General features: G+C 36.1%; 121 protein-coding genes, 2 pseudogenes and 3 riboswitches (2 of these 126 cut by a window edge). Of the genes and pseudogenes, 25 read left to right on the top strand and 98 right to left on the bottom strand.

Going from position 1 to position 115,343, the window contains the following annotated elements:
* The 13 genes from ACXYMZ_RS12150 to ACXYMZ_RS12090 form a co-directional block, all read right to left on the bottom strand.
* A protein-coding gene (locus ACXYMZ_RS12150) for an ABC transporter ATP-binding protein (RefSeq protein ID WP_458948672.1) crosses the window boundary here: on the bottom strand, positions 1-486 show its 5' portion. 372 nt of this gene lie to the left of the window's left edge; 486 of the gene's 858 nt are visible here — the first part of the coding sequence; its start codon is at positions 484-486; its stop codon lies off the left edge, out of view.
* On the bottom strand, positions 487-852 hold the full coding sequence (locus ACXYMZ_RS12145; protein WP_458948671.1) for a GntR family transcriptional regulator: 366 nt from the start codon (positions 850-852) through the stop codon (positions 487-489). It lies immediately after the preceding gene.
* A 610-nt stretch (positions 853-1,462) separates the two neighbouring features.
* A complete protein-coding gene (locus ACXYMZ_RS12140) occupies positions 1,463-1,825 on the bottom strand; it encodes a VOC family protein (RefSeq protein WP_458948670.1) in 363 nt (120 codons plus the stop codon).
* A 146-nt stretch (positions 1,826-1,971) separates the two neighbouring features.
* Positions 1,972-4,116 carry an ATP-dependent Clp protease ATP-binding subunit gene (locus ACXYMZ_RS12135; RefSeq protein WP_458948669.1) on the bottom strand — a complete coding sequence of 715 codons (2,145 nt, stop codon included), beginning with the start codon at positions 4,114-4,116 and terminating at the stop codon, positions 1,972-1,974.
* 421 nt (positions 4,117-4,537) lie between these two features.
* Complete coding sequence (locus tag ACXYMZ_RS12130) at positions 4,538-4,903, bottom strand: hypothetical protein (RefSeq protein ID WP_458948668.1); 366 nt, start codon at positions 4,901-4,903, stop codon at positions 4,538-4,540.
* Positions 4,904-4,918: 15 nt separating this feature from the next.
* Positions 4,919-6,493 carry an acyl-CoA synthetase MbcS gene (gene mbcS, locus ACXYMZ_RS12125; RefSeq protein ID WP_458948667.1) on the bottom strand — a complete coding sequence of 525 codons (1,575 nt, stop codon included), beginning with the start codon at positions 6,491-6,493 and terminating at the stop codon, positions 4,919-4,921.
* Positions 6,494-6,647: 154 nt separating this feature from the next.
* Complete coding sequence (pdaA, locus tag ACXYMZ_RS12120; protein ID WP_458948666.1) at positions 6,648-7,427, bottom strand: delta-lactam-biosynthetic de-N-acetylase; 780 nt, start codon at positions 7,425-7,427, stop codon at positions 6,648-6,650.
* A 49-nt stretch (positions 7,428-7,476) separates the two neighbouring features.
* Positions 7,477-8,790, bottom strand: a complete 1,314-nt coding sequence (locus tag ACXYMZ_RS12115; RefSeq protein ID WP_458948665.1) for a Na+/H+ antiporter family protein — start codon at positions 8,788-8,790, stop codon at positions 7,477-7,479.
* Positions 8,791-8,922: 132 nt separating this feature from the next.
* A complete protein-coding gene (locus ACXYMZ_RS12110) occupies positions 8,923-9,717 on the bottom strand; it encodes a YfkD family protein (protein ID WP_458948664.1) in 795 nt (264 codons plus the stop codon).
* A gap of 114 nt (positions 9,718-9,831) precedes the next feature.
* Positions 9,832-10,518 (bottom strand): amino acid ABC transporter permease, encoded by a 687-nt coding sequence (locus tag ACXYMZ_RS12105; RefSeq protein WP_458948663.1) that lies wholly within the window; start codon positions 10,516-10,518, stop codon positions 9,832-9,834.
* A gap of 12 nt (positions 10,519-10,530) precedes the next feature.
* Positions 10,531-11,427, bottom strand: coding sequence for a transporter substrate-binding domain-containing protein (locus tag ACXYMZ_RS12100; protein WP_458948662.1), 897 nt, complete (start codon positions 11,425-11,427; stop codon positions 10,531-10,533).
* 138 nt (positions 11,428-11,565) lie between these two features.
* Positions 11,566-12,384, bottom strand: coding sequence for a YihY/virulence factor BrkB family protein (locus ACXYMZ_RS12095; protein ID WP_458948661.1), 819 nt, complete (start codon positions 12,382-12,384; stop codon positions 11,566-11,568).
* Positions 12,385-12,465: 81 nt separating this feature from the next.
* Positions 12,466-12,741: a YtxH domain-containing protein gene (locus ACXYMZ_RS12090; protein ID WP_458948660.1), complete on the bottom strand. Its 276-nt coding sequence runs from the start codon at positions 12,739-12,741 to the stop codon at positions 12,466-12,468.
* A 273-nt stretch (positions 12,742-13,014) separates the two neighbouring features.
* On the opposite strand from ACXYMZ_RS12090, the gene ACXYMZ_RS12085 reads away from it, so the two are divergent.
* Complete coding sequence (locus ACXYMZ_RS12085; protein ID WP_458948659.1) at positions 13,015-14,376, top strand: alanine/glycine:cation symporter family protein; 1,362 nt, start codon at positions 13,015-13,017, stop codon at positions 14,374-14,376.
* A gap of 48 nt (positions 14,377-14,424) precedes the next feature.
* On the opposite strand, the gene ACXYMZ_RS12080 is transcribed toward ACXYMZ_RS12085, so the two are convergent.
* The 3 genes from ACXYMZ_RS12080 to ACXYMZ_RS12070 form a co-directional block, all read right to left on the bottom strand.
* A complete protein-coding gene (locus ACXYMZ_RS12080; RefSeq protein WP_458948658.1) occupies positions 14,425-15,090 on the bottom strand; it encodes an SOS response-associated peptidase in 666 nt (221 codons plus the stop codon).
* Between the two features lie 15 nt (positions 15,091-15,105).
* A complete protein-coding gene (locus tag ACXYMZ_RS12075) occupies positions 15,106-16,101 on the bottom strand; it encodes a glutaminase (protein ID WP_458948657.1) in 996 nt (331 codons plus the stop codon).
* Positions 16,102-16,202: 101 nt separating this feature from the next.
* Complete coding sequence (locus tag ACXYMZ_RS12070) at positions 16,203-17,144, bottom strand: CAP domain-containing protein (protein WP_458948656.1); 942 nt, start codon at positions 17,142-17,144, stop codon at positions 16,203-16,205.
* A 510-nt stretch (positions 17,145-17,654) separates the two neighbouring features.
* Here ACXYMZ_RS12070 and mreBH point away from each other — a divergent pair.
* Complete coding sequence (mreBH, locus tag ACXYMZ_RS12065) at positions 17,655-18,662, top strand: rod-share determining protein MreBH (protein ID WP_458948655.1); 1,008 nt, start codon at positions 17,655-17,657, stop codon at positions 18,660-18,662.
* Positions 18,663-18,745: 83 nt separating this feature from the next.
* On the opposite strand, the gene ACXYMZ_RS12060 is transcribed toward mreBH, so the two are convergent.
* Positions 18,746-19,927, bottom strand: a complete 1,182-nt coding sequence (locus ACXYMZ_RS12060; RefSeq protein ID WP_458948654.1) for a saccharopine dehydrogenase C-terminal domain-containing protein — start codon at positions 19,925-19,927, stop codon at positions 18,746-18,748.
* A 254-nt stretch (positions 19,928-20,181) separates the two neighbouring features.
* Between ACXYMZ_RS12060 and kynU the strand changes: the two genes are divergently transcribed.
* From kynU to ACXYMZ_RS12040, 4 genes are read left to right on the top strand one after another with little or no spacing between them, the layout of a single operon-like run.
* Positions 20,182-21,453 carry a kynureninase gene (gene kynU / locus ACXYMZ_RS12055; RefSeq protein WP_458948653.1) on the top strand — a complete coding sequence of 424 codons (1,272 nt, stop codon included), beginning with the start codon at positions 20,182-20,184 and terminating at the stop codon, positions 21,451-21,453.
* Complete coding sequence (kynB, locus tag ACXYMZ_RS12050; RefSeq protein ID WP_458948652.1) at positions 21,453-22,097, top strand: arylformamidase; 645 nt, start codon at positions 21,453-21,455, stop codon at positions 22,095-22,097. The genes kynU and kynB overlap by 1 nt, the downstream gene beginning before the upstream one ends.
* Positions 22,090-22,935: a tryptophan 2,3-dioxygenase gene (kynA, locus tag ACXYMZ_RS12045; RefSeq protein WP_458948651.1), complete on the top strand. Its 846-nt coding sequence runs from the start codon at positions 22,090-22,092 to the stop codon at positions 22,933-22,935. Before kynB ends, kynA begins: the two co-directional genes overlap by 8 nt.
* A gap of 42 nt (positions 22,936-22,977) precedes the next feature.
* Positions 22,978-23,646: an HAD family hydrolase gene (locus tag ACXYMZ_RS12040; protein ID WP_458948650.1), complete on the top strand. Its 669-nt coding sequence runs from the start codon at positions 22,978-22,980 to the stop codon at positions 23,644-23,646.
* Positions 23,647-23,791: 145 nt separating this feature from the next.
* On the opposite strand, the gene ACXYMZ_RS12035 is transcribed toward ACXYMZ_RS12040, so the two are convergent.
* From ACXYMZ_RS12035 to ACXYMZ_RS12020, 4 genes are all read right to left on the bottom strand, one after another.
* The gene (locus tag ACXYMZ_RS12035) at positions 23,792-24,457 is read right to left on the bottom strand and encodes a hypothetical protein (protein ID WP_458948649.1); all 666 of its coding nucleotides are present in this window, start codon (positions 24,455-24,457) and stop codon (positions 23,792-23,794) included.
* Positions 24,458-24,546: 89 nt separating this feature from the next.
* The gene (locus tag ACXYMZ_RS12030; RefSeq protein WP_458948648.1) at positions 24,547-26,421 is read right to left on the bottom strand and encodes an ABC-F family ATP-binding cassette domain-containing protein; all 1,875 of its coding nucleotides are present in this window, start codon (positions 26,419-26,421) and stop codon (positions 24,547-24,549) included.
* Positions 26,422-26,433: 12 nt separating this feature from the next.
* Positions 26,434-26,616, bottom strand: coding sequence for a hypothetical protein (locus tag ACXYMZ_RS12025; protein WP_458948647.1), 183 nt, complete (start codon positions 26,614-26,616; stop codon positions 26,434-26,436).
* Positions 26,617-26,761: 145 nt separating this feature from the next.
* Positions 26,762-27,043 (bottom strand): GNAT family N-acetyltransferase, encoded by a 282-nt coding sequence (locus ACXYMZ_RS12020; RefSeq protein ID WP_458948646.1) that lies wholly within the window; start codon positions 27,041-27,043, stop codon positions 26,762-26,764.
* Positions 27,044-27,202: 159 nt separating this feature from the next.
* Here ACXYMZ_RS12020 and ACXYMZ_RS12015 point away from each other — a divergent pair, with 159 nt between their 5' ends.
* The 4 genes from ACXYMZ_RS12015 to ACXYMZ_RS12000 all read left to right on the top strand — a co-directional run bounded on the left by ACXYMZ_RS12015 (position 27,203) and on the right by ACXYMZ_RS12000 (position 29,730).
* Positions 27,203-27,580, top strand: a complete 378-nt coding sequence (locus ACXYMZ_RS12015; RefSeq protein WP_458948645.1) for an SLAP domain-containing protein — start codon at positions 27,203-27,205, stop codon at positions 27,578-27,580.
* Between the two features lie 135 nt (positions 27,581-27,715).
* On the top strand, positions 27,716-28,090 hold the full coding sequence (locus ACXYMZ_RS12010) for a GntR family transcriptional regulator (RefSeq protein ID WP_458948644.1): 375 nt from the start codon (positions 27,716-27,718) through the stop codon (positions 28,088-28,090).
* Positions 28,090-28,959, top strand: a complete 870-nt coding sequence (locus ACXYMZ_RS12005) for an ATP-binding cassette domain-containing protein (protein ID WP_458948643.1) — start codon at positions 28,090-28,092, stop codon at positions 28,957-28,959. Before ACXYMZ_RS12010 ends, ACXYMZ_RS12005 begins: the two co-directional genes overlap by 1 nt.
* A gap of 3 nt (positions 28,960-28,962) precedes the next feature.
* Positions 28,963-29,730, top strand: coding sequence for a hypothetical protein (locus ACXYMZ_RS12000; RefSeq protein ID WP_458948641.1), 768 nt, complete (start codon positions 28,963-28,965; stop codon positions 29,728-29,730).
* Positions 29,731-29,811: 81 nt separating this feature from the next.
* Here the strand turns inward: ACXYMZ_RS12000 and ACXYMZ_RS11995 are convergent, their stop codons facing one another.
* Positions 29,812-30,264 carry a YndM family protein gene (locus tag ACXYMZ_RS11995; RefSeq protein ID WP_458948640.1) on the bottom strand — a complete coding sequence of 151 codons (453 nt, stop codon included), beginning with the start codon at positions 30,262-30,264 and terminating at the stop codon, positions 29,812-29,814.
* 222 nt (positions 30,265-30,486) lie between these two features.
* On the opposite strand from ACXYMZ_RS11995, the gene ACXYMZ_RS11990 reads away from it, so the two are divergent.
* Entirely contained in the window at positions 30,487-30,672 is a 186-nt protein-coding gene (locus ACXYMZ_RS11990; protein ID WP_458948639.1) for a type Z 30S ribosomal protein S14, read from the top strand.
* A 139-nt stretch (positions 30,673-30,811) separates the two neighbouring features.
* Here ACXYMZ_RS11990 and ACXYMZ_RS11985 read toward each other — a convergent pair whose 3' ends face one another.
* Together ACXYMZ_RS11985 and ACXYMZ_RS11980 are read right to left on the bottom strand one after the other, a co-directional pair.
* A complete protein-coding gene (locus tag ACXYMZ_RS11985) occupies positions 30,812-31,408 on the bottom strand; it encodes a nitroreductase family protein (RefSeq protein ID WP_458948637.1) in 597 nt (198 codons plus the stop codon).
* A 286-nt stretch (positions 31,409-31,694) separates the two neighbouring features.
* Positions 31,695-31,904 carry a hypothetical protein gene (locus ACXYMZ_RS11980; RefSeq protein ID WP_458948636.1) on the bottom strand — a complete coding sequence of 70 codons (210 nt, stop codon included), beginning with the start codon at positions 31,902-31,904 and terminating at the stop codon, positions 31,695-31,697.
* Positions 31,905-32,256: 352 nt separating this feature from the next.
* Here ACXYMZ_RS11980 and ACXYMZ_RS11975 point away from each other — a divergent pair, with 352 nt between their 5' ends.
* Positions 32,257-34,317 (top strand): catalase, encoded by a 2,061-nt coding sequence (locus tag ACXYMZ_RS11975; RefSeq protein ID WP_458948635.1) that lies wholly within the window; start codon positions 32,257-32,259, stop codon positions 34,315-34,317.
* A 71-nt stretch (positions 34,318-34,388) separates the two neighbouring features.
* Here the strand turns inward: ACXYMZ_RS11975 and ACXYMZ_RS11970 are convergent, their stop codons facing one another.
* On the bottom strand, positions 34,389-34,802 hold the full coding sequence (locus ACXYMZ_RS11970) for a universal stress protein (protein ID WP_458948634.1): 414 nt from the start codon (positions 34,800-34,802) through the stop codon (positions 34,389-34,391).
* A gap of 12 nt (positions 34,803-34,814) precedes the next feature.
* A complete protein-coding gene (locus ACXYMZ_RS11965; protein ID WP_458948633.1) occupies positions 34,815-36,224 on the bottom strand; it encodes a SulP family inorganic anion transporter in 1,410 nt (469 codons plus the stop codon).
* Positions 36,225-36,353: 129 nt separating this feature from the next.
* Between ACXYMZ_RS11965 and ACXYMZ_RS11960 the strand changes: the two genes are divergently transcribed.
* Entirely contained in the window at positions 36,354-36,917 is a 564-nt protein-coding gene (locus ACXYMZ_RS11960; protein ID WP_458948632.1) for a recombinase family protein, read from the top strand.
* A gap of 162 nt (positions 36,918-37,079) precedes the next feature.
* Here ACXYMZ_RS11960 and ACXYMZ_RS11955 read toward each other — a convergent pair whose 3' ends face one another.
* The 6 genes from ACXYMZ_RS11955 to ACXYMZ_RS11930 all read right to left on the bottom strand — a co-directional run bounded on the left by ACXYMZ_RS11955 (position 37,080) and on the right by ACXYMZ_RS11930 (position 44,127).
* Positions 37,080-38,795 (bottom strand): sulfate adenylyltransferase, encoded by a 1,716-nt coding sequence (locus tag ACXYMZ_RS11955; protein WP_458948631.1) that lies wholly within the window; start codon positions 38,793-38,795, stop codon positions 37,080-37,082.
* A 145-nt stretch (positions 38,796-38,940) separates the two neighbouring features.
* A complete protein-coding gene (locus ACXYMZ_RS11950) occupies positions 38,941-40,299 on the bottom strand; it encodes an MATE family efflux transporter (protein ID WP_458948630.1) in 1,359 nt (452 codons plus the stop codon).
* Between the two features lie 239 nt (positions 40,300-40,538).
* Positions 40,539-41,144 (bottom strand): 5' nucleotidase, NT5C type, encoded by a 606-nt coding sequence (locus tag ACXYMZ_RS11945; RefSeq protein ID WP_458948696.1) that lies wholly within the window; start codon positions 41,142-41,144, stop codon positions 40,539-40,541.
* Positions 41,145-41,532: 388 nt separating this feature from the next.
* Positions 41,533-42,624 (bottom strand): bifunctional diaminohydroxyphosphoribosylaminopyrimidine deaminase/5-amino-6-(5-phosphoribosylamino)uracil reductase RibD, encoded by a 1,092-nt coding sequence (gene ribD / locus ACXYMZ_RS11940; protein WP_458948629.1) that lies wholly within the window; start codon positions 42,622-42,624, stop codon positions 41,533-41,535.
* On the bottom strand, positions 42,617-43,372 hold the full coding sequence (locus ACXYMZ_RS11935; protein WP_458948628.1) for a GTP cyclohydrolase II: 756 nt from the start codon (positions 43,370-43,372) through the stop codon (positions 42,617-42,619). The genes ribD and ACXYMZ_RS11935 overlap by 8 nt, the downstream gene beginning before the upstream one ends.
* Positions 43,373-43,539: 167 nt before the next feature.
* Complete coding sequence (locus tag ACXYMZ_RS11930) at positions 43,540-44,127, bottom strand: TetR/AcrR family transcriptional regulator (protein ID WP_458948627.1); 588 nt, start codon at positions 44,125-44,127, stop codon at positions 43,540-43,542.
* 156 nt (positions 44,128-44,283) lie between these two features.
* Here ACXYMZ_RS11930 and ACXYMZ_RS11925 point away from each other — a divergent pair, with 156 nt between their 5' ends.
* From ACXYMZ_RS11925 to ACXYMZ_RS11915, 3 genes are read left to right on the top strand one after another with little or no spacing between them, the layout of a single operon-like run.
* Positions 44,284-45,189: an ABC transporter ATP-binding protein gene (locus ACXYMZ_RS11925; RefSeq protein WP_458948626.1), complete on the top strand. Its 906-nt coding sequence runs from the start codon at positions 44,284-44,286 to the stop codon at positions 45,187-45,189.
* A complete protein-coding gene (locus ACXYMZ_RS11920) occupies positions 45,189-46,790 on the top strand; it encodes an ABC transporter permease (RefSeq protein WP_458948625.1) in 1,602 nt (533 codons plus the stop codon). The genes ACXYMZ_RS11925 and ACXYMZ_RS11920 overlap by 1 nt, the downstream gene beginning before the upstream one ends.
* Positions 46,791-46,822: 32 nt before the next feature.
* Entirely contained in the window at positions 46,823-47,284 is a 462-nt protein-coding gene (locus tag ACXYMZ_RS11915) for a GNAT family N-acetyltransferase (RefSeq protein WP_458948624.1), read from the top strand.
* Positions 47,285-47,341: 57 nt separating this feature from the next.
* On the opposite strand, the gene csaA is transcribed toward ACXYMZ_RS11915, so the two are convergent.
* The gene (csaA, locus tag ACXYMZ_RS11910; protein WP_458948623.1) at positions 47,342-47,674 is read right to left on the bottom strand and encodes a chaperone CsaA; all 333 of its coding nucleotides are present in this window, start codon (positions 47,672-47,674) and stop codon (positions 47,342-47,344) included.
* A gap of 77 nt (positions 47,675-47,751) precedes the next feature.
* The gene (locus ACXYMZ_RS11905) at positions 47,752-48,006 is read right to left on the bottom strand and encodes a hypothetical protein (RefSeq protein ID WP_458948622.1); all 255 of its coding nucleotides are present in this window, start codon (positions 48,004-48,006) and stop codon (positions 47,752-47,754) included.
* A gap of 289 nt (positions 48,007-48,295) precedes the next feature.
* On the opposite strand from ACXYMZ_RS11905, the gene ACXYMZ_RS11900 reads away from it, so the two are divergent.
* Entirely contained in the window at positions 48,296-48,583 is a 288-nt protein-coding gene (locus ACXYMZ_RS11900) for a hypothetical protein (RefSeq protein WP_458948621.1), read from the top strand.
* A 229-nt stretch (positions 48,584-48,812) separates the two neighbouring features.
* On the opposite strand, the gene ACXYMZ_RS11895 is transcribed toward ACXYMZ_RS11900, so the two are convergent.
* The 6 genes from ACXYMZ_RS11895 to ACXYMZ_RS11870 all read right to left on the bottom strand — a co-directional run bounded on the left by ACXYMZ_RS11895 (position 48,813) and on the right by ACXYMZ_RS11870 (position 54,544).
* Positions 48,813-49,772, bottom strand: coding sequence for a tRNA dihydrouridine synthase (locus tag ACXYMZ_RS11895; protein WP_458948620.1), 960 nt, complete (start codon positions 49,770-49,772; stop codon positions 48,813-48,815).
* Between the two features lie 237 nt (positions 49,773-50,009).
* Entirely contained in the window at positions 50,010-50,417 is a 408-nt protein-coding gene (locus ACXYMZ_RS11890) for a DUF4870 domain-containing protein (protein WP_458948619.1), read from the bottom strand.
* A 222-nt stretch (positions 50,418-50,639) separates the two neighbouring features.
* A complete protein-coding gene (locus ACXYMZ_RS11885; protein ID WP_458948618.1) occupies positions 50,640-51,581 on the bottom strand; it encodes a ring-cleaving dioxygenase in 942 nt (313 codons plus the stop codon).
* Positions 51,582-51,636: 55 nt separating this feature from the next.
* Complete coding sequence (locus ACXYMZ_RS11880) at positions 51,637-52,077, bottom strand: MarR family winged helix-turn-helix transcriptional regulator (RefSeq protein ID WP_458948617.1); 441 nt, start codon at positions 52,075-52,077, stop codon at positions 51,637-51,639.
* A 116-nt stretch (positions 52,078-52,193) separates the two neighbouring features.
* Complete coding sequence (locus ACXYMZ_RS11875) at positions 52,194-52,652, bottom strand: SRPBCC family protein (protein ID WP_458948616.1); 459 nt, start codon at positions 52,650-52,652, stop codon at positions 52,194-52,196.
* A 23-nt stretch (positions 52,653-52,675) separates the two neighbouring features.
* Positions 52,676-54,544, bottom strand: coding sequence for a heavy metal translocating P-type ATPase (locus ACXYMZ_RS11870; RefSeq protein WP_458948615.1), 1,869 nt, complete (start codon positions 54,542-54,544; stop codon positions 52,676-52,678).
* Positions 54,545-54,719: 175 nt separating this feature from the next.
* On the opposite strand from ACXYMZ_RS11870, the gene ACXYMZ_RS11865 reads away from it, so the two are divergent.
* Positions 54,720-54,908, top strand: coding sequence for a hypothetical protein (locus ACXYMZ_RS11865; protein WP_458948695.1), 189 nt, complete (start codon positions 54,720-54,722; stop codon positions 54,906-54,908).
* A 191-nt stretch (positions 54,909-55,099) separates the two neighbouring features.
* On the opposite strand, the pseudogene ACXYMZ_RS11860 reads toward ACXYMZ_RS11865, so the two are convergent.
* The 3 genes and pseudogenes from ACXYMZ_RS11860 to ACXYMZ_RS11850 form a co-directional block, all read right to left on the bottom strand.
* A pseudogene (locus ACXYMZ_RS11860) lies at positions 55,100-55,213 on the bottom strand (Fe3+ hydroxamate ABC transporter substrate-binding protein); the annotation flags it as partial.
* A 166-nt stretch (positions 55,214-55,379) separates the two neighbouring features.
* Positions 55,380-56,570: a DUF2812 domain-containing protein gene (locus ACXYMZ_RS11855; protein ID WP_458948614.1), complete on the bottom strand. Its 1,191-nt coding sequence runs from the start codon at positions 56,568-56,570 to the stop codon at positions 55,380-55,382.
* A complete protein-coding gene (locus ACXYMZ_RS11850) occupies positions 56,567-56,905 on the bottom strand; it encodes a PadR family transcriptional regulator (protein WP_458948613.1) in 339 nt (112 codons plus the stop codon). Before ACXYMZ_RS11850 ends, ACXYMZ_RS11855 begins: the two co-directional genes overlap by 4 nt.
* Positions 56,906-57,119: 214 nt before the next feature.
* Here ACXYMZ_RS11850 and ACXYMZ_RS11845 point away from each other — a divergent pair, with 214 nt between their 5' ends.
* Positions 57,120-58,430 carry a hypothetical protein gene (locus tag ACXYMZ_RS11845; protein WP_458948612.1) on the top strand — a complete coding sequence of 437 codons (1,311 nt, stop codon included), beginning with the start codon at positions 57,120-57,122 and terminating at the stop codon, positions 58,428-58,430.
* 236 nt (positions 58,431-58,666) lie between these two features.
* On the opposite strand, the gene ACXYMZ_RS11840 is transcribed toward ACXYMZ_RS11845, so the two are convergent.
* From ACXYMZ_RS11840 to ACXYMZ_RS11610, 47 genes are all read right to left on the bottom strand, one after another.
* Positions 58,667-58,834, bottom strand: a complete 168-nt coding sequence (locus ACXYMZ_RS11840; RefSeq protein ID WP_458948611.1) for a Fe3+ hydroxamate ABC transporter substrate-binding protein — start codon at positions 58,832-58,834, stop codon at positions 58,667-58,669.
* 350 nt (positions 58,835-59,184) lie between these two features.
* Positions 59,185-59,787, bottom strand: a complete 603-nt coding sequence (locus tag ACXYMZ_RS11835) for a histidine phosphatase family protein (protein WP_458948610.1) — start codon at positions 59,785-59,787, stop codon at positions 59,185-59,187.
* A 1-nt stretch (position 59,788) separates the two neighbouring features.
* On the bottom strand, positions 59,789-60,502 hold the full coding sequence (locus ACXYMZ_RS11830; RefSeq protein WP_458948609.1) for an ATP-binding protein: 714 nt from the start codon (positions 60,500-60,502) through the stop codon (positions 59,789-59,791).
* Positions 60,495-60,986, bottom strand: a complete 492-nt coding sequence (locus ACXYMZ_RS11825; RefSeq protein ID WP_458948608.1) for an ECF transporter S component — start codon at positions 60,984-60,986, stop codon at positions 60,495-60,497. The genes ACXYMZ_RS11830 and ACXYMZ_RS11825 overlap by 8 nt, the downstream gene beginning before the upstream one ends.
* A 15-nt stretch (positions 60,987-61,001) precedes the next feature.
* Positions 61,002-61,436 carry a bifunctional adenosylcobinamide kinase/adenosylcobinamide-phosphate guanylyltransferase gene (locus ACXYMZ_RS11820; protein WP_458948607.1) on the bottom strand — a complete coding sequence of 145 codons (435 nt, stop codon included), beginning with the start codon at positions 61,434-61,436 and terminating at the stop codon, positions 61,002-61,004.
* Entirely contained in the window at positions 61,388-62,020 is a 633-nt protein-coding gene (locus ACXYMZ_RS11815) for a histidine phosphatase family protein (protein WP_458948606.1), read from the bottom strand. Before ACXYMZ_RS11815 ends, ACXYMZ_RS11820 begins: the two co-directional genes overlap by 49 nt.
* Positions 61,978-62,772 (bottom strand): adenosylcobinamide-GDP ribazoletransferase, encoded by a 795-nt coding sequence (gene cobS / locus ACXYMZ_RS11810; RefSeq protein ID WP_458948605.1) that lies wholly within the window; start codon positions 62,770-62,772, stop codon positions 61,978-61,980. Before cobS ends, ACXYMZ_RS11815 begins: the two co-directional genes overlap by 43 nt.
* Positions 62,756-63,604, bottom strand: a complete 849-nt coding sequence (locus ACXYMZ_RS11805; RefSeq protein ID WP_458948604.1) for a cobyric acid synthase — start codon at positions 63,602-63,604, stop codon at positions 62,756-62,758. The genes cobS and ACXYMZ_RS11805 overlap by 17 nt, the downstream gene beginning before the upstream one ends.
* Positions 63,589-64,188, bottom strand: coding sequence for a bifunctional adenosylcobinamide kinase/adenosylcobinamide-phosphate guanylyltransferase (locus ACXYMZ_RS11800; RefSeq protein WP_458948603.1), 600 nt, complete (start codon positions 64,186-64,188; stop codon positions 63,589-63,591). Before ACXYMZ_RS11800 ends, ACXYMZ_RS11805 begins: the two co-directional genes overlap by 16 nt.
* Positions 64,170-65,246 (bottom strand): threonine-phosphate decarboxylase CobD, encoded by a 1,077-nt coding sequence (gene cobD, locus ACXYMZ_RS11795; RefSeq protein ID WP_458948602.1) that lies wholly within the window; start codon positions 65,244-65,246, stop codon positions 64,170-64,172. The genes ACXYMZ_RS11800 and cobD overlap by 19 nt, the downstream gene beginning before the upstream one ends.
* The gene (gene cbiB / locus ACXYMZ_RS11790; RefSeq protein ID WP_458948601.1) at positions 65,221-66,225 is read right to left on the bottom strand and encodes an adenosylcobinamide-phosphate synthase CbiB; all 1,005 of its coding nucleotides are present in this window, start codon (positions 66,223-66,225) and stop codon (positions 65,221-65,223) included. Before cbiB ends, cobD begins: the two co-directional genes overlap by 26 nt.
* On the bottom strand, positions 66,183-66,875 hold the full coding sequence (locus ACXYMZ_RS11785) for an adenosylcobinamide amidohydrolase (RefSeq protein ID WP_458948600.1): 693 nt from the start codon (positions 66,873-66,875) through the stop codon (positions 66,183-66,185). Before ACXYMZ_RS11785 ends, cbiB begins: the two co-directional genes overlap by 43 nt.
* A gap of 20 nt (positions 66,876-66,895) precedes the next feature.
* Entirely contained in the window at positions 66,896-67,444 is a 549-nt protein-coding gene (locus ACXYMZ_RS11780; protein ID WP_458948599.1) for a cob(I)yrinic acid a,c-diamide adenosyltransferase, read from the bottom strand.
* Positions 67,445-67,460: 16 nt separating this feature from the next.
* Positions 67,461-68,279: an ABC transporter ATP-binding protein gene (locus ACXYMZ_RS11775; RefSeq protein WP_458948598.1), complete on the bottom strand. Its 819-nt coding sequence runs from the start codon at positions 68,277-68,279 to the stop codon at positions 67,461-67,463.
* A 4-nt stretch (positions 68,280-68,283) separates the two neighbouring features.
* The gene (locus ACXYMZ_RS11770; RefSeq protein WP_458948694.1) at positions 68,284-69,321 is read right to left on the bottom strand and encodes a FecCD family ABC transporter permease; all 1,038 of its coding nucleotides are present in this window, start codon (positions 69,319-69,321) and stop codon (positions 68,284-68,286) included.
* 5 nt (positions 69,322-69,326) lie between these two features.
* Positions 69,327-70,307, bottom strand: coding sequence for an ABC transporter substrate-binding protein (locus tag ACXYMZ_RS11765; RefSeq protein ID WP_458948597.1), 981 nt, complete (start codon positions 70,305-70,307; stop codon positions 69,327-69,329).
* Between the two features lie 283 nt (positions 70,308-70,590).
* A riboswitch (cobalamin riboswitch) is annotated at positions 70,591-70,777 on the bottom strand.
* Between the two features lie 387 nt (positions 70,778-71,164).
* Entirely contained in the window at positions 71,165-71,347 is a 183-nt protein-coding gene (locus ACXYMZ_RS11760) for a hypothetical protein (RefSeq protein ID WP_458948596.1), read from the bottom strand.
* A 424-nt stretch (positions 71,348-71,771) separates the two neighbouring features.
* On the bottom strand, positions 71,772-72,254 hold the full coding sequence (locus ACXYMZ_RS11755; RefSeq protein WP_458948595.1) for a hypothetical protein: 483 nt from the start codon (positions 72,252-72,254) through the stop codon (positions 71,772-71,774).
* Positions 72,255-72,462: 208 nt separating this feature from the next.
* Positions 72,463-72,669 (bottom strand): hypothetical protein, encoded by a 207-nt coding sequence (locus ACXYMZ_RS11750; RefSeq protein WP_458948594.1) that lies wholly within the window; start codon positions 72,667-72,669, stop codon positions 72,463-72,465.
* Positions 72,670-72,737: 68 nt separating this feature from the next.
* Complete coding sequence (locus tag ACXYMZ_RS11745) at positions 72,738-72,953, bottom strand: hypothetical protein (protein ID WP_458948593.1); 216 nt, start codon at positions 72,951-72,953, stop codon at positions 72,738-72,740.
* 128 nt (positions 72,954-73,081) lie between these two features.
* Positions 73,082-73,243: a hypothetical protein gene (locus ACXYMZ_RS11740; RefSeq protein ID WP_458948592.1), complete on the bottom strand. Its 162-nt coding sequence runs from the start codon at positions 73,241-73,243 to the stop codon at positions 73,082-73,084.
* Between the two features lie 195 nt (positions 73,244-73,438).
* On the bottom strand, positions 73,439-73,870 hold the full coding sequence (locus ACXYMZ_RS11735; protein WP_458948591.1) for a hypothetical protein: 432 nt from the start codon (positions 73,868-73,870) through the stop codon (positions 73,439-73,441).
* An 89-nt stretch (positions 73,871-73,959) separates the two neighbouring features.
* On the bottom strand, positions 73,960-74,340 hold the full coding sequence (locus ACXYMZ_RS11730; RefSeq protein ID WP_458948590.1) for a DUF3021 family protein: 381 nt from the start codon (positions 74,338-74,340) through the stop codon (positions 73,960-73,962).
* Positions 74,341-74,603: 263 nt separating this feature from the next.
* Positions 74,604-75,977 (bottom strand): 23S rRNA (uracil(1939)-C(5))-methyltransferase RlmD, encoded by a 1,374-nt coding sequence (rlmD, locus tag ACXYMZ_RS11725; RefSeq protein ID WP_458948589.1) that lies wholly within the window; start codon positions 75,975-75,977, stop codon positions 74,604-74,606.
* Between the two features lie 96 nt (positions 75,978-76,073).
* Complete coding sequence (locus ACXYMZ_RS11720; RefSeq protein ID WP_458948588.1) at positions 76,074-76,982, bottom strand: diacylglycerol kinase; 909 nt, start codon at positions 76,980-76,982, stop codon at positions 76,074-76,076.
* 162 nt (positions 76,983-77,144) lie between these two features.
* Positions 77,145-78,575 (bottom strand): Asp-tRNA(Asn)/Glu-tRNA(Gln) amidotransferase subunit GatB, encoded by a 1,431-nt coding sequence (gene gatB, locus ACXYMZ_RS11715; RefSeq protein ID WP_458948587.1) that lies wholly within the window; start codon positions 78,573-78,575, stop codon positions 77,145-77,147.
* A complete protein-coding gene (gatA, locus tag ACXYMZ_RS11710) occupies positions 78,572-80,038 on the bottom strand; it encodes an Asp-tRNA(Asn)/Glu-tRNA(Gln) amidotransferase subunit GatA (protein ID WP_458948586.1) in 1,467 nt (488 codons plus the stop codon). Before gatA ends, gatB begins: the two co-directional genes overlap by 4 nt.
* Positions 80,039-80,073: 35 nt before the next feature.
* Positions 80,074-80,367 (bottom strand): Asp-tRNA(Asn)/Glu-tRNA(Gln) amidotransferase subunit GatC, encoded by a 294-nt coding sequence (gatC, locus tag ACXYMZ_RS11705; RefSeq protein WP_458948585.1) that lies wholly within the window; start codon positions 80,365-80,367, stop codon positions 80,074-80,076.
* A gap of 189 nt (positions 80,368-80,556) precedes the next feature.
* Positions 80,557-80,715 carry a hypothetical protein gene (locus tag ACXYMZ_RS11700; RefSeq protein ID WP_458948584.1) on the bottom strand — a complete coding sequence of 53 codons (159 nt, stop codon included), beginning with the start codon at positions 80,713-80,715 and terminating at the stop codon, positions 80,557-80,559.
* Between the two features lie 14 nt (positions 80,716-80,729).
* Positions 80,730-81,998 carry a helix-turn-helix domain-containing protein gene (locus ACXYMZ_RS11695; RefSeq protein ID WP_458948583.1) on the bottom strand — a complete coding sequence of 423 codons (1,269 nt, stop codon included), beginning with the start codon at positions 81,996-81,998 and terminating at the stop codon, positions 80,730-80,732.
* Positions 81,999-82,204: 206 nt separating this feature from the next.
* Positions 82,205-83,752: an L-glutamate gamma-semialdehyde dehydrogenase gene (pruA, locus tag ACXYMZ_RS11690; protein WP_458948582.1), complete on the bottom strand. Its 1,548-nt coding sequence runs from the start codon at positions 83,750-83,752 to the stop codon at positions 82,205-82,207.
* A gap of 109 nt (positions 83,753-83,861) precedes the next feature.
* Positions 83,862-84,974: a CamS family sex pheromone protein gene (locus ACXYMZ_RS11685; RefSeq protein ID WP_458948581.1), complete on the bottom strand. Its 1,113-nt coding sequence runs from the start codon at positions 84,972-84,974 to the stop codon at positions 83,862-83,864.
* A gap of 17 nt (positions 84,975-84,991) precedes the next feature.
* Entirely contained in the window at positions 84,992-86,995 is a 2,004-nt protein-coding gene (ligA, locus tag ACXYMZ_RS11680) for an NAD-dependent DNA ligase LigA (RefSeq protein ID WP_458948580.1), read from the bottom strand.
* A 15-nt stretch (positions 86,996-87,010) separates the two neighbouring features.
* A complete protein-coding gene (gene pcrA / locus ACXYMZ_RS11675; RefSeq protein ID WP_458948579.1) occupies positions 87,011-89,233 on the bottom strand; it encodes a DNA helicase PcrA in 2,223 nt (740 codons plus the stop codon).
* Positions 89,234-89,253: 20 nt separating this feature from the next.
* Positions 89,254-89,943, bottom strand: coding sequence for a heptaprenylglyceryl phosphate synthase (gene pcrB / locus ACXYMZ_RS11670; RefSeq protein ID WP_458948578.1), 690 nt, complete (start codon positions 89,941-89,943; stop codon positions 89,254-89,256).
* Positions 89,944-90,775: 832 nt separating this feature from the next.
* Positions 90,776-91,081, bottom strand: coding sequence for a YerC/YecD family TrpR-related protein (locus ACXYMZ_RS11665; RefSeq protein ID WP_458948577.1), 306 nt, complete (start codon positions 91,079-91,081; stop codon positions 90,776-90,778).
* A gap of 33 nt (positions 91,082-91,114) precedes the next feature.
* Positions 91,115-92,167, bottom strand: a complete 1,053-nt coding sequence (locus ACXYMZ_RS11660; protein WP_458948576.1) for a DUF3048 domain-containing protein — start codon at positions 92,165-92,167, stop codon at positions 91,115-91,117.
* Between the two features lie 253 nt (positions 92,168-92,420).
* Positions 92,421-93,665 (bottom strand): phosphoribosylamine--glycine ligase, encoded by a 1,245-nt coding sequence (gene purD / locus ACXYMZ_RS11655; protein ID WP_458948575.1) that lies wholly within the window; start codon positions 93,663-93,665, stop codon positions 92,421-92,423.
* Between the two features lie 30 nt (positions 93,666-93,695).
* Positions 93,696-95,228, bottom strand: coding sequence for a bifunctional phosphoribosylaminoimidazolecarboxamide formyltransferase/IMP cyclohydrolase (gene purH / locus ACXYMZ_RS11650; protein ID WP_458948574.1), 1,533 nt, complete (start codon positions 95,226-95,228; stop codon positions 93,696-93,698).
* A gap of 9 nt (positions 95,229-95,237) precedes the next feature.
* Positions 95,238-95,801: a phosphoribosylglycinamide formyltransferase gene (gene purN, locus ACXYMZ_RS11645; protein WP_458948573.1), complete on the bottom strand. Its 564-nt coding sequence runs from the start codon at positions 95,799-95,801 to the stop codon at positions 95,238-95,240.
* A complete protein-coding gene (purM, locus tag ACXYMZ_RS11640; protein ID WP_458948572.1) occupies positions 95,798-96,817 on the bottom strand; it encodes a phosphoribosylformylglycinamidine cyclo-ligase in 1,020 nt (339 codons plus the stop codon). Before purM ends, purN begins: the two co-directional genes overlap by 4 nt.
* A 41-nt stretch (positions 96,818-96,858) precedes the next feature.
* Positions 96,859-98,199, bottom strand: coding sequence for an amidophosphoribosyltransferase (gene purF, locus ACXYMZ_RS11635; RefSeq protein ID WP_458948571.1), 1,341 nt, complete (start codon positions 98,197-98,199; stop codon positions 96,859-96,861).
* 14 nt (positions 98,200-98,213) lie between these two features.
* On the bottom strand, positions 98,214-100,436 hold the full coding sequence (gene purL, locus ACXYMZ_RS11630; protein WP_458948570.1) for a phosphoribosylformylglycinamidine synthase subunit PurL: 2,223 nt from the start codon (positions 100,434-100,436) through the stop codon (positions 98,214-98,216).
* Between the two features lie 34 nt (positions 100,437-100,470).
* Positions 100,471-101,601, bottom strand: coding sequence for a 5-(carboxyamino)imidazole ribonucleotide synthase (gene purK / locus ACXYMZ_RS11625; RefSeq protein ID WP_458948569.1), 1,131 nt, complete (start codon positions 101,599-101,601; stop codon positions 100,471-100,473).
* Positions 101,588-102,079: a 5-(carboxyamino)imidazole ribonucleotide mutase gene (gene purE, locus ACXYMZ_RS11620; protein WP_458948568.1), complete on the bottom strand. Its 492-nt coding sequence runs from the start codon at positions 102,077-102,079 to the stop codon at positions 101,588-101,590. Before purE ends, purK begins: the two co-directional genes overlap by 14 nt.
* A 336-nt stretch (positions 102,080-102,415) precedes the next feature.
* Positions 102,416-102,519, bottom strand: a riboswitch (purine riboswitch).
* 88 nt (positions 102,520-102,607) lie between these two features.
* Positions 102,608-103,189, bottom strand: a complete 582-nt coding sequence (locus ACXYMZ_RS11615; RefSeq protein ID WP_458948567.1) for a DUF2179 domain-containing protein — start codon at positions 103,187-103,189, stop codon at positions 102,608-102,610.
* Positions 103,190-103,292: 103 nt separating this feature from the next.
* The gene (locus ACXYMZ_RS11610) at positions 103,293-104,000 is read right to left on the bottom strand and encodes an MOSC domain-containing protein (protein ID WP_458948566.1); all 708 of its coding nucleotides are present in this window, start codon (positions 103,998-104,000) and stop codon (positions 103,293-103,295) included.
* A gap of 95 nt (positions 104,001-104,095) precedes the next feature.
* Here ACXYMZ_RS11610 and msrA point away from each other — a divergent pair, with 95 nt between their 5' ends.
* Positions 104,096-104,608 carry a peptide-methionine (S)-S-oxide reductase MsrA gene (gene msrA, locus ACXYMZ_RS11605; RefSeq protein ID WP_458948565.1) on the top strand — a complete coding sequence of 171 codons (513 nt, stop codon included), beginning with the start codon at positions 104,096-104,098 and terminating at the stop codon, positions 104,606-104,608.
* 168 nt (positions 104,609-104,776) lie between these two features.
* Positions 104,777-105,925: an Rpn family recombination-promoting nuclease/putative transposase gene (locus ACXYMZ_RS11600; RefSeq protein ID WP_458948564.1), complete on the top strand. Its 1,149-nt coding sequence runs from the start codon at positions 104,777-104,779 to the stop codon at positions 105,923-105,925.
* Between the two features lie 335 nt (positions 105,926-106,260).
* On the opposite strand, the gene ACXYMZ_RS11595 is transcribed toward ACXYMZ_RS11600, so the two are convergent.
* The 4 genes from ACXYMZ_RS11595 to ACXYMZ_RS11580 all read right to left on the bottom strand — a co-directional run bounded on the left by ACXYMZ_RS11595 (position 106,261) and on the right by ACXYMZ_RS11580 (position 108,903).
* Positions 106,261-106,470 (bottom strand): hypothetical protein, encoded by a 210-nt coding sequence (locus ACXYMZ_RS11595; protein ID WP_458948563.1) that lies wholly within the window; start codon positions 106,468-106,470, stop codon positions 106,261-106,263.
* A 216-nt stretch (positions 106,471-106,686) separates the two neighbouring features.
* Positions 106,687-107,193 carry a hypothetical protein gene (locus ACXYMZ_RS11590; protein ID WP_458948562.1) on the bottom strand — a complete coding sequence of 169 codons (507 nt, stop codon included), beginning with the start codon at positions 107,191-107,193 and terminating at the stop codon, positions 106,687-106,689.
* Between the two features lie 477 nt (positions 107,194-107,670).
* A complete protein-coding gene (locus ACXYMZ_RS11585) occupies positions 107,671-107,814 on the bottom strand; it encodes a hypothetical protein (protein ID WP_458948561.1) in 144 nt (47 codons plus the stop codon).
* Between the two features lie 360 nt (positions 107,815-108,174).
* Positions 108,175-108,903, bottom strand: a complete 729-nt coding sequence (locus ACXYMZ_RS11580; RefSeq protein ID WP_458948560.1) for a gamma-glutamyl-gamma-aminobutyrate hydrolase family protein — start codon at positions 108,901-108,903, stop codon at positions 108,175-108,177.
* 96 nt (positions 108,904-108,999) lie between these two features.
* Between ACXYMZ_RS11580 and ACXYMZ_RS11575 the strand changes: the two genes are divergently transcribed.
* On the top strand, positions 109,000-110,181 hold the full coding sequence (locus ACXYMZ_RS11575) for an MFS transporter (RefSeq protein WP_458948559.1): 1,182 nt from the start codon (positions 109,000-109,002) through the stop codon (positions 110,179-110,181).
* A gap of 91 nt (positions 110,182-110,272) precedes the next feature.
* On the opposite strand, the gene ACXYMZ_RS11570 is transcribed toward ACXYMZ_RS11575, so the two are convergent.
* The 4 genes from ACXYMZ_RS11570 to ACXYMZ_RS11555 all read right to left on the bottom strand — a co-directional run bounded on the left by ACXYMZ_RS11570 (position 110,273) and on the right by ACXYMZ_RS11555 (position 114,079).
* The gene (locus ACXYMZ_RS11570) at positions 110,273-110,995 is read right to left on the bottom strand and encodes an amino acid ABC transporter ATP-binding protein (RefSeq protein ID WP_458948558.1); all 723 of its coding nucleotides are present in this window, start codon (positions 110,993-110,995) and stop codon (positions 110,273-110,275) included.
* Entirely contained in the window at positions 110,992-111,663 is a 672-nt protein-coding gene (locus ACXYMZ_RS11565; protein ID WP_458948557.1) for an amino acid ABC transporter permease, read from the bottom strand. Before ACXYMZ_RS11565 ends, ACXYMZ_RS11570 begins: the two co-directional genes overlap by 4 nt.
* A gap of 80 nt (positions 111,664-111,743) precedes the next feature.
* Entirely contained in the window at positions 111,744-112,559 is an 816-nt protein-coding gene (locus ACXYMZ_RS11560) for a transporter substrate-binding domain-containing protein (RefSeq protein WP_458948556.1), read from the bottom strand.
* A gap of 215 nt (positions 112,560-112,774) precedes the next feature.
* Positions 112,775-114,079 (bottom strand): NCS2 family permease, encoded by a 1,305-nt coding sequence (locus tag ACXYMZ_RS11555; protein WP_458948555.1) that lies wholly within the window; start codon positions 114,077-114,079, stop codon positions 112,775-112,777.
* A gap of 192 nt (positions 114,080-114,271) precedes the next feature.
* A riboswitch (purine riboswitch) is annotated at positions 114,272-114,372 on the bottom strand.
* A 173-nt stretch (positions 114,373-114,545) separates the two neighbouring features.
* Between ACXYMZ_RS11555 and ACXYMZ_RS11550 the strand changes: the two are divergent.
* The 3 genes and pseudogenes from ACXYMZ_RS11550 to ACXYMZ_RS11540 all read left to right on the top strand — a co-directional run.
* Positions 114,546-114,638: pseudogene (locus ACXYMZ_RS11550) on the top strand (hypothetical protein); the annotation flags it as partial.
* A gap of 98 nt (positions 114,639-114,736) precedes the next feature.
* Positions 114,737-115,027 carry a hypothetical protein gene (locus ACXYMZ_RS11545; protein WP_458948554.1) on the top strand — a complete coding sequence of 97 codons (291 nt, stop codon included), beginning with the start codon at positions 114,737-114,739 and terminating at the stop codon, positions 115,025-115,027.
* Positions 115,028-115,175: 148 nt separating this feature from the next.
* Positions 115,176-115,343, top strand: the 5' portion of a protein-coding gene (locus ACXYMZ_RS11540; RefSeq protein ID WP_458948553.1) for a DMT family transporter. It continues 141 nt past the right edge of the window; the window shows 168 of its 309 coding nt (coding positions 1-168); the start codon lies at positions 115,176-115,178; its stop codon lies off the right edge, out of view.

The raw sequence follows: 115,343 nt of genomic DNA, 5'->3' as shown, positions 1-115,343 counted from the left end.
AGATGGTGCATCGAGACCAATATATGGTTCATCAAAAACCGTGATTGGAGCTTTACTTGCCAGACCTACAGTAATACCTACCGCTGATTCCATCCCTTTCGAAAGTGATTTTATCGTTGCATTTAAATCAAGATTGAATTCAGCGATCAATTCTTCAGCAAATTGTTGATCCCAATTCGGATAAAAATGTGAATAGATCTTTAATATATGACGAATCTTTAAACCATCCTTGAAGTTATTACCTTCCTTAATTAAACAAATTGATTCAATTAAATTTTGATTGTCAAAAGGACTTTCTCCGTTAATTAAAATTTCACCAGCATCAGCTAAAATTTGTCCAGATAGGATATCCATAAACGTCGTCTTTCCAGCACCATTTCTTCCGAGTAAACCATAAATTTTAGTTCCTTCAAGTGTAAAAGTAAGATTATCTAAAGCTACTTTTTCTCCGTACTTCTTAGTTAATCCTCGAACTTCAATTTTCATTTAGGATTCCTCCTTTTTTAGCATATCAATTAATTCTTTCTCATCAATTTCAAGTTTTACAGCCGCTTGCTTCAGTGGTTTAACAAATTCTTCGTAAAAATTTTCCTTATATCTGGAGACCAATAATTCACGTGCATTTTCAGTTACAAACATCCCAACACCTCTTCGTTTGAATAGAATATCCTCACTAACTAACTCATTAACTCCTTTAGCAGCTGTCGCAGGATTGATCTTGTAAAATGCAGCAAATTCATTTGTCGAAGGTACTCTTTCTCCCGCTTTTAATGAACCACTAATAATGGTGTCTTCTATATTCTCTTTAATTTGGAGGAAAATTGGCTTTGTATCATCTAATTGGTTACTCATTATTTACCTCCTTTAACGTCTTGTTCATTGGTTAATTACTTGTGTAACTAACCATATAACTAATCAGCTTGAATGTCAATAGTTTCTTTGAAAAATATTTTGATTATTTTAAAAGTGGGGATTTTTAAACAGTTAGATGATGTATGTCGCACTGGAAATGTAGTTACTTATTTCCGATGATGGTTGAAGATTCTTGACGGATAGGATGTGTTAATTGGTATTCAGATTTTTTTGTAATTGATTGAATGGGTTTGTCGGTCACTAATATAGCTATGTCAGTTTAGCAACCAATAAAATGCGTTTATCGGTTACTAATATAACTACATTGATTTTAGCGACCAATAAAATTGGTTTATTGGTTACTAATTTGACTGCATTGATTTTAGCGACCGATAAGATCAGTTTATCGGTCGCTATTTTGGCTATTTTGACTTAGCGACCGATTGAATGCTTTTGTTAGCCACCATTCTCCTTATTGAAGGCTACTCCTATATGTACCTAAGACTCAATTACTCTCAATTCTTAACCGTTGAAGGTACATTAATAAATTTACACAGCTTATAAAATAAAAAAACCAGAGAATTATCTCTGGTCTTGGCTAAGATTGCTTTTAAATTGACTGGATCATTTCTACTCTATTCCCAAATGGATCTCTAAATTCAAATCTGTCATAGCTTGGGATGGCAATGGATGTTAATATTTCGGTATTATTTTTTCGGAGCGTTTCTTTCCAATAGGATATATCGTTTACTTGGTATGCTACATGGGCTTTTGTGTTTGCTCTCTCTGCGCTGTCTTCTGTTCCGACATGTAATTCTAACTCGCCTACCTTAAGCCAGAAGCCACCTCGTCCATTTAGGGTTTCTGGTTTTTCGATTTTCTTTAAACCTAATACCCCGCAATAAAAATCTCTTGCTGCGTCTTCCATACCTTTAGGAATTGTGATTTGTGCATGATGGATACCAACAATCATTTTCTCTCCCCTCTAAATTCATCCTCTGTTCTATCGTAATATACTTAAAGCAATAATTATAATACATCTTTCAGATACGAAGTGATAAATAATACTTATCTAACACAAAAACTCCCACTAACTTAATGTCAGTGGGAGTTTCATGATTATACTTGTTCTACTACGATTTCATCTTCTACAACATCAATATGCACATTTTCTACAGCATCTGCTTCAAGAATTAAATCTGTTAGTTGGTCTTCGATTTTATCTTGGATGACACGACGTAATGGTCTTGCACCAAATCTTGGGTCATAGCCTAGTTTAACTAACTTTTCTTTGGCAGCATCTGTGATTGTGATAGTGATATTATTTTCTTCAATTGCATCTTGAAGCTCTGTGAGCATAAGGTCAACGATATGAAGTAAATTATCTTCTGATAGCTCGTTGAACTCAACAATCGCATCAAATCTATTTAGAAATTCTGGTTTGAAGTAATTGCTTAAGCTCTCTAAAGTAATTACAGAATCGTGTTTCGTGCTGTTAAATCCAACATTTACTTGTTTAGATCCTGTTCCAGCATTACTTGTCATGATGATTACAGATTCTTTAAAGCTAACTGTACGCCCTTGTGAATCTGTTAGTTGACCATCTTCCATAATTTGAAGGAACATATTTTGAACATCCGGATGTGCTTTTTCAATTTCATCCAACAGAATGATGGAGTACGGGTTATGACGTACTTTTTCCGTTAGTTGACCTGCTTCCTCATGACCAACATATCCTGGAGGTGAACCGATAATCTTAGAGACCGAGTGCTTCTCCATATATTCACTCATATCTAAGCGAATGAGTGCATCTCGTTTACCAAATAGTTCTTCAGCTAATACTTTTGTTAATTCTGTTTTACCAACACCTGTTGGTCCAACAAATAGGAAGGAACCAATTGGACGATATTTAGATTTTAATCCTGCACGGCTACGACGAATTGCTTTTGCAACCTTCGCAACAGCTTCGTTTTGACCGATTACTTTTTTACGTAAGTTCTCGTCAAGATGCTTCATTTGCTGTTGTTCTTCTGCCTGCATCTTAGTTACAGGGATTCCTGTTTTTTCTTCTACAATTAATTGTACATCTGAAATAGTTACATCATGAACTTTTTCGTCATCTGATGCTTTTTCTAATTGCTTTTGTAACTGGATTTCTTGGTATCTTAAATTCGCTGCAAGTTCGTAATCTTCACGGTCTGCTGCTTCTTGTTTTTCAGCTACGATTTCATCCAAACGTTCTTTTAATGACGCTGAATCTTGCTGAGAGTTGTTTAAGTTTAATCGTGATCCAACCTCGTCCATTAAATCAATTGCCTTGTCTGGTAGGAAACGGTCTTGGATGTAACGATTCGATAAGCTAACAAATGAATCAATCACTTCATCAGAATAATTCACTTCATGGAATTTCTCATAGCGATCTTTGATTCCATGTAAAATTTGTACTGCTTCTTCTAATGTAGGTTCTTTAACAGTAATTGGTTGTAAACGACGTTCAAGGGCAGCGTCTTTTTCAATTTGACGATACTCTTTTAATGTTGTTGCACCAATAAGCTGCATTTCTCCTCGAGCAAGTGCTGGTTTTAGAATATTACCTGCATCCATTTGTGAGCCTTCAGCTGTACCTGCTCCAACAATTAGATGAATTTCATCGATGAAAAGAATAACGTCTTTTCTCTTTTGAAGTTCTGCAATCAGTTTTTTCATTCTTTCTTCAAATTGCCCACGGATTCCAGTGTTTGCAACTAGAGAAGCCACATCAAGTAAATATACTTCCTTCGATAAAAGTTTAGAAGGTACATTTCCTTCAATGATTTTCAGTGCTAGACCTTCAGCGATTGCTGTTTTACCAACACCTGGCTCACCAATTAGAACAGGGTTATTTTTGTTTCTTCTATTTAGTGTTTCAATCACACGTTTAATCTCATTATCACGACCGATGATCGGGTCAATTTCTCCTGCTCTTGCAGAATCTGTTAAATTCTTACCAAGTTGATCAATTAGACCTTTACCTTTTTTCGCTTTTTGCTTCGTTTTCGTTCCTGCTCGTTGTGAAGCATTCGCTTGGAAAAATTGATTGTCCTCAAATGGATTTTGAGCCTTATCGAAATTCATATTTGAAAAGAAATCATTTGCATTATTCATCATTTTGCCTTGCATTTCACTGAAGCAGGAATGACATAAATGAATTTCCATTCGTTGGCCGTTAACCTGCACTGCTGCATTTACATTTGCATCGTTTGTACCACATTGTTGACATTTCATTTAAAATTCCTCCTTATTATTTTCAATCATTTATATTAACTTTGACTTTGACTATCTTTGACTATGATTTTATTATACTCTGACCTTCTTTGACTTTCAAGTATTTTGTTTAAGAATTTTTGATTGTTTTAATATGTCTCTGCTAAAGTTCCATGTTGGCACGAGCAGATACCCGCTTTGGAAATATACTACGTGCATCCTTAGGCGACTGGTGAGTCTCCGGATACTTCCTTAGCTCATTCTAGTTTTCTTACTTCTTAATCGATGAAGTATCAACAATAAGCTAATATATAGTCTTTATAAAAAACAAGATGAATTACAATCTACCCATCATAATAAATCTAAAACAATTTATGAATTCAAATGAATAGTAAAAAAGAAATACACCCACTATAAATGGAATGTATTTCTTTATATTTATTCAGCGTACTACTCGTAGTTTACTTTCTCTTTTCCAGCGGATATAAATGTCAACAAGCCAAATGACGAATACAATCCAAAAGATTTCATTTGTCAGTGATAGCCCAACGGTAGATTTTCCACCCAAAACCGTAAATAATACAACTAAAAATAAAATATATAATGTCGTTACTAGTTGCAGTTTTAAAGTTGTTTTATTACTTAAGCCTTTTAATTTACTTATGGCTACACCTAGAACGATGATACTTAGTAATATTAAAATAAATACTGAATCTGGGATTGCCAAGACATTAGAGATTGCTGGAAAATAATCGTATGCAAGTAGCACTGTAAAGCATGCAAAATATAGTAAGGTTAAAATTAGCAAAATGTCACCTTTTCATTATTTATTCTTTTCACGTTGGCGTAATTCAATTCTTCTTATTTTACCTGAAGTTGTTTTCGGTAATTCTTCAATAAATTCAATTTCTCTTGGGTATTTATATGGAGCTGTTAATTCTTTTACATGATCCTGTAAGTTTTTAATTAGGTTTGGATCATCTTTATCGACATTTTGTTTCAATACAATAAATGCTTTTACGATATTGCCACGAATCTCATCAGGAGTTCCTACAACTGCGCACTCTTGAACATAAGGATGTTTGATAAGTGCATCTTCTACTTCAAACGGTCCAATCGTATAACCTGAACTTATAATAATATCGTCACGACGTCCTTCAAACCAGAAATAGCCGTCTTCGTCTTTTCTTGCTTGGTCACCTGTAATATAGTAGTTTCCTCTACGGGAAAGTTTCGTCCGTTCCATATCTTTATAGTATTCTCTAAATAAAGCAGGACTATTTAGTGGAACAGCGATATCTCCGACTTCATTTACAGGTACAGGATTTCCATCTTCATCGATTATCTCTACAGCATTCCCTGGAGTTGGTTTACCCATCGAGCCAGGCTTCACTTCCATATCCTTGGTAACGCCTAAAAGCAATGTATTCTCTGTTTGCCCATAGCCGTCGCGAACGGTCACATTAAAATGTTTCTGAAATACATCAATTACTTCTACGTTTAACGGTTCACCAGCAGATACTGCGCTATTTAAATGCGTAAGTTTATAGTCTTCAAGATTATCTGTCTTCGCCATAATACGATATTCAGTTGGTGTACAGCAAAGCACATTAATTTCATTCTCTTCAAGAAGCTGCAAATATGTTCCTGGGTGAAACTTCCCTGCATAAATAAAACCTGTTGCACCAGATCCTAAGACAGATAGGAATGGACTCCAAATCCACTTTTGCCATCCAGGTCCAGCTGTTGCCCAAACATTGTCGCCTTCATTAATTCCTAGCCAATTTTCTGGGGCAGTTTTAAGATGTGCAAATCCCCAACCATGTGTATGAACAACACCCTTGGGATTACCTGTAGTACCTGATGTATAAGGTAAAAATGCAATATCATCGCGTGTCGTATCCACCATTTCTAAGTCTGGGGAAGCTTCTGCTTTTTCTTCATCAATAAATACCCAGCCTTCCTTTGGCTGACCAATAATAAATTTCTTCAGTGAATCATAATTTTTAAGTTTTTCCAGCTCAGCTGTATATTCATGGAAGCTAATAATTCCACTTACCTCTCCATGATTTATACGATATTCCAGATCATTCACCTTCAACATTTCTGAGCTTGGAATGATAATAATACCTGTTTTTAGTGCTGCCAAATATACTTCATACGTTTCAATGAGTCTTGGCATAATAATCAGTACTTTGTCGCCTCTTTCTAATCCACTATTTAAAAAGATATTTCCAATTTTATTCAAATTTCTGATAAGTGCTTGATAAGTGATTTCTTTTCTATTATTATTTTCGTCCAGCCAGATTAATGCCTTCTTATCTGTATCTGATGAATATTTTTCAACTTCCATAACAATATTATATTTCTTAGGTGCGATTAGTTCTTCTCTCTTCATCATGGTCACCACTTTCAAGTAAGTTTTTTACATTATAACAAAACATCAGAAAACTTGAAACTATCTATACTATTTTTTACTTATTATTTTTAATATTATAGTAACTTTAGGTATAAAAAGAGACTTACCACAATCAAGTAGTAAGTCTCATCTTTTAATATAATCCATTAGGCAATTGTTCTTTTAGAACGAGGTCATCTAAACTCTTGAAAGTATAACCTTGTTCACGCAATTCTTTAATGAGCACTGTCAGAGCCTCTGCATTATCCTTGGAGACGGTATGCAATAAAATAATCGCTCCTGGATGTACTTGATCCATTACTTCTTCATAAGCATACTGCCAGCCTTTTTGATTCTTTGTCTCCCAATCCTTAAATGCAATGGACCAAAACACATGAATATATCCTAAATCATTTGCCCATTCCAATGTGCGTTCATTAAATATCCCTCGTGGTGGTCGTACATATTTTAACTCTTTTTGATCAGTTACCTCTGCAACCTTTGCTTCAAGATCTTCTAATTCAGCTCGCATGGCATCCTTCGTTAAAATAGAGAAATCTGGATGGTGATAAGAATGATTTCCAATGATATGTCCTTCATCAACCATCCTTTTTACTAAGTCAGGACGAGATTCAACATAGTGGCCAGTTACAAAAAACAGACCTGGCACAGCTTCTTTTTTTAACACATCTAATATTACGGGTGTATAACCCTCTTCATAACCATTATCGAAAGTTAAATATATATTTTTTTCGCCTGAATCATCGAGGTAATAGGCACCATACTTTTTTAAAATCTCATGATAAACGCCAATTTCTGGTGCTTCCCCATTCGTATTTTTCTTATATCCCCAGCCGTATGCATTCACTGTATCAATAGAAAATAATTGGATAATGATGAGGAAAAACAGGCTTGGTAATAAAATTCGCTTCATAAGCATCCACCTTTTTTCCTTACTTTATCCATTTGTAATGCATATTATTCTATAAAACAAGTGCCGCAATCCAACCAAAGATAATTAACGGGATATTGTAGTGAATAAATGTAGGAACAACAGTATCCCAGATATGATTATGGTTCCCATCAGCATTTAATCCCGAAGTCGGACCTAATGTACTATCTGATGCAGGTGATCCTGCATCACCAAGAGCTCCCGCAGTACCAATTAAAGCTGCAATAGCCATTGGTGAAAATCCTGCGCTTAAACAGATAGGAACGTATAACGATACAATGATAGGTACCGTACCAAAAGATGAACCTATTCCCAATGTAACTACAAGCCCAACAAGTAATAAGATAATTGCAATCAATGCTTGGTTACTTTGTAGATAGGTTGATGAGACTTCAACAAGTGCATCTACTGCCCCTGTTTCTTGAAGTACAGTTCCATAGCCCGAAGCTACAAGCATAATGAATGCAATCATACCCATCATTCCAATACCCTGACTCATCACCGTTTCCAATTTTCGGTATGGAACTACTAGAAATACGAACATAAGTAGCAATCCTGTTAGTGCACCGAGAATTAAATTCTCTGTGTAAATTTGTACAACCAAAGCTGCAACTATTGCAATAATTGTAAGGAAGTGTTCTTTTGTAAAACGATTCACTTCAACAATTGATTCCTCTACATTCAATGAAGCTGTCCCACCTGAACCCAAGATTGGATCTCTTTCTTTTCTGTACGTAATAAAAACTGCAATTAATAACCCTACAACCATACCAAGCCCAGGAATTAGCATCGCTAATGCAGTGTCTTTAACTGTTAAAATCACACCATTTTCTGCTAGACCATCAACAATAATTCCATGGAATATTAATCCAAATCCTGCTGGAATCATAAGATAAGGTGCTTTTAATCCAAAGGTTAATGCCGTTGCGATTGCGCGACGATCCAAACGCATTTGATCAAACAGCTTTAATAATGGTGGAATTAAAATTGGAATAAAAGCAATATGTACTGGAACTAAGTTTTGTGACAAAGAAGCCACACCAGCGATAACAAGAACAATCATTGTCCTTTTTCCAGTTAATTTATCAATTAATAATTTCACTAAAAGTCCAGTAATTCCGGTATAACTAATAGCTATTGCAAAAGCTCCTAATAAAATGTAACTTAGAGCAGTATTGGATTGGCCACCCATCCCGCTTACTAATAGTTTAATTGAATCCACAAATGACAAATCTGCCATAAGTCCTGCGACAATTCCTGCTGCGAGTATTGCTAAGATAACGTTCACGCGCAAGAGACTTAAAATTGTCAAGACCAAGACAGATACAACGACAACCCACTCCACTAAAAATACCCCTTTTCAAAAATAATATAATCGCTTCACTACTTTATCATGATAAAGTAGTGAAGCGATAAATGCAAGTGTTATTTTTAAGAAATGAGGTTTGTTGTTCTAGTAACTTTTGAATCCCTTATATTACTTCAGTTGAAAAGAATAAGAAACATGATCTTGGATTGGTAGCCAGGCACCAATCTTCTGTTTTGTTACATTTTTAACGACTAAACTTTTCTTTGTTCCCTTTAGCTCAATATATACTTCACCAAATGTTATTTCTCCCTTTTCATTTACCGCTGGTACATACGCTTCCAGATGTCCCGTTTTTTGTGCAGCGACTTGATACGTGCTCGGCGTTTTTGTATTTCGACCAACTGTTGCTTTAAATGCGAGCGGCAAATTTGTTTTTTCTTTCGCATTTTCAACAATCATTCTTCTTACCGTATCTGGATTTGCAATTTTACTTGTCAGTGCACCTTTTACCTCTTTATTTTCCTGTTGAGTATAAGTCATTTCTTGTTGTGTATCAGAGCTATTATTCAACTGATTTTTATTAATGGATTGGTACTCCCAGTTGATGGATGTTTCTTCTGATTCATATAACAATGGCCATCTTCCAAGGTAAATCATTCCACGGTAACCAATTCCAATTGGTGAGGGTTTAATTGTTGTTTCGTTTAATAACTGGATCATATCAGCATTTTTAATTTTGACATTCGCATTTTCTATCAACTCTGTTGTCTGTTCACTTGCCTCTATCTGTTCGTAGTCCTCCGTTTCATTGGAGAAAGTATTTTCTTGAGATATATCTAACACATGACTCGGGATTTGAAACTCATTTCCTTCTTGCTTTTGTTCTTCAGCAGAACTCATAGTTGTAAAAGCAAAGAGATTTATAAAAGCGATCGTAGTGATTACTAGTATGTTTTTATACATTCGTCTCGTCCTTTCTTTTCTCCTAGTTTTTTCGACAAACAGATAAATATACATGAAAGATAAGAATAAAAAAAACATGCACAATCCCTTTAGAAGGAATGTACATGTTCTCCGTTAGATATATCTACTAAATCTCTTTTCTAAATAATTCTGAAACATCCCGATTATAATACATAGTGGCCAGTAGATTAAGGCAACTAGTATATACATCGTCATTGCATCGTACTCTCTTCCAGCAACAATTTGTGTTTTTTGAAATAGCTCTGGCACAGTAATTACTGCTGCAAGTGATGTTGCCTTGAGCATATCCATCATTACATTTGTTGTAGGTGGAAGTGCAATTCGGACGGCTTGTGGTAATATAATCTTTCGCAGCGTTAGCCAGTATGGCAAGTTGAGTGCTTTAGCACCTTCCCATTGTCCTTTATCCACACTATTTATCGCAGCTCGGTCAACCTCTGCCAAATAGGCAGCACTATTTAATCCAAATCCGATAATGGCAGCTGTGATTGCTGTAAATTCTATTCCTACGACTGGCAAACCAAAATAAAGAATAAAGAGAAATACAAGCATTGGTGTTCCACGCATAAATGAAATATAAACTCTCGTTGGTAGCCGTAGTAAAAAATATTTTGATCCTCTTGTAAGTGCTAAGAGCAATCCGAGGCTTTGTCCAATTAGCATTCCAGCAATTGTTATTCCTACCGTCATCCAAAGCCCTTCCAGAACAAACGGTAAGCTTCTTATTGCAAGCTCTACGTCAAAAAGATTGCTTATATCAATCTGAGAGAAGTTCATCATTATTATTTACTCCTATAATTGGATATCAGCATCTATTTCTTCAATTTCTCCTTCAGGCTTTTTCGATGCATCTTCTTCATAAAATCTAGTTGCTAATTCAGTTAAGGTTCCATCTTCATGCATCTCTTGTAATACTTCATTTATTTTTTCTGTTATCGTTTCTGCACCCTTAGGGATGATAACAGCTTGTTCAGTTGGATAAAATTTCAGTGTTGGATGAAGATGGATATCAAAATCAGGAAATGCTGCAACACCGAATTTAGTTAAATAATAATCATTCATTACTAAGTCTGTTCTGCCGTTATGAACATCTCTTAAATAAGCTTCGTTTGGAGCATTTCCATATGTCACAACTTCCGCCCCATAGTACTCAGCAATTTGACTATATACTGTAGTGGCTCCTCCACCAGCTTTTTTGCCTTCTAGATCTTCTAAATTTTCAATGCCCGAATTATCTTCTGTTCGAACAGCCATCGTTGTATATGAATATTTATAAGGAACACTAAAATTAAATTCTTCTAATCGTCTCTCTGTAACGGTCATATCATTTGCAGCTACATCAATCCTGCCACTTTGAATAGCTGGTAGCATACTGTCTACACCCATAATTTCAAATGAAACTTCAAGATCCAAACGGCTTGCTACTTCCTTTAAAACTTCAACGTCATAACCTGTAAGCTCATCATTTTCATCATAAAATGATGCAGCAATTAACGTGCCAGATGTACCAACTACTAATTCTCCAGCCTCTTCTATTTCTTCCCATCTTTTGTCTTCTATAACTGATTCAGAATTATCCTGTGTTTCTTCTACTGCATTATCTGTACTATCTCCTTGTGTTTCATTCCCACAAGCCGTAAGCAGTAATAAGAATGCAAAAAACGTCATAATAGCAATTATTTTCTTCATACTTATCTCCCCTGTTATATTATTTTAACCCCACCTAGTGTAACACAGAATACTTTTATAAATAAAGTATATTGAACTATGTCTTTATCTAAATGAGGTTAATATAACAGAAACGAATTATCATGAAGTTTCAACGGCTTATTCTTTTTTTCTTTCACTAACATATGCATTCAGAACGCCACCCAAGATAACAATTAGGCCAAATAAATAAAACCAAACCATCAAAACAATTACAGTTCCCAAGCTTCCATACGTCGTAGAATAATTTCTCAGCGTACCAACATAAAAGGAGAATCCAAAAGAGACGACCTGCCAGCTAATCGTAGAAAATAATGTGCCCCAAACAATATCTTTGAAATATACCCGACGTCGTGGTGCTAATCGGTATAAAAAGATTAATGCTACAAAGAAAATAATGGAACTTGAAACCCAGCGGAATGTTTCCCATGTTTGTAAAAATTGCGCGGACAAATCAATAAATGAAAAGAGATACTCTCCAATCATTCGTCCAAATACGGGAAGTAGAAGTGCAATAAGAATAACAAAAAACATTGCGATTGTTAATAAAATCGAGATGAGCCGATACATAATGAAAGACCGCTTTGGCTCGATCCCATACGCGCGATTAATCGCCTTTGTTACTGCGTTCATCCCATTTGAAGCTGCCCATAATGTACCAATAATTCCCACAGATAAAAGCCCACCATTTTGTACGTTTAGTAATGGTTCAATATTTGTCTGAATTAATTCCGTTACTTGAGCTGGAGCAAAATCTGCAATGGCATTTAATACAACATCTTCATTCAGAGGAAAATAACCTATTAAATTAATTAGGAAAAGTAAAAATGGAAAAAGAGAAAGCAGAAAAAAATATGCAAGTTGGGCAGACAACCCAAATGCATCAACATTCTCTAATCGTTCATAGAATTTTTTTCCTTCTCTTATAAACTTTTTCATTTGCTTTTCCCCTATTAATAGAAATTACCCCATTACAAAATGTAGATGGGGCATTTGTAGACTATTGTATGAGTGGTAAAATTATTTATTCAAGAATTTGTTTATTGTATTTTCAACTTGTTCTAAAGCATTGTATGTACTGTCGGCACTCGAGTTAACTGTGTGATTTACTTTATCAACAGCTGCACGTAAAGATTGAACTGCTTCTGTTGGGTTATTCATTAAGTTATTCGTTTCGATCTTTAATTTATCAATACTACTTCTTGTATACATTCTTGTTTCCTTATCAAACTGCATTGCGATCACACCAAGAACTGCACCTGCTACTGCTCCAATTAATAATTTTCTTTTACCCATAATGAATCTCTCCTTTATACAATCATCATTTATTTCTAAACTAATTTCTATACTTCTTACATTATAAGCGAAAGGGAGACAGATACGCAAAAAAACCTGTGTAAATTTTGTCTATTTATGAGACTTACGTCGAAATACTATAGAAATTAAGGGTTAAACCTCAAAAACAAAAATAATTTTAAAAACATTTTAAAAAAAGACTTGACTTTACTTCTAATATTCGGAATATTAGATAGTATAAATAAATTCTAAAAGAAAAGGGAGGATGATTTTGTGGTAGATTTGCTTGATAAGATAAGTGGTATCGTTTGGGGTCCGCCTTTATTGATTTTAATTGTGGGCACAGGGATTTATCTGACTTTTAGACTTGGATTTGTTCAGATTTTCGCATTACCAACGGCTTTGTTGAACGCGTTTAGCCCAAAGAAACAAGATAAGTTATCTGAAGGAGACATTTCACACTATCAAGCATTGACAACTGCAATGGCTGCTACAATTGGAACTGGTAATATTGTTGGGGTAGCTACTGCTGTTATTGCAGGGGGACCAGGTGCAGTATTCTGGATGTGGATCATGGCAATCTTTGGTATGGCAACGAAATATGCTGAAGCTGTTCTGGCAGTTAAATACCGCGTGAAAGATGCTAAAGGTCAAATGGCTGGGGGCCCGATGTATTACCTTGAACGGGGGTTGAACGCTAAGTGGCTTGCTGTTCTATTTGCAATTTTTGGTTCTATTGCTGCTTTTGGTATTGGAAATATGGTACAAGCAAACTCTGTATCTGCAGCCGCTGAAAATTCATTTAATGTGCCTACATGGGCAACCGGAACGATTCTAGCAATTATAACAGCAGCGGTTATTTTAGGTGGTATCAAGAGTATTGGGCGAGTCACAGCATTTTTCGTTCCAATAATGGCTGTTTTCTACGTTTTCGGTGGATTATTGATTATGGGACTTAACTTTGATCTCGTACCAACAGCTATAAATATTATCATAACAGATGCCTTTACTGCTAGTGCAGTAGGTGGTGGTATCTTAGGTACGGTAATTCGTTACGGGATTGCTCGAGGAATCTTTTCTAACGAAGCTGGTCTAGGATCTGCTCCAATTGCAGCTGCAGCAGCTAAAACAGATTATCCTGGGAGACAAGGTCTTGTTTCCATGACACAAGTATTCATTGATACGATTATCGTATGTAGTATTACTGGTATTACGATTGTAATGGCTGACCTACATCAGTCAGGTTTAGATGGTGGTGCATTAACTGGTGAGTCATTTGGTGCTTTCTTAGGAACTCCTGGACTTTATATTGTTAGTATAGCAACGATTCTATTTGCATATTCGACACTCATTGGTTGGTCTTATTACGGGGAAAAATGTTTTAACTATTTATTTAAGAGTCCGCATGCTGTAACCATATACCGAGTCGTATGGGTTGCCGTAGTCTTCATAGGAGCAGTCGTATTGATTGACGTTGTATGGTTATTTGCAGATATCTTTAACGCATTAATGGCTGTACCGAACTTAATAGGACTTCTTGGACTATCCGGAGTTGTAGCCTATGAAACAAAACGTTTCTTAAAAGTAGCAAAAGAAGAAAAAGAAGCAGCAAAAGAAGCAAAAAGAGCTTCGTAATTGAATCTATTTAAAAAAATCGCCTAGTCTACAAACTAGGCGATTTTCTTAAACTAACGATCTAATACAGTTTTCATCATTATTCTGTGCTTTATTTACATAATTAGAAACAGTGTAAGCTTCTAATGGCGGATCTTCTACACTGTCTAAGAGTGTTTTTGCTTGTATAGGTGCATACTGTTCTGGAGCTATCCATGAATCTTCTGCTTCTTTCGGTAAAATGATTGGAACTCTATGATGAATATCTTTCATAAAGCCTTGTGAATCTCTCGTTAAGATTGTGCAGGTAAATAATGTTTTATCATCCTGAACCCATTTATCCCATAGTCCAGCAAAGGCAAAAAACTTTCTATCTTTTACTTGAATTCGCTTCGCAAGTTTTTCTTCCTCTGTTTGTTGCCATTCGTAAAAACTATCAGCAATTATTAAACAGCGCTTGCGGCTCATTAATTGTTTGAAGCTTGGTTTTTCGTGCGCAGTTTCGCTTCTGGCATTAATCATTTTGTAACCAATTTTTGGATCTTTTGCCCATGATGGTACGAGACCCCAGCGCAGATATCCGGCCCGTTTATTATTTCCGTCATGAATTACTGCAAGAACATCTTGACCAGGAGCAACATTATAACTTTCTCTATAATCCGCAATCGGTTCCTCAATACCAAACTCATCTAAAAAATCAAGTTGGTCACCTAGTAAGGTATATCTTCCACACATAAATTCCTCGCCTCCTTAGAAAATACTGAAATCCCAATGGCTAGCAATGTGTCTTAATAAGCGAATACCTGCGATACTGTTTCCTTGTTCATCAAGTGACGGCCCATAAATACCGATTCCACAGCCATCCATGAATGGAAGGATTTCTTCTCGAACTCTTGGTGGAGTCGAAGCCATAATTCCACCAGACACTCCACTTTTTGCTGGTATTCCAACATAAGCTGCGAATTTTCCTGATGCATCGTACATTCCACAAGTAAGCATCAATACTTTAGCAAGTCTTGCAATTTGACGGGGAATTACTTCCTCACCTGTTAGTCGATCAACACCATCATTTGCTAGAATCATTCCCAGCCTTGCTAAATCATCAACCGTAATCTGAATTGAACATTGTTTAAAGTAAGTTTCTAATGTAATATCTAAATCTGATTCCAAGGCACCCGTCTCAAGTAAAAAATAACCGATTGCACGATTTCTTAAAGAAGATGTTTTTTCCGAATCATATACTTCTTTATCGATTGATGGTCGGTAGCCAAGAATTTTCTCTAAAAGTTCAAAAATCCCACTAAGCTTCTCTTCAGGCGTATTTCCTTCTAGCATAGATGTTACTGTAATAGCTCCCGCATTAACCATCGGATTAAATGGTTTATTTATTTGTTTCATTTCTAAATGCATGATGGAGTTAAATGCTTCCCCTGTTGGTTCTACATCTACTCTGCTTAAAACGTAAGAAATCCCTCTTTCCATACAAGCTACAATGAAAGAAAAGACTTTTGAAATACTTTGAATGGTAAAAGGAGTATCAACATCTCCAGAACGAATGACCATCCCATTATTCCCTATAATTGTAATTCCCAAAGCATTTTGATCTGCTAATTGTAATTCCGGTATGTATGAAGCCAGTTTTCCATCTTCTGTATGTTTACCGTAAAATTTCACCCAATCGTCGACATAATTCTGGAGCCATTCTTGGGTTAATTCTGTATTCCAGTTTGCTGATCCTTGTACCATAGAAACACCTCCACTAATCTAAGCTTATTGTAGCAGGGATACTCCCCAAAATGCAAAAATAGGAGGCTAGCTTTAGCTAACCTCCTAATCTATCATTTTTATTATTTACTTATGAACATTTGTGTCCAGTGATTTCCTTGGCTAACATAGCCTACGCCGATATGTGTGAAGTTACCGTTTAGGATATTTGCACGGTGGCCAGCACTGTTCATCCACGCAGTTACCACTTGTTGTGGTGAAGTTTGTCCTTTTGCAATGTTCTCTCCTGCTGCATTATAGCTAATACCATATTTTTTCATCATATCAAATGGTGAGCCATATGTTGGACTTTGGTGAGCGAAATAATTATTTACTGCCATATCTCTTGATTTCTCACGAGCAACTCCGCTTAATGAAGTGTCTGCTTGTAATGGTTTTAAACCAGCTTTTGCACGTTCTTGGTTTGTTAAATCTACTACTTGTTGTTCAAATTGACTTAATGCATTAGATGGAGCTGTTTGTTGTTTTGGTTTCTCTTGCTGTTTTTGTTGTTGCTGAGCTTGAGCTGCTGCTTGTTCTTTTGCTTTACGCTCTGCTTCAGCTTTTTCTTGAGCTTTTCTATCAGCTTCTGCTTTTGCTTCTGCTTCTTGTTTAGCTTTACGTTCTGCTTCAGCTTTAGCCTTCGCTTCTGCCTGTGCCTTAGCTTGTGCTTCTTTATTTACAGTTTCTTGATTTTGCTTTGGCTGTTCTTTAGATGGTACAGGATTATTTGTTGCTTCTTGCTTCTTTTCCTCAAGCTCTGTTACTTCTTGAACAACTTCCTTAGTAACTTCATCCTCATCTATATTAACTTGCCACTCTTTTTCAAGCTTTTCTAAAGCTAGTTTTAATTGATTTGAAATGTCTTCATCAGAAAGATTGTTCCAGCTATCGCTCAGTGTGTAGAATGCTTTATGTGCTAGTTGCTTGGCATCCACTGAAACTGTTTCAGCTGCAGATGAGAAGACACCTCCATATGTTAATGCAAACGATGATGCAGTGATGATCAATAATTTTTGAAACATTGTTCTACCTCTCCTTGTCGTTGTTTGTTTTGTTTGGTGCCACTAAATAGTACCACGCGTTTTTTGTAATATTAGCGGGATTCTTTTCCAATCGATAAATGGAATAGGATTTCAAACCACTCTCTCTTAGAAAAATTCAAATGCTATAAGGTTTCTTTAGTAAAGAATAATCATAGCAATTTAGGAAATAACTATGTAAATTGGAAGGCTTTACTAGGAATAACCTCTTGACACGCTCTCGAATCCGTCGATTTATTACAAAATCAGTAAAAATGTAATTAAAATGTTACTTGCTTTCATGCTCTGGTCTGTCTTATTTTATAGAGAGGCAGAATTTTTTTAAGTAGTATAGATAAACAAGAAGGAGTCGTTTTTTACCTCACTACTAACTATAAACGATTCGAAAGTTAATATTTATAGGCGAAAGGTCATTTTTTTTGTCGATTTAATGAACAATTTGGTCATTTCTTGTTTATAAGTGAATTTTTTACATCATTGGAGGAGCTATATATGTTTTCAAATGCAGAAATCGGAATTGATTTAGGAACAGCAAATATACTAATATATTCAAAAACAAAAGGTATTGTATTAAACGAGCCATCGGTTGTAGCCATTCATGCGAACACAAAAGATGTGGTAGCGGTTGGTCAAGAAGCGAAAGAGATGATTGGAAAAACGCCACAGAACATCATTCCAATTCGACCATTAAGAGAAGGTGTCATTGCTGATTATGACGTGACAGCACAAATGTTAAAGATTCTATTAAAAAAAGTAAGTAAGAAAATTGGAATCTCAATGAGGAAACCTACCGTCGTAGTTTGTACTCCATCTGGCAGTACAGAGGTAGAAAGACGCGCGATTCATAATGCAATCACTAGTTTCGGAGCGAAAGCCGTTCATTTAATAGAAGAACCTATTGCAGCTGCAATAGGAGCAGATCTTCCTGTTGATGAACCAATTGCTAGTGTTGTAATTGATATAGGTGGTGGAACTTCAGAAGTTGGCATTATTTCCTTTGGAGGCGTTGTTGCATCAAATTCTGTACGAGTTGGTGGAGATAAATTTGACGAAGAAATTATTCAATATATCCGAAAAACATATAATGTTCTTATCGGGGAAAGAACGGCAGAAAACATCAAAATGGAAATAGGCTATGCACATTCGAATCATAAAGAAGAAACCATGGCGATACGTGGCCGTGATATGGTTAATGGCTTACCAAAAACAATTGATATCACTTCTTCTGAAATTTATGAAGCTATCAAAGAGCCTCTACTGAAAATTCTGGATACTGTAAAAGCTACTCTAGAGAATTGTCCACCTGAATTAAGTGGCGACATTGTCGATCATGGAGTTGTTTTAACTGGTGGAGGAGCTTTACTTCAAGGCATGCAAGAATGGCTAGCAAATGAACTAAATGTTCCTGTTCATATTGCAGCAAATCCATTAGAAGCAGTTGCATCAGGTACAGGTCGTTCATTAAAAATTATTACTAAGTTACAAACAGTAGCAAAATAATTCATAAAAACCCTGCGTTTATTCTTAATAATAGAATAAACGCAGGGTTTTTTTATATTTACTATTGAACTAAATTTCCGCTTCTATATCTCTACCTCAGTCTTTTCCACAGTTTCACCGAAAATATCTTCAAAAATATGAACATCCCTTTTTGCTAATTCATCAATGTATTCTTTTCCGGGCACAATAGTCTCTGGTGGACAAACCCCTGTCATTTGAATGACTCTGCCCCCAATCATTTGTGCGACAATTGAAATAGTAGTTGCTGTTGCTCTAGCCATTGCTGTTACTTTTCTATCCATATCTTTAAAAGTAGTCATTTCAAATTGATGGGTTTGTTTCTTACCATCCTTCATTCCTGAAACAATTACCCTTAGAAGTACAGCATCTTCCTTATCTCCTAATTCAACAATCGGATCGAGTACCTTCAATAATACTTGCCTTGGATTAATCGATTGCCCATTAACTTCTACGGTATAATCAGATTTTGTTAAATTTAAATCTACTAGTAACTTAAACTTTTCCGCATGACCAGGGTAACGAATTGTTTTATATTCTAATGTCTTTAGATTTGGATAAGTGACAGAAAGTGTTGATGTTCCGCCTGACGTGTGGAAAGCTTCTAAAGGTCCAAATTTATCAAAGTATATTCGCTCGATTTCAGTTAATGAAGTCATCTCTTGCTTTTGACCATTGCGGATAATTAGAGAAGGATCTGTATAATGATCAAACACACCTTCCATGGAAAATACATGATTATATTCTAATGGCGCTTCAGGGCGAACAGGAATTCCTCCAACATAAAGCTTTAATTCTTCTAAATGATCGAGCTTACTTGCACCATAACCAGATAATATATTAATCATACCTGGTGCAACACCCAAGTCAGGAATAATCGTTACACCTGCAGCTTTCGCATCTTCTGATAGCTTTAAAACTTTATCTGTCATATGCCCAATATGCCCGCCAAGGTCAATGGAACTAACCCCAACTTCAATCGCTGTGCGCGCCACAATTTCATTAAAGGAATAAAATAGCGCATTAATAATAACATCGAAATCCTTCATAAAGTTTACTAACTCAGCCTTATCACTAGCATTCACTTGGTATGCCTGAAGTTTATCTGAATTCAAAGATAGACAAATTGCCTCTACTCTTGAAATATCAATATCTGCTAGACCAACTTTTTCAACACCATCACTTGCTACAAGGTCTCTCGCAGCTTCCTTACCCATTAGTCCTGCACCTAATACACCTATTTTCAAATATCCCACTCCTCATATGTCTAATTTTTTAATCCTTCACTAAGTCTCGGCCTTCATATCTCTCGGTGGCCTCACTATATTTCTAAAGAACTATCATGTATGCTTACCTTTACTAGTTACAAAGAATGAAAGCGATTACAGTCCTTATCTATATATATTCGACATTTCTCCCTTTTTCCCTTTTCTTACGTGTCATTTTCGGAAAATTGTATTAAGATGAAATATAACTAATACTTATTATTGAGGTGAACAGGATGACTTCTTCAAAAATTAAAGCAGAGCAATTAGACAAACAAGATGCGCTACATCATTTTCGCGAGGAATTCTACATCTCTCCTGGCCAAATCTATTTCGATGGTAATTCTCTTGGCCTCCTATCCAAACGAGCAGAGAAGACGCTTGGAGACTTATTAGATTCTTGGAAAACAACTGGGATAGATGGCTGGACGGCTGGCGAAAATCCTTGGTTTTATTTATCTGAAAAGCTTGGAGCAATGACTGCTCAACTTATTGGAGCAAAGCCAGAAGAAGTGATTACTACTGGATCGACAACAACAAATCTCCATCAAATACTAGCTACATTTTTTAAGCCTGTAGGTGATAAAAACAAAATCTTGGCCGATGAATTAAATTTCCCATCAGATATATATGCGATTCAAAGCCATCTTAAGCTAAAAGGTCTCGATCCAAAAGAATATTTAGTACAAGTAAAAAGCAAAGATGGTCACCTCCTAAGTGAAGATGACATTATATCCGCAATGACAGATGATATTGCTCTTATTATACTTCCTAGTGTTCTCTATCGTAGTGGGCAATTATTAGATATAGCGCGCATAACAGATGAAGCTCACAAACGAGGGATATTGGTCGGCTTTGATCTCTGTCATTCGATCGGTGCAATTCCTCACCAACTTTCTGATAGTGGTGTCGATTTTGCTTTTTGGTGTACATATAAACACTTGAATGCTGGCCCTGGTAGCGTTGGTGGTATTTATATTAACGAAAAACATTTTAATACAACTCCTGGACTTGCAGGCTGGTTTGGGTCAAATAAGGAAAAACAATTTGATATGGAACATACTTTTACCCCTGCAGCTGATGCAGGTGCTTATCAAATCGGGTCACCACATGTTTTAAGTATGGCTCCTTTGCTCGGTTCATTAGAAATTTTTTCGGAGGCTAGTATTGAAGCAATTCGGAAAAAGTCTTTAGCACTCACAGACTTCTTTATTGAATTGGTAGAAACTGAATTAAAGGATACAAATCTTATCATCCGCAACCCTATAGATAATGTAACACGTGGTCCACATATTTATTTGGAACATGAGGAAGCTGCTAGTATATGCAAAGCTTTAAAAGCACGTAATATCATTCCTGACTTCAGAAATCCAAATGGAATAAGACTTGCACCAGTCGCACTTTATAACACTTTTACAGAAGTATATGAAACGGTAGTAGTACTAAAAGAAATCATGGATAATCAGGAATATAAAAACTTTGATAATAAAAGAGGTGTCATTGCCTAATGACCAAATGGATAGATATAACCCAACCGTTGACAAATCAACTCGCACATTGGCCAGGTGATAAGAGTTTTAGCTATAATCTCTCTTTTACGAAGGAGCAGACTGGATCTGTTAATATAGGTGAAATAGCAATGAGCGTTCATAATGGTACACATGTTGATGCTCCATATCACTATGATTCTGAAGGAAAAACAATTGACGAGCTTCCACTTGAGCTGTATATCGGAAAGACCTTAGTTGTTGATGTTAGTTTTACAGATATTATTGATGAAGCAGCTTTTAAAACAATTGATTTAAAACAAGCAAGTCGGGTGCTATTAAAGACTTCCTTACCAAATAATCCAAATCACTTCCCGGAGAAAATGCCTGTCATTGACCCAAGCTTAGCCTCCTTTCTTGCAGAACAAGGAGTAAAATTACTTGGAGTGGACATCCCTTCAGTGGACGTAGTCGAAAGTAAAGAACTGCAAACTCACCATGCTTTATATGAACATGGAATTTATATTTTAGAAAACCTCATGCTTGATGAATGTGAAGCTGGTCTTTATGAAATGATTGCCTTACCATTAAAAATCATCGGTGCAGATGGTAGTCCAGTACGTGCAGTCATTCGACCAATAACAAAGGAGAATAATAATGAATAAAGATAGCAGTAAAATTTTCTCTGAAGAAAAAGAGATTCACACAGATTTTCAAAAGAATATGTCTTACGATGATTATCTCGCACTAGACACATTACTTATGAGTCAAGTTCGCAAATCTGACCATCACGATGAAATGCTATTTATTATTATTCATCAAGTAAGTGAATTATGGTTAAAATTAATTATTCATGAAACGGAAGCTGCAGTAAAAGCTATACAGAATGGTGATTTGCAAACCTCGTTTAAAATGCTTGCACGAGTATCAAAAATTCAAGCACAAATTATTCAAGGTTGGGATGTTTTATCCACGCTAACACCTAGTGAGTATATTGAGTTTCGCGGAGAATTAGGCAATGCTTCAGGGTTTCAGTCTTATCAATATCGCTTAGTGGAGTTTATCCTTGGCTATAAAACTCCACATATTCTTGATATATATAAACAAGATGCTAATTTATATCGCCGTTTGGAAAAAGCATATAATAATCCTGGCTTGTATGATGTAGCTATCCAAGCAGTTGCTAAAGCTGGCTTTCCAATTAATCCTGATGTTCTTGATCGTGATTTTTCGAAGACCTACGTGAAAGATCAATCCGTTGAACAAGCTTGGCTCATTATTTATAGAAATACAGATAAATATTGGGATTTATATCAACTGGCAGAAAAACTAGTAGATATTGAAGATTGGTTTCAACAATGGCGTTTCCGTCATATGAAAACAGTCGAAAGAATTATCGGCCATAAAACAGGCACAGGCGGCTCATCAGGGGTTGGCTATCTAAAAAAAGTACTCGACCACTATTTCTTTCCCGAACTATGGGAAATTCGTACACAATTATAATTATAAATTCTAATATTATTTGAAGCATTAGGAGGCAAAACATTGCAACTTGTTACAGTTGATTTTGATGGAACATTATATCAAGGAGACTCTTTTAAATTAATGTTTAAAGCTGGAAAGAAAGAATTCGGAATAAAAGAGTGGCTTACTATCATCATAGGATCATTGCAAGCAATCATTCTAGGCATTTTTAAAGGTAAAAATAGATTACGTATACATTTCTTTAACACCTTTGCTAAAACTTTCAAAGGAAAAACGGAAGCAGAGCTTTCCTCCTTCTTTCATCATCTTATAGTCGAAGGAGAGGCTGATATTAATCAAGACTTAGTTAAAAAAATTCATGAACACCAAAACAATGGCAATCAAGTCATGATTCTTTCAGGTGCACTTCGCCCCTTCCTCGAGGCACTCACTGATAGGATTGGGCTAGATGTTACCATTGTAGGAACTGGATTAGCTTTTGATAAGCAAGGTAGATGTACTGGGGCTACTACTAATATTATTAATGGGGAGAAAAAAGTAGAAGCAGTTAAAGAGTGGTTTAAGAAAAATAATGTTTCTCATGCCGATACTAAAGTATGGGCCTATGCTGATAGCGAAAGCGATATTCCTCTTCTACACTTTGTTGACTATCCGATTATCGTCAATCCAAAAGATAAAATGAAAGAAGTTGCTACAGCAAATAATTGGCCAATCTTTAATGAAAAGTAAAAAATGGTAATGCTCACTCTCCTGAGCATTACCATTTTTATTTAAGCATAAGAAATTATAGAAATTGGACTTTGTGGATAAGTCTTTGTGTGAAGGACAGCCACGTCCGGCTCCAGCGCTAAAGCGGCGATCAAACTTCGCACTTCTACAGATCAAAGCGATAAATCAATTCAAAGTTATCTTCATCTAGTAATTCTGCGATATGCACGTGAACTCCATGGCCAAAAATTACTTCCGTATCAGTCAAAGCAACAACCATCGCTTTCGTGTTGTTACGTTTATCGATATAAATATCTCCAACGTATGGCTGTAAAGTTGTATCATTTTCTGCTAGATAGGAAATTGACTCATCCTGAATACGTTGCTCCTCGGGAACAAGATTTTTATCATAGTAGGCAATTTCCTGACTTGCATCTTTTCTTCCCGGTACCAAAACAACATACTCATGATGCTTTACTCCATTATCTTTTGTAGTTGTTACACTACCGTCTTCTACTTGCGCTACTTTTTCAATTTCATTTAAAGAATAATGATCCAATAAATCTGGGGCAGGTTTTGTGATTAAGATATAATCACCAGGCTCTGGCTTTTCATACTGGTCAATTGTATATCTCTTTCCATAAAAGATAAATGTGTCATTATGCTGCGGCCGATAAAGTTCAATCTCACTTGCACGTGTTAAAATCTGCTCCATATCTTTCAAACGATACATATGTACAGACTGTTTAAACACTGGTTTCACCGAATATACCTTATGCAATTCATTTTTATAAAAAACGAATTGGCCTTTTCTAACCTGAAATAATTTCATAGCGAACCTCCATAAAGTCATACTAACGAATAGATTTGGATACATCTTCAATATACCCAGATTCAAGAATAAATATCATGAAAGCCTGTCTACTCTTCGTCAAATGCTTCAATCATAAGTGAAAGTTCTTCCCAACGTTCCATTTTCTTCTCTGTAGCTTCACGTAATTTCTCTAGTTCTGCATACTTTTCTTGAACCTTCCCAGCATCACTGCCAGCATCAGCAATGGAAGTTTCTAATTTCGCAGCTTGTTCTTCCATTTCCATAATCTCATCTTCTATAGATTCCCATTCTTTTTGTTCCATATAGGATAGTTTTTTACGTTTTTTAACTTTAGTAGATTTTTTCTCTTCCGTCTGCTGTGTAACAACTTCAGTCGGCGCTTCCTCTAAATAATCACTATAGTTACCGTAATATCTTTTTGTTTTTCCATCACCGGTAAAAACAATCAATCTGTTAACCACTCGATCTAAAAAGTAACGATCATGAGAAACCGTAATTACTACACCTGGGAAATGTTCTAGATATTCTTCCAAAACACTTAATGTCTGCGTATCAAGGTCATTTGTCGGTTCATCTAGAAAAAGCACATTCGGCTCTGTCATCAATATTTTTAATAAATATAATCTGCGCTTTTCCCCACCAGATAACTTTTGGATATATGTGTATTGATCTCTTCTAGAAAATAAAAATTGCTCGCAAATCTGTTCTGCAGTAATGACGGAACCATCAATTGTGTGAATGACTTCTGCCGTCTCTTTGATGTAATCGATAATTCTTTTAGACCCATCTAGTTCCTCGTCACCTTGTGTGTAATAGCCAATTTTAACAGTTTCTCCAATATCAACTTCTCCAGAAACTGGTTTTACACGACCAGCTATGATATTTAGTAATGTCGTCTTACCAGAGCCATTTGGTCCAATGATACCAATTCGATCATTTGGGATGATTAATTCATTAAATGAATCTAGTAATTGCTGATCCCCAAAGCTCTTAGAAATATCTTGTAGCTCAATTACTTTTTTCCCTAAACGAGTCGACCCAATTTTGAAATGCACATCGTCTTTGCTTGTTTGAAAATCTTTTTCTTTCATCTCGTCAATTCGGTCAATTCTAGCCTTTTGCTTTGTTGAGCGAGCACGTGCACCTCTTTGTAACCAAGCAAGCTCACGACGTAAAGTGTTATGATGTTTAACTTCACTACTTCTTTCAAGCTCTTCTCTTTCCGCTTTTTTCTCTAAGAAGATTTCATAATTACCTTCATAAATATAAAGATTTCCTTTATCAAGCTCAAAAATACGATTCGTTACACGATTTAAAAAATAACGATCATGGGTAACAAGTAAAAGTGCGCCTCTATATGACTGTAAAAACTTCTCTAACCACTCAACTGTTGAATTATCAAGATGGTTTGTTGGTTCATCAAGGATTAATAAATTCGCTGGTTGAATCAGTGCTTTGGCAAGTGCAACTCTTTTCTTTTGTCCGCCAGATAGATCTTGAATTTTCTTATCAAAACTTGTGATTCCTAGTTTTGTTAATATCGTTTTTGCTTGGGTATTTGCTTCCCATGCTTCTTCTTGATCCATTTCCTGTTGTAGTTTAATAAGCTTATCTTGTAAGGCTGTATCTGCTGCATCCTTTTGTAAATCCATCAAAGCTTGTTCATAGCTTCGCATTATCTTCATGACTCGTGCTTCACCATAATAAATTTGCTCAATCACCGTAAGCTCTGGATCAAGTTCTGGTTCTTGTGCTAGATATTCAATTTGATAATCTTTCGCGTGTTTGATTTCACCTGACTCTGCGCTTTCAATTCCTGCAATTGCTTTTAATAACGTGGATTTACCTGTACCATTTACACCGATGAGTCCTATTCTCTCTTGCTCTCCGATGGTAAAGGTGAGGTTATTGTATAGGATTTTATCTCCATATGATTTATATATATTTTCTGCTGTAAGCATCTAAAAACCATCCTACTCTGTTTTTTCTTTTTTAATTCTAATAAGATTTTTCACTACCATAACAACCAAGAATAGAAACCAAGATGTTACAACGTAAAAAATAATTTTACTTGTATCGTTCATTTCATTGAAAAAGAACAACATACCTACCCATATAACGCCGATCATAGCAAGTTGAGTTACTAATAACTTCATACTTCATCTCTCCTGTTCAAATACATGTCTAAAACTTAGTTTATCTTACTAGCACTTAATTTTCCATATATTAAGAAGTAACATGAACGCTTCCATAAAAAAAGAAGCCTTAGTTAGCTTCTCACTCTTTGTTTTATTATTTTAATTAGGATTCTGCAAGGACGTCATGGTATTCAGCTGTGTCTTCCATTTTTTGTTTTGCATATACACATAACGGTTTAATTTTTTTATTATTACTTCGGGCATATTGAACGACTTCTTCTAGCAGTTTGCCTGCGATTCCTTGTCCGCGAAGTTCATCTGAAACATATGTATGGTCAATAACAACTAATTGTTTTCCTGACTGAATAAATGTAATTTCAGCTAGAGGTCGCTTAATACTCTCACCAATATAAAATTTATTCTCAGCTTTTTTTATCTCAGGCATTCCGATCCTCCTCAAGTTTCTTTACTTTATCTATTATACATTAAAACGATTTACTTGTATGCAGTACAATGAAGCTTCTACACTCTTATTAGCCTATCCTTTAATTATATAATAATGTACTATCTTCTGTTAAGCTAGTAGATGAAGGGAGTTTTTATCATGCAAAAATTAATATTTGAGTCTGCTTGGGACAAAACAATCGCTCCAGAAGATCGATTAAAAATAGAGACATTATTTAACGAAACCAAAAATGACCCTGCTGAGGCAATTAAACCTCTACCAATCAGTCAAGCATATAACCATAAAGAAGATTTACTTGTTATTGTATTAATTCATAACTTTACCGACAAAGAATTTACGTTTGATAATTTAGATGTTGTTTATAAAGAAGGCGATAAAGAAATTGCAGCACATCATTTTACTTTTTCTAATCTAAAACTACCCGAAAAAACGAGTATGCCTTGGACTTTTATTTTCCCAAAGGGCACTCAAATAAGTCAAGCTAAACTAAATGATGGAACTTTAATAATTAATTAACCCACTCACTCCAACTACTTGGAGTGTTTTTTTATTTTTTATAGAAATAATATTGACAGTTTAAATTCCACCTGTTATGGTTATACACATAAGTATATAACCATATGACCATGACAGCTAAGGAGGTCTGAATTAGTGAAAAACCTTTTTACAGAAAACAAACCAATCTATATTCAAGTAAGAGAACAAATAGAAGATCAAATTATTAACAAACAGCTTAATATCGATGATCAAGTACCTTCTACAAATCAGTTAGTGAATTTTTATAAAATTAATCATGCAACTGTTTCTAAAGGTATTAATCAGCTTGTTGATGAGAATATACTTTATAAAAAAAGGGGAATCGGAATGTTTGTTCAAGAAGGTGCTAGAGAAAAACTTTTACAAAAACGCCGTGAATCTTTTGTGGAAGAATATATCGTTACACTCGTACAAGAAGCCAATAAGTTAGAAATTACAAATGAAGAAATTCTTAACTATATTAAGAAAGTGAAAGGAATGAATAAATAATGAATATAAAAGCAAAAAGTCTCCATCTATCTTATGGAAAAGAGAAAACCTTAAAAGATATCTCCTTTGAAATCACAGAGCCGAAAATATATGGATTACTTGGGAGAAATGGTGCAGGAAAAACTTCTTTACTATCGTTAATTGGTTCTTTTCGAAAACCAACTTCAGGAGAATTGTACATTGCAAATGAAAAACCATTTGAAAATGCACGGATCATGCAACAAGTAACCTTTTTATATAACAAAGATATGACTGGGGAAACAGACTCACCAGCAGCAGCGATTGAAGACCTCCACAGGTATCGACCTAATTTTGATTTAGAATATGCAAAAGAGTTACTAAAAAAGTTCAAACTCGAAAATGAAAAAGCTTTATATAAACTATCAACAGGTAAACAATCTGCTTTTAATGTTGTTGTTGGATTAGCAAGCCGTTCACCAATTACAATCTTTGATGAAGTTTACCTTGGGATGGACGCTCCAGCACGCGATCTATTCTATAAAGAATTATTAAAAGAGCAAGAACGTCATCCACGAATTATTATTTTATCCACTCACCTTGTGTCTGAAATGGATTACTTGTTTGATGAAGTAATTATAATTGATCAAGGTAAGTTACTTTTACATGAAACACATGATGAGTTAGTAAGTCGAGGTGTCACTATTGTTGGTGACAAAGAAAATGTTGATAATTTTAGTCAGGACAAGAAAGTCTTAAATGAAGAAAGCTTGGGAAATACAAAGTCAATTACCCTTTATGGTACATTGTCAGATCAAGAACTAGCAGAAGCAAAAAGTCTTGGCTTGAGTGTTGGTCCAGTATCTTTACAAGACTTATTCATTCAATTAACAAACGAGGAGGAGATCTAAACAATGAAACCAGTATCTTATCAAAGAATCGGCATCGATATGTTTCTTGTACAAATATCCTGGAGCTATTGGTTTTTAGGGATAACCCTAGCTGTCCACCTATTTCGCTTAATATCTCCAACTGAAGTGGATACTTTTTATAGTGGTGGTTATATATCAAGTAATATCTTTATGCTCATTATTGGTATTCTCGCTATTAGTTTCTTACGTTATTATGTTGAAAATGGAATCACAAGGAAAAATTACTTTTATGGAGGTTTAATAGGAAGTGTCTTACTTTCTGTTGCGCTACCTATATTGATATATATCCTTAGTCAGCTCGAAAGGTTCATTGTAAGTATTTTTACTAACAAGGTTTTTAATTCAAGCACATTAGTGGATCTTGACGTGGATGTCGAAGGTAATTTCCTTGGTGAAATTATTCTATCGGTGATTTTAACACCATTTGTGAGTGCAGAACAGAATCTAATTCTTTCACTATCCCTGTTCAGTCTCAATATCTTTATTTTCTATATCGTCGGTTGGCTAATTGGTTCAGCATTCCAAAGATTAGGCGTAATTGCAGGGATAGTCATCGTCTTTGTAGGTATGGCAGTTATTGCAGTCAAAGATTCCATGATGCGAATTGCATTAGATATGCCACTTTATGAAAACTTTATGTTCTTAGATTTTGTTCCAAAAGTATTAGCCATACCAGTTATCTTTATAGTCATGATTTTGGTCATAGCAGCTATTCGACTTTTAACAAGAAGTTTAGCCTTGAAAATATAGTAGTTAAACAAAAAGGATGGGGTTTTTATTTCCCCCATCCTTTTACTTTTGTATGTCGATCAATTATCAGGTTAAATTCATTTATTTATTCTGATTGTCTTCTTTCTTCTTTTCAGGTCGATCCACTTTTAACTCTCCAGACATTTCTGTTTGATATTGCAAGACATGCTTCCTTTTACTTTCCTCATTGGGTAATACAAAGTTTTGTAAATATCGATGGAAAATAACTTCAAATAGAGCTACTCCAATTGTCGCTAATAATGTTACGGTAAAAACGTTATCAATCGTAGTCAAGCCACCTACGAATACATAAATAATTATCCCTGCTAAAACAAAATCTGCTAATGTTGCTACAAAGTTATTTGTTTTGGGTAATATAATCATGTCGCCAATTAAATAAGCAGCCACGCCTAATACTGCGGACAGAAGAAGTACTTCACCAAACTCCATTCCGTATATTAAACCTAAGATTATATATAAAAGAAAAAACGAACCTACAAACTTTATCAATAAAGCCTTCACATGTTTATTCATCTATTTTCCTCCTTCATGAAATTTACTGTTCAACTAACCTATATTTGAAATTATTTCTCAAACCTATCTTGTGCATTTACACTTTAGCTTATGCTTTAAAGTTTATTCATTTTTTAAAGAAGACCCTTATTAAGTAGTCTTATATCCATAAATTGGTCGCTGATAGAGAGCAATAATCATGGTATAATATCTATCTATTTTAGAATAGAAGGAGGATGTCGCATGGCAAAGAAAGCTTTAGTTGTTAAACAACAAAAGCCACAGAAATTTGCAGTTCGTGAGTATAGTCGCTGTAAGCATTGCGGCAGACCACATAGCGTATTAAAGAAATTCAATTTATGTCGTATCTGCCTTCGTGAATTTGCATATAAAGGTCAAATACCAGGGCTTAAAAAAGCTAGTTGGTAATGTAAATGAAGGTTTAATATAGCTTTAAGATTAGGATTCACTGCATAGAAAAAGAGCCTGGTCATCTTTTAAGATGATCTAGGCTCTTTTTTGTAAATTGCATGACTTAGAGTTTAATACTCTCCATGAAACAAAGTTATTAGTTAAAAACTTTTACTTGAATATCTGTATCAATATGTTCTTTCTCGCCAACCTCTTGTTCAATCGATCCGAATGGCATTTGTGCAAGCATCTCGTAAGATTCTGGAAGGTCGAACATTTCTTTTGTACCTTTATCGAAACCTTGTTCATAACCAACGTTGAAATGTTGTAAGCTTGCGCCTAGGTTCATTTCAGCTAAAGCTAACCAAACACCATATTGTGCGTTCGCATTATTGTTTTGTTTATAAGCTTCTTCACGAACTCCTTGTGCAGGCATTTTTTCTACTGCATCTTTATCTTCGAAGAATAATACGGTACCAATTCCATTTTTAGCACCAGTCATAATTCCTGACATCATATCCCACATTTCACCTTCAAGAACGTTCTTTTGAACATCGTATATATGGTTCCAGAATTTCTCGTTTGCTTCATCGAATAATACAACTACTCTTGTTGTTTGACTGTTGAAAGCTGTAGGTACTTGTTTAACTACCTCGCGAATTCTATTTTCGATATCCTGTTTTGAATACTCACTATCCGTTCCTAATGCATAAATCGAACGGCGTTTTTCCACTAATTCTACAAATGTTGACATATGAATTCTCCTTCTGTGTTGAAATATATTTGGCTTATCTTATGCTTTTTCGTTTTACGTATAATAACCTCTAACTTTGAGCGAGAGAGGTTTATTGTTTAAATCATATAAAAGCTATCTGTTTTTAGCCACTTGAATATTGTAGGATAATTTATATTGTTTATCAAAGTTACTGCCTCGGGTTTCATTAGTTGAAACTTTTAGTAACATTTAATGTAAAAATAGGAAGGCCTGAATCAAAGTGCTTTAACACTTTGATTCAGGCCCTATTTATATCTATTTATTACTAACGATTTTGGTTATTTTGTCGTTGGTTCTGGTTGTTACGGTTTTGGTTATTACGATTTTGATTGTCGTTGAAGTTGTACTCATCAACAAACTCGTTTTCATCTGCAAATTCTACGTTAACATTTTCTTGGTTTTGATTGCGTTGATCATCGTTACGATTTCTCTGATCATTACGGTTGTTTCGCTTGTTGTTATTGTTGTTATCCATCGACGTACCTCCTATAATATTTTCAAGGAAATCCCATCTGAAATTATCTAAGTTGACGATAACTCCTGATGTATTTTCCCTTCATTATTGTATCCACTAATTAAAATTTCACTCATGAATTTAAAATATTAGCTCTGTTAAGGTTCCATCGTATTTGCGATCTGAATTAGTCCTTGTTCAAGTAATTCTTGCTTAATTTATGTTACGCCCATAAAATATCTCCTCCAAAAATATCTTAATACTATATGAAAGCCCATAAAGTTTGTGAAACATCTCTTAAAATCGTATCAAAGAATGGGTATTTGCATACCATAGCAAGGGTATAAGCGATAAAAATAAGGGTGGTAATTTTATGGATGAAAAATCACATAGAGAAGAAAATTCCAGACAGCAAGATGCAAAACAAGAACAGTTAGATCAATTCCGTGTCCAAAACGCTGGAAAGCCAATGACAACTAAGGAAGGAAAAAAGATATCTCAAGACCAAAATCAGTTAAAAGCTGGAATTCGTGGGCCTTCACTAAGACAAGATTATGAGTTTTTTGAGAAGATGTCTCATTTTAACCATGAAGAAATACCAGAAAGAGTCGTTCATGCTAGAGGTTATAGTGCGCATGGAGAATTTGAATGTTATCAGTCCATGAAACATGTAACAAAGGCTGGGTTTTTACAAGAAGCTGGGAAAGTGACACCATTAACCACTCGTTTTTCAACTGTACAGGGTCCTAAAGGATCTTATGATACTGCAAGGGATTTACGCTGCCAAGGGGTTAAACTTTACACAGAGGAAGGAAACCTGGATTTAACTACAATTGCAATGCCAGTTTTAATAAATCAGGATGCGATGAAATTTCCAGATGCAATGCATGCCTATCAATCAAAACAAGATGACGACATACCAACAGCTACTGGTGCACATGATACTTTCTGGGATTATGTAGCCAATAATCCTGAATCCCTTCATATGGTTACTTGGATTATGTCGGATCGAGGGATTTTAAGAAGCTATCGTATGATGGAATCATGGTCGATAAACACGTATCTATTTGTTAATGATCAAGGGAAAGCAACCTTTATGAGATATGTTTGGAAGCCTGTTCTAGGCGTACATTCCTTGTTGCAAGATGAGGCAATAAAACTTGGTGGGATTGATCCAGACTTTCATAGGAAAGATCTTAGAGAAGCAATAGATAATGGGTTTTATCCAGAATATGAATTAGGTGTACAGCTTATCCCTTTAGAGGATGAATTTAAATATGACTTCGATGTATTAGATCCTGCTAAATTTTGGCCAGAGGAACTTATACCTGTTCAAATTATAGGTAAGATGACATTAAATCGAAACATCGATAATTACTTTACAGAATCGGAGCAAGTTGCGTTTAACCCTGCGAACGTTGTACCTGGAATTGATTTTTCAAATGACCCTGTGTTACAAGGTAGATTAATGGCATATCGCGATACACAGCAACATCGACTAGGAAGCGCCAACTACGATCAACTTCCAATTAACCGACCACTCTGTCCATTTCATAATAATACAAGAAGAGGCTTTATGAGATACCGAATTGATGTTGACGAAGTAGACTATCATGAAAACTCATTAGCAAATAATACTCCATATACCGTTCCTCCAGAAGAAGGTGGCTATGAGTCCTACCCTAAGAAAGTTGAAGGACATGTTATTCGCGCTCGAAGTGATTCGTTTAAAGATTACTTCTCACAAGTGCGGATTTTCTGGAATAGCCTAACACCTGTTGAACAACAACACACCATTGAAGCATTTAGCTATCAACTTGGAAAAGTAAAAAGTGAATCTGTACGCCAACAAAATGTAGATTTAATCGTAAATGTAGATGAAGAATTAGCTACAACTATTGCAGATAATATTGGTGTTGCACCTCCAAGTGGTACCCATGTTCCAGTTTCCACTAGCTATCCTTCGTTAAGTCAATATTCCACACCAAAATATGCTGCAACGCTTAAGGTTGGTGTATTGGTTGGGGATGGATTTGATTCCAATGAAGTGATGGGAGTACTCAATGATTTACAACAAAATGGAGTTTTCGTTGTTGTCGTTAGTGATAAACTTGGTAAAGTAAAAGGCAATAATGGTAGGGAGTTAAAAGTAAATATGACCTTCCTAACAGCAAGCTCTTACTTGTTTGACTCTATTTATGTTGTTGGAGGAAATTCTAAAAACTTAACTATGGTCAAATCAAATATCGTTGATTATGTACACCATGCTTATAAACATTATAAACCAATTGGTGTGGCATCAACTGGTCAGGATTTTGTACAATCAGCACCTGGAAATAATTTAGCTGGTGTGGTCTTTGCTGCAAATAATCCAAACTTCGGTAAGGATTTTGTGACTGCTATAGCTGTACAACGCTTTTGGGATAGAAAATAACATTGAAAAATGCAGAAGTTATAATACCTTCTGCGTTTTTTATAATCGTATGGACTGAGAAAAAAATCTTTTTATTTAACTATTGTCACTGGGCAATGAGCATGTTTCATTATTTTATGACTCACACTACCGAGCACCATTTCTTGGAAGGTATTTAAGCCACGGCTTCCGATGACAAGTTGATCAATCGACTGTTCTTTTACATATCTTATAATTTCTTGGCTTGGATTTCCCTTAAGTATAGTAACTTTTACTTCTACTTCAACGGACTCTGCAAGTTCTCGTATTGGCTTCAATTTTTGCTCACGCTTTAATGCTAAGCCTTCTGAGTTTTGCGCTAATAAGTACTCATCTTTCGCTTTGTCATGATTCGCAACATTAATAATTTCCAAATGCGCTTCTGGTAAATATTGAGCAAGTAAAATAGCATGTTTTACTGCTCTGAACGCATTGTCTGAACCATCAACGGCTACTGCAATTTTCATTCCAATTCCTCCCTATGTGAATTGTTGATATAATCGCTCACTTGAAGAATTTAATCCAACAATATTTACTGTTACACCCTTTTTCTCAAGTTGCTGTCTTAGTTTCAATACTGCTCCTACCGCGGATTCGTCCCACAGCTGACTATTTTCAAAGTCGATGGTTATCTTGCTTTCTGTAACATCTTCAAATGCTTTCAAAAACTTTGTAGTCGATGCAAAGAATAAAGGACCTTTCACACTGTATACCGCATTCTTTTTTGTCACAGTTACACGCGAAACCTTCGCAACAAAAAATAGTGCACTTAAAATTACACCTAGGATAACACCAATCGCTAAATTATTTGTATATAAAATAATTGCAACCGTAGCAAGCATGACAAGTGTTTCTGTTCTAGGAGCTTGTTTCATAAATTTAAATGAACCCCAGTTAAATGTTGTGAAACTCACCATTATCATGACACCTACTAGCACAGGCATCGGGATTTTGACGACAACATCACCTAAAACGATAATTAAAAACATGAGAAACGCACCTGCTATAAAGGTAGATAACCTACCACGACCACCCGATTTAATGTTGATAACAGATTGTCCAAGCAATGCACAACCCGCCATCCCGCCGAAGAATCCAGTGAAGAAGTTAGCAATCCCTTGGCCACGAGCTTCTCTATTTTTATTACTTGATGTATCAGTCATTTCATCTAACACTTGAGAAGAAAGTAATGATTCCAACAAACCAACTACTGCAAGTGCTAATGAGTAAGGTAAGATAATCATTAATGTTTCAAAGTTCAATGGAATATCTGGGAAGAAAAAGGTCGGTAATGTACTCGGCATCGTTCCGAGATCACCAATCGTTTGTAATTTCACACCACTGAAAAGCGCAATAACCGTCATAAAGATAATCGCAATAAGTGATGCTGGAATTGCTTTAATAAACCTAGGAATGATATAGATAAGTGCTAACGTCACACCAGCAAAAACATAGGTCATAACGCCCCCACCTATTAAATAAGGCATTTGCGTCATAAAAATCATTATTCCTAGTGCATTTACAAATCCTAACATGACAGAATTTGGAATAAAGCGCATCAAGTTCGCTACACCAAATATCCCAAATAAAAATTGAATGAATCCTGTTAGAATGGTAGCTGCAAGTATATATTCTAAACCATGTGTTGCCATTAAGTTAACGAGCACTAGTGCCATTGCTCCTGTTGCTGCAGAGATTAGTCCAGGGCGTCCTCCGACAAACGCAGTAATGACCGCAATTGTAAATGAAGCGTATAATGCGACACGTGGATCCACACCCACAATAAACGCAAAAGCTAAAGCTTCAGGAATAAGCGCCAGTCCAACAACAATACCTGCTAAAATATCAGCACGTATATTCCCGAACCACTCTTGTTTCAATGTATGCATCCTGTTCCCCTTTCATTAATACAAAAACTTCTAATAAGCTTCCGTGAATGTTAAAATGTACATAATATAAACTATCATATCATTTTAACTCCCAAAAGGTAAGAGTTTTGGGGGTCAGGGGGTTCGAAATTGAAATACGGCTATATCCGTCCTATTGTTAATGATCAGCAAGGCACCAATCAACTGAATGATATCCTTATTGATAAGTTATTTAAAGAAACGCACGGACTTGCGAAGAAAAGAATTCAGCTTGAAGACTTATTAATGGCTGTTCAAGAAGGTGACGAGCTCTTCGTACAGAACATCGAGGTATTAGCTGATTCGTTGCAGCAGCTATTAGATACTTTACGGTTAGCAAAACGTAACCAGGTCACCATTCACTTCATTGATGAACAACTTACGAATAAGACAATTCAAGAGGTTTCGTTGCTTCAAGGAGCTACTTTTTTCTCGGAACTGCAAACGACCTTTTTAAGACATTCTTCTACATTTTCCTTGCAAGCCTTGAAAGAACAAGGAAAATCAATTGGTCGCCCACCCAAGTCAGATAAAAACTTACAAACCGCTTTTACAATGTACGATAGTAAAAAATATACTTTATATGATATAAAAGAAGCTACTGGAATAAGTAAATCTACACTATATCGTTATTTGGATAAACGATCTACTGAACTATTCGATGAAACAGAGTGATTTTTTATTCATATTACCTAACAATTATAATTTAGATAATTAGAGCGTTCTGATTTGCTCCCCTAAATGAGGAAATAAATCTGTGTTATTTTAGGGGAGTATATGCCTAGAACTTTTTCCATATTATGAACCCTTTAAAGTCTAGTATTGCAAACAAACTAATTATTCATCACTACCACGATACCTCTTGTATGGTAATGAATTCCATGTACGATATTTTAAATCTTCAGGTCGCAATGGACTTGGTAGATCGTCTAATATTTTCTTAGCTACTTCTAACTCTCGCATCGCCTCTTGTTTATCTTGGTACATAAATTCATCAGATGTTGTTTCTGCTGCCCTTTCCACTTTCTTCTCTAAATAATCCACCACCATTTCTTGATGTTTATGAAGCGTTTCACGTGCGTCCTCCACCCATTCTGGTTGAACGGCACGATTGATATCCGTTACATGGCTATATTCCTCATAAATTTCTTTATAAATTCTATCCCCATTTTCACGTACATCAGTAATTGCTGTTACTAAATCTTCTATTGTTAACTGCTCCACCTCACGCGGCACTTCTCTTTTCGCACCGCCAAGCCGTGTACGATTTAAATAATACGGAAAGATACTTTTAATTGTCTTTCCAACTGGAGCAATTGCTATTTTATCGCTATCTATTCCTTTTGGTTGAATTCCTTGCATCGCAATTCGTGCGGATTCAGGACGAACAATCTCTTTTGGTGGTAGCATTCCATAACGAAGCAATTCTCTAATTCCTGTACCAGATATATTTATTCGATATCTCTCGTCATGTGGACAGCTATGCTCTGTTGCAGCACTATCACAACGTGTACAGTAAAATACTTCCTGAAATAATCGAATATCAATTCCTAATTCTTCAGGTGTGAAACGATCGAATATTGTATGACTTGCATATTTATCATAGTATTCTCCAATACCTGCATGATCTCGGCCTATCAATGCATGGGTGCATCCATAGTTTTTCATAATCAAAGCATGCAACACTGCTTCTCTTGGACCTGCAAATATATATGTTACTCTTAATGGAGCAAGAATGGTTCGTTCTTTTGGATAATAAGTTTCAAGTACACTACGATAAGCTAACATGCGAAATTCATGACGTGTATATTCTCGTTTCGCCATTTCTACTAGTGGCTGAACAAATAATCCGTCTAGCTCCTCTAGCGCATTTCGATGAATATATTCATGTCCTCGATGCAACGGGTTTGCTCCAGTAATAAAGCCGCCAACTGTTTTGAATTTCTTCTCTTCATAAAATAAATTCCAGGTGTCCCTAGGCTCCATTCTAATATCTTCAAATGGTCCCCAATGAACTCTTTTTAATAATTCAATCGTTCCACCTAATGCAGTGTCGCCCATTCTACGATAAATCGCATCAACTCCAGGATGATCACGGTCTTCTGTATCAAAAAGATGCCTTGCACGAAATGCGCGGTCGTAATTGAAAATATCATCTATTTTTAAAATCGCAACTGCTTCTTTCGTATCATCTGCCAGTACAATCTCATCACCTACGTTTAGCGATTGAATAATTTCTTTATTTTTATCACCTATAGGCGCAAAGCTTAGCGGCACGGGCCAGACAACTCCATTACTCAATCTGCCTTCAGTAAGAACAGATTTATAATCTGCCTCATTCATAAAACCTTTATTTGGCGATAGTACACCTGTTGCAATCATCTCAATTGTGATAATTGCTTCTAAATCTATTACAATCATTGGTAGCTCTTTTGCTCTTGCTTTAGCATTTTCTAACTTCTTCCCTTTTAACACTTGATTTATCAAAGTTCCACCGTGTGGCTGTTGTGGGTAACTATTCATCTTGTTTTCAATTGAAGTATTAGATGACATGAAAATCCCTCCTTTTGATATCTGTAAATTCTATTTATTACGAATATAAAGGAATAGTTCGGATATGTAAAGAGTTATGATGATAATCGAAACAAAGAAAAAAGTGATGGATATAATTTCTATCCACCACTTTTTTTACTTATAATTATACAGTTACTTCTTCTTTTATTTTCTTTTTAAGCCATGGCTGAGATTTCCAACGTCTATATGCAAAGACACCTCTGAACCACTCGTCAACACCCTGAGCAAGCCACACACCAAGAAGTCCTAATCCTAAGGCAATACCAAAAACATAACTAAGGGTTACCGCTATTCCCCACATGGAAATAATTCCGATGATTACCGGGAATCTCACGTCGCCAACTGATTTTAATGAACCCATTAAAACCATATTTACAGCTCTACCAGGCTCGATAAAGATAATTGCCCATAACACTGGAATCGCTACGGCAATAATCATTGGATCGCCGGTAAAGATATTCAGTAAACGATCTCCTGTAAAAGCAATAATGAATGAAATAACTACAGCAACTAAGAAAGCGATACGCAACGTTTTAAGCCCACGCTTCAACGTCTTTTCGTATAGTTTAGCTCCAATATAACGTGCCACTAATATTTGTGTACCTTGAGAAATCGCCATGGAAAACATAAAGCAAAACATCGAGATATTTAAAATATAAACTCTTGCTGCAAGAGCTGCATCCCCAATAATTGCTACAAAACTAGTAATCACAACTTGAGATAATTGATAGGATAATTGCTCCCCTGCAGAAGGAACTCCAATACTCATCAGGTTTTTTGTATTTGTTTTATCAATCTTAATTAAATCGCTTAGGCTGAACTTTATTGCAAGACGTCGTTTAACAAAATAGAGTAAAGCAAATAACAGAAAAATCCTTGCGATAATTATTGTCACAGACACACCGACAACTCCAGTAACGGGGATTCCAAAGAAACCGTTTATCGCAATGAAGAAACCGATAATACTGATGACATTCATAATAATCGTCACAAACATTGTTTCTCTAGTATGCCCATGACTTCTTAAAATCGCACTTAAAGATAAGGCAACCGCTTCGATACATAGCGAAAGTCCTGTCACAGCTAAAAACGTTAATGCGTATTGATATACTTCACCACTTAAACCATAGAATTTTAAAAAGGTACCTCCAAATAAAAATACTATGATGGTCATTAATATTCCAATCCAGAAGTTCAATCCAAATGCAGATCTTGCGATACTTCTGGCGTCTTTTATTTTATTTGCGCCTAGGTTCTGTCCGATAAGAATGGTTGCTCCGATTGCAGTTACATTAAAAATCAGAATAAATATATTCATAATTTGGTTGGCTACCCCAACTCCTGCAACAGCATAGTCAGAATACCCACTTAAAATTAATGTAGCAAGAATTCCTACACTCATGTGAAGAGATATTTCAATGAATAAGGGCCAAGTAAGGTTAAACAATGACTGGTCTTGATATTTATTTGTTTCTGTTGTCAATTTCTTTCATTTCTCCTTCACAATACAATGGCTGAAACATCACCTAAGTATACGTAGTGTAAAAATATTAATTCACTAACGAACGAAAAAAGACCGCCCGAGAATACGTAATATTTACGTGTTTCCGAGACAGTCCCATCTGCATTGGTTTGTTCCACTAGGCTTCCCCTAGCAAGTGGTTTTAATTATTCTTTTGTCCATCAAAATATTATATCATGTTTATATAATTATTGTATAGCTTACTTGCTCAATATTTTTTCATTTTTTGACACTAATGAATGAAATTCTTGCCAATCGGTAAGTCTTAAAAAGTCTTTATCTTGATTATAGGACTGGTCTTTTAATATTAATGTCATATCTAAATCTACTAGAGATTCTAAAATCGTTGCCTTATCATCTACATAGTAATCAAGATTTAAGTCAGCAATAATATCTACTTTCTCATGATCTTTCATTCCATAAAAGAATTGGGTGTCTTCTACGGGGAATCCCTGTTCTTTTAACCATTCCCGAGACCTGATGCCATGTTCTTTTGGTCTCGCTGTAATGTAGTAAATGGAATGTCCTTGCTTTTCTAACTCATTAAGTACTTCTAATGCTCCAGGATAAGCAGGGCAATTCGTGTAATAAATCTGTTCAAGAGAGCTATCCCACATTTCTTTCCCTTCTTCATTTGTTAATCCAAAGGGCTCGTGGATTTCTACTCTATTTAATGCATGAAAAACATCTAATGATAAGTCTTGTTTTAATTTTTGTTTGTATATTTGAAAAGCATGCTCTCGCAAGTTTATTAATGTATCATCAATATCAAAACCAAAATTCATTTCTTTATCCCTCGATTTTATGAACTTTATATAGAATGTTGATAAACTGAGTCTAAATAATTATGAACAGTGTAATTAATTTAGCAGTTATTAATTGCGAGCATACCCACCGCTCCGGGAAAAACGTTTAGCTTAAGTATTTAAAGTATTTTGGAAGACAATATAATAACATACTTTGTAACTAATATAATAAATGCATGATGTTATTAAAAGCTCACTTTCATTTATGGTGTGTATTTACAAAACAGAATTCAAAAAGCAAAATGTAAATATTCGCAGGGAGTAACCCCGATGCACCGAAGCTCACCAGCCTCCTTAGGATGCGCGAATGTGCATCGGGCTACGGACTTCCGAGCGATAGTTGGGTATTTTATAATTACACCAATCAACACTTTCTATTAACTACCTATTAGTTATATTCCGGGTAGCCGATAAATTTAAAGTCTTCACCAATTTTTATGATGTCTGTATTGGTTAATTCAATTGCGTCTTTCATTAGTTCAAAGCCAGTACCTTCTAGGAAGGTTGGGGCGTCTTTTCCGCCGACTAATTTGGGAGCGAAATAAAGTACCACTTTGTCAATTAATTTATTTTCTAAGAAAGAAGCATTAATATTACCGCCTCCCTCAATAATTAAGGAAGCGACACCTTCTTCACCTAATCGATCAACAACTTCAACTGGGTCTACCGATTTCTCGTTATTCGTAATAAAGACTCTGACACCAAGCTTTTCTAAAGCGTCTTTCTTTTCTTTATCATATTGTTGACTAGTAAATACCCAAGTCTCTGCTTGCTGGTCAGTTACTAGTTGAAAATCTAAAGGTATTTTCAATGCAGAATCCATTACAACACGGATTGGGTTGCGTCCATTTTGAATACGAGTTGTTAATGCTGGATCATCTTTTAAAGCGGTATTAATCCCAACTAAAATTGCCATGTTTTCATTACGAAGAACATGGACATCTTCTCTGGACGCTTCAGATGTGATCCACTTGCTATTAAATGTATGTGTTGCAACTTTACCATCAAGTGTGATCCCTGATTTAAGTGTGATAAAAGGTTTTTTTGTCGTAATATATTTATTGAAAACTTCATTCATGTTTCTTGATTCTGTTTCTCGAATTCCTGTAACTACTTGAATTCCAGCATCTTTTAAAATTCTCACACCATTACCTGCGACTTGCGGATTTGGATCAAGTGTTGCAATGACAGCTTTTTTAATCCCAGCAGCAACAATTGCTTCAGCGCAAGGGCCTGTTCGTCCATGATGGGAGCATGGCTCAAGGGTCACATATATTGTTCCACCCTTTGCTAAATCTCCTGCCATTCGTAAAGCATGGATTTCTGCATGTGGCTCTCCGGCTTTTAGGTGAGTTCCGACTCCGACAATTCGATTATCATTCACAATGACGGAACCAACAAGCGGATTAGGATCTGTCTGTCCCTTCATTGCCTTTGCGTTTGCCAATGCTAAATCCATGTAAAACTCATGATTAATCATTTGGACATGTTCCTTCCACTTGCATATGACCAGACTTTACAATTTTTGTTTCCAAATATTTTTTATTATACTCCGAAATATCGCCCCATAATGAAGTTCTTCCTTTAACATCCATTCCTGACGCATGCAAGGCTGATAGTTTTTCTGGGTTATTCGTAATTAAAGTAACTGGTTTCGAACGAAGGTTTTTCATTACTGTGATTGCATCTTCATAATTTCTTAAATCATTATCAAAACCAAGGCTTTCGTTTGCTTCAACTGTATCATACCCATTTTCTTGGAGGACGTATGCCATCGCTTTACTAAATAAACCAATCCCACGGCCTTCATGGTTTGCTAGGTAAAATAACGCACCTGCACCATTTTCTTTAATTTTCTTCATGGATTCCTTCAATTGGAAACCACAGTCACAACGCTTACTGCCGAAAATATCTCCCGTATGACAAATAGAATGCATTCTAATTAATGCCTCATCTGCTTCTTCAAAATCACCGTATACAAGTACACTTGATTGCTGATATTCCGCTAAGTTTGCAGAAGCCAGCTGATCAATAATCTTTTCATAATCCTTGGTTACTTCTTCATACTTTAACCAAGAGTACCACTCGAATATTACTGTCTCTCCATATAAATTAACTGGTAACTGTACAGGACCAACTAAGTAGATCGCTTCACCATTCGTCTCAATTAATTTTATTTTATCTTTTAAAACCGCTAAGGTCTTTGATTCTAGGTTTAATTTTGTCATCTTTCTTTCTCCTTCCACAATACATACCTTAGTATAGTGAAAAATTACACAAGCTTCAATTTATCTTTCTCGGAAAAGCAAATTTTTATTAAACTAATCGTATGATTAATCTATGACAGTTGGTATGCCTTGGATTAGGCACAAAAGTTTTAGCATGAGAAATGCATTTATTTATCGCTTTTACCTGCGACTCCATAGAAAAATATTTTCGTTAAATCTTCTGTAATTGGGAGGATTGCTTCAGCCATTGTGTCTCGACGGATGTAATCGGCAAACATTTGGATATAAAATAAAATCGCTTCATCCGAAATACCCTTATCAACATAGCCTTGTTCCTTGCCTTCCTCAAACAGCTTCATAAAGCTGGGCAAAGCCTTTTCGCTATAAAACTGCTCAATATAATTACTCTCACTATTATATTCCAACATAAAATAATTGAAGAAATCTTCATTGATTTCTCCAGCAACCATTCTTTTATCGAATATTATTTTTTTAATCTTTTCAGGAAAAGGAATATCACTTTTAAATAATTTCTCATATTCCTCCCAAATTACGTTCACGTAATAAATAATAACCTCTTTAATTAAGTTATCCTTGCTTTCAAAGTAATTGTATATCGTCACCTGTGATACATTTGCTTCTTTGGCAATTTCAGCAACAGATACTTTTTGGATACCATCTTTTATAAATAAAGCTAAAGCTGCTTCTAATATATTTTGTTTTTTTAATTTTTTTCGACGTTCAAAACCGTTCATAAAGCTCACCTCACTATTTATTTTAATAAAAGTTTTGAAATATAACAACCAAAACACTACAAAACTATTGCATATATGAATATTTAGATATATTATGAACTTAAGCAAGTGATTTAGTTCATAACTTTTATTTGAGTAAGGGGAGGAGAATGAGTATTGTCTATTTTAGAAGTGAAGAATCTTACAAAGCATTTCGGTAAATTCAAAGCACTTAATGGCGTGAATATTGAAGTAAACAAAGGCGAGGTCTATGGATTTATCGGCCCGAATGGTGCAGGTAAGTCTACAACTATTCGTATCTTACTTGGAATCTTGAAGGCTACGGAAGGTACGGCAACTATTTTTGGCCAGGATGTTTGGAAAGATGCCGTGGATATTCATAAACGCATCGCTTATGTTCCAGGTGATGTAAATCTTTGGCCAAATCTAACCGGTGGGGAGGTTATTGATTTATTCCTTAAATTGCGTGGAAGTAATAAGAAAAATAACCGTGAAGAACTAATAAAGAAGTTTGACCTTGATCCAACAAAGAAATGCCGTACCTATTCGAAGGGTAATAGACAAAAGGTAGCTTTAGTTGCAGCATTCTCTTCTGATGCTGATCTTTATATACTAGATGAACCGACTTCAGGACTTGATCCTTTAATGGAACAAGTATTTCAACAATGTGTATTAGAAGCAAAAGCTGCTGGAAAAAGCGTTTTGCTTTCAAGTCATATTCTGTCTGAAGTTGAAAAACTATGTGACAGAGTAGGAATTATTAGACAAGGTGAAATGATAGAAACTGGGACTCTAGAGGAATTGCGTCATATCACTAGGACAAAGTTCGTTGTGGAAACAAAAAGCCCAATATCATCTTTACATGAATTAAAAGGGATTCACGATATAAATAAAGATGGCCTTACCCTTTCTTTTCAAGTAGATACAGATGAATTGGATACGGTAATTAAACATATTAGTCAATTTGGGATTGTAAAATTAGAAAGTACCCCTCCAACATTAGAAGATTTATTTATGCAGCATTATAATAAAGACGGAAAAGTGGCAGGAGGAGCATCCTGATGTTTCGTTCGGTTACTAATAACACGTTCACACTTACCAAATTCATTTTACGATTGGACCGCGTTCGGTTACTTTTATGGTTAGTAGGAATTATATTTTTTACACTGATTGTTCCAATTGCGTTTGATGGGATGTATGCATCACAGGAAGAAAGAGATGTCATGGCTGAAACAATGAATAATCCAGCTATGGTTGCAATGGTAGGTCCAGGAGATATTGAAAATTATACAACTGGAGCGATGACTGCGCATAATATGCTACTTTTCACTGCAGTAGTAGTAGGGTTAATGAGTATTCTGCTTGTAGTTCGGCATACAAGAGCCAATGAAGAGGATGGCCGAATTGAAATGATAAATGCGCTGCCTGTCGGAAGATTAGCTAACTTAAATGCTACGCTCATTGCGCTTGTAAGTACATTTATTATACTAGCACTCATAACTAGCTTCGGGTTATATGCTCTTGGAATTGAAAGTATGGATCTTGAAGGGTCCTTACTTTACGGTGCTGTCCTTGGTGCGACTGGAATATTTTTTACAGGACTGTCTGCAGTAATCTCACAAATTTTCGTAAACTCACGAAGTGCAACAGGGATTTCTATTGCAGCTTTACTAATAGCTTATCTCTTACGTGCGATAGGTGATGTAAGTAATGAAGTATTATCATTCATATCTCCACTTGGATGGATCACGCAAACAGAGGTTTACTCAAGCAATCACTGGTGGCCAGTCCTTTTATTAGTTGGTTTTGGACTTATTTTATTTATCGTTGCAAATTATTTAAATGCTATTCGAGACTTAGGATCAGGATTTATTCATGCCAGACCTGGTAGAAAAAATGCTTCAGCTCTTTTATTGTCCCCATTAGGGCATGCATTTAGACTGCAACGGACTGCTTTCATTTCCTGGGCAATTGGTATGCTTGTTTTGGGTGCTTCCTATGGTTCAGTAATGGGAGATTTAGAATCATTTTTTGAAGGTAACGAATTACTCGAACAAATGCTAATCGCAGAAGAAGGGTATTCTTTAACAGAACAATTCATTCCCATGTTAATGCTAGTGATGGGAATACTTGCAGCAATTCCACCAATCATGGCGATGAATAAGCTACTTGGGGAAGAGAAAAAGAATCGAATCGATCATTTACTTGCAAGAGCAGTCTCACGTTCAACGTTAATTGGAAGCTACTTAATCATCTCCCTTATTAGCGGATTTGTGATGGTTTCGTTCTCAGCTATTGGTCTTTGGTCAGCTGCAGACGCTGTAATGGAGGAAGGTTTTTCACTTGGAACAATTTATGAAGCTGGCATCGTCTATTATCCAGCAATACTTGTAATGATTGGTTTTTCAGTATTTTTAATTGGGTGGCTTCCTAAGTTTTCTGCTCTTGCTTGGGTCTATCTTCTATATTCATTTGTTGTGTTGTATCTTGGTGGGCTCTTCGATATGCCGGAATGGATTGGAAAGCTTTCATCCTTTAGTTACATCCCACAACTACCCGTGGAATCAATGGACTGGGTACCTATCATTCTATTAACGTTTATCGCTGTATTATTAATGGTGTTAGGTTTTATTGGATATCGTAGGAGAGATATTGAAGGGTAAGGTAAATCAAACGGATAAAAGGTGGAATCATTATGGAACGTGAAATTACTTTTAGAGAAGCAACCATAGAAGATTTGGAGGCTATTGTGTCCATGCTTGCTGACGATGTGCTTGGTGCTAAACGCGAACGCTTTGAAAAACCACTACCTACTAGTTATATAGAAGCTTTTCAGGCAATTAAAGCTGACCCTAATAATGAATTGATTGTTGCCTTGAGTGGCAGCCAAATTCTAGGTGTACAACAACTTACTTTCACCCCTTACATTACACATCAAGGAGGTTGGCGAGCGACAATTGAAGGGGTTCGTACGTTACGTTCTGCTCGTGGGTTAGGTGTTGGTACAGCTCTTATTCAATGGGCTATCGATAGAGCAAGAGAACGAGGCTGTCATCTCATCCAATTAACCACTGATAAAAGTAGAGACGAAGCATTACACTTTTATAGAAAACTAGGTTTTCAACCAACACATGAAGGCATGAAATTGAAATTATAAAATAGTGGATAATAAAAGTCGTTTTTCCCCTCAAGTTTTATAACGAGAAAAACGACTTTAACCTATTGGTATTCCATTTTCAACTTCTTCATCTGGTCGCAATAAAATCACTTCATTATTTTCTGATATGCCGCCTAAAACTAAAACCTCTGATTTGAAGCCTGCAATTCGCATTGGTGGAAAGTTAACAACTGCAGCTACCTGCCGTCCGATTAATTCTTCAGGTGTATATCTTTCGGTAATTTGGGCTGAAGATTTTTTCTTGCCTATTTTCTCTCCGAAATCTATCTCTAATTTAATTGCGGGTTTTCTGGCTTCTTTAAAATCTTCTGCATGAATCACCGTACCAATTCGAATATCTAATTTCCCAAAATCCTCGAAAGTTGCCATGTATTTTCTCCTTTGTTCCTTTTTACTGCAATATCTTTTTCCTATCTACTAATTATCATGCTCATGTTGAAACATCTTTAAAACATATATATCAGTAATGCAATTAATGATACTACAGTTGCGATAATATACATCCATGTTAATCCAGGAATGCTTGTGCCCCATGAACTTTTTTCGTACTCACTGGAACGCTGAATCGCATCTTTCAAAGAATCCGGGTTATTTTTGTATTCCTTTTGTTTATTTTCCATTTCTTTTATCGCTTTAAATGTGTAAACCGCTGCAATGACACATAATATAAATACAGAACCAAGTACCCAAATATTGTTCATGAGATTCACTCCAATTCTTTATTTGTTAATTCCAATTATCCCATGATTTAAAGATAATTCCAACACCAAATTTTAATTAGATAATTTATTACTATTTATTAGTAGGGTTATGTTATTGAAAAGTTATACCTACTACAGATGAGATATTAACTTTTACTCATAGTTTGCGATTTAGAAGGTACATTTTTTACAATAAATCCTCTCTAAAAACTCAAATTTACTGGTTTGTTTGAGTTGTTGAAAGGTGTTAATATAGAATTACAAATAAAAATGAACGGAGGAATGAAAGATGGCTCATATAGGCATGAATGATTTAATGGTTGCAATACAAGAAATGGCTAAGGATTTAAAGGAAGTAAAAACAGATGTTGCAGAGTTAAAAGCGGATGTCGCAGTAGTTAAAACTGATGTTGCTGAGCTAAAAGTCTCTTCAAAGAGATTAGAACAAGACCATTCAGACATGAGAGAAGAATGGAAACTGGATTTCAAAAAACTGAAAAGAAAACTTACCATTTTAAGCGAAGAGATGCTTGAAGCAAGAACCGACATTACCCTTTTAGAAGATAAAGTATTTTAAGTATGCAGGAGCATACTATTTTTTTAAAAAAAGCCCGATTCTTCAATCAGGCTTTACATTTTATATTAAATTTAATTGATAAGAAAATCCAAACCTTCTTCTAAAACCATTATCACCAAGCAGCATTAAGGCTTCTCTATCCTCTAATAGCTTTTCATAAAGGTTACCAATTTCTTTTTCCGTATTACAATTTATATAGATGGATAATGAAGGTGTAAAATAACGTATTTTATTCTAACTCAAATCCATCGAGTAAGGCCCGAACTTCATCTGTCGTTTCTGTACTCATCAATTCATTTCTTAATTCACTTGACCCACGAAACTCTCGTACATAGATTTTGAAAAAGCGACGAAGAGGTCTAAAAGCTCTGGGTTCTTCTTCAGAATATTTATCAAACAAATCAAGATGTACGCGCATTAAATTTAATAATTCTTCAGGGCTATGTTCTTTTGGTGCCTTTTCAAAAGCAAATGGATTCTTAAAGATCCCTCGACCAATCATCACACCATCTATCCCATATTTCTCAACAAGCTCTAGTCCTGTTTGACGGTCAGGAATATCACCATTAATCGTAAGCAATGTATCCGGTGCTATTTCATCGCGCAGTTTCTTTATATCTGGAATCAATTCCCAATGTGCGTCTGCTTTACTCATTTCTTTTCTCGTACGTAAATGGATGGACAGATTTGCAATATCTTGCTCAAAAATATGTGTAAGCCATTCTTTCCACTCATCTATATTTGTATAACCAAGCCTTGTTTTCACACTGACAGGGAGGCCCCCAGCCTTTGCTGCTTGAATAATCTCCGCTGCAACCTCAGGTCGACGAATTAGTCCTGCTCCTTTCCCATTTCCAGTTACGTTTGGAACAGGGCAACCCATATTAAGATCGATTCCTTTAAAGCCCATTTCTGCCATGCCAATACTCATTTCTCGAAAATGCTCTGGCTTATCTCCCCAAATATGCGCAACGATAGGTTGTTCATCTTCTGTGAATGTTAATCTCCCACGTACACTAAACTGACCTTCCGGATGACAATAGCTTTCTGTATTTGTAAACTCCGTAAAAAATACATCTGGTCTTGCAGCCTCACTCACTACATGACGAAAAACGACATCAGTAACATCTTCCATTGGTGCTAATATAAAAAATGGCTTCGGTAAATCTCGCCAAAAGTTCTCACTCATTCTTACATTCAATCCCTTTCATTTTAGGACAATTATTCATTTATAAAGTATACCCTAACTTCATTTTCTACGCTCAAGTATAAATCTTGAGCACAACTGTCATTTTACCATAATCTACTTTATTATTAACGAAGAAAAAGTGCAATAAATAAAACTGAAAATAAATAGGCCTAGATTCAATTGATTAGAATCTAAGCCTAATTATACAGTTACTAGTATCATCAATCGGCATGCATCTTATTTATCTACTTGCTGTTCTGCAATATCACCAATGATAGGCAGTTTAAACATTTCCCCTTGATATGCTTTCCACATCATGAATAACCAAAGAATGAGAATTACTGGACTCAATAATAGTGACACAATCCAGCCGATGATTGGAATGAATGAAAGAACAGTCGTTAATACGAAGACTGCTATAAAAATGAAGATCGACTGAAACGCATGAAATCGGATAAAACGGTTATCTTTCTCAATTATTAAAAAGATAATGCCTGTAACTGCTCCTAAAAGATACGCCAATGCCCCGCCTAAATTTTCTTCTAAACCTGAACTTGTTTTTACTACAGTTACATTTTTTTCTTCCGTAGTTTCTGTTGCAGCCTCTTCCAATAGGGATTCTGTTTCGGTGTTCGGATCTTTCATGTAATATCCTCCTCTGTATTGTCCTATATTAATGAAAAGTACCTCTTACTCTTATTCACAAACTTTTCTAGACTCTCTGGAGATCCTTCTATCAGTAGTCATCAAGTTAAATTATACTACGCAACAGTTAAAATCAGGTTAAAATTATCAAAATAATTATATTAATTAAAATAACCCCTCCAGAAGACTTCTAGAGAGATTATTTATACACTTCTTATTGAATTAATCTTTAAGCGGAGTTAATTTTGCTTCGATTTCTTCCCTTCGACTTTCAAGGAATGGTGGAAGGTCTAGAGTCAGCCCTAAACTTTCTACATCACTATCAACTGTAAATCCAGGTTCATCTGTTGCTATTTCAAATAGTATTCCATTTGATTCACGGAAATACAAACTCTTAAAATAGAAACGATCAACAATCCCTGATGAATGGAAGCCTCTTTTTCGAACTTCTTCATCCCAATATTCGAGCTCCTCATCTGTTTTTACACGAATTGCTAGATGATGAACACTTCCTCGACCTGGCCTTTCAGAAGGGCCGTCCATACGTTTAACTACAATTTCACCAAAAGCTTCACCATCAATGGATTGGTAAATCGCTTCCCTATCCGTCCGACTAACTTCTGTGTAACCAAACATATCTACAAGTGTACTCGCCAGTTTCTCTAATCTTTTCACTGTAATTTCGACTGGACCCATCCCTTGAATTTGATGCTCCACTGGTACATTAGATTTTTCCCAAGTTTCCCAGAAGTCGAGTTTCTCTCCATTCCCGGTAAGAAGTACTAGTTGTAAGCCATCAGGATCTTCGAATTTAATTCCTGGTCGATTTGCATAGGTATTAATCTGTCCATGCATAACCCCGAGTTCCTCAAAGCGCTCTTTCCAATAATGCAGACTTTCTTCAGATGGGACAAGCAATCCAATTCTTGTAATTGCATTCGTTCCACGATATGTGTTTCCTACCATCGGGATTTCAAAAAATGTCAACTCTGTTCCCGGGCTCCCCGTTTTATCTCCATAAAATAAATGATACATTGATGGGTCATCCTGATTCACTGAGATTTTTACCCGACGTAGACCAAGTACCTCTTTATAAAAATGATTATTTTCATTAGCATCTTTTGTTATCATCGAAATATGATGATGTCCTGGAATTTTGTACATAATAATTTCCTCCTTATTAGTTTACTAATCAAGTGATAAGTTAAAAAAATATAAATTACTTTTCTTCTATTTGATTTTCTGTATGTTTTTGAAGTTTTGTCATGAGTTTATATAATGTTTTTTGTTCATCTTCCGTTAAGCTTTCATTTAAAATGGATGTTTGAAATGAAAGTTGATGTTGAAAAACTTCTTCCATTTTGGCTTCGCCTTTAGAAGTGAGGCTAATCCACTTTGTTTTCCAATCCTGTTTCCGTTGGATATAGTTTTCTTGTTCAAGCCGAGAAAGCATCCTTGATATTCCACCTTGAGAAACGGTTACTTTTGTTGCGAGCTCACTTTGCGTAATTGGCTGATAAGTGGAAACCTGGTTTAATACTTCAAACTGAGCTGCTGTGATGTTAAATGGTTTTAAAAATATATTCGATAACTGATTACTTTGATGTGTAAATCTAGAAATCCGCAACCAAATCAATGATCCTAATGTGTTCTTTTTCAAATTACCTCACTTCCCTTCGTTACTTATCACTTTACTAGTAAATTGACTAATATGCAAGAAAAGTATCTTGAATTAAAGATATATTTTATTTTCAATGGTAAATCGGAACAAATTCATTAGCTTCCAAATATTTTATCCATTTGCTTTATACGCTCGGCAAAAATACTCTCCAATTTTTTTCTTAAAAATAACCAATGAACAAATCTGCCAAGTATAGAAAATGGCATCACATAGTCAACTGTGTCATGAATCTCAACACCGCCTTCTATTTCAGTCAATTCATGACGATGCTTCCAATAACGAAAAGGACCAGATTTCTGTTCATCAATAAAATAGTTACCTTCTTTAATCTCAGTAATCTCTGCCACCCAATTTATCCGTACACCAATAAAAGGTCGCAGCCGATAGCGCATGATCATGCCCTCAAACATTTCTTCAGGAAGTTCATGTAAGATCTTAAAGGAGAGATCATCATCAGTGATATTTTCGAGCTGTTTAGGGTTAGACAAAAACTCCCACGCTTCTTCAAGCGAGATAGGAAGTTTTTGACTACTTGTTAATTGATACTTCTTCATATTCTTCTCTCCTTTAAGTTTTCTTAGGTTGCAACTTGAGATTCTAATTTCACTAATGGCTCTTTTCCCTGTCTTAACAAACGCAAACCGTTCAATATAACTAGAATAGTTGAACCTTCGTGAAAGAGGACTGCCATTGGTAAGTTTAACAAGCCAAACAAATTCAAGATAACTAATGTGAGAATTACTACAATCGAAAAAGTGACATTACCTACAATTATCCGATTCAGGCGATGGCTAAGCTTATAACTATAAAATAACTTTCCTAAGTCATTTTTCACAATAACAACTTCTGAAGATTCCATTGCAACAGACGAACCGCTTCCCATTGCAATCCCAATATCTGCATTCGCTAAAGCCGGCGCGTCATTGATTCCATCTCCTATCATTCCCACAACCTTGTTTTCTTTCTGACTCTCTTGAACAAATCTAATTTTATCTTCTGGTAAACAAGCTGCAGTATAATCGGAAATATTAACTTCTCTTGCTACTTTTGCAGCTACTGTTTCATTATCTCCAGTAAGAAGAGCTACATGAATGCCATCTTTCGTAAAGTTTTTTACAGCTTGTGTTGCTTCTTCACGCACACGATCTGCTAGTGAAAAGAACCCTACAATTTGATTCTGCTTCCCAATAAATATATTCGTATTCCCATCAATTGCTTTTTTGCGATATTCATAAATATCCTCATAATTTTCAAATGCTGATGGCTTTCCAACCTGTATACCACCTTTTTGCATTCCGGAACCTACAAGTTCTTCCACTGACTCACTTCGATTAACCTCATCTAAATTCAAATCTCTAAACGTATCCACAATCGCTTTTGCAATCGGATGACTGGACTGTTGTTCCATATAAACAACTTCTTTTAAAATATCTTCTTCAACAGCATAATCGACTACTTCAAATGCACCATATGTTAACGTACCTGTTTTATCACTATAAAGAATATCCATTGTACTAAGTGCTTCCATTGCAGCTCCACCTTTAAACAACACACCATTTCTTGCACCATTACTGATGGCACTTAGTGTTGCAGGTGTAGCGGACGCGACTAGCGCACATGGACTAGCTACAGTAAGCATTACCATTCCACGATAAAACGCTTCTTCGAAAGAAAAACCGTTAAAGCTATAAAGGATCACTATAAAAATAGGAACTCCAATCAAAACACTAATTACATATTTTGATTCAATTCGATCAATAAATTTAGACACCTTAGATGGTCGTGTCTGCGCTTCTTCCACCATACGAATAATATTCGAGAAAACCGTTTCATTACTTCGTTTATTTACTTTAATATAAAAAACATTGCCTTCATTAATCGTGCCTGCGAAAACTTCATGGCCTTTTCGCTTCATGACTGGAACCGATTCCCCTGTTAAAGCTGCTTCATTCACCAATGCCTCTCGATCAGAAATGCCATCAATTGGGATCTGTTCTCCCTTTGCCACAACAATAGTATCGCCTATTTCCAATTCATCTGTAGGAATTTCAACCATTTCCCCATTTTCCTTTAAGACTTGTGCAGTTAATGGAATCTGTGCCATTAATTCTGAAATAGCACTGGTCGATTTCGCTGACGCATAATCTTCGAGTACCTCTGCTCCTGCAAAAATGAGTAAGAGCATTGCCCCTTCAGATTCAAAATTAATGAAAACAGCTCCAAGTGCTGCCAAGATCATCAGTAAATCCACATTCGGTGATTTGGATTCAATCGTATCAATAACTGCGCTCTTTGCAGCAAAAAAACCTAAAAAGAAGATAGCTGCATAAAATGACAATCTACTTGCGAGCTCAATAAAGGGCGAGAAAAGAAACCCTAGGACGATAAAAAAGATACCAATTAATAAAAATTGACCAGGTCGGCTTTTAATTAAATAATTAATCATTAAGAGGTTCCTCTTTTCTATGTAGTTTATATAAGTAGTCACTTTATAATAATTCTAATCTAAGTGTAGCATGCTCTGTATATTTGTTCAATAATGAAAAACTTTAAGAGAAAGTTGCGTAAGAATTTTAACCTTCCAGCTTCATTTTAAACGCTATTGAAACATCTAGAAGAGAATCTTTCAAGACAACAACAGCTTCTATAAATTCTTTAAACCAATTGGAATAGCAACTACAGGTGAACATTATTTAAAATCTAAGAAAAAAGAAAATCTCATAGGAGTGGTCTTTGCTAATGATAGCAAAGATTTCGGTGATGAATTTGCTGTTGCAGTTGGTAAAGCACGTTTCTGGGATCGGGAATAGGCATGGTTTTACAAGATGTTATTTTGATTTGAAGTAAGTTCAATACAAGACGAAAAGGAGCTTGAATGATGTTCAAGCTCCTTTTGATTTGTGGAATATTAATATTTAAATCCTTGATAGCATTACAGTGTTTAATTTGATTTTTTATTATAACAATCCTCACAGATAAATTGCCCTTCATTTTTCAATTAGGCTTTAATTTCTGTCATACCTCTACGTTTTGGATAACGCATTTTTATAAAAACGATTTCATTCCCTTTTATTTCCTTTTTACAATTCGTACATTTCGGTGGTTCTCCAAACATTTTATCCTCTCCAATTGTCTTTTTTTACTACGGGATGAATGAATAATTCAAGTGGAATTAAAATAGTCCAAATAAAATTCGATAAACTATCCTTCTCCTATAACACAATAAAAGACGTACTTCTATTAGATGATTTAACTAAACAATAAAAAACCACAGAACAATACTATAACCATTGTCTTTTCACTCTAAAATAATAAGCCCATCCTCGCAGAACATCTTTTATAAATATGAATATGACGATTGGATAGACAGTTATGTTAAACCGTTCAATTCCTGATACATTCCAATACCCTTGTTCCAATACACTTGGGAGCATAAATGAAAAAAAGTTTAAACTAAATAAAAAGATAATCAGCGCGAACATCAGCGTATATACTTTTACAACACGCGTTGCTGCCTGTTGCTTACTCTCAGGATTGTCATTGATCTCAGGTTTTTCCGATTCTTTTGAGTAAGCTTGTCGCCAGATCGACCATTGTAGCCATGAAGTACCTGTGACATACACTTGCTCCCATCCTGCTTCCCTGTGAAAAGCATATGCGTTACGATTTGCTCTCCATTCGAAAAGAACGTTGTATGCATATAATTTCGGATAAGATTTCTCAAACTGAAACCTAATTCCTCCTTTATAAATATGGCTAAGATGCCAGCCTAAATGCGCTTTCTCTTCCAACCATGTTTCAAGCTTATCTCGGGCATACATCCAGCCAATTTTAAATTTATTTCGACGTTTCCTTGATAGGGATGTTGGTTTATCTAAGGAATCGAATAAGATTTGAGACTGTGCGCTTCCTTCTGATAAACGCTTTGATTCTTTTTTGAGCATCAGAAGAGAATAAATCCCTATGATTATCATTGCGATATGAATGGCAAAGACAAGATACGTGAAAATCCACATTGGACTCTCGACACGGTTCACAGTAATCGACTCATTGCTGAAAAAGAGAGGCAGCCACAACACTGCTTGCAAACTAACAAAAAATATGATGAAGATGAAATAAATCCACCAAAGCATTGTGATCGTGCTATTTCTAGATTCTAAACTATCCCGAACGATGGAAGTTTTTATTTCTTCCTTTTTCTTAGCATTACCAAAAATCGCCCATTTCCGTTGTTTATCCATCACTTCCCAACTGTCTATCTCAAGTGCTTGCGGTAGAGGGTGCTGCTGACTACGATCAAAAGATATAGCAAACACTTCATGGGGTGACGCTTTCTCTATAAATGTGAAACGGCTTAATTTAGGTTGAAAACGAGAGAGTGTGTATCCTTCTTTTGCCATCTCTCCAATCCAGCTTTCTGTTTTCTGAATGTTAAGGCTCCAAAATGGTTTCCAACTATACTTTTCATTCATTTCTTCTCCCCCTTGTGTGCAATAGCATTCGTATACAACTCTTCAAGTCTGCTCATTTCCCGTTGAATAATCACGTGTCCTATATCAGTAATCTCATAGATTTTTTTGCGTTCTTCGTTGGCATAAACAACGATTAAATGATCCTTTAGCATTTTTGAAATCGTCCCGTACACTGTACCCGAACCAAGCTTCAAGCGACCTGATGTAATCAGCTCCACATATTTCACAATTCCATAACCGTGTTGCGGTTGCTTAAACAGACTTAATAAAATATAAAAAGCTGTTTCAGACATCGGGACGTATTTTTTAATTGTTTTATCAGTATGAGAGGTCATACCTTTCCTCCTCAATATGTCACAACGCGACATATGTATATCATATCGCGAGTATATCACGGCGTGACATAATGAACAATAAGATTTTTCCTTTATCCTCTGTCATCTTACGTACATCTATAAGCATCAAGATTTAGGTCTTGTGACGGTGTTCTTGTTACCTAATTTATGCCATACTGACATTATTACAAAAGAAGGGAATGGGCCAGATAATATGAATTGGAAAGTGAATTTACTTCTTATCGCTTTTGTTTTACTGCTTGGAGCTTGTAGTGATGGATCCAATATGGAAATAGAACAAGAGAATAATCAGAATGAAGAAAGCCAAGTCGATCTTGAAAACGAAGAGGATGCTGTTTCCGAAAGCGAGCCAGAAGAGACTTTTACGTTGGCGAGTATGGAGTCTACTCCATTTGAAGATTTAGCTGGACAAACAGCAATAAAAGTTATGCCTGGTGACTGGGAACAACCTTACGAACTTAGTGATATACGCTGGGGAATGTTTTATGGTGACAATGAATTTATTATGTCTGCACCAGATGAAGGCGTTTTTCGCTATGACTTGGCAGAAAATCAATTAAAGTGGGAAACGAAACATAGTTTAGCAGAAAAGGCAATGCATAATGGTGTGTTTTATGGGGCACAGCTTGCTGATCCTAGTAACTTCGCAAATGTTGGAACCATCGATATTGCGACTGGGGAAATCACAGGCTATTACGAAGAAGAAAATCATCAAATTGCAGGTCTGTTACATTTTATGGATGATTTAATGTTATTCACCTCTCCTGCCAATGATAAAGACAAGAATCCTGATCGAGATTTATTTGTTTATGATTTGCAATCTAAGACTAAACTATGGACTGTTCCGATGTCGAATAGTCTAGGACAGCAAGCCATCGATCTTGGAGAAAATATCTTATTAGTAAACGACCTAACACATGAGGGAAATGATGATCAAATTGCGTCCGTTTACGATAAGGAAACAGGCGAAGAGCAATTTGAAATTGTCGCGAATGCGATTAGAAAACACCCTGTTGTAAATAGTGAAGGTATTTATTTCGCTGACCACAGGGCGGGTACGATTCAATTATATGATTTTGAAGGTAATTTAATAGAAGAAGCAACTTCTATAATTGGCTTTGGACTTCAACAATTAATGCGACCAATTGCAACTGAAGAAGCCTTTATACTGGCAGATAATGAAGGTATTGCTTGGTATTCTCCTGATCTCGCTACGATTCAACATCGCGTGGATTTTGGTGAAATGACTCTAAGACACCTGGTATCTACGGATGATCGATTATACGTGATTGTCAGTGATAAAGAGACAGACGAGTTTTTTATTGTGACACTCGATCTTCAAACCGGAGAAGCGTATGAAAAAGTTTCGCTAGAGATAGATGATAAAAATGCTGTCGTCCAACCACATGTTTATAACAATAAATATAGTTTTGCCATCAACACAAGGGAAGCAGGTTTAGTTTACTATGTCTTCTCCAGCGATGTAGATCGCCCAATTGAATAAGTAATTAAAAATGGTTCCAGTCATCAATTTTGATGAGCGGAACCGTTTTATTTCTTTACTTTCAATCTGTATCGCTAATAAGATTTATTCATACGTAAAAACTATATTAGTTCTTTACATTTCCTCGCTCCAACCATGCAATAGCTTCTGTTTTTCATTTGCGAAAACCATTCTTCAAAATTTCAATCTGGCACTTACTCATTTAAAACACTTCTTCCTCATTGGAATAACAATGCTTACTTGATATGATAACATCCTTCACAGATAAATTGTCCTTCATTTTTCAAATAGGCTTTAATCTCTGTCATCCCTTTGCGTTTTGGATAACGCATTTTTATAAAAACAATGTCGTCACCTTTGATTTCCTTCTTGCAATGAATACATTTAGGTGGTCCCCCAAACATTTAAACTCCTCCGATTCTTAATTTTTTTTAACGGCGGGACGAATAAATAATCCAAGTAAAATTAAAATATTTGCAATAATAATCATTATACGAAATACATTCTCTGATTCTAGATATCCCAAAGGGTAAATGACCGAACTTATTAGTATACCTAATCCAAAAGAACTCACAGAATACCCTACTATTCTTCTGTTCAATTTATATCCCCCTCATTGAAACATAAAATAGGTAGATAAATATCCGACCTAAAGTTCAGATTATCTTATTTATAATTTCGACAAAGAAGGTAAAATATCCTCCCAAAGAAGAAGTTTCTTAATATGGTGTTGCCATCCGCTTCATAAATAACATTAGTTACAAAACGCTGCTAGGTGTTCAATCTTATTAAATTCTTTGATTTTCCAACACCCATGGCTATATTCAAGATTATTCATACAACCATTTTTTATAGTGGTTGTTCCAATGTCAATTTCATCGTTTGAAAATGCCGCTAAGATAACATTAATCGTAGCTCCATGAGTAATGAGTAAAACTCTTTTCCCACTATAGAGACGACTGATACTTTCCATTCCTAACAATATTTTATTTGTGAAGGATGTCAAACTTTCTTCTCCAGGATAAATTTGATCAGGGAATTTATGATCTCTATCAACAGGAAGTATACCCTCGGCTTCACCAAAGCCCCTTTCTGCAAACATTGACATTTCTATTAGAGGTATTCGAATTTGCTGTTGAATGATTTCTGCTGTTTCTCTTGCTCTTCTCAATGGACTTGTAATTATTATATCCCAGTCAAATGGTTGTAGATATTCACCACATGCATGCGCTTGTTTTTTCCCCCTGTCATTTAACGATGTATCTTGTTTCCCTTGTAATATTCCTGCTACATTCCAATCTGTTTCTCCATGTCTAATGATACACAGCTTCGTAATTATCGTTTCCCCCTCATGCACGTTAAATATGTAACCATTGTTCTGCTTTCTTAACGATTTCTTCATGAAAATTTTGATCGTAAAGGACAATAAAACAAGTCGAAGGTCCTGATGATTTTTCTAAGTCTAATTTACTCGTGATGTTAAACTGATTTTCTGGCCAAACTTTTGACAGTTCATAAGCAATTCCTTTTGAACCAACTGGGATTATAGACAAGACCTGCTCTTGTTCAGAAAACCAGCGGAATAAATGTAAAGGTGCAATTGCTTCTCTTGAGTCAACTACTTCTTGTCCGACAAGAGGTTTTCCTATAATAGCAATTTGGTAATCATCTATATTTATGCTTTGAATCTCATCTTGCTTACACTTTCTCTGACCTATCACTGTAATTGCTGTTGCCGATTGTTTTAAGTTGAAATTAGATTCTGTACTACCAGTAATTAAAAGCTCTTTTATCCCCGCTTCTTCTATCCCTTCTTTAATGCCTGAGACGAGGGGACTCCATGCATCATTTCCATTAAAGTTCATTAAACTTATAGCGTTTGGCTTGCCACCCACTGCGATACACTCCATATATGCTACTCGAAACAAAAAATAGCCAACAACTTCATACGGCACAGAGACATCATCTAAAGGTTTCATGCCAATGGAACCACTATTATCACTTGCAATAATTAATTCTTCTTTCTCATTAAAAGGAATAATTAGTGCATCGGTTTGTTTCGACTTAGTCATGAACAATACCTACGAACTTATTTTTAAAGTATGGTTCGAGTCTTGGGATAAAGACAAGTGCAAGCACCATATTTAAAGATGATCCAATGATTAGTCCAGGTAAGAGTGATAGATAGAATGATAAACTTAAAAGTAGAATAAAAGGTAGTGGAGCAATAATACCGTTTAAAATCACAAACGATCCACCAGCAAGATATTTTTTATTTGATTGATAAAGCATACCGAAAATCCAGATAATAATTGCCATCTCTATAGCGATTAGTAAGTGCATTGGACCGAGTGGTAAACCTCCGATTAAAGCGGACATCAAATGTCCCATCATTCCAACGATTGCTCCATAGTTTTTACCTAATAAGACTGCAACAACGAGTGCAGGAAACGCATCTAATGCTACACTTCCAATAACTGCAGGAACTTTAATCATTGATCCGATAATCGATAAACCAATAAATAACGCTAAAATACTCAACTTCTTCGTTTGCATTGTATTTACCCCCATTTATTTTAACTGCTTTGCAATGCCATACCAGATATAATTCACTTTAGTAGCTGCTTCCACTAAATCTTGATAAAACCACCCTGTCACATCACGCCAATTTCGTAATGTTTTTTCCATTGGCACAATGCCTTTTGATATATCTGTACAAATAATAATAAGATTATTTTCTTCGTTGCTCTCTTCCCAAAGTAACCATTCATCGATTTCCTGTTTTCCATCGTTCCTAACAGTATCTAAATCACTATCTTTTAGCCATTCATAAACCCAATGTTCAATTGCCTCAATAACTACAATTCCTTGCATTTTCTCAAGGTTGAATGTTGAAAAGGATGTCTCCTCAGCATTAAACCATTTATCCTGCTTTTCATCTAAATTATACGTTTCTTTTACCCATACTGCCTTCCCATTTGCGGCACCTCCTGTAACGATGTGCATAATTCACCCCTCCTAAATGCAGCTTCACTCCAAGTTAATTGATAACCTGCGCCATACGGAACTTTCCAATCAAAATACGTTTTATCTGAGTGCACGAATTTTGTAAGTAAATAGCGCAACACTCCACCATGAGCAACAATGACAATATTTGAATACCTTTGATCTAACATCTTTTGTTTAATCGCTTGATAGGCAAAGTCAATCCTTTTTGAAAATGTTTTAAAATGTTCACCCTCTTCAGGAGCAGACGTAAAAAGGTTATCTAACCAAAATCGATATCCGGATGAATTTTTTAACTCCTCAAAAGATTTCCCTTCCCATTTGCCAAAATTAAGTTCTCTCAATCCATCCATTTTTTGAATATAATGGTTAGGGAAGAAGACTTCAGCAGTTTCTACACAACGTATGAGGTCACTTGAGAAAACAGAGTGAATCTCATTAACTACAAGCTGCTGCTTTTGTTTTTTTAATTCTCTTATCCCTTCCTCACTTAAAGAAGGATTCGACCAACCAATATATGCACCCCGCTCATTTTCTTCTGTCATCCCATGACGAAGGAGTGTAATAACCATAGTGTCATCCATAATGAAACCTCCAAACCTTCAAGCGATGCCCCTAATACATCACCTGTCATTCCACCAAACCATTGCACCACTTTTTTTCTTATAACTAAAAAGCTACCAATTGTAAGGATAAATAGTATCATAAAAACCCAAAAGCTTGCGATAGACCATATCACTGTAAAGAAACCGATAAGGACAAAATAGATTACATGAAAGCGGAGTGCCTTTTTCTCCACTGTCTGTTGAAAATAATAACCCAACCCCTCTTCTTTAGCCGCTGGAACAAAGTTCAACATCCATGCGATTAACACTCTTGAAAAAAACGGTATAAATACAATAAAAATATAAGAATAAACTTCTACTTGCAGGATAATTTCATAAATAAAAAGAAACTTAGCAACTAATAAAATAATCGCACTAATGACTCCAAAGGCACCGATTCGAGGATCCTCCATTATTTCCAACCGTTTTTCTTGATCGCGATACGAGAAGAAAGCATCACTTGCGTCCATCCAACCATCAAGATGAATCGCACCGGTTAAAATAATACTAGATAGCCATATAATAAAAGAAACCATTAATGGAGAAGTCACTGTATATTCCATTAATAAATAAGCTGGTCCTGCATAAATCATGCCTAATATAAGGCCGAATAATGGTAAAGCACGAATGAATCCATTCATATTCTTAGCTGTCATCGGAATTTCTTTATGAATTGGAATAACAGAGAAAAACTGAAACGCTAACATCAAACCATTAAGATATACTTTCATTGTTGTCCCACTGCTCCATAATATTTATGATTCGATTTAAATCAAGATGTGCTCTTACTTCCTTAGCAATCTGATCATAATCATTAATTTTTCCTTGAGAAGCTTGTAAATTTTGCTTAGAAAGAGAGTCTTCAGGTTCTAAGTTATGATGTAGAAAAGGAATAATACCGACTACTGGAATTCCTGTTTTCTTTTCGATCCAAGTTGCACCGTCTTTGAAAAGAGATAAATCTCCACGAAATTTATTAATTATAATTCCTTTCACACGTCGTTTTTCAGACTCCGACAGTAAAGTTAAAGTTCCTATTATACTTGCAAATACTCCACCACGGTCAATATCAGCAACTAGTAAAACCGGAACATCAGCAAGTTCTGCGACTTTCATGTTTACAAGTTCTTTATCTTTTAAATTTATCTCAACAGGGCTCCCAGCACCTTCCATAACTACTACATCATATTGTGCTTCTAATATTTTTAGAGATTTTGTAATCGCTTCTAGCCCGATTTCATAAAATTTTTCGCGATACATTTTCCCAGAATGATAATTCTGAGATTCTCCTAGTAAGATTACCTCCGCATTTAAATCTGTATTTGGTTTAAGCACAATCGGGTTCATCCAAACTGTCGCTTCAACATCAGCTGCTTCAGCTTGTAATGCTTGGGCTTTTGATATTTCTTTGCCATCTCTCGTTTTATATGTATGATTTGACATGTTTTGTGATTTAAACGGAGCGACACGGTACCCGTCTTGAATAAGCATTCGACAAAGTGCAGTAAGAACCAGACTCTTTCCTACATCGGAGGCTGTCCCTTGAATCATAATCCCTCGCATATTTGCTCCCCCTTCATTTGGATTGGTAGTCCACACTCTATTAAATATGCTTCATTCGACTTCTTTACAATATTTTGGTGGATACGCCCTAATAATTTGCGATAAGCTATAACCACAGCGTGTTCTTTATGTATAGGTTCATACGCTACCTCATTTGAAACAATGATTAATAGACCGACTCGATTGCTCAAAGCCTCGATTCCATCCATTATCGATGTAAAAACTTGCCTCTCAATCAAAGCATAATCGACGTCCTCTTCATAAAATCCTTTATCAAACAATTCGTTCGCTAATAAAATCGTTACACAATCTAGTAGCACAATACTTCCTCTAGTGAATTCATTTACAATACGGCTAATATCAAATGAAGATTCCACTGTCTTCCAAGGGATATTAGCATCTGATCGATCGATTTGATGGCGCCTAATCCTATCTTTTATCTCATCATCCGTAAATTTAGCAGTCGCGAGATAATAAAGCTTCCTTCTTTCTTTCACGGCATTTGTCGCTGCATACCGCTCTGCAAAACTACTTTTACCACTCCGCGCACCACCTGTAACAAAAATCATTCTTGATTTTTCCATGTATACAGCGCCTCCAAAAGCAAATCATTTTCGAATCTTTTTCTAATCGCAAAGCGGAACCAACGTCCATCTAATCCCGGATAATTCGCTGTATGTCTTGGGACATATCCCTTTTTTAATAAGTATTTAAATAAAGAAATAGGGTTCTCCGTGTTGGGATCTCTTAATAAATAATAATTTACACTACTATTCGAAACGAGGTAACCTGCTTTTTTTAAACTTGTCAATAGACGTGCACGCTCTTCTGAAAAGAAATTCCTTGTTTCTTGAACAAATTTTTCTTCTTTTAAACTTTCCTCTCCCGCCAGTAATGCAATTGCATTCACACTCCAATGGGGTTGGTATTTCTTCACATCTTCAATCACTTGCGGAGATGCCATCATATAGCCTAAACGTAATCCTGCAATAGCATACATCTTTGTTAGTGAACGAATAATAATTAAATTTTTGTAAGTCTCTATAGAAGAAACTAGTGTTAATGGATGATTCATAAAATCGTAAAAAGCTTCGTCAATGACTAAATAGCAATCTTCTTTTTTACAAGCATCTAAAATCTTTAATAATAAGCTTTTTGAATAGGTCATTCCTGTTGGATTATTCGGATGGCATAGAAACACGACATCATTTTGTTTTATATATGGAACCAGAGCCTCAAGCGATATTTCCCAAGTAGGCTCTTCTAAAGTAAAATAAGAAATCTCACAATCATAAGCACGACACATCTTCTCATACTCTGAAAAAGTCGGCTGAATGAGAAGTACACGCTTTTTCTTAAAATAATTAGCAAGTAAATGAATAATTTCTGCTCCACCATTTCCAAGCAGTACCGATTGTTTGTCTATTTTTTCGATTTTTGCTAGAAGCGATATTAAATTATTTCCTTTCGGGTCTGGATAATCCTCAATCATTGGAAACCAACTTGTCCACTTTTCCTGAAGGACAGTTGGAGAACCAAATGGATTTACATTCACACTAAAATCAATGCGGTCTTTTGGTATTTCCATATTCAGATATTGATATATATATTGCGGATTAGAACCATGTGCGGGCCAATTCATAAAGAACTCCTCCAATACTTAACATGACTAAAAAAAGAAAGACGGTGCGTTGCATAATGCGGATTGCTTCTAAAATATGTATCGTTTGTAAAGAAAATTTACTTTCACCCATTAAAGGGGCAAGTGACTTTTCTCCTTTATAATAGTTGATGCCACCTAATTGAATACCAAGTACTGCAGCTACAGAAGCCTCTCCCCATCCACTATTAGGACTGTTGTGTTTCTTAGCGTCTCTTATTAAAATTTGCCATGCCTCTCGATAATTATGTCCTTTTGGCTTTATTGCGAGCATCGTAATCACACCCGTTACCCGTGCAGGGATCCAATTTAAAATATCGTCGAGACGCGCAGAGGCCCAACCAAAGTCTTTGTACTTTTCATTTTTATAACCGACCATGGAATCACTTGTATTTACTGCTCGATACATAAATGCAAATGGGGCACCGCCAATCACTGCCCAAAACAATGGTGAAGTTACACCATCAGTCGTATTTTCAGCTACTGTCTCTACGGTTCCTCGAACGATTTCTTGTTCACTTAGTTCAGCAGTATCTCTCCCCACAATATAAGAAAGTTTTATTCTTGCTTCTCGAAGGTCTCTCTTTTTTAATGGTGTTACTACCTCCAACGCAGCTTTTTTCAAATCATTCTGTGCAATTGTAGTTGCTATGAGAATACCTTCAAGTAAAATACCTGCTAATTGATGCCACTTATAAATATAAAAAACTAGTAAAGCGCTTAGAGAAAAAGTGATGATTAAGAGAAGTAAAACCATTATTAATCCCTTAATTTTTTTATGTCTTCCTTTATTTAATCTTTTATCTAAGAAAGCTATAAATGTTCCCATCCACTTTACCGGATGCGGCCAATTCTTGGGATCACCTATTATAAGATCAATAATATAAGCTAATATAATTGCTATTATATGATTGAAAATCATTTCTTTATCCTCGTTTTTTTCAGTGCTTTTATTATACAAGCATAGACGCCTTCTCCAATCAAAGCGCCTAGCTCAGAAATCGGTCCAGCAAATTCAAGTTCTTTACCACTTTGCGTTGCAGCTATTAAAATAGAATCTGTTGATGTACCTGTTGCGATGGTTCCTGTCACTTCATCTGTTATATTTCTTTTTTCTAGAGCTTTTACTTTTGCCTCAGTTGTAGTAATAATCGCTTGGATAAATGCAGCATCTGTCAATTTCCCATTAACAAAAATCCAAGTATTAATCGTACCTGGATTCCATATTTTCAAATGCTCTTTTCCTAAAGTGGCATCCACTGCATTTCCCGTACCTGCAGTAACAACAATAAATATGGAAAAGTTTTCACCAATATATTTTTCGTACACGACATCTTTTAACTTAACTGCTGTCATCATGCTTACCGTTTCATCGGGATGAAAAGCCTTTCTTGTTAAAAATCGGATCATTTCTTCATGATAATCTTTAGGGTTATAATCTTTATCGACATGGCGATTTACAAATCTTTTATAATAACCTATCCCTGCTCCAGTTACGCCAGCAGAAATTGCTTTTAAAGGAATTGGTGCTTCAAAAACAATTATTTCTTCACTAAACTGTAAATTTTCTTTTCCTAGTTGTGTTGCACTTTTACCAATTGGGGTTTGCATAGTTATTTTCCTTATGTCCTTTATATTTCAATTCCTGCAACTGCTGGAATTCCTTCATCATAATAATGCTTATGTGGCACAACTTCAGATACAAGGTCAGCAAGCTCTGTAATTTCAGATTTTGCATTTCTACCTGTTAACACTAGATGCATGCCATGTGGTCGATTTTTGATTAAATTAATAACTTCTTTAAGAGGTAAAACATCATCAATCGGGAATTTATCAATTGCTAAAGCATTATTGATTTCATCAAGAATTACCAAGTCATGTTCTCCTGCCATAATTCTCTCTTTTGTAAAAGTCCATGCTTTTTTTAATGCTTCCCTATGCTCTTCAGGGGTTTTAGTCCAAGTGAAACCAATCCCTGTTTGTACCATTTCAATGCCAAGCTTGTCAAAAACAACTTTCTCTCCATATCTTCTTTTTGGTGATTTAATAAATTGAATCATCAATACTTTTTTATTTCGTCCATAAGCTCGAATAGCAAGTCCTGTTGCTGCAGTAGTTTTTCCTTTTCCATCACCTGTGTATACCAATGTTAAGCCACGTTCTTTATCAGGTTTATTCATTTTCTTAGCTCCCTTTTCATATTCTTAGTTTCTTTTTTGGTTCTGCAGTGTAATTAATCATTTGTTCACCTTCAAGTATAATTTGTGGTAACCCGTTAGAGGGATGAGTTGTTATTATTGGCCTTATGCCATAAACCTTTTCTATTAGATCCTCTTGAATGATCTCGTATGGAGTACCAATCGCTTCAACTCGCCCATTATTTAATAAAAGTAAGCGATCACAATAAAGTGTTGCTAAATTCAAATCATGCAAAACAGAAATGACAGTCATCTCTTCCTCTCGTTGCCAACTGTGAATACGATCCATTAAGTGGATTTGATGACCAATATCTAAATAAGTGGTTGGTTCATCAAGCATCAGAACATTTGGGGATTGAGCCATCGTTTTTGCCAACCCTACACGTTGACGTTCTCCACCACTTAATTGTTCAAGATGTCTATCACTTAACGCTGTTAAATTCATTTTATCTAAAATAGAGTCTATGAAGCTATCAACATCAATCAAGTCTTCTCCCAACCAATTTTGAAATGGAAAGCGTCCCATCTCTACGACTTCTCTAACCGTAAACCCTATCATCGGTAAGGCTTCTTGTTGTAATACCGCTACACTTTTTGCAATTTCTTTTCTAGTATATTTTTGTACTTCATTATTTTTGAAATATACTTTGCCTGATGAAGGAGGCTCTACACCAGATAGAAGTTTTAGTAAAGTGGATTTCCCACTTCCGTTAGGCCCAATGATTCCTAATATTTCTCTTTCCTTAAGGGAAAAAGAAATATCTGTTAAAATCGTTTTCTCTCCATATTGTTTTCTCACTGCTTCTACACGAATCATGTGCTTACCCTCCACTCATGTGCTTGCTCCTACGAAGTAAATATGCAAAAAATGGTGCCCCTAAAAAAGCCGTTACGACACCTAATGGAATCTCAGTCGGACTTAATAGTGTTCGGGCTAAAGTATCAGCCCAAAGAACATACAACGCACCAAAAATTGCTGTGATTGGAATGATAATGCGATAATCTGGACCAACAATTAATCGAACTAAGTGTGGTACGACAAGACCTACAAATCCAATTGTACCTACAATTGATACAGCTGCTGCTGTTATAAAAGTAGAGATGATTAAAATAATGAGACGTGTACGCTTTACTTTAATTCCTAGATGTGCAGCTTGTCTCTCGCCTAATGCAAATATATTTAAGTGTTGACTAAATGCAATTAGGACTACAAATCCAATTACTAAATAAGGCAGTAGAACATAAATAAAAGACCATCCTTGCATTGCTAAACTACCCATTAACCAAAATACAATTTCGTTAATTACTTTGTCAGACATAGAAACCATAAGTGAGACAAAAGATCCTAAAAATGCTGACACAACTACTCCTGATAAAATGATTGTTTCTAATTTATATTGCCCTTGGACATTTGCAAGTCTGAGAACAACCAATAAACTAAGTAATGCTGTAATAAAGGCAACAACAGGGAGGGTCCACATTCCAAAAATCGTCGTATGTAAGCCAAATAAAATAATAAATGCAGCTCCCACTGCAGCTCCTGATGAAACACCTAAAATATAAGGATCTGCCAAGGGATTTCGCAGTACTCCTTGAAATCCAGCACCTGCAAGTGATAAACATGCACCCACTAGTAGAGCTAGAATCACTCTTGGTAAACGTACTTTTAAAATAATTTGTTCGGAAGATTCAGCCCAATTAGTCTGCACATAGTCACCTATTAATGGAAATTGGTAGATAAGGATTCCCCATACATGTGATAATGGTAGCTTAGCCGTTCCTATCGATAGACTAATAATGATAGAGACAAAGAGGAGGAGGAGCCCAATTCCTCCCCATATCCCTATTTTCCTCTTTATCTTCATTACTCAAATAACTCTGGATAGATGCCTTCAGCAATGATTTGTAATAATTCCACAATCCTTGGGCCATTACGACTCATAATATCTTCATCAATTGGAACTAAACGGTCTTCTTGAATCGCTGTAATCTTCTCCCAGCCACTTCTTTCTTTAATTAATTCACTAAGTTCCATTCCAGTATCATGATCTACTAGATTTGCCGCATGAAGGATAACTTCTGGATCATCTTGAATTATTTTTTCTTCGTTTACTTGAATCCAACCAGATTCATCGGCTGCTATATTAATCCCCCCTGCCATCTCAATCAACTCAGTCATATATTCACCAGCACCAACTGTCCAACCAGGATTATACTCGATATAAACACTTTTCTTTTCTTCTTCTGGAATCTCTGCTACTTTTTCTTTAATTGATTCGATTTTTTCTTTCATATCTGCAACTAGCGCTTCAGCTTCACTTTGTTTATTCGTTATTTTCCCCATTTCTAAAATGCTAGCGAGAATTTCTTCTGTATTTTTAGCATCAGACTGATAGATGATGAGGTCCAGCTCACGTATTTTTTCAACTACATCTGGGCTAATGGATGTACCTGTTACAATTAAATCAGGTTCCTGCGCTAAAATAGCTTCGATATTCGGTTCGACTACTCCACCCATCTTCGGCTTATCATTCGCTGCTTCCGGGAAGTTATCAAAATCACTCACGCCGTAGATACGCTCATCAAGTCCCAATGCGAATAAAATCTCTGTATCTGAAGTCGAAACAGAAACAATACGCTCAGGCTCTTTTTCAAATACGATTTCAGTTCCTGTTAAATCTGTGACAGTGTAAGGATATTCCGTTTGTAGTTCTGCTCCTTCACTAGCTGATTCATTTGATTCTGCATCAACTCCAGCTTCATTGGTTGTAGCATCATCTTGATTACATGCACTACTAAAAAGTAGTATAAAAACTGCAAAAACACTTAAAAATAACTTTCTCATATTCTTCTCTCCTTTTTGTATATGAGAATTACAGTTAACAAAAGTAATCTCACTATAAAAAGACCTTTGAGGTATGATTTAATCAAATATTTCTTTTTCACCAATAAAAAAACCTTGTTCCAATATGGAAGCAAGGTTAGTTTCATCAAATTATTATCATGTTCGTTAAACACGTCTACTTCAAAATAGTTTAGAGATTCATGTACTTATCTCTAACTCGTTATTAAAAAATATAGACGTTTGATCATGTTTGATTTAGCTTACCCTTTTCCTCGAAGGACTTAAATAGCTAGTATCATAGGCAGGTTTCCTGGCTTAAGGATAAATGATTCTCTCTACCTTCCCATTTCACTTAAGAAACAGTGGCTTAAAGAGGTAATCTCCTAGTTACAGTGGCGGGACCGCACCGGAATTACACCGGTTTCCCTTTTAACTTGTCTTCTAACAAGCACCTATTTACTATATTAGATTCAATTGTCAAAATATAATATCTCACAGTTAATATAACATGTACTCTCTTACAAAATCAAATTTAATCGGTTTTCCTAATTGTTCTAGAATAATTTTGGAATATAGCGAAATAAGAGCAGTAACGGTCAATCTTTGGAAAGTATCACTTAGAATTTTATATGATATCACATAAAACTAAATAAACCCCTTACTTAAATAATATTTCCTCATTTATCTCAAACCACATATTCTCTGCTATTATGATGCATATAGTTACTAGAATAGCGGATGTTATGAAAGTATAAGTATCTCTCGAAATCTATCATTAAAGCGTTTGTATAAGTAAAGTCCGATAACAAACACAAAATATGTGTCCTGATATACGAATGATGTTTCCTATCAAAGATTCATTTCTTATTTTTATTCCAATCAAATGGTACACTTGCCCACTCCCAAAAAATATAAAAAACATATACGATAAGTGAAAATATAATATTTCTCATCCACTCTACTTGGTCAGTAAAAATTAGCTGATATATCGTAAAAAACACAAACAGTACTATTGGATATGCAATATTTCGTTTAAGCATCATGACCTCCTAAAGGAAACTCCAACGATATTGTAACGCTTTATTCTAATATAAACATCCTTCAGTCAAAGTGTCTATACTCTCAAAGATAACAATTTTAAAATTGATTTCTAGGTATTTACATTGAGGTTAAGAATCCATTTGTCAGATATGCAAGTAACAAAGAAGCGATCCATACATCATTTGCAGAAAACTGCTTTTACTCTTTATATATGCAAAAAGTAGTGCAAACCAAAATGCAGCAATAAAACAGATACGAAGGTCAATATTGGTATCAACATCGTTGCCATAAGTAAACGATAAACTATGAAAAGCCCTGAAAGAAATATACTAATAAATGTCCTATTTATAAAATGACGAACGGATTGTTCCTTATTTGTAGGCAAACCAAGAAATCCCCATACTACACTAAAAATAAAAGAATTTATAAGAATGGAGTAAGGTCAGACAAATCGATAAATTCTAGTTCAGTTTCTGCTTCTGCTTTGGAACGATAAAACTTAATTTTATCAAAAGGTTTCATGTTGTCTTGCCATGATCCCATATTACTCAGAAAATCCTTAACGTTTTCAGAAATTATAAAGCACTCTAAATCCATATTGATATAACAAATTGGTGCGACTCTTTCCGAATCGTACGCTTGATAGACAATCCCAATAAATCCTCCTCTACTATCTTTTGCCATAATATCTACATGTGGAACCGTATAAAACTCTATATGTGGAATATCATCGTCAAAGATAACTTGAATATCATAATCATTAGCATAAATTTGATACTGTTCATTTTTTCTGTCATGAACACCAAGTGAATTAATGGTTGCTCCTGCTGGTATAATCTCAGTTTCTTCTAAATCAACAACAACAGCACCAGAGAATGCTGTTCTATCTAGATGAACTTTTCTCATATAAACCTCCGTTTAATCTTCTTATGGAATAAATAATCGTTACCTTTTATGCCTTTTTCAATTACCCTACCCGGTTCATATTTCTATTAGTTAAGATTTAACTACTTGACGGTTACATTCTTCAACAATACTGTCTATCAATGAAAAAGCGATTGCTCTAATGGAACAATCATACACATTAGCAGAACAAGATTTTGTTAAGGATTATTTAATTTCCGTTATCTTTATTCCATTTATAAGATTTCTTTGACCAATTATAAATTAGAATAAGCAAGAATATCATAAAGGATATTCCTATATTATCAACCCAGCGAATTTCTTGATAAAAAATTAACTGCCAAACTATTGCTACTACTAAAAATGTTAATGGGAATCTAAGACTTTCTTTCAAAATATTATCAATCCTTTCTTGCAAATATCCTATACTTTAGTAAAAAAATGCAATCTCCTTCTTGCAAAAAGCACCCTTTACTTCACGAATATTTATGAATTTGTAGTGAATTTTAAATGTTTTTCACCTAAGATAGTAATGTTTATACTCCATCTTGGATGCATAACTAAATTATCGTTTTCATCAAATTCTAAAGCGATATGAATGTCATCATCTTCAATTGTAAGAATAGCCATTCTTTTATTTTCAATATCTATATATGGTTTTAAACTTTCTTCCATTTCTATTTTCCAATCAAAAAAGTTCATCATTTCATCTCCAATTTCAATACTATAGCACTTTGCTTTTCCCTTTAAATGTCAGGGGGATATCCACTAAAAGTAACCCATATCTATACTTGATTTCCAAGGTGATTGAATCTTCTTAGTCCAACATCTTAACGAACTTCAAGGACGATACTTTCATTGGTTGTGTGGTATACTAGCTCGTCACTTCTTGAGTTTAGCAATTCTTTTGTTGCTCGTTCATCAGTTATAGGCTTAATTACAACGATATCTTCTACAAATTCTTGTTCATTTTTTATGTGAGACGATAACACCTTTAATTTAACGAATTGATTCGGATACAATCTTCTAACCTCTGATCAATTCATCCATCTCACCTTTCCTTTATCTAAATTCTACTATATTTATAATAGCCGCACCATTCAACAAATAAATATGAGAGAAATTATCATCGATGCTTTCCATTATTTTCTTTAGTTCTTGCATCTGATCGTTAAATATGTAACCAATCATTCGTTTACAACCAGTTCAAAAGACTCCTCATAATCATCCCATTTAACTTCTACACTAACCACCATATCTGCCGTCATAATTAAGCCACCTTCACTACTACCTGCAGATTTAAACTCTTTAACAGTAAGAGGTTCATCAAAGGTCATCGATGAAGTTCCACCACCCGTTGACCCCAGTTTAAATTCATAAGCTAATTGTTTCAATGAAGCTATTTCGTCTAAATCTCCATTGTAAGTTAACTTAAATTTATATTCATCTTCACTTGAATACGCATCTTTTATTCTTATTTCTGTTGCTTCGTATTCTAACTCTGCTTTCCAGTATTGTCCCTCTCCTACAAATTGATAGCTATGTTCGGTTATATCTTCATTGTTTGAACAAGCACTGATTAGCCCCGTAAATAGAAGCAACAAAATAAAGCGCTTCATTAGAAAAACCCCTCTCTATAATTATTCTACTGTTAGTTGTTTATCACTTTTTAACTAAAGCACCCGTTTCTGTAATAAGCACATAATATTTACCATGAAAAAACTTTAGCCAATATCATAAACAGTGACCACAAAACAACGCCAACCAAAAGGAAAATGATGAAAACTTTTAATACATCCAAGAATGATGAAATCTGAAACCAACCACTAAGTAGAAGGAGGGGATAAATGGTGAACAGCATCACACAAAAGTGGATAATACTTCGCTTAAATATACTCCAATCTTCCACTTCATAAATAACGGATGTAGCAGCAACGAAAAATATGATAATACCAGTAATAAAAGTGCTTTTTGCATCTGAATACTTAACTTGAAAATAGAGTAGTAAAGCAATTCCACCCATAATGGCTAATGGTATACTACCTCTTACAAAAGAGTTTATAAAAATAATATAATTACCTTCCTTCATTATGAATTATTGCAAATTTTATTTGTTTTACTTTGTATACGAAGTAAAAGAATAAAGGTTTCACGGTTTACTTACCTACTCCGTTCGCTCAAGTACATTGCTTCTCAAGTCTACATTTATCTTAACACAAATATTCTGAATAAATTATTCTTCTTTTAAAAGAATTAAATCTCTAATTTGAATAGGAACATCTTGTGTTTTATTAAATTTCTCCTATTAAAAAACCTCCCTTTAGATAACAATCTAAAAGGGAGGGTCCAATGCTACAGTTTTCTCTCCAACCAAGTAACTGCTTCAATATGCGTTGTATTTGGAAACATATCAACCGGCTGGACTTCAACAGTTCGGTATCCACCATCTTCTAAAATTCGTAAATCTCTTGCTAATGTCGATGGGTTACATGAAACATAAACGATTCGTTTTGGTTCCATTTCAATCATTGTTTCAAGAAATTCCGGAGCACAGCCTTTACGTGGCGGATCGACAACAATTACATCTGGATTAATTCCTTGGCGCTTCCATTCTGGCATAACCTTTTCGGCTTGGCCAACTGCGAACTCTACATTGTCAATTTTATTGATTTCTGCATTTTTCCTTGCATCTTGAATTGCTTCAGGAACAATTTCTACACCGTACACTTTTTTAGCCTTTTGTGCTAAGAATAAAGAGATTGTACCAATTCCACAATAAGCATCAATTACAACATCATTCTCATCAATTTGGGCGAACTCAAGTGCTTTATCGTATAATACTTTTGTTTGCTGTGGATTTACTTGATAGAAAGACTTTGCAGAGATCGCAAATGTTAGATCACCAATCTTATCATGGATATATTCTTGTCCCCATAATACTTTCGTTTTTTCACCGAGAATTAGGTTTGTACGTTTATCATTTATGTTTTGAACAATCGATGTTATTTCTGGGAATCTACTCTTGAGCTCTTGAATGATAAATTCTTTATTCGGTAGCTTTTCTGTACGAGTAATTAAAGCAACCATTGTTTCATTCGTTGCGTAAGCCGTGCGCACCATAATGTGACGCAGGACTCCACGGTGATTTTCTTCATCATACGCTTCAATTCCTACACGGTTTGCTAAGTCACGAACAACTGGAATGATTTCATTAATTATTTCCGCTTGGCTTGTACAAGTATCTAAATTTTCTACAATACGGTGGCTACGTCTTTGATAGTAACCAGTAATAAGCTGTCCATCTTTTTCAGCCACTGGGATTTGTACTTTGTTTCGGTAATGAAATGGGTTTTCCATCCCTAAAATGGAATGAACAGGTACAGACTCAAGATGAGCGACTTTTTTCATCACATTACGTACTTGGTTTTCTTTCATTTGTAATTGTAGACTGTAACTCATATGCTGCAGCTGACAACCGCCGCAATGTACGTGACAAGTAGGATCTACTCTTTCTGGGCTAGTTGTATTTAATTCTAATAATTTACCATATCCGAAATTTTTATTTACTTTAATAACTTTAACTTCTGCCTCTTCTCCTGGCAGAGCTTTCGGTACGAATAAGGGGTAACCGTCTATTTTTCCAACGCCACTACCTTCGTGCGTTAAGTCTTCAAAGGTTAGTGTGATCGTCTCATTTTTCTTCACTGGTGCTTGGAATTTTGCCATTTATATCTTCCTTTATAACACGTATTTATTTTACTATATCAAACAAGTTAAAAACCTCCAAACCATAGCTTTTGCTAGTGTTTGAAGGTAATCATGCTATTCCTCTTGAAGTTCGATAAAATCTTTAGGTACGATAAATTCAATATGCTCTTTTAGGTTAGAAAATTCACCTGGTAATAATCCACCGTATTCTCCATCTAAGTTGAGCATCATTCGCTCGGAAGGGATAACCTTAATTTTCTTCGATTTTACATAAATAATATTGTCATTGTTTAAATGTGCTCCCCTTAAAGCAAGGCTTGCGATATGAATAAATTCAGCTAGATTCACTTTCTTTAAGATTAGTAAATCAAAATAGCCATCATTCAACTTTGCGTCTGGTGCTAACTTTTCAAAGCCACCAACAGAATTGGAATTAGATAATAAAAATAACATGATATCTTCTTCAATCACCCCATCATCGTACTCAATACGAGTGTGTGAAGGTTTTAGTGAAGGAAGCATCTCAATCCCTCTGATATAGTAAGCGAGTTGTCCAAGCACTGTTTTTAACTTAATTGGTACATCATATGTTAATTCAGTAAGCTGTCCACCACCAGCAATATTTATAAAATACTGTTCGTTTACTTTACCTATATCCAAGGCCATTGTGTTTTCGTTTGAAAGGACTTCAATTGCTGCCTTTATATCTCTTGGGATATGTAAAGCTCTAGCAAAGTCATTCGTTGTTCCTGCTGGAATTACTCCCAATTTCGGTCTAAATTCTTGCTCGGCAATTCCATGAACCACTTCATTAATCGTTCCGTCTCCCCCTGCCGCAACAACGAGATCGAATCGATTTTCCACTGCATATCTTGCAGCTTCTGTTGCATCACCTTCAGCAGTCGTTGCATGGGCTGAAGTTTCATATCCTGCTAACTCCAGTGTTTCTAATAATAATGGCAGTTCTTTTTTCACAGCTTCTTTACCTGCTGTGGGATTGTAAATCACTCGTGCTTTCTTCATTTTCTATCCTCCCTATGGACAAAAAGGACCTTAACTATTAAGTGTTCTATCTATATATCATAAATCTTTTTAATGAAATTTAAAAGGTCCAAGTCAGAAATACGAGAAAACTTAGAAAAGAGACTCCTTCTCCGTAAAGAAAGAATCTCTTTTTCAATTGTTTTAGCGTTTGTTTAATTCTTCATTTAATATTTTATTTACCATTGGCGGGTTTGCTTGGCCTTTGGTTGCCTTCATTGTTTGACCAACAAGAAAACCAAGTGCGCGGTCTTTACCGTTTTTAAAGTCAGTAACTGATTGTTCGTTTTCATCCAAAATCTTATTGATGATTTCTTTTAATTGATTTGGATCAGATAGTTGGACAAGTCCTTTATCTTTAACAATCTGTTCGGGATCGCCACCTTTTTCAACTAACTCTGCAAATACTTTCTTTGCAATCTTAGATGAAATTGTTCCATCTTCAATTAATTTAATCATTTTTGCTAGACCTTCTGCTGTGAGCGCTAGATCTTTAAGCTCTTTCAAATGCTTATTCATATATGCGGAAACTTCACCCATTAACCAGTTAGAAGCTTGTTTGATATCTGCTCCATGCTCCACTGTTTCTTCAAAGAAGTCAGCTATTTGTTTTGAACTTGTAAGGACATCTGCATCATATTCAGATAAACCGAGATCTGTCATATAACGTGCTTTACGTGCATCTGGTAGTTCTGGAATTTCAGCTTTGATTCTTGCTTTCCAATCATCATCAATATGAAGTGCAACAAGATCTGGTTCTGGGAAGTAACGATAATCGTCTGCTGCTTCCTTAATTCGCATCAGAATCGTTTCTCTCGTTTTTTCATCGTAGCGACGAGTTTCTTGATGAATTTCTCCACCAGCTAATAAAATCTTTTCTTGACGCTTTTCTTCGAATTCTAATCCTTTTTGTACGAAAGAGAAAGAGTTTAAGTTTTTCAGTTCTGCTTTCGTTCCAAATTTTTCTTGACCAATCGGACGTAAGGAAACGTTCGCATCACATCTTAAAGATCCTTCTTCCATTTTCACATCAGAAACACCAGTATACTGGATGATATTTTTCAGCTTTTCTAAATAAGCATAAGCCTCTTCTGGGGAACGCATATCTGGTTCAGATACAATTTCAATTAGTGGTGTACCTGCACGGTTAAAGTCTACGTATGAGTGTCCATCTTCACCATGAGTTAGTTTACCAGCATCTTCTTCCATATGAATTCTTGTAATTCCAATGCGTTTTTTCTTTCCATTAACTTCGATATCTACCCAACCATTCTCACCAATTGGAAACTCATCTTGTGTAATTTGGTATGCCTTTGGGTTATCTGGATAGAAGTAATTTTTGCGGTCAAATGTTGTATGTGTAGCAATATCACAATTAAGTGCCATGGCAGCTTTCATTGCAAAGTTTACAGCCTCTTCATTTAGTACAGGAAGTGTACCAGGGTAAGCAAGGTCTGTCGGGTTCACATTCGCGTTCGGGTCGTTTCCGAAAGCATTCACACTTGAACTGAAAATTTTAGATTTTGTTTTTAATTCCACGTGTACTTCTAAACCTATAATTGTTTCGAAATTCATTTGCTTACACCTCCAAGCGTTGGACGTTTTTTGTGGTGATCTGTTGCTTGCTCGAATGCATAAGCTGTACGATAAATCGTAGCTTCATCAAAATAGTTACCGATAATTTGCAAGCCAACTGGAAGTCCATTTTCAGAGAATCCACAAGGAAGAGATAACGCTGGAACTCCAGCTAAGTTCATTGGGATTGTTAAAATATCATTCATATAGATTTGAATTGGATCATCAACTACTTCGCCAACTTTAAATGCTGTTGTTGGAGTTGTTGGTCCCATGATAACATCAAATTCTTCAAAGACTTTATCAAAATCACTTTTAATTAGTGTACGTACTTTTTGTGCTTTTTTATAATATGCATCGTAATAGCCTGAGCTAAGTGTGAACGTACCAAGCATAATTCTCCGTTTTACTTCATCACCAAAACCTTCACTTCTTGTTAGCTTGTACATATCTTCAAGGTTGTTGGCATTTTCCGAACGAAAACCATAGCGAACACCATCAAAGCGCGCAAGACTTGCTGATGCTTCTGAAGAAGAAATTAGGTAATACGTTGAAAGTGCATATTTAGAGTGCGGAAGTGAAACTTCTTTCCAAGTTGCTCCTAATGATTCATATACCTTAAGCGCATCTAAAATAATATTTCTTACTTCTTCACTTACGCCTTCTCCAAGATATTCTTGTGGAACTGCAATCTTTAGTCCTTTAATATCTGTCTTCAAAGCTTCCGTGTACTTAGGCACTTCAATATCTACACTTGTTGTATCGCGGTCATCTTGTCCAGCAATGACTTCTAATACTCTCGCATTGTCTTCAACCGTTCTCGTAATTGGTCCAATTTGATCTAATGAAGATGCAAAAGCTACAAGTCCAAGACGGGAAACGCGCCCATATGTTGGTTTCATTCCAACTACACCACAATATGCTGCTGGTTGACGGATAGAGCCACCAGTATCAGAACCAAGTGAGAACATTACTTCACCAGCTGCTACTGCCGCTGCTGATCCTCCACTAGATCCACCTGGAACATGGTCAGAATGCCAAGGGTTTTTCGTTTCTTTGAAAGCCGAGTATTCCGTACCTGATCCCATTGCAAACTCATCCATATTTAACTTTCCGATTGTAACTGCATTTTCAGCATTCAGCTTTTCAACAACAGTTGCATCATAAACTGGATCATCAAAGTTTTCTAACATAAGACTTGCACATGTTGTACGAAGCCCTTTTGTCATGATGTTATCCTTAATCCCAACTGGAATACCAAAAAGGCTCGTCTTCTCAGCACTTTCATCAATTTCTTTCGCTCGTTTTAAAGCATTTTCTTCATCAACTGTGATGAATGCCTGTAATTCGCCATCTACTTCTTTTATACGATCAATAGAAGCTTGGACTAATTCTTGGGCTGTAATCTCTTTATTATGTAGCTTTTCTTCTAGCTCCTTAATGCTAAAGTCAAATAATGACATAAATACTATTCCTCCTCATTAAAACGAATAATCACTTACTCTGAAAGTATTGTTGGCACTCGAACAAGACCATTTGATTGTTCAGGTGCATTCTTTAATAACTGTTCGCGATCAGCCCAAGGTTTCGGCTCATCTTTACGCATCACATTTATAAAGTCCACTACATGTGTAGTTGGTTTAACATTTGAAGTATCTAATTCATTTAGCTCTTCAGCATAATTGATAATTGATTGCAGCTCTTTTGACAGTGTTTCAGCCTCATCATCAGTAATTGCTAGTCTAGCCAGATTCGCAACATGTAAAACCAAGTCTTTTGATATATTTTCCATCGCTTATACCTCCCAGCATTATTATTAACTAACGTAATTTCATTCATTTGTATATTATATCACTATTGCCTATTACAGAACAGTATTGTTACATGCAGTATAGCAAAAAAAGCATAAAAAAATACCTGGAACGGATGTCTCCACTCCAGGCTATATATTCACTTTATTGGGGATAAAAATGAATCAAATTTAAATTTCTACACTAGAATCAGTAGGTATAAATATTGGTGGGTGAATCTCTCCACCAAACTCTCTAAAAGTTAAATCTTCTGCTTGAGGAGCAAATGTAAAGAATAAACCTGCAGCTAGAACTGTGCCTAGAACAACCTTCGTTAGTAGTTTTTTCATCTTACAACCCTCCTTTAAATATTAGATAGTTTATTCATTGACTCATTGGCCAATTTGTAATATTTAGTAGCATCCTTATATTTATGTATATCTTCGTAATGCTTCGCTAGCATCGTAGATATATCGATAAGGTTCACATAATCTCTATGCTTTTTCAAAAAAGGGATGAATTTATTTTTTACTAACTCTGTAAACTTACCTGGTTTATTGTGAGTAGAATAATAGTATGTATAGATTAAATAATTGTAAAACTCGTAATCCGGATGACCTGTGAAGTTATCAATAAGCTTTCTTGATTCTTCCATAAATTCATTCATTGCTTCCACGTTATCTACTTCATAATAGATTTTAATCAATTGGGTCATCGCAGCTATTTTTTCAATGGTATCTATATCATTTCCTTCTATAATTTCCATGTAGAATTTAATAGATTCTAAATTATTACCTTTAGCTGAATGAAGATAACCTAAGTTTTGATTTGTCAGTTGAATAATTTCGTTATTATTATCTAAGCTAGCTAAATGCTTGGCTATGTCGTAATTTTTAATTGCCTTATCATACATCTTAATACGTCGATATGAGATACCTAATACAATATGGCACTGCGCACAACGATTGAAATTGTATTTTTTCATAAAAATATCAAGTGCTTGATTGGCATAATCAATAGCTTCAAGAATCTGTCTTAACTTACTGTATGTAATTGCCATTGTATAATGTAAATCCGCGATTTCCTCTTGAGAAATATCTAGTTTTCTAATAATATTCTCCGCTTTTTGGTACTTTTCAATCGCTGATTTATTTTCATTCATTGTGGAATTATAATTACCTCTAAATTTGAACCAGTAATAAAGTTCTTTTGTGCCAAATGAACTTGTAAGCCGGTTTAATTCATTGATTTGTTTTAACGCTTCTTTTTTCTCACCTAAGATTAAATAGTAACGAATCTTATAGATTTCAAATAGAAGCATACTTTCTGAGATATTTCGATCTAGCAAATCTTGAATTTCTTGGTAGGTTTCTATGAGCTCTCCTTTTTCATGATTAGAGGATAGCATTTGATACCATTCTTCACATTTCTCTTTAATCACGTCTTCCATATCTGTGTGAAGTTCGATTCCTAGTCGATTACAAAGTAATTCAATTATATTTGGGCTTGGCTCCGTTTTAAGGTTCTCTATTTTTGAGAGATAAGAAACCGAGACAATTCCTTCTGCAAGCTCACCCAACGTCATTTTTTGTTTCGTTCTTTGTAATTTAATGAATGAGCCAGTTTCAATCATAAATCCACCTGCAATCTTACTTAATAATTATTTATCTATTTATATTATAGCATAATTTCGCAATATTCATATTGGGAAATATTCATGGGACAGTAGTCGATTACAGGGTATTTGAGTTGCTGATTTTCCTCTCACAAGAAAAATCACCACCCATTCATACAATAAAGTATGACGGATGGTGATTTTTACCTAAATTGATTTAAATTTTATAACATTTCTGATGTTGTTTTGCCTTGCATGTGTTGGATTAAGTAGTGAGGTCCACCAGCTTTTGAATCTGTACCAGACATATTGAATCCACCAAATGGCTGATATCCAACGATTGCACCTGTACATCCACGGTTGAAGTATAAGTTACCAACATGGAAGTCTTCACGTGCTTGTTCTAGATGCTCACGGTTATTCGTGATTACTGCACCAGTTAAACCATAGTCTGTATTGTTAGCAATCTCAATTGCTTCGTCAAAGTTTTTAGCTTTCGTAAGTGCTACTACTGGGCCAAAGATTTCTTCTTGCATTAGACGAGCATTTGGATCTACATCACCGAATACTGTTGGTTTAATGAACCAACCTGTAGAGTCGTCGCCTTCTCCACCAGCAAGTAAGTTTCCTTCTTCTTTACCAATTTCTACATAGCTCATGATTTTATCGAATGCTGCTTGATCGATAACAGGTCCCATAAAGTGTGAATTATCTTCAGGATTACCTACAGATAATTCGTTCGTAAGTTCAACTACGCGATCTTTAACTTCATCGTAAACATCTTCATGGATAACTGCGCGAGAACAAGCAGAACATTTTTGTCCTGAGAATCCGAATGCAGATTGTACAATTGATTGTGCTGCTAATTCTAAATCAGCTTCGTTATCTACAACAATTGTATCTTTTCCACCCATTTCAATGATTGTACGTTTTAACCACTTTTGACCTTCGTGAACAACTGCTGCACGTTCAAAAATACGTGTACCAACTTCACGTGATCCAGTAAAGCTAATGAAACGAGTACGTGGATGGTCTACTAAGTAGTCTCCAACCTCAGAACCTGGTCCAGGGATATAGTTAACTACACCGTTTGGTAATCCAGCTTCTTCAAGTACTTCTAGGAATTTGTATGCAATGATTGGTGTTGTACTTGCAGGCTTCAGTAATACAGTGTTACCTGTTACGAATGCTGCTGCTGTTGTACCAGCCATAATTGCAAATAAGAAGTTCCATGGTGAGATTACTAATCCAACACCAAGTGGAATGTAATGGAATTTATTATGCTCGATCGGACGGCTTTCTACTTCTAGTCCTTCGTTAACTCTTAGAACTTCACGGCCATAATACTCTAGGAAGTCAATTGCTTCTGCTGTATCTGCATCTGCTTCGTTCCAAGGTTTACCGCCTTCTTTTACTAAATGTGCTGAGAATTCGAATTTACGACGGCGAATGATTGCCGCAGCACGGAAAAGAATGCCTGCACGGAATGCTGGAGTTGATTTTTTCCAAGTTTCAAATGTTTTATCTGCAACTTTCATCGCTTGTTCTGCGATATCTTTATTTGACTTAGATACTTTACCAAGAACTTGTTCTTTGTTTGCTGGGTTTACTACTGTAATTTTATCTTCTGTAGTAATTCTTTCGCCACCAACAACTAGTGGATATTCTTTACCAAAATCTGATTCAATTTGTTTAAATGCATCAAGAATTTTCTTTTTGTTATCTTCTTGAGTAAAATCTGTAAATGGTTCATGTTTGTAAGGTACTACCATATTCAAAAACCTCCTTGTAAATTAAAGTGAAATTATATTAATAACACTTTTACTTCCATCTATCATTGTAACGAATAAACCTTTGCGCTTCAAATATTATACATTAATTTTAATGGAAAATATGAATCGTTGGTTCTTCTTCTTGAGCTTTACGGTATATAAGGCTTTCTATACCATTGCTAGAAGTAACTTGAATCTCTAAATCATAATAATTATGGAAAATATCTTTAACAAGTTTATGAGAATACTGCGTAAAACCTATTACTTCTGCTTTTCCATAAAACTGGATTGGCACCTCAATGGTTAATTGCTGTAACTCTCCATCTTTATAAAAACCTTGGCCAATTGCACCTACATAGTTCGGGAAGAATTTAGCAATCTCCTGCCCATAACTATTAAACAGCTCGGCATCCTCCAAATACTTACTGCTCGCTTCATTTGAAGGGAATAGAATATTTTCTTCCGCGATTGTTTCCCACTCACCGGTTGAGTTACTTCCTTCTGGAACGACAGTTTTTGTTACATAGCTTCCTGGAACAGGTGAGGAATGTGCTTCCTCACGATAAAGTGCAACTAAGATCGGCACGTTTTCTAACCCTTCGATTTGACGTAGTTCCTCAACAATTGCATCTGCTACTTCATAACCTTTATCAAGCATTTCATTCATCGAAATATCGTACGAATATGGTCTATCATCTACTTGATAGCGATAGACTGATTTTAGTGCAATCCCTAGAGAGATTCCTGCTAATTCGACAGTACTACCCTCTCCTTGCAAGAGAAAATTTTGTTCTAGTACATGTGAGAATATTCGTGGATTAGCTTCATGGTCATCTCGGCTCCAGTCATCCATATCTGTACGGTCTGGGTTCAAGTCATTAATCATTCCTTGGACCATTCCAGTAGAAAGATATCTCCCCTCTTGAAAAAAGAGTTGTTCAGGGTTGAATACTTCTGTCGAATGACGTCTTAATCCTTGTTCCATTTCATCAATATCCACACGATTTGCCAACTGGTCCGTTATAACTCCGCGTGCCTCACTCGTTCGATAAGGCAAGACCGTTCGGTAATTGGATCCATCTAAACGATTGGCTGGAACAATTGATGTTTCAACTGGAGAGTTTTCAGGATTTTGCAGAACTTCCTCATCTTCTCCTATCGATGGTGCACAACCCGAAACAAAAAGGAGTGTACCAAATAAGAGAACTAATTTTTTTTTCATTATTAAACACTCCTTACTTAACGATTCAGTGCTTCGATTAACTGTTCCTCATTCCAAATCGTAATTCCTAATTCAACTGCTCGGTCATATTTCGAACCAGCTGCTTCCCCCGCTATCACGAGGTCTGTATTTTTACTAACGCTACCAGTTACTTTTCCACCTAAGCGTTCTATTTCATCCTTCGCTTCATTTCTACTCAATTGTTCAAGTTTTCCAGTTAAAACAACTGTCTTATTGGCGAAAAGAGAATCTTCTATTTCCCTAGTCTTCTTAGGTCCAGTGTACTTCATATTGATTCCGAGCGCACCTAATTCTTCAATGAGCTTTATCACCTTTTCCTCAGCAAAATAATGCACAATAGAATCAGCCATCTTTTCACCGATTTCATCAATTTCAATTAGTTCATCGTACGTTGCTTGTTGTAATCGCTCCATTGTTTCAAATTCTTCCGCCAAAATTCGAGCGGCTTTTTCTCCGATAAAACGAACCCCTAAACCTAAAACGAGACGTTCAAGTGAATTCTCTTTTGAACCTTCGATGGCTTCAAGTAAATTATTTACGGATTTCTCACCCATTCGTTCGAGTTTCAATAATTCTTCTTTTTTCAAACGGTAAAGGTCAGCCATCGTATGAATAAGCTCCTCATTGAAAAGCTGCATAATCACTTTTTCACCTAGGCCATCGATATTCATCGCGTTTCTAGAAACAAAGTAGATTAATCCTTCCATCAGTTGTGCTGGACAATTCGGATTCATACAGCGTAAGGCGACTTCTTCTTCCAAACGAACAAGCCCCGCTCCACACGCTGGACAATCCTCTGGCATATGAAATTCTTTCTCTTCTCCAGTACGTTTTTCTATAATTGCTTTAACAACTTTCGGAATAATATCTCCGGCTTTTTTTACGACCACTGTGTCACCAATTCGAATATCCTGTTCCCGGATAAGGTCTTCATTGTGCAAGGAAGCTCGTCCAACGGTTGACCCGGCAATTCTAACTGGCTCTAGAATTGCTGTCGGTGTCACAACTCCTGTTCTTCCTACACTTAATTCAATATCTAAAAGTTTCGTTGCAACTTCTTCAGCAGGAAACTTATAAGCAATTGACCAACGAGGGCTTTTTGCCGTGAATCCCAATTGTTCTTGCTGCTCAAGATTATCTACTTTAATAACAATCCCATCAATTTCATAGGGTAAATTCGGACGTTCTTCCATCCAGTAATTTACGTATTCCAAGACCTCTTCAATGGAAGCTGCTTTTTTCCATGATGGATTCGTTTTAAATCCTAATTTCTGTAATCTTTCTAATCTTGCACTATGCGAATCTGATGTATCGTTTTCCCATTCCCCAATTGCAAATAGGAAAATATCCAAATTACGACTTGCTGCAACTTTAGGATCGAGCTGTCTTAAGGATCCTGCTGCTGCATTTCTTGGATTGGCAAATAATTCTTCTTCTTTTTCAGCTCTTGCTTTATTCAAACTTTCAAAAGAACGTTTCGGCATAAAAACCTCGCCACGAACTTCCAATGTTTCTTTTTCTTTTATTCGAAGTGGAATGCTTCGAACAGTTTTCAGGTTCGTCGTAATATCTTCCCCTGTCGTTCCGTCTCCACGAGTTGCCCCACGAACAAACTCGCCGTCTTCATAAGTAAGCGAGACTGCCAAACCATCAATTTTTAACTCACAAACAAATGTGATTTCCGTCCCAAGTATGTTTGTTGCACGTCTTGCAAAATCTCTTAAATCACTTTCATTAAATGCATTGGAAAGGCTTAACATCGGTGTATTATGTCGCACTTTTTCAAAGCCTTCGATTGGTGCTCCACCTACACGCTGTGTGGGCGAATCTGACTGAATGAGTTCTGGAAAAGCTTCTTCCAATTTTCTTAGTTCATGTAATTTTGCATCATACTCAGAATCTGGAACGGTAGGCTGATCAAGCACATAATATTCATAACCGTATTGGTTCAATACCTCTTTTAACGCATTGATTTGTTCCAGTGCTTTTTGTTTATCCATCTTTCATAAATACCTCTATTCCTTAGAAATTGGAGCGAATTTAGCGAGAAGACGTTTAATTCCAGTTGGTGCTGGAAAAGCAATATCCAGTTCCATATTGTCTCCTTCGCCTTGTACGCGTACAACTGTACCTTGCCCCCATTTTTTATGGTTAACCTTTTGACCTGCTGTCCATTCCTCTGCTTCGGCACCAGGTTTTCTTTCAACAATCCGTCTTGCCCTACGTTTTTCAGGGAGTGGACTATCTCCAAATGGATTAATATCTCTAGCTCCGAACATGTCTTGCTTTGTTTCTTCCATGCCTTCTAGTAGTTCTTCTGGAATTTCATGGATAAAACGGCTCATCGGATTCATATTTGTTCTTCCGTAAAGTGTGCGCATTCGAGCATTTGTTAAAATAAGCTCTTTTTCTGCTCTCGTTATCCCAACATAAGCAAGTCTACGTTCTTCTTCCATTTCCTCATCATCAAGCATCGAGCGACTGTGTGGAAAAACATTCTCTTCCATTCCAATTAAAAACACAACAGGAAATTCTAAACCTTTTGCCGAGTGAAGTGTCATTAACGTGATTTTTTCATCCTCTTGATTTTCTTCTTCATCGACACTATCAATATCTGCAATTAAGGCAAGATCAGTTAAGAAAGAAACCAATGTCTTATCTTCTGCAGTTTTTTCAAAATCTTGCGTAACAGTTTTAAACTCTTCTAAGTTCTCCAATCTACTTTGAGATTCTAGTGAGTTTTCATTTCTTAACATTTCTTCATAGCCACTACGCTCTATCACTTGCTCCACCATATCTGTTGCGGTTAAAAATTCTTGTTGTTGCGTAAGGCTTTGAATCAATTCACCAAATTCAGCTAAGGCTATTGCCGCACGTTTTGATACACCTGTAAAATCGACTTCTTTTACTGTCTCCATAAAAGATATATCATGCATGTCTGCATGGGCTCTTAATCGGTCAATCGATGTTTTCCCAATTCCACGCTTTGGTTCGTTTACAATTCTTTCAAAGCTTAAATCATCATTGGGATTGGTAATTAATCGTAAATAAGCAAGCATATCTTTAATTTCTTTTCTATCGTAGAACCTTGTCCCGCCTACCATTTGATACGCTTGGTTTGCTTTCATTAATGTATCCTCAATCGCACGGGATTGGGCGTTGGTTCGGTAAAGAATTGCAATATCATTTGGGGTATAATCATCCCTCGTTAATTCGCGAATCTTTTCTGCAATAAATAATGCTTCTTCTTGTTCTGTGGAACCTTGGAAGTAAAGAATCTTTGCACCATCATCATTCTCTGTCCAAAGATTTTTCGGCTTTCTTCCAGTGTTTTTTTCAATTACATGATTCGCTGCTTTCAGGATAAATTTCGTTGAACGATAATTTTGTTCTAGAAAGATTGTTCTTGCTTGTGGATAATCTTTTTCAAAAGTTAAGATGTTCGTAATGTCAGCACCACGCCAACGGTAAATCGATTGGTCGGAATCTCCCACGACACAAAGGTTCTGAAAGCGACTTGCGAGTAACTTCACTAGAAAATATTGTGCATGGTTTGTATCTTGATATTCATCAACATGAATATATTGAAATCTGCGCTGGTAATATTCTAGAACCTCGGGAACTCTTTCAAAAAGATGAATGGTCTGCATAATGAGATCATCAAAATCTAAAGATTGATTTCTTCTTAACATCTTTTGATAGCCCGTGTAGACCTTTGCTACTTCACGCTCGTAATAATTACCTTCTTTTTTTTCATAATCCGTTTCTGATATCAACTGATTCTTCGCAGCACTAATTTGCCCAAGCATTGCTCGAGGGTCAAATTTCTTTGGATCAAGATTTACATTTTTAAGTACTTGTTTCACAACAGATAATTGGTCCGTACTATCTAAGATCGTAAAACTACGCTCATAGCCAATTCGGTCAATATCTCTTCTTAAAATTCGAACACACATCGAGTGAAAAGTGGATACCCACATATAATCTGCATCAGGACCGACAAGTTTCTTCACTCGATCTCGCATTTCACGGGCTGCTTTATTCGTAAAAGTAATTGCTAATACATTTCTTGGTGCAACGTCTTTTTCATCCAAAAGATAGGCAATTCGGTGAGTTAAAACCCTTGTCTTTCCACTTCCAGCACCAGCCATAATTAGCAATGGACCGTTCGTATGCTTCACTGCTTCTTGCTGCTCTTTATTTAGACCTACTAATAATTGATTCATTGTATTACTCATTTTTTTACCGCCTTTATTTTCTATTCTTTAACAGCTGCAACTGTTTTTAAGGCTTCTTTTATATTTGTATAAATACTATTCCCTACAATAACAACGTCAGCATATTGTTTCATTTCTTTCGCTTGCTCCGGTGACTCAATTCCTCCACCATAGAAAAGCAATGTTTCATCAAGCATTTCACTTACTTCTTCTACAAGTTCTGGATCACCATATTTTCCACTATATTCTAGATAAAAAATTGGTAGATTAAAAATGCGCTCCGCCATATAGGCATATGCTTTTACATCATCTTTATCTGGCATAAAACTATTTGTATGGGAAAATGCCTTTGCCTCTTCATTTAAAATACAATAGCCTTCAAAATATATTTCACTATATTCCATCATATCGATATACTCTTTAATCGCTTGATGCTGGACATCCATCATCCACTTTTTTTCCTTGGAATTCAACACCATCGGAATAAAATAATAATCAAACCCTGGTGTGAGCGCCTCCTGAGTCGATATTTCTAGTATACATGGAACTGTATGGTTGCGACGTATTCTTGATAGTAAATCAAGTACATTATCTAATGTTATATTATCCGTTCCACCAACAATGACAGCGTCGGTTCCTGATTCACATACTCTCTCCAAATCTTCATCGGAGATTTCCTTTGCCGGATCAAGCTTAAATATATGTTTCCATTGCTTTAAATCGTTACTCAACTATTCCATCCCCCAGTATCATCTTCCGTTCATTTATTATAACAAAAATTGAGCATGGAAATTAGGAAAATGATGTAATGATTTTTAATTAGATAATACATCGTGAATTGGGTGTGGATTTGTTGGATTGAGGGGTTCTGTGGGTTGATAAAATATGGGGTAGGGTGATGAGTGACAGATTAAATTGTTATATCGGTTCATAATTTCGCGTTGCGGGAATAGTGACCGATTAAAACGGGATATCGGCTCGTAAATTTCGAATGGCAGGAATAGTGACCGATTAAAACGGGATATCGGTTCGTAATTTCGAATGGCAGGAATAGTGACCGATTAAAGCGGGATATCGGCTCGTAATTTCGTATTGCAGGAATAGTGACCGATTAATGCAATTTATCGGTTCGTAAATCTCGAATGGCAGGAATAACGACCGATTAAAGCAACTTATCCGTTCGTAAATTTCGATTTATGCGGTTCAGATGGTGGATAAATCGTTAGTTGATGGTGGGTGCTAGCTGAGGATTTAATTTTATCGGCCGACAAATTTACGAGTTACAAAATTGGTGTCTGATAAAACCAGTCTATCGGTCAACAAAATCACGAGTGGCAAAATTGATGGCCGATAAAGACCGTCTACCGGTCAACAAAATCACGAGCTGCGAAATTGATGGCCGATAAAGACCGTCTATCGGTCAACAAAATCACGAGCTGCGAAATTGGTGGCCGATAAAACCGGTCTATCGGTCGACAAAATCACGAGCTCCGAAATTAATGGCCGGTAAAAACCTAAAACACCTCTAGCAAAGGTGCTTATCCCTTATCAGAGGTGTTTCATTTATTTTGCTTCTGTTTGTTCGTTTAGTCGGTCGACTACGAGCTTATATCCATCGCTGCCATAATTAATACATCTACGTACTCTTGAAATTGTTGCAGTGGAAGCTTTTGTATCATTTTCAATCGCATTGTATGTCGAACCATCAATTAACATCTTAGCAACTTGCAATCGTTGAGCGAGTGACTGTACTTCTGACATTGTAGCTAAATCATCGAAAAACTGATAACATTCGTCTCTATCTTTTAACGATAAAATAGCATCGAATAATTGATCCAACTGTTCTCCTCTAAGTCTATCTATTTGCAATCAAGAACCCTCCATCTACATTTTATTTATTTGTCATTCATTTGAAAGTGTTACGGAATTATCCATCCCTGGAGATGTTGGAATAAAGTTAATCCAAGTCTTTCCAGGTACGAACCCTATTACATTACCATCCAAGACAGGAACAATCTTGCCGTTATCACTCTTCCATTCAACATCTAAAGCAATTCCTTTTTGAAGTAAAATACCTCTGCCTCCTGATTCAAGGTCGACTTTTCGTCTCCCTACATCATCAATTACTTCATGATATGTCTCTACGATAAAGATATTATCTACGAGTACTTCCTCTTCGGTATTCAGTTCAGCAGTTAAAACATTGTCGCTGTATCGATTATATCTTTCTAATGCCTCATCGTATCTGTATTCAACAATCCAAGAAGGACTTGTACTATAAACTATTTTTGCTCCTGTTACCGGTTTACCAGTGAGCGCTTCGACTTCAGCTTCATCTAAGAAAGGTAGTGACTCCTGTTCTAACTCCGTCTCATATCCTTTATTTTCAATGGCTTCGGTTATCGCTTCTGTTATAAAATACGAGTTGTGTGGAGCTTTTCGAAACGATTCTCTTTTGAATAAATAGCCATCATTGTCGTGGATTGCGCCATTAATAAATTGAATGCCACGGTCAATGATCATGTTATCGACAAAACGTGCTGCACCATGGTAAACATAAACAGCATCATAGTCGTTAGCTATTTCAAAATAATATTCTCTCGCACTACGGACTGGTCCTATTAATTCAGGTAACTCACTTTGGTATAGTGCTAGAAAGCGGGTAATTCCTCCCTCAGCTAATATTTCAAAAACAATATCAGCTTCGGCTAAGCCGGTTTGAGGTCTTGCTGCTGGGTGGTTATTAACCATAACTCCAATCGTTCGATTATCGACGGTTTCATCTGTATGTATACCTGTTAAAGGATATATGTTCTTTCCTTCAACTACTGTAGTACCACCTTTATTTTGTCTATCAACCTCTTTTGGTTCATGGTTTCCAGCTTGTTGATCATCCTTGGAACACCCAACAAGTAATAATGTAAAAACGAGCAGTAAATAAATAACTTTCTTCATATTCCCCACATCTTTCTTCGTAGAATACTTGCTTCTCTTTCTATTTTTGCAAATTATGTAGTGGTTTTTCTCCTGAAAATCAGAAGAATCCATCTTAGATGAATGAAGTTTTATTTTGTATCTTAACTATATCATACTTTCTCACTTTAGTGCTGTAAAGTTTTTTGGTTTAATCGATGCGGAATTTTAATTAATAAGTTGTAAGAAAATCACAAAAAAAGAGCTGCCTTTTTGTTCTAGGCAACTCTTCATATTATTTTCCTATGTCAGTTCTAAAGAAAAAGTTCTCTGCTTTTTCAAATGGTTTTAATGCTTCATATGTTAACTTTGTAGCTTCTTCCATTGTTGCGGCAGTTGCTCCAATGAGTAGAACTCTTCCGCCATCTGAAACAAATTTATCATCTTCTAATTTAGTTCCGGCATGAATAGCGAATGGATTAATGCCATCAGGTAAATCTGGAAGTGTTTTTCCTTTTTCATAAGCAGCTGGGTACCCTTTTGAAGCTACGACTACTCCAAGTGCCGCCCCGTCTGACCATGAAAGTTTAGGATCTTTTCCTAATAAAACATCGAGAAGTACTTGTAATAAATCATTTTCTAATAAAGGCAGGACTACTTGCGTTTCGGGATCACCGAATCTCGTATTAAATTCTATCACTTTTGGTCCTTGTTTCGTCATAATTAGACCAGCATATAGAATACCTGTGAAAGGTCTACCTTCCGCAATCATTCCTTTAGCCGTTCGCATGAGAACTTTTTCTATAGAAAAGTTTAAATCATCTTCAGTTACATCATCAACTGGGGCATATGCTCCCATGCCACCAGTGTTTGGTCCCTCATCATTATCATATGCTCGTTTATGATCGCGAGCGGTTACCATCGGATATACTTGATCTTCATGAACAAAGGCCATTAAAGAAAATTCTTTTCCATCTAAGAATTCTTCAATCACCACAGTTGCTCCAGCTTGGGCAAATGTTTTAGAAACGAGCATATCATCCACAGCATCTAATGCTTCTTCCTCAGTAAGAGCAACAACTACACCTTTACCTGCTGCTAGGCCATCTGCTTTAACTACAATTGGTGCGCCTTTTTCTTTTATATAATTTTTCGCTGCTGCGGCATCTTCAAATACCGCATAGTCTGCAGTTGGTACATCATATTTTTTCATGAATTCTTTTGCATAACTTTTACTACCTTCAAGCAGTGCAGCTTCTTCTGTTGGGGCAAAAATTGCTAGACCAGCTTCTTGGAATTGGTTTGCTATCCCTGCATTTAATGGATTCTCCGGACCAACTACTGTTAGATCAATTGCTTCTGCTTTAGCGAACTCAATAAGTTTCGTGATATCCATCTCATCAATAGCAACACATTCTGCAATTTTAGCAATACCCGCATTACCTGGAGCAGCATATAGTTTTGTTACTTTTTCGCTTTCATTTAGCTTCATGATGAGGCTATGTTCACGACCACCTCGACCAACCACTAGTACCTTCATCGTTATATCTCCCCTTTTAAAAAAGACAAATTAATGCTTAAAGTGGCGCATATCGGTATATACCATCGCGATTCCATGTGCATCACATACATCGATGGAATCTTGATCACGCTTCGACCCTCCAGGTTGGATTATAGCTGTCACACCTGCTTTAATTGCATTTTCAACCGTATCTGGCATTGGGAAAAATGCATCAGATGCTAGCACAGCACCTTTTGTTTTTTCACCAGCTTGCTCGATTGCAATTTTTGCTGAACCAACGCGATTCATTTGGCCTGCTCCAATTCCAACCGTCTGCATATCTTTTGCTAATACGATAGCATTTGATTTCACATGTTTTACTGCTTTCCAAGCAAATAGTAAATCTGCAATTTCGGCTTCTGTTGGTTCGCGTTTTGTTACTACTTTTAAATCATCGGCACGAACTTCACCAGTATCTTGATGTTGGATAAGTACACCACCACCGACAGTTGTGAGCTTATGGTTAACTGTTTTATTTGCACTCATGTCTAAAGCTAGCAACCGAATGTTAGGCTTTTCTGTTAAAATATCCAATGCTTCCTGTGTAAAACTCGGAGCGATAATAATCTCTAAGAAAATTTCACGAAGCTGATTAGCTGTCGCTTCATCGACCTCATCGTTTAAAGCAACAATTCCTCCAAAAATAGAAATCGGATCTGCATCAAATGCTCTTTTGAAAGCTGTTGCGATATTATCGGCAAGGCCAATTCCACAAGGATTCATATGCTTTACTGCAACAGCGGCTGGTCCGGCATATTCCATTACAATTTCAAGTGCTGCATTGGCATCTTGAATGTTATTATAGGATAATTCTTTTCCATGTAATTGCTGTGCCGATGCAATGCTCAATCCTTTGGCAAGTGGTGCTTCATAAAAGGCTGCTTTTTGATGTGGATTCTCGCCATATCTTAAATCTTGTACCTTTTCATATGTAACTGTATATGTTTCTGGAAATTCTTCGCTTGTTTCTTCCATAAAGTATGCCGCAATCATCGCATCATAGTTTGCTGTATGACGGAATACTTTTGCTGCCAGTTGCTGACGTAATTCTATAGAAGCATTCTTTTCCTTCACTGCTTCTAATACCTTTTCATAATCAGTAGGATCCACAACGACAAGTACATCTTCGAAATTTTTTGCAGCTGAACGTAGCATTGTTGGGCCACCAATATCAATGTTTTCTATGATTTCTTCTTTTCGAACGCCAGATTTCTGTAACGTTTCTTTAAATGGATAAAGATTAACAACAACCATATCGATTGGGGAAATATCATTTTTCTCCATTTGATCCATATGACTAGCGTTTGATCTTTTTCCTAATAACCCTCCATGAACCTTAGGATGTAATGTTTTTACACGTCCATCCATGATTTCTGGAAAACCTGTCACTTCATCAACAGCAATTGCTTCAACGCCTGCTTCTTGAATTGCTTTTAAAGTACCCCCAGTCGATATGATTTCATAACCATTATCAACAAGTTCTCTTGCGAAATCTGTGATGCCACTTTTATCAGAAACGCTAATCAACGCTCTTTTCTTCATTGAAATCCCTCACTTTTGTAAAAGTTCCTTCATTACTTTTGGATATAATCGATGTTCTACTGCTTGAATGCGTTTCTGTAAGGTTTCTTTTGTATCCTCTGGAAACACTGGTACAGCTTCTTGGGCAATGATAGGACCTGTGTCCATTCCTTCATCAACATAATGGATCGAAACACCAGTCTCATCCACTCCTGCTTCAAAGGCTTGTCCAATCGCATCTAGACCGGGAAAAGCTGGAAGCAGGGATGGGTGGATATTAATTATTCTTCCTTCGTAAGCCGTTAGTAGTGTTTTACCCACTAAGCGCATATAACCTGCAAGGAAAATCCACTCAATATTATGTGTCTGTAATTCTTTTAAAATAGCTGTTTCATAAGCTACTTTTGAATCAAACTTTTTTAAGTCAGAAATATATGTTTTTACATTGTTGTTTTTTGCTTTATCAATAACTGCTGCTTGAGGCTGATCACATACAAGTAGAGCAATCTCACATGGAAGATTTGCTTCTTTTATCATTACGTCAAAATTACTTCCCGTACCGGAGGCAAAAACTGCTACCTTCACCTTGCTCATGACGTAAATTGCACTCCTTCAGTTGTAGTTACCTTCCCAATAACGGAAGCTGTTTCTCCTGTTGATTCCAAGATTTTAATCGTTTCATCTGCATCTTCTTCTGCAACTACTAAAACCATACCAATTCCCATATTAAATACACCGTACATATCTTTTTCTGGAATTTCTCCTTTTGCCTGTAAAAATGCAAAGATTTCTGGAATATCCCAACTACCTTGCGTTACTTCAACGCCTAAACCTTCAGGAAGCATTCTTGGTAAGTTTTCATAAAAACCACCGCCAGTAATATGAGATATACCTTTAACATCTACTTGCTCTAAAACCTTAGCAACTTGTTTAGCATAAATTTTTGTTGGAGTAAGTAAAACTTCACCAAGTGGTTGAGATAGTCCTTCGTATGATTCGGCAAAATCTAAATCCTCAACAATTTTTCTAACTAATGAGTAGCCATTTGAATGAATTCCACTTGAAGCAAGTCCGATTAAAACGTGGTTCTCTTCAATTTTCTCTCCACTAATAAGTTTCGATTTTTCAGCAATTCCAACTACAAATCCTGCTAAATCATATTCATCATCGGCATACATTCCAGGCATTTCTGCTGTTTCTCCGCCAATTAATGCTGCGCCAGCATTCACACAACCTGTTGCTACACCAGCAACGATTTGTTCAATTTTCGCTGGATCATTTTTTCCACATGCAATATAATCAAGGAAAAATAATGGTTGTGCACCTTGAGCAACGATATCATTTGCACACATGGCAACTAAATCAATTCCAACGGTGTCATGCTTGTCCATTTGAAAAGCTAGCTTTAATTTCGTACCGACTCCATCTGTTCCTGAAACCATAACTGGTTCTTTATAGTTGAAGCCTGAAAGATCAAATAGTCCTGCAAATGAACCAATGCCACCTAGAACCTCTGGGCGTTTGGTTTTTGCAATATGCTTTTTCATTCTTTCTACAGCTTCATAACCCGCTTCAACGTCTACGCCTGCTTTTTTATATACGTCTGACATGAATGTACACATCCTTTTTTATTTCGTTGCAATAATTAAAATCAAACTTTCACAGGGTAATCTCCTGTCATGCATGCGTTGCATATTCCTTGGTGAATTGATTTTTCGCGGACAATTGCATTTTTCATTCCTTCTGGTGAAAGATATGCAATACTGTCTGCACCGATTTTTTCACTAATTTCTTCTAAGCTACTGTTTGCTGCAATTAATTCTTTACGAGTCGACATATCGATTCCATAGTGACAGGGATGTTGGATTGCAGGTGAAGCGATGCGAACATGTACCTCTGTTGCTCCTGCTTCTTTTAATAAACGAACGATTCGCTTAGAGGTTGTCCCTCGAACAATTGAATCATCAATCATAATGACGCGCTTGCCTTCAACAATTCCTCGGACAGGTGATAGTTTCATCTTTACCCCTTGCTCACGTAACTCTTGAGAAGGTTGGATAAAAGTTCTTCCTATATAACGATTTTTTATGATACCCATTTCGTATGGCAAGCCACTTTGTTCTGCATAACCGATCGCCGCCGAAATACTAGAATCGGGCACTCCCGTTACAACATCCGCTTCGATTGGTGCTTCTTTTGCAAGTTCAATTCCCATTCGTTTTCTTGATGCATGCACATTGACCCTGTTTAAATCACTGTCAGGTCTTGATAAATAGACATATTCCATTGCACAAAGCCTACGCTGTTCTGTTATTGCATAGCGAACGGACTTCATGCCTTCTTTACTAATAATAATTAATTCTCCAGGCAGTACTTCTCTTTCAAACGTTGCACCTACAAGATCAAAAGCACTCGTCTCAGCTGCTACGACATAGGCACTCCCCAATTTTCCGATAGACAAGGGGCGAATGCCATGGGGATCTGTCGTAATATACATTTTATCTTTTTCTAAAATAATGAATGTATATGCCCCCACTAACTTTTGAAGTGCCGTTATAATGGCTTCTTCCGTATTCTTTTTTGTTCGCTTGATTAAGTGTGCAAGTAACTCTGAATCTGTAGCCGTTTGTAAAATACTTCCTTGGTCTTCTAATTCTTGACGAAGTTGATCCCCATTAACGATATTCCCACTGTTTGCGATTGCAAGACTGTTTTTCTTCGTATGAAATAACAATGGTTCTACACTATCTACCGCTCGATTTTTATCCCCATGTTTTGAATAGCGGATATGGGCGATTGCAGCATTACCTTGTAATTCAGTAAACTTCGCATGTTTAAAAACATCGTTTACAAGGCCCAGCCCTTTATGAAGTTTGAGTTCGTCCCCGTTACTTACAACAATTCCTGAACCTTCTTGTCCACGATGCTGCTGAGCATGTAAACCGTAATAGGATAGCTCAGCAGCTTTTTCATGTCCCCATATTCCAAACATAAGTCTACCTCTTTTTAAGCGTTAGATTTCAATACTTTTGGAATTGCATTTTTCCATAAGTTATTGAGCTGCTCGACTTCCTCTTCAATAATTGTTTCTTCATTTACTTTTACGATAAACGTATTATCTGATGTCACGGTTCCAATTGCTTGTGCATCTTCTACCAATGATTCAAATTTCTCTTTGTGTTCAGGTTTTACTGTAAGAATAAAGCGAGATTGTGTTTCACTAAATAAAGTTGTTGTTGCTTCACCTGACAACGTTACATTTACACCAAGACCTTGATTGTTAAAAGTTGTTTCTGCTAGAGCTACTGCGAAACCACCTTCAGCAACATCTTGTGCTGACTCGACAACTCCAGCACGGATAGCAGCAAGTATTTGTTTTTGTCGCTTTGTTTCAATATCTAGATTTATTTGTGGTGCTTTTCCAAAATATCGACCTTCAAGTACGTTTTGCAATTCACTACCGGCAAATTCAGCTTGTGTTTCACCAATTAGATAAACAAGATCATCCGCATTTCGAACATTATTTGGAGTAATGTATTCTGTTTTTTCAAGTAAACCTACCATTCCGATGATTGGTGTAGGCATGATTGCTTCACCTTTTGATTCGTTGTATAAAGAAACGTTCCCACTGATTACTGGTGTTTCTAAAGCAAGGCAAGCTTCCTTGATTCCTTCAATACTTTGCTCCATTTGCCAAAATGTTTCTGGATTTGTCGGATTCCCGTAATTCAGACCGTCTGTTAGGGCAAGTGGTGTCGCGCCTGAACATACAAGATTACGACTTGCTTCTGCAACGGCGATTTGTCCACCAATCTTAGGATCTAAATATAAATATCGTGAATTACAGTCCGTCGTCATTGCGATTGCTTTATCCGTTCCAGGAATGTTTACAATGCCAGCACTAGAACCTGGTCCTACAGCAGTATTTCCTTGAGCGCTTGATTCAAATTGGCTATATGCCCATTCTTTACTCGCGATTGTAGGTTGCTGCAATAAGGTACGTAGCATTTCATTATGGTTTTCGACAACTGGTTGATAAGCTTCAAGCGTTTGGAATTCCTTGTAATATTTAGCTTCTTCAGCTGGTAAATGATATACAGGTGCATCATCAGTTAATGCTGCAACTGGGATTTCCGCAAAAGTTTCTCCATGATGTTTAATACGGAAAACTTCTTCTTCAATCACTTCACCGATTGCTACAGCTTCTACCTCATGTTTTGTAAAAATATCGAGGATTTCTTTTTCTCTACCTTTTTCTACGACAAGGAGCATTCTTTCTTGCGACTCTGAAAGCATCATTTCGTACGCGTCCATATTTTCTTCTCGTTGTGGAACAAACTCGAGGTTCAGCTCCATTCCTGTTCCAGCTTTACTTGCCATTTCACTTGCTGAAGAAGTAAGTCCAGCTGCTCCCATATCTTGAATTCCAACGAGTGCATCGGAATGAATCACTTCTAAACAAGCATCGATTAGTTTTTTACCCATTTGCGGGTCTCCAATTGCTACAGCAGATGTATGATCTTCTTCGCTCTCCACAACATCTGAAGAAAAAGTTGCCCCATGAATTCCATCTCTACCAGTTTTTCCACCTGCATAAATAACTGTATTTCCTGGACCTGCTGCAATTCCTTTTTGTACATCTTGATGCTCAACAAGACCAACAACCATCGCATTTACTAGAGGATTTTCTTCGTAGCTTTCATCAAATTGAACCTCGCCACCGACAGTTGGAACCTCTGTATTATTTCCATAATGTGCAATTCCACGGACTGCTTCTGTGAACAACCATTTCGTACGATCTTTATTTAAGTTTCCAAAACGTAGGGAATTAAGTGCAGCAATTGGCTTAGCACCCATTGAGTAAACATCGCGTAGAATCCCGCCGACTCCAGTCGCAGAACCTTCAAACGGTTCAACATATGATGGGCTGTTATGACTTTCAATCTTGAAGACAACTGCTTGATTGTCACCAATATCAACAACACCGGCACCTTCACCTGGGCCTTGTAAAACGTGCTTACCCTCTGTCGGGAATTTTCTAAGTAGTGGTGTTGAAGTCTTATAGCTACAGTGCTCCGACCACATTACTGAAAATATTCCTGTTTCCGTATAATTTGGTAATCGGTTCATTTTTTCCTTAACAAGAGTAAACTCATCGTCCGTTAAGCCCATCTCTTGATAGACTTTCTTCTTTTCAATTTGTTCTGGGTTCATGTTCAAGTTGCTCATCCGTTTTCCCTCCGTATGTTGGAATTTCCATCTATTATTTTGCTTGGTTTTCGTAAATTTCCACTTGAGATGCAACATCTTGCTTATCTTTACCGGTAAAAGTAATATGGCCCATTTTTCGCTTTTCTTTAATATCTGCTTTTCCATATAAATGGCTATAACCAGTTGTTGAAGTTTTCATGTGTTTTAGTAGGGTTTCGACATCCTCGCCAAGTACATTGACCATGATTGCCGGTTGTAATAACTCAATTTCCTTCAATGGCAAACCACAAATTGCTAGAATGTGCTGACTAAACTGCGAAGCATTACAAGCTTCAATTGTATAATGTCCTGAATTATGCGGTCGAGGAGCCATTTCATTTAGGTAGACTTCATCCCCAGCAACAAACATTTCAATTGCGAAGGTTCCTACAATATTCATCTTTTCACCAAGTAATTCTGCTGCATGATATGCTTTTTTCTGGATAGCATCATCCACTTCAGCTGGAACAGTAGTTTTATATAAAATATGGTCTCGATGTTCGTTTTCCGAAATAGGGAAAAATGCGATTTCTCCCGAAGTACTTCTAGAAAATACAACTGAAATTTCTTTATCAAATGGAATCCATTCTTCAATAATGCAATGCTTCTGTTCCTCAGCAAATGTTGCTGCGGCTTCTATATCAGCTTCTGTTTCTAGTTTAATTTGTCCTTTTCCATCATAGCCACCAGTACATGTTTTAATTACTGCTGGGAAACTTGTGTTTTTTAGAATTTCTCTTGCTTCTTCTCCATTTCTTACAATGGAAAACTTCGGTACTGGAAGTCCTAGGTCTCTAATAGTAGTTTTTTCTTTTTCCCGGTTTTGCGTTACTTCAAGTGCATATGCACCTTGTGGTAGCCTGCCAGCTTTTTCAATAAAAGTGGCTGCTTCAAGATCCACGTTTTCAAATTCGTATGTGATAACGTCACTTATTTCGGTTAATTCTTTAATTGCATCCATATCATCATAAGCTGCTGTAATCTGAAAATCTGCAACTTGTGCTGTTGGGCAATTTGGAGTTGGGTCAAGTACTGCTATTTTATAGCCCATGTATCTTGCTGCAATTGCCATCATGCGCCCAAGTTGACCTCCACCAATAATTCCGATCGTTTGCGGCGGTAAAATCACGTTATTTTTTTGCAAGTTCATCCCTCATTTCTGTTACTTTAGATTTCATTGCTTCACGATATGCTTCTAAACTTTTTTCTACTTCTTGATTACTTGTTCCAATTATTTGAGCCGCTAGAATTCCTGCATTTGTCGCTCCTGCTTTTCCAATCGCAACGGTTGCAGTTGGTACTCCTGCTGGCATTTGCACGATAGATAGTAATGAATCCATTCCGTCTAATGCTTTACTTTGAACAGGTACACCTATTACAGGAAGCGTTGTTTGAGATGCCACCATTCCAGGTAAATGCGCCGCTCCACCAGCGCCAGCTATAATCACCTTTAAGCCGCGTTCTCTCGCAGACTTTGCATATGTAAACATATCATCAGGTGTACGATGTGCGGAGATTACTTCCTTTTCATAAGGAATATTTAATTCTTCAAGCACGTCACATGTATGCTTCATCGTTTCCCAATCAGAAATACTTCCCATGATTACACCAACGATATTCATAAAATCCCTCTTTCGTTTGATTGTTGATATTGCAAGATTTGTTTAATCTTTTTATTAAGGACACTCTATTAAGAATTACGAAGAGCAGCATGAGCTTCGGAAATATACGAAGACTCCTGCGGGAGGAGAGGCTAGGTAAGACCCCGCAAGTCGCTTGCGACTGAGGAGGCTTACCAGCCGCCCGCGGAAAGCGTAGTATATTTCCGAAGCGGGTTTCCGCTCCAAATATAAATGCTCTTTAACAGCGCCAAATTAAAAAAGTCTATTCGTCTCCCTCAAAAATGAGAGAAGATGAATAGACTAAAAAATAAAAAAGTAAATAATCATTATGAAACATAACGATTCACCTTCCCTCATAGTCCTATGATTTACGGTCTAGGGTAGAAACTTCGGAGCCATATTCTCTCTTGAAATATATGAGGATTTCTGTTATTTAATTGTTGGGTTAAGCATAACAAAATCAATAAGATAAATCAATAAAATTCGAACGATAAAATGTAATTTTGTTTTAACGTTCGGTTTTTGACGCTATTCTTCTTTTTCTTGCTCTTGAACAACCTCTTTATGCAGCTGTTTGATTTTCTTACTCTTTACTTGTTTCACCCAGAACCCACCATGAATTTGTTTCGGTTCATAAGAAATAATAAAAGCTTTCGCATCGATACTATGAATTAATTCATATAGCGATATTTCATATTTTCTTGGCGTTAAAATTTGCATAGACAAACGGTCTCCATCCATTCCATAGGTAGACCAGCTTGTAACACCAAAACCTTTTTCCCTAATTCTTTGTGTAAAATTAATATCGGGATTAGAAGAAGTCACGTTGACGACGATATAACCAAGTGCAAGTTTTTCTTCAATAATAGATCCAATAATAACACCAAGCCCATAACCAAGTGCATATGCAATTAAGTTTTGGATTTCATTTAAGTTATCAAGCACCAAACCTAACCCGATAACATAGATAACAACTTCCACCATACTTACAAGTGAAGCGATATAGCGTCTACCCTTTAAGGTTAAAATCATTCTTACTGTGAACATTGATACATAAACGACATTTATTATAAAAATAATTGCCACCATGATGAAAGCATTTTCTAACAAATAAACTCCTCCTTAATCTTCCTTAACACAAGTTTCCCCTTCGATCACTTTCTTAAAACAATCAATGAGAAAATGCTGGGGAATCAAGTCACCCAGCACTATATTATTTATTTGGACCATATACACGGTTTTCTATTCCCGATTCTTGTCCACGCAGTCGTTTCTTCAAGCGGTTTACCCAATTTTCAGCGAGCAGTTCACAAGATGCTAACTTATCTGCAAGTAATAAATCATCTTTATTAAAATGCATCACTTCATTTGCTGCTTGAATCGTCCACTCTGGATATGGTCTTTCTATTAATTCTAACGGACTATCCTCTTGAATTGCTCCTTCTTGAAGCACACGGAAGTACCAACCCGTTCTCCCTGTATTTTGAATTTGTAAGGCTAAATCTAAAATTTGAAACCTGCGCGCGGGCTTCCAACATGGTTGTCTTGGTTGAGATACTTGAATAACTGCATTGCCAACTTTGTATGTGTCGCCAATACAAACTGTAAATTCATCCATCTCAAGGACTGCAAAGTTTTCACCCATCGCACCCATTGTCATATCTTTACGTTCAAGCTTCTCTTGCCAATACGTATAATGCTTAATTGGATAAGCAAACACAGCTTTTTCAGGGCCACCATGATTTTTCTTATCTGCTACCTCGTCACCTTTGAAGCCTGTTTCTGTTAACCAAATTTCTTCATTTGTTGATTTTTTGAAAATGCCACTTTCCCACTCTCTTTCCAGTGGATTCTTGGCACCCTTTATTCCAACTTGCTTTACTTTTCCAATAAATAATTTATGTAAATGTGGTTCTTCCATTTGTTTCACCCACTTTTAAATGATAATATAATCTATATTCTACTTGATAATTAAGAATGATGAAACAGTTATATACTGAAAGGGACTAGATAATTATGGAAAAGGCAATATTTGCGGGTGGTTGTTTTTGGTGTATGGTAAAACCTTTTGATCAATGGGACGGTGTTGGTGCAGTTATTTCTGGTTATACTGGAGGACATATCGAAGACCCAACATATGAACAGGTAAAAGCTGGTACATCAGGCCATTATGAAGCGGTTGAAATAAGCTTTGACCCTTCTAAAATCAGTTACGAAACAATTCTAGATTTATATTGGAAACAAATTGACCCGACAGACGCTGGCGGACAATTTCATGACCGTGGCGATCAATATCGTACAGCGATTTTTTATACGACGGATGAGCAAAGGATTGCTGCGGAGGCTTCTAAGGAAACACTTGCAGAAAGTGGGAAGTTTTCACAACCAATCGTAACAGAAATCCTTCCAGCCGCGACGTTTTATTCAGCTGAAGAGTATCACCAGGACTTTTATAAAAAAGAAGAAGATACTTACTTAAAAGATCGCGCGAAGTCTGGACGCGATGAATTTATTGAGAAACATTGGTAGAGACTCGCAATTATAAACCTTAGCATCTCCATTAATTTAGAATGGAATTGCTAAGGTTTATTTTTACTTTTTTCATCAAGAACACTTGTTCTTATTATTTGTTTTTGCTATAATATATTTAGATTCGCATCTCGGTAAGTCCTCACAATTTAAAAGGGATGTGTTATAATGCAAATAACAAAATCACTTCAGGAAAAGCCTCTAGACCACATCAAGTACAACACAATCAAAGAAGAACCAACAAACTACAATGAAGACAATTCAACTACAAACAGCAATAGGAAATTAAATTTATTAAAAAGAGTCCCACTCCATCGATTGATGGATTTAAAAATCGATTATGCTTTCAAACAACTTTTCGGTAATGAAAAGAACAAACAGATTACAGTTGTTTTTTTAAATGCTATTTTGCAAAAAACTGGTCGAGAACCAATAAAAGATATCGCTTTCGTCAATATTGAATCAGGTGGAGAACATCTAGATGACAAGCAGTCAAGACTTGATATATTAGTTGTTACAGTGACGGGCGAACAAATTAATGTAGAAATTCAGTTTACAGATAAATATGATATGATTAAACGCTCGATTTACTATTGGACTGGAATTTTCAGGGGACAGCTAAGATCAGGAATGAGCTACAAAGAGTTACATCCAGTTATCTCTATTAATATCATGAATTTTAATATTTTCGACCATACAGAGCACTTTCATACGATGTACCACTTAAGAGAAGATGAGTTAAAATTCAAGTTAACAAATGCAATGGAATTTCATTATGTAGAAATGCCAAAACTTTTAAAAGTTTGGAAAGAAGAAAAGCTAGATCTATGGAATGATGTTTTAGCAAGATGGTTATTATTACTAGGAATGGTAGATCATCGAAAGAACAAATTTTATGAAGATATTTATCACGAATTGGAGGTTATTGCGATGGATGATAAAACACTACGAAAAGCATTCAATAATTGGGAAGAACTCAGCATGACACCCGAACAGTTTCGCGCATATGAATCCCGCTTAAAGTACATTATGGATGAAGAAGCGGCAAAGCGAGAGGCAGAACTTCGCGCACAAGAAGCAGAGAAAGAAGGAATGGAACGAGGAATATCAAAAGGGTTAGAGCAGGGATTAGAACAAGGGCTAGAGCAAGGACTAGAACAAGGACTTGAGCAAGGTTTACAAAGAGGCAAGATAGAAGCAACAGAATTAATTGCACGTCGCCTCTTGGAAAATGGTGCGGAAATTCAATATGTCATGGAGATAACGAAACTATCTAGAGAGGAAATTATTGCAATAAAAAGTAACCTGAAAGAGTAAGTTTATATACATTCTCATTAGAATCTCACACAATAAGTAAAGTTTAAAAGACTCCAAGAAGCTTCATTAATACACTTTACCTTGTATTAAAAGAAGCAGATCGTACGAAGTCTAGACGAAATAAATTTATTGAGAAAAATCGATAGAGTTATGAACAAGAGGCGCTCCTTTTGCTATAGCATAAGCGAAAGGAGCGTTTTTTATTATGAGGAATTTAGTTTGAATCGTGAACATGGGCGAGTCAGTTGTGAACATCAGTATCTCGCAATTTTATCAACAAAAACGCTCTTTATTCCATAAAATTGAAATCGAGAGCTGTTTTTGTTTAGATTTCACTATTCTTTTACAACTCCATTTACTTGAACAAAAAATACTACCCACCATCCAACTAAAAAAAGTAAGCCAATAACAACCAAATATGACCATATATCTCCTTGAAGAAGTTGATGAATGATGTATTGGAATTCGTTCATCGCTTTAGGTCTGCCAATTGTATTTGAAAAAACTATAATTGGAATAACGAAAGCGCCGACAATTGCGAGCATAGACAGGTTTAACATTCTCTTTTTTATTAAATTAAATATAGCTGTACCCAAGGTTGCTAGAATAAATAAGTAAAAAATGACCCAAAACCACACAGGTAAGGTTTCCATCCCATTTTAATCACTGCCCTCCTGAATTTTCTTAATAATAGAATAACATAGCGTGTGCATAATTGTTATATTTATTTAGCTAGAGGTTTTGTTGAAGTAACAACTATCTCAATCATAGCCACCTACAGCTTTTGGCAATTGCTTATATGCATCTTTTCCTTTTACGATTTTAAATATTTCATAGCGCAGTTGTAAAAGTTCCTCTGCATCATCGGTAGGGTAACAATGATGCCCTGGAATTTCTATTCTGTATGTTTCATCGTTTATTGTAATTTTCCAAGCATCATCTTCATGGGGCTCAAACTGACAATTATCTTCTAGTAATCCTGGCTCTAACTTTTTGTCTCCTATAATATTAACCTCTTTCATCTTTTCATAAATGTATTGCATTTCTTCGTCTGTAAAAGTAAATGGCGCCTCTGCAATCCCATTCTCGATGAGATCTTTTCGAATTTTGTTTTCATAAGTATTTATTTCATTCTTTTTATCATAACCAAACTGAATGGTGAAGTTAAAATCCTCTGGCATTGTATCTGGCATCGCACTTTGTCCGAAATTCAATGGTGCGCAACCTGCGATGAATAAGACAACTATGGATAGGAATAATTTTTTCATTTCTTTTTCACCTGCTTTTAGTAACTTAGACGTATGTTTGAGAGGAAAGGTTACAGATAAGTGCTGTAGTTTTTATTTTTTTACTTATAATTGTGAACTTCGGGATATTGTGTGAAAACTTCGGTGGAAACTGTGTCCACTTGACAGATGTCGCTGCAGATTTTCTGTTACAACTTCAGCGAAAGTTGTGTCCACTTCGGGATTTACCGCTTAAACTGATAATTATTACTAATTATAACCAAAAATCAACTACTTCCATGTCAACTTCAGGATTCAAGCTCAAATTAACACTTTTACCACAAATAAAAACATTAAAATAGTCTGTAGCAGAAGCTACGTCAACCCCAATTGTGAACTTCGGGATATTGTGTGACGACTTCGGTGGAAATTGTGTCCACTTCGGGATTTTCTGTGAAAACTTCGGCGAAAATTGTGTCCACTTCGGGATCCACGGCTTAAACTTACAATTTTTACTAATTACAAACATAAATCAACCACTTCCCTGTCAACTTCAGGATTCAAGCTCAAATTAACACTTTTACCACCAATAAAAACATTAAAATACTCTGTAGCAGAAGCTACGTCAACCCCAATTGTGAACTTCGGGATATTGTGTGACAACTTCGGTGGAAATTGTGTCCACTTCGGGATTTTCTGTTACAACTTCAGCGAAAATTGTGTCCACTTCGGGATTCACGGCTTAAACTTACAATTTTTACTAATTACAAACAAAAATCAACCACTTCCATGTGAACTTCAGGATTCAAGCTCAAATTACACTTTTACCATAAATAAAAACATTAAATTACTCTGTAGCAGAAGCTACGCCAACCCCAATTGTGAACTTCGGGATATTGTGTGACAACTTCGGTGGAAATTGTGTCCACTTCGGGATTTTCTGTTACAACTTCAGCGAAAATTGTGTCCACTTCGGGATCCAGCACTTTTCCAAGCAAAAAAGAGCAAACTAGCCCCCCATTCTCAGTGTCTAATTCGCTTTTTCTGACTCGCCTCTATAAATGATTCGTATATCTTCCATGACAACGCATCATCTCCAGCAACTGCTAACATTTCCGGATGCCATTGCACACCGAGGGCAAAGCGATGTAATACGCTCTCTACTGCTTCGATAACACCATCACTCGATTTGCCACTTACTATAAAACCTTTCCCTACTTTTCGATTTGCCTGATGATGGAAACTATTGACGCGGATTTTTTCATTACCAATGATTCGATATAGGAGGGATTCCTTTTTCACATTTACTTCATGGGATGCGGTGTAGTTAGGAGAGTGCTGGGAATGTTGGAGGAGGGATTGATCGATTTGTGCGTAGATGTCTTGATACATGTCACCGCCAGCTGCGAGATTTAGAATTTGTGCGCCTTTACATACTCCGAGTATTGGTTTATTTTTGCCGAGCATTACTTTGGTTAGCTCCATTTCAAATGCATCTCGTTGTGGAAAATAACTTCCCAATCTTGGATGGGGCTCTTCATTGAAGTGAACGGGATCAATATCATCGCCACCTGTGAGGTAAAGTCCGTCAATCATATCAGCTATTTGCCTTATCATTTGACGATTCCCAAGGTAAGATAAGACTACTGGGATTCCGCCAGCCCGTTCAATAGCAACGAGATTATTTTTTGATACTTGATAATATCTTTCATCATTTGTTATCGTTTGGGTCACACCTATTATTGGTTTCATTAAACTCACCTCTTTCTTCATCAATTGATACTCGAGCGGAGGTGCTGTGTTATATTTTATATAGGCTAAAACTTTTACAAGTCAGGAGCGAATATTTTGAGTACTAAGGAATCAACAACACCTTTGAAATTATTGCTTTTCAGCTTTCATGCTGGGAACACAATCCTTATCAGCTTTCTTCCTGTTTATCTAAAATACCGAGGGTTGAGCGGCTCAGAAATAGGAATGGTTCTTGCGGTAGGTCCTCTAGCATCGATTTTCGGACAGCCATTTTGGGGCTATTTAAGTGATAAATATAAGACAATCAAATGGATATTACTTGTATGTGTATTAGGCTTGCTTGTTTGGTCGACGGTGTTTTTTCAAATGAAAACACTTATTCCAATTCTTATTGTTGGTGCAATCTTTTACTTTTTCATTACTTCGATTGGTGGACTTGGAGACAGCATGGCGCAGCGTCGAGCTGATGAATTAAGTATCAGCTTTGGATCGATTCGGACGTGGGGCTCTATTGGGTTTGCGATATCATCACTTACCATCGGAATTTTATTGAATGTGATTGGTGTTAGATTTATTTATTGGCCATATTTATTCTTTGGAATCATGTTATTGATTATTATTCTGAAGTTGAAGGATGTAAAAGTAGATAATACTCCAATTCAGCTTACAGATGTTAAAAAATTGATAATGAATAAACCATTAGTGATTTTCCTTGTACTAATGAGTTTTCTTACCATCTCACATCGAGCAAATGATAGTTTCTTGGGGATATTCATTGTTGAGCTAGGTGGAAGTGAGAGTTTGGTTGGTATTGCTTGGTTTGTTGGTTTAGTTGCGGAGGCAATTGTCTTTGCTACTGCTGTTAAATGGTTCCAGAAGTTTAGGATGCTAACATTTGTTATTTTAGCAGGTGTCATTTATAGCGTACGTTGGGTTCTCTATGCATTCGTTACCGACCCACTACTCATCGTTGGGTTACAGTTTATGCACGGATTATCCTTTGGTGTATTTTATGTTGCATCGTTTGCATATATCACAAGGTTAATTCCAAAATTACTGCAATCAACTGGACATCTTTTCTTTTATTCCATTTTCTTTGGCGTATCAGGGATTATCGGATCACTATTTGGTGGCCAAATCATCGATATTTATAATGGAAGTATGCTCTATCTCGTGATGGCAGCTCTTAGTGTGATAGGTGTTATCTTGTTATCAATTTATCATTTTGTTTTCAAACCAGAACAAAAAATGGATAAAATAAAAGAAAGCATGCAATAAAAAAAGTTCCAGGAAAAACTTCGTCAGACTTCTCTGCACGTCGTTTTATCCTGGAACTTTTTTAATAGCGAAATATTATCGAACCACCGTTTTATAAAATTTTATCCAAAAATTCTTTTGTTCTTTCATTTTTAGGGTTTGTAAAGATTTGTTCTGGATCGCCTTGTTCCATAATTACTCCTTCATCCATGAAGAGGACTCTGTCACCAACTTCACGCGCAAACCCCATCTCATGTGTAACTACTACCATTGTCATCCCAGTTTTCGCCAACCGTTTCATTACTTCAAGCACTTCACCTACCAACTCCGGATCTAACGCAGAAGTCGGCTCATCAAAGAGCATCAATTTTGGTTCCATTGCTAAAGCTCGAGCAATAGCCACCCTTTGTTGTTGACCACCTGATAGTTGGGAAGGAAATTGTTCTGCTTTTTCGGATAAACCAACCTTTTCAAGTAAATCCATCCCACGTTCTCTAGCTTCCTTTTGTGATAATTTTCTCACCTTTCTCGGAGCAAGCATGATATTTTCAATTACAGATTTATGTGGAAATAAATTAAATTGCTGAAAAACCATCCCAACTTCGGTACGTACTTTGTTTATATCTGTGTTTGCAGCAACTAAATTCTCACCATCGATTCTCACTTCTCCACTTGTTACGTCCTCGAGTAAATTCAGACAACGAAGAAATGTACTTTTTCCAGAGCCACTAGGCCCGATAACACAAACTACTTCCTTATCTTCAATTTCACAGTTTATTCCTTTTAGAACTTCATTATCGCCAAAAGACTTATGCAAATCATGTACTCTTATCATTTGATTTCCAACCTTCTTTCAATAAAACGTAAAATATAAGAAAGCGTAAGTGTAATTGCTAAATAAAATATTGCCACTGTTGTATAAATCTCAACGGCATTAAAGTAGTTCGAAGCTATTAATCTACCTTGGAACATTAGCTCTGGCACGAGAATAACCGAGAGCAAAGATGTATCTTTAATACTAATGATAAACTGATTCCCTAACGGTGGAATCATTCGTTTAAATGCCTGTGGCCACACGATATATTGCATTGTTTGATTTTGATTCAATCCAAGTGAACGTCCAGCTTCATACTGTCCTTTGTCAATTGATTGAACAGCACCGCGGACAATCTCGGCTATGTAAGCACCTGAGTTGATTGCAATAACGATAATACCCGCAACTATTGAATCCATATTGTATCCAGTGATTAATGGGAGGGCAAAAAAGATCCAAATAGCCTGTACAAGTACCGGTGTGCCGCGAACAACTTCAATATAAATCGAAGAAATAGCATAAAAGATTTTTTTCTTTGATATTCTTCCTAATCCAAAAATTCCACCTAAGATAAATCCTATTAATAAACCAACAACAGAAATTAATAATGTATAATATAGGCCCGTTCCTAAGTTCGGTAAAAAGTCGATGACACTCGACCAGTTAAACCTTCCGAGTCGTTCTAACATTCCTTCACCTCTCAATTAAGATGAGGCTTATCTCATCAAGGATAGGATAAGCCCCGTAGTTTTATATAGAACTAGATTTATTATTCTTCACTGCCATCGCCGAACCATTTATTATAAATCTCATCATATGTTCCATTTTCTCTTAAGGTTGCTAATGCATCATTGATTGCAGCTACTAAATCATCGTTCCCTTTTGTAATAGCAATACCATAATCCTCTGCTTGATAGGTGTCACCCACTACTTTTAGGTTATCCTGATCTGATGTCGCAATATAGTATTCAACGTTTGGCACGTCATATACGACAGCATCCACACTACCATTCTCAAGCGCTAAGTATACTTGGTCTAGCTGCTCATAATCATTAACTGTTACATCAGCTACATTATCCTTTAAGTAAGATGAAGAAGTACTTCCTAAACGTGTAGCTACTGTTTTTCCTTCTAAATCATCCATTGAATTGATATCTTCATTATCTTTTTGAACAGCTATCGTTAATCCTGATTCATAATAAGGATCCGCGAAGTCAATTACCTTTGCTCTATCTTCTGTAATACTCATTCCTGCAATCGCAATTTCAAACTGCCCTGTTTGTAATCCAGGAATAATACCATCAAAGTTTGTCGTCTCAATTTCGCCACCTTCAAACTCGAACCCAACTTCCTCTGCAATTGCTGTAATTAGATCAATATCAAAACCTACTAATTCCCCGTCTTCAACAAATTCAAATGGAACAAAAGAGTTATCACTAACTACAGTATAGGAATCTTTTAAATCATATTCCCCATCCGCTGTAACGCTTTCATCTGGATCATCACCAGTTCCACAGGCTGCTAAGATAGCAGTTAATACGAATAAAATTGCAAATAAACCTAACTTGTCCTTCATTCTCTTCATCAAATACTTTCTCCCCTTTTTTTGAAATATTAATATGTGTGATTATTGTTGTTAAACAAAAGCATAATCCCATATTATATTTCATTTAATTTTCTTGTAATATACATTTAACCTATTTGAAATATCTTAAACCTCTTATTTGTAAAATACCAAAAATAGAGAATATAAAAAAAGCCTCAAGCTTAGAGCCTTGAGACTTTTTAGTCGTTTTATTTTTATGATAAAAAGATAAAGTAAAGTATAAAGATAACAAATAGTCCATACATAATTGGATGAATTTCTTTTGCTTTCCCTTTTACAATCATCGTAATTGGATAGAAAATAAATCCACACGCGATACCTGTCGCAATACTATAGGTAAGTGACATCATAAGTACAATAAAGAAGGACGGTACTGCAATTTCGAATTTGTCCCACTCAATATTTTTAAGTTGTGATGCCATCATGACTCCCACAATAATAAGCGCAGGAGATGTAACAGCTGAAGTTACAATTGCTAAAAGTGGTGAGAAGAATAGTGCAAGTAAGAATAAACCACCCGTTACAACGGAAGTAAATCCAGAACGACCACCAGCTCCAACACCTGCTGTAGACTCTACAAATGATGTTGTTGTTGATGTACCAACAGTTGCACCAACAACTGTTGCAGTAGAGTCAGCTAAAAGCGCTCTTCCTGCACGTGGTAATTTATTATCTTTTACTAAACCAGCCTGATTTGCTACAGCAACTAACGTACCAGCTGTATCAAAGAAATCAACGAATAAGAATGTAAGAATAACAACAAGCATTTGCATCGTGAAGATATCACCAAAGTTTAGAAATGCTTGACCAAAAGTTGGTTCCAGACTTGGAACAGCTCCAACAATATCACTAATTCCTTGAGGTACTGGTACCAATCCGAAAATCATCCCTGCGATTGCAGTAATAATCATTCCGTAGAAAATTCCAGCTTTAAATCCAAAAGTAATTAGAACAACTGCTACAACTAAACCAAATACAGTAAGTAATACGTTAGGATCTGTCAAATCACCTAACCCAACAATTGTTGCCTCATTTGCCACAACAAGTTCAGCATTGGATAAACCGATAAATGCAATATAAAGTCCAATCCCTGCTCCAACCGCAAGTTTCAGGTTTCCTGGGATTGCATTAATAATAATTTCACGTAAACCAGATAATGAAAGAAAAATAAAGATAACTCCTGAAACTAAAACTCCAGCTAATGCTGTTTCCCAAGGAATTCCGTATTGAAGAACAACGGTGTATGCGAAGAATGCATTCAGTCCCATACCTGGAGCTAGTGCTACTGGATATCTAGCTAAAATTCCCATTGTTAATGTACCAACTGCTGCTGCAATTGCTGTTGCAGTAAATACTGCATCTTGCGGCATTCCAGCATCTGCAAGGATCGATGGGTTTACAAATAAAATATATGCCATCGCTAAGAACGTTGTAAGCCCAGCAACAGTTTCTGTTTTATAATCTGTACCTAGCTCTTTAAACTGAAAATACTTCTTCATTTCTATGTTTCCTCCTAAGATTATGAAATGCTGATCGGAGAAATTGGCTGAGTCTGTATCTACCTCTAGCAGAATAATTTAAAATAACTGCATTACATTTTCATTGCTAGCCTACAAAAGAAAAAACGCCCTTTAAAAAAGGAGCGTCTACCAAACAAAAATGAAAGAATAGAAAACTAGTAAAATAAGTTTCCATCACATTTTTCTTTGCGTAGTCAAACCTTTTACGGAGGTTTGGTAGAGACTCTGGGCCATATTCCCGAAATTATACGCATTTCTATTGAATTATATCCCTATTTTAATCCCGCCTCTCCTAAATGTCAACCAAATACGAATCTTTATTTGTAAATTTGATAAAACATTCGGGTTTGAGAATAAGTGACAGAATATTAACGAAAGTTTGAAGTATGTTGAATGACGGAGGAGCCAGCGAATTGAAGTGGGGGTGGAGCGCATTGGGGTGAGAATGGAGCGAGTTGGTCTGGGGATGGAGCTTCTGCTTGATGAGATTCCAAGTGGGACTGTCCATCACGGTGGTCGTCTGAAAATAGGACCTGACAACATGTTGTATGCAACTGTGGGAGATGCTGCTAATCCTGACCTAGCACAAGAAACCGATGTTGGCCAATTATTGAAGGCACAGCTGAACAAGATGGAATGCACGCTCCTCTTTTCACTTCAGGAGACAATACAACTTGGGCTCCATCGGGTATGGTTTATCACGAACAGAAATTATTTGTCGCTGCACTTAGAGGTGCTGGAATCTATGCATTTGACTTAGAAAATAATGAAGTTGAAATAGTAATTGATGATTATGGAAGAATTCGTGATATTTTTCTTGCAGATGATATGTTGTATTTTGTAACAAATAATACAGATGGGCGCGGTTCTCCTGCAGAGAATGATGATAAATTATATCGTATAAGTGTTTCGGAAATATATGAATAAGGCCTCCTTCACATGTTATTTGAACTGCTATCGTGTGAAGGTTTTTTTTATACTATAGAAAGTTAAACTGCTCAAGTATTTGAAAGGAATTTGGTTGGTGGTATATAGTTATCCTATTACTTTCATATAAAAAAGGAGAAATTCTTAGATGGGTATTTTATATTTAACTGCGGCTATTATTGCAGAGGCTTTCGGCTCAAGCATGATGAAATTGACTGCAACAATTAAAAGCAGGTTACCAATATTCGGCATATTTTTGGGATATTCTATTGCATTTTATCTACTTTCTTTAGCATTGATTACTCTTCCATTAAGC

This window comes from Oceanobacillus sp. CAU 1775 (assembly GCF_054482815.1).
The sequence above is the reverse complement of the archived record's forward strand: the minus strand, read 5'-3'. Positions and strand labels throughout refer to the sequence as shown.

What these genes read in the sequence shown, in the direction of transcription:
- ACXYMZ_RS12145 (WP_458948671.1), bottom strand. Translation starts at nt 852, where the DNA reads ATGAGTAACCAATTAGATGATACAAAGCCAATTTTCCTCCAAATTAAA.
- ACXYMZ_RS12140 (WP_458948670.1), bottom strand. Translation starts at nt 1,825, where the DNA reads ATGATTGTTGGTATCCATCATGCACAAATCACAATTCCTAAAGGTATG.
- ACXYMZ_RS12135 (WP_458948669.1), bottom strand. Translation starts at nt 4,116, where the DNA reads ATGAAATGTCAACAATGTGGTACAAACGATGCAAATGTAAATGCAGCA.
- mbcS (WP_458948667.1), bottom strand. Translation starts at nt 6,493, where the DNA reads ATGAAGAGAGAAGAACTAATCGCACCTAAGAAATATAATATTGTTATG.
- pdaA (WP_458948666.1), bottom strand. Translation starts at nt 7,427, where the DNA reads ATGAAGCGAATTTTATTACCAAGCCTGTTTTTCCTCATCATTATCCAA.
- ACXYMZ_RS12110 (WP_458948664.1), bottom strand. Translation starts at nt 9,717, where the DNA reads ATGTATAAAAACATACTAGTAATCACTACGATCGCTTTTATAAATCTC.
- ACXYMZ_RS12105 (WP_458948663.1), bottom strand. Translation starts at nt 10,518, where the DNA reads ATGATGAACTTCTCTCAGATTGATATAAGCAATCTTTTTGACGTAGAG.
- ACXYMZ_RS12100 (WP_458948662.1), bottom strand. Translation starts at nt 11,427, where the DNA reads ATGAAGAAAATAATTGCTATTATGACGTTTTTTGCATTCTTATTACTG.
- ACXYMZ_RS12095 (WP_458948661.1), bottom strand. Translation starts at nt 12,384, where the DNA reads ATGAAAAAGTTTATAAGAGAAGGAAAAAAATTCTATGAACGATTAGAG.
- ACXYMZ_RS12090 (WP_458948660.1), bottom strand. Translation starts at nt 12,741, where the DNA reads ATGGGTAAAAGAAAATTATTAATTGGAGCAGTAGCAGGTGCAGTTCTT.
- ACXYMZ_RS12080 (WP_458948658.1), bottom strand. Translation starts at nt 15,090, where the DNA reads ATGTGTGGAAGATATACCTTACTAGGTGACCAACTTGATTTTTTAGAT.
- ACXYMZ_RS12075 (WP_458948657.1), bottom strand. Translation starts at nt 16,101, where the DNA reads ATGGTACAAGGATCAGCAAACTGGAATACAGAATTAACCCAAGAATGG.
- ACXYMZ_RS12070 (WP_458948656.1), bottom strand. Translation starts at nt 17,144, where the DNA reads ATGTTTCAAAAATTATTGATCATCACTGCATCATCGTTTGCATTAACA.
- mreBH (WP_458948655.1), top strand. Translation starts at nt 17,655, where the DNA reads ATGTTTTCAAATGCAGAAATCGGAATTGATTTAGGAACAGCAAATATA.
- kynU (WP_458948653.1), top strand. Translation starts at nt 20,182, where the DNA reads ATGACTTCTTCAAAAATTAAAGCAGAGCAATTAGACAAACAAGATGCG.
- kynB (WP_458948652.1), top strand. Translation starts at nt 21,453, where the DNA reads ATGACCAAATGGATAGATATAACCCAACCGTTGACAAATCAACTCGCA.
- kynA (WP_458948651.1), top strand. Translation starts at nt 22,090, where the DNA reads ATGAATAAAGATAGCAGTAAAATTTTCTCTGAAGAAAAAGAGATTCAC.
- ACXYMZ_RS12035 (WP_458948649.1), bottom strand. Translation starts at nt 24,457, where the DNA reads ATGAAATTATTTCAGGTTAGAAAAGGCCAATTCGTTTTTTATAAAAAT.
- ACXYMZ_RS12030 (WP_458948648.1), bottom strand. Translation starts at nt 26,421, where the DNA reads ATGCTTACAGCAGAAAATATATATAAATCATATGGAGATAAAATCCTA.
- ACXYMZ_RS12025 (WP_458948647.1), bottom strand. Translation starts at nt 26,616, where the DNA reads ATGAAGTTATTAGTAACTCAACTTGCTATGATCGGCGTTATATGGGTA.
- ACXYMZ_RS12020 (WP_458948646.1), bottom strand. Translation starts at nt 27,043, where the DNA reads ATGCCTGAGATAAAAAAAGCTGAGAATAAATTTTATATTGGTGAGAGT.
- ACXYMZ_RS12015 (WP_458948645.1), top strand. Translation starts at nt 27,203, where the DNA reads ATGCAAAAATTAATATTTGAGTCTGCTTGGGACAAAACAATCGCTCCA.
- ACXYMZ_RS12005 (WP_458948643.1), top strand. Translation starts at nt 28,090, where the DNA reads ATGAATATAAAAGCAAAAAGTCTCCATCTATCTTATGGAAAAGAGAAA.
- ACXYMZ_RS12000 (WP_458948641.1), top strand. Translation starts at nt 28,963, where the DNA reads ATGAAACCAGTATCTTATCAAAGAATCGGCATCGATATGTTTCTTGTA.
- ACXYMZ_RS11995 (WP_458948640.1), bottom strand. Translation starts at nt 30,264, where the DNA reads ATGAATAAACATGTGAAGGCTTTATTGATAAAGTTTGTAGGTTCGTTT.
- ACXYMZ_RS11990 (WP_458948639.1), top strand. Translation starts at nt 30,487, where the DNA reads ATGGCAAAGAAAGCTTTAGTTGTTAAACAACAAAAGCCACAGAAATTT.
- ACXYMZ_RS11985 (WP_458948637.1), bottom strand. Translation starts at nt 31,408, where the DNA reads ATGTCAACATTTGTAGAATTAGTGGAAAAACGCCGTTCGATTTATGCA.
- ACXYMZ_RS11980 (WP_458948636.1), bottom strand. Translation starts at nt 31,904, where the DNA reads ATGGATAACAACAATAACAACAAGCGAAACAACCGTAATGATCAGAGA.
- ACXYMZ_RS11975 (WP_458948635.1), top strand. Translation starts at nt 32,257, where the DNA reads ATGGATGAAAAATCACATAGAGAAGAAAATTCCAGACAGCAAGATGCA.
- ACXYMZ_RS11970 (WP_458948634.1), bottom strand. Translation starts at nt 34,802, where the DNA reads ATGAAAATTGCAGTAGCCGTTGATGGTTCAGACAATGCGTTCAGAGCA.
- ACXYMZ_RS11965 (WP_458948633.1), bottom strand. Translation starts at nt 36,224, where the DNA reads ATGCATACATTGAAACAAGAGTGGTTCGGGAATATACGTGCTGATATT.
- ACXYMZ_RS11955 (WP_458948631.1), bottom strand. Translation starts at nt 38,795, where the DNA reads ATGTCATCTAATACTTCAATTGAAAACAAGATGAATAGTTACCCACAA.
- ribD (WP_458948629.1), bottom strand. Translation starts at nt 42,624, where the DNA reads ATGATTAATCATGAGTTTTACATGGATTTAGCATTGGCAAACGCAAAG.
- ACXYMZ_RS11935 (WP_458948628.1), bottom strand. Translation starts at nt 43,372, where the DNA reads ATGACAAAATTAAACCTAGAATCAAAGACCTTAGCGGTTTTAAAAGAT.
- ACXYMZ_RS11930 (WP_458948627.1), bottom strand. Translation starts at nt 44,127, where the DNA reads ATGAACGGTTTTGAACGTCGAAAAAAATTAAAAAAACAAAATATATTA.
- ACXYMZ_RS11920 (WP_458948625.1), top strand. Translation starts at nt 45,189, where the DNA reads ATGTTTCGTTCGGTTACTAATAACACGTTCACACTTACCAAATTCATT.
- ACXYMZ_RS11915 (WP_458948624.1), top strand. Translation starts at nt 46,823, where the DNA reads ATGGAACGTGAAATTACTTTTAGAGAAGCAACCATAGAAGATTTGGAG.
- csaA (WP_458948623.1), bottom strand. Translation starts at nt 47,674, where the DNA reads ATGGCAACTTTCGAGGATTTTGGGAAATTAGATATTCGAATTGGTACG.
- ACXYMZ_RS11905 (WP_458948622.1), bottom strand. Translation starts at nt 48,006, where the DNA reads ATGAACAATATTTGGGTACTTGGTTCTGTATTTATATTATGTGTCATT.
- ACXYMZ_RS11900 (WP_458948621.1), top strand. Translation starts at nt 48,296, where the DNA reads ATGGCTCATATAGGCATGAATGATTTAATGGTTGCAATACAAGAAATG.
- ACXYMZ_RS11895 (WP_458948620.1), bottom strand. Translation starts at nt 49,772, where the DNA reads ATGAGTGAGAACTTTTGGCGAGATTTACCGAAGCCATTTTTTATATTA.
- ACXYMZ_RS11890 (WP_458948619.1), bottom strand. Translation starts at nt 50,417, where the DNA reads ATGAAAGATCCGAACACCGAAACAGAATCCCTATTGGAAGAGGCTGCA.
- ACXYMZ_RS11885 (WP_458948618.1), bottom strand. Translation starts at nt 51,581, where the DNA reads ATGTACAAAATTCCAGGACATCATCATATTTCGATGATAACAAAAGAT.
- ACXYMZ_RS11875 (WP_458948616.1), bottom strand. Translation starts at nt 52,652, where the DNA reads ATGAAGAAGTATCAATTAACAAGTAGTCAAAAACTTCCTATCTCGCTT.
- ACXYMZ_RS11870 (WP_458948615.1), bottom strand. Translation starts at nt 54,544, where the DNA reads ATGATTAATTATTTAATTAAAAGCCGACCTGGTCAATTTTTATTAATT.
- ACXYMZ_RS11855 (WP_458948614.1), bottom strand. Translation starts at nt 56,570, where the DNA reads ATGAATGAAAAGTATAGTTGGAAACCATTTTGGAGCCTTAACATTCAG.
- ACXYMZ_RS11850 (WP_458948613.1), bottom strand. Translation starts at nt 56,905, where the DNA reads ATGACCTCTCATACTGATAAAACAATTAAAAAATACGTCCCGATGTCT.
- ACXYMZ_RS11845 (WP_458948612.1), top strand. Translation starts at nt 57,120, where the DNA reads ATGAATTGGAAAGTGAATTTACTTCTTATCGCTTTTGTTTTACTGCTT.
- ACXYMZ_RS11840 (WP_458948611.1), bottom strand. Translation starts at nt 58,834, where the DNA reads ATGTTTGGGGGACCACCTAAATGTATTCATTGCAAGAAGGAAATCAAA.
- ACXYMZ_RS11830 (WP_458948609.1), bottom strand. Translation starts at nt 60,502, where the DNA reads ATGACTAAGTCGAAACAAACCGATGCACTAATTATTCCTTTTAATGAG.
- ACXYMZ_RS11825 (WP_458948608.1), bottom strand. Translation starts at nt 60,986, where the DNA reads ATGCAAACGAAGAAGTTGAGTATTTTAGCGTTATTTATTGGTTTATCG.
- ACXYMZ_RS11820 (WP_458948607.1), bottom strand. Translation starts at nt 61,436, where the DNA reads ATGCACATCGTTACAGGAGGTGCCGCAAATGGGAAGGCAGTATGGGTA.
- ACXYMZ_RS11815 (WP_458948606.1), bottom strand. Translation starts at nt 62,020, where the DNA reads ATGGATGACACTATGGTTATTACACTCCTTCGTCATGGGATGACAGAA.
- cobS (WP_458948605.1), bottom strand. Translation starts at nt 62,772, where the DNA reads ATGAAAGTATATCTTAATGGTTTGATGTTAGCGTTTCAGTTTTTCTCT.
- ACXYMZ_RS11805 (WP_458948604.1), bottom strand. Translation starts at nt 63,604, where the DNA reads ATGCGAGGGATTATGATTCAAGGGACAGCCTCCGATGTAGGAAAGAGT.
- ACXYMZ_RS11800 (WP_458948603.1), bottom strand. Translation starts at nt 64,188, where the DNA reads ATGGAAAAATCAAGAATGATTTTTGTTACAGGTGGTGCGCGGAGTGGT.
- cobD (WP_458948602.1), bottom strand. Translation starts at nt 65,246, where the DNA reads ATGAATTGGCCCGCACATGGTTCTAATCCGCAATATATATATCAATAT.
- ACXYMZ_RS11785 (WP_458948600.1), bottom strand. Translation starts at nt 66,875, where the DNA reads ATGCAAACCCCAATTGGTAAAAGTGCAACACAACTAGGAAAAGAAAAT.
- ACXYMZ_RS11780 (WP_458948599.1), bottom strand. Translation starts at nt 67,444, where the DNA reads ATGAATAAACCTGATAAAGAACGTGGCTTAACATTGGTATACACAGGT.
- ACXYMZ_RS11775 (WP_458948598.1), bottom strand. Translation starts at nt 68,279, where the DNA reads ATGATTCGTGTAGAAGCAGTGAGAAAACAATATGGAGAGAAAACGATT.
- ACXYMZ_RS11765 (WP_458948597.1), bottom strand. Translation starts at nt 70,307, where the DNA reads ATGAGAAAGTTATTTTTAAGTGTTTTTGCAGTTTTTATACTACTTTTT.
- ACXYMZ_RS11760 (WP_458948596.1), bottom strand. Translation starts at nt 71,347, where the DNA reads ATGCTTAAACGAAATATTGCATATCCAATAGTACTGTTTGTGTTTTTT.
- ACXYMZ_RS11755 (WP_458948595.1), bottom strand. Translation starts at nt 72,254, where the DNA reads ATGAGAAAAGTTCATCTAGATAGAACAGCATTCTCTGGTGCTGTTGTT.
- ACXYMZ_RS11745 (WP_458948593.1), bottom strand. Translation starts at nt 72,953, where the DNA reads ATGAACTTTTTTGATTGGAAAATAGAAATGGAAGAAAGTTTAAAACCA.
- ACXYMZ_RS11735 (WP_458948591.1), bottom strand. Translation starts at nt 73,870, where the DNA reads ATGAAGCGCTTTATTTTGTTGCTTCTATTTACGGGGCTAATCAGTGCT.
- ACXYMZ_RS11730 (WP_458948590.1), bottom strand. Translation starts at nt 74,340, where the DNA reads ATGAAGGAAGGTAATTATATTATTTTTATAAACTCTTTTGTAAGAGGT.
- rlmD (WP_458948589.1), bottom strand. Translation starts at nt 75,977, where the DNA reads ATGGCAAAATTCCAAGCACCAGTGAAGAAAAATGAGACGATCACACTA.
- ACXYMZ_RS11720 (WP_458948588.1), bottom strand. Translation starts at nt 76,982, where the DNA reads ATGAAGAAAGCACGAGTGATTTACAATCCCACAGCAGGTAAAGAAGCT.
- gatB (WP_458948587.1), bottom strand. Translation starts at nt 78,575, where the DNA reads ATGAATTTCGAAACAATTATAGGTTTAGAAGTACACGTGGAATTAAAA.
- gatA (WP_458948586.1), bottom strand. Translation starts at nt 80,038, where the DNA reads ATGTCATTATTTGACTTTAGCATTAAGGAGCTAGAAGAAAAGCTACAT.
- gatC (WP_458948585.1), bottom strand. Translation starts at nt 80,367, where the DNA reads ATGGAAAATATATCAAAAGACTTGGTTTTACATGTTGCGAATCTGGCT.
- ACXYMZ_RS11700 (WP_458948584.1), bottom strand. Translation starts at nt 80,715, where the DNA reads ATGAAAAAACTACTAACGAAGGTTGTTCTAGGCACAGTTCTAGCTGCA.
- ACXYMZ_RS11695 (WP_458948583.1), bottom strand. Translation starts at nt 81,998, where the DNA reads ATGATTGAAACTGGCTCATTCATTAAATTACAAAGAACGAAACAAAAA.
- pruA (WP_458948582.1), bottom strand. Translation starts at nt 83,752, where the DNA reads ATGGTAGTACCTTACAAACATGAACCATTTACAGATTTTACTCAAGAA.
- ACXYMZ_RS11685 (WP_458948581.1), bottom strand. Translation starts at nt 84,974, where the DNA reads ATGAAAAAAAAATTAGTTCTCTTATTTGGTACACTCCTTTTTGTTTCG.
- ligA (WP_458948580.1), bottom strand. Translation starts at nt 86,995, where the DNA reads ATGGATAAACAAAAAGCACTGGAACAAATCAATGCGTTAAAAGAGGTA.
- pcrA (WP_458948579.1), bottom strand. Translation starts at nt 89,233, where the DNA reads ATGAGTAATACAATGAATCAATTATTAGTAGGTCTAAATAAAGAGCAG.
- ACXYMZ_RS11660 (WP_458948576.1), bottom strand. Translation starts at nt 92,167, where the DNA reads ATGAAGAAAGTTATTTATTTACTGCTCGTTTTTACATTATTACTTGTT.
- purD (WP_458948575.1), bottom strand. Translation starts at nt 93,665, where the DNA reads ATGAAGGTACTAGTGGTTGGTCGAGGTGGTCGTGAACATAGCCTCATC.
- purH (WP_458948574.1), bottom strand. Translation starts at nt 95,228, where the DNA reads ATGAAGAAAAGAGCGTTGATTAGCGTTTCTGATAAAAGTGGCATCACA.
- purN (WP_458948573.1), bottom strand. Translation starts at nt 95,801, where the DNA reads ATGAGCAAGGTGAAGGTAGCAGTTTTTGCCTCCGGTACGGGAAGTAAT.
- purM (WP_458948572.1), bottom strand. Translation starts at nt 96,817, where the DNA reads ATGTCAGACGTATATAAAAAAGCAGGCGTAGACGTTGAAGCGGGTTAT.
- purF (WP_458948571.1), bottom strand. Translation starts at nt 98,199, where the DNA reads ATGTTTGGAATATGGGGACATGAAAAAGCTGCTGAGCTATCCTATTAC.
- purL (WP_458948570.1), bottom strand. Translation starts at nt 100,436, where the DNA reads ATGAGCAACTTGAACATGAACCCAGAACAAATTGAAAAGAAGAAAGTC.
- purE (WP_458948568.1), bottom strand. Translation starts at nt 102,079, where the DNA reads ATGAATATCGTTGGTGTAATCATGGGAAGTATTTCTGATTGGGAAACG.
- ACXYMZ_RS11610 (WP_458948566.1), bottom strand. Translation starts at nt 104,000, where the DNA reads ATGGAAGAACCACATTTACATAAATTATTTATTGGAAAAGTAAAGCAA.
- msrA (WP_458948565.1), top strand. Translation starts at nt 104,096, where the DNA reads ATGGAAAAGGCAATATTTGCGGGTGGTTGTTTTTGGTGTATGGTAAAA.
- ACXYMZ_RS11600 (WP_458948564.1), top strand. Translation starts at nt 104,777, where the DNA reads ATGCAAATAACAAAATCACTTCAGGAAAAGCCTCTAGACCACATCAAG.
- ACXYMZ_RS11595 (WP_458948563.1), bottom strand. Translation starts at nt 106,470, where the DNA reads ATGCTCGCAATTGTCGGCGCTTTCGTTATTCCAATTATAGTTTTTTCA.
- ACXYMZ_RS11590 (WP_458948562.1), bottom strand. Translation starts at nt 107,193, where the DNA reads ATGAAAAAATTATTCCTATCCATAGTTGTCTTATTCATCGCAGGTTGC.
- ACXYMZ_RS11580 (WP_458948560.1), bottom strand. Translation starts at nt 108,903, where the DNA reads ATGAAACCAATAATAGGTGTGACCCAAACGATAACAAATGATGAAAGA.
- ACXYMZ_RS11570 (WP_458948558.1), bottom strand. Translation starts at nt 110,995, where the DNA reads ATGATAAGAGTACATGATTTGCATAAGTCTTTTGGCGATAATGAAGTT.
- ACXYMZ_RS11565 (WP_458948557.1), bottom strand. Translation starts at nt 111,663, where the DNA reads ATGTTAGAACGACTCGGAAGGTTTAACTGGTCGAGTGTCATCGACTTT.
- ACXYMZ_RS11560 (WP_458948556.1), bottom strand. Translation starts at nt 112,559, where the DNA reads ATGAAGAGAATGAAGGACAAGTTAGGTTTATTTGCAATTTTATTCGTA.
- ACXYMZ_RS11555 (WP_458948555.1), bottom strand. Translation starts at nt 114,079, where the DNA reads ATGAAGAAGTATTTTCAGTTTAAAGAGCTAGGTACAGATTATAAAACA.
- ACXYMZ_RS11545 (WP_458948554.1), top strand. Translation starts at nt 114,737, where the DNA reads ATGCACGCTCCTCTTTTCACTTCAGGAGACAATACAACTTGGGCTCCA.